This window comes from Paenibacillus barengoltzii G22, assembly GCF_000403375.2.
GTDB classification, from domain to species: Bacteria; Bacillota; Bacilli; order Paenibacillales; family Paenibacillaceae; genus Fontibacillus; species Fontibacillus barengoltzii.
In genome coordinates this window covers 81,965-197,307 of record NZ_KE159653.1, presented here as the reverse complement: position 1 = coordinate 197,307, position 115,343 = coordinate 81,965, and the positions used below count along the sequence as shown (strand labels likewise).

107 protein-coding genes and 1 riboswitch (2 of these 108 running past the window's edge) are annotated in these 115,343 nt (G+C 51.8%); of the genes, 87 read left to right on the top strand and 20 right to left on the bottom strand.

Annotation, left to right across the window (positions count from 1 at the left end):
* The 3 genes from C812_RS09225 to dut all read left to right on the top strand — a co-directional run.
* Window positions 1-40, top strand: partial view of a polysaccharide deacetylase family protein gene (locus C812_RS09225; protein WP_016312397.1) — the 3' portion only. Its footprint begins 995 nt before the window's first position; only the last 40 of its 1,035 coding nucleotides appear in the window; its start codon lies beyond the left edge, outside the window; its stop codon occupies window positions 38-40.
* 91 nt (window positions 41-131) lie between these two features.
* A complete protein-coding gene (locus tag C812_RS09220; protein ID WP_016312396.1) occupies window positions 132-1,385 on the top strand; it encodes a M16 family metallopeptidase in 1,254 nt (417 codons plus the stop codon).
* Entirely contained in the window at window positions 1,375-1,824 is a 450-nt protein-coding gene (dut, locus tag C812_RS09215; protein ID WP_009223060.1) for a dUTP diphosphatase, read from the top strand. Before C812_RS09220 ends, dut begins: the two co-directional genes overlap by 11 nt.
* A gap of 480 nt (window positions 1,825-2,304) precedes the next feature.
* Here dut and C812_RS22535 read toward each other — a convergent pair whose 3' ends face one another.
* Window positions 2,305-2,532 (bottom strand): hypothetical protein, encoded by a 228-nt coding sequence (locus tag C812_RS22535; RefSeq protein WP_167669308.1) that lies wholly within the window; start codon window positions 2,530-2,532, stop codon window positions 2,305-2,307.
* A 434-nt stretch (window positions 2,533-2,966) separates the two neighbouring features.
* Between C812_RS22535 and dpsA the strand changes: the two genes are divergently transcribed.
* From dpsA to pduL, 28 genes are all read left to right on the top strand, one after another.
* Window positions 2,967-3,866, top strand: coding sequence for a dipicolinate synthase subunit DpsA (gene dpsA, locus C812_RS09205; RefSeq protein WP_016312394.1), 900 nt, complete (start codon window positions 2,967-2,969; stop codon window positions 3,864-3,866).
* On the top strand, window positions 3,863-4,456 hold the full coding sequence (locus tag C812_RS09200; RefSeq protein WP_016312393.1) for a dipicolinate synthase subunit B: 594 nt from the start codon (window positions 3,863-3,865) through the stop codon (window positions 4,454-4,456). Before dpsA ends, C812_RS09200 begins: the two co-directional genes overlap by 4 nt.
* Before the next feature lie 256 nt (window positions 4,457-4,712).
* Window positions 4,713-5,933 carry an aspartate kinase gene (gene dapG / locus C812_RS09195; protein ID WP_016312392.1) on the top strand — a complete coding sequence of 407 codons (1,221 nt, stop codon included), beginning with the start codon at window positions 4,713-4,715 and terminating at the stop codon, window positions 5,931-5,933.
* A gap of 93 nt (window positions 5,934-6,026) precedes the next feature.
* Window positions 6,027-6,893, top strand: coding sequence for a 4-hydroxy-tetrahydrodipicolinate synthase (gene dapA, locus C812_RS09190; RefSeq protein WP_016312391.1), 867 nt, complete (start codon window positions 6,027-6,029; stop codon window positions 6,891-6,893).
* A gap of 460 nt (window positions 6,894-7,353) precedes the next feature.
* The gene (locus C812_RS09185) at window positions 7,354-9,033 is read left to right on the top strand and encodes a ribonuclease J (RefSeq protein WP_009223067.1); all 1,680 of its coding nucleotides are present in this window, start codon (window positions 7,354-7,356) and stop codon (window positions 9,031-9,033) included.
* A gap of 222 nt (window positions 9,034-9,255) precedes the next feature.
* Complete coding sequence (locus tag C812_RS09180; protein ID WP_016312390.1) at window positions 9,256-10,017, top strand: ClpP family protease; 762 nt, start codon at window positions 9,256-9,258, stop codon at window positions 10,015-10,017.
* Complete coding sequence (locus tag C812_RS09175; RefSeq protein WP_016312389.1) at window positions 10,014-10,238, top strand: YlzJ-like family protein; 225 nt, start codon at window positions 10,014-10,016, stop codon at window positions 10,236-10,238. Before C812_RS09180 ends, C812_RS09175 begins: the two co-directional genes overlap by 4 nt.
* An 81-nt stretch (window positions 10,239-10,319) precedes the next feature.
* The gene (locus C812_RS09170) at window positions 10,320-13,001 is read left to right on the top strand and encodes an FtsK/SpoIIIE family DNA translocase (protein WP_016312388.1); all 2,682 of its coding nucleotides are present in this window, start codon (window positions 10,320-10,322) and stop codon (window positions 12,999-13,001) included.
* A gap of 145 nt (window positions 13,002-13,146) precedes the next feature.
* Window positions 13,147-13,983 (top strand): spore cortex-lytic enzyme, encoded by an 837-nt coding sequence (sleB, locus tag C812_RS09165; RefSeq protein ID WP_016312387.1) that lies wholly within the window; start codon window positions 13,147-13,149, stop codon window positions 13,981-13,983.
* Window positions 13,984-14,083: 100 nt separating this feature from the next.
* Complete coding sequence (yfmF, locus tag C812_RS09160; RefSeq protein WP_016312386.1) at window positions 14,084-15,364, top strand: EF-P 5-aminopentanol modification-associated protein YfmF; 1,281 nt, start codon at window positions 14,084-14,086, stop codon at window positions 15,362-15,364.
* 4 nt (window positions 15,365-15,368) lie between these two features.
* Window positions 15,369-16,649 carry an EF-P 5-aminopentanol modification-associated protein YfmH gene (gene yfmH, locus C812_RS09155; RefSeq protein ID WP_016312385.1) on the top strand — a complete coding sequence of 427 codons (1,281 nt, stop codon included), beginning with the start codon at window positions 15,369-15,371 and terminating at the stop codon, window positions 16,647-16,649.
* On the top strand, window positions 16,650-17,417 hold the full coding sequence (gene ymfI / locus C812_RS09150; RefSeq protein WP_036624996.1) for an elongation factor P 5-aminopentanone reductase: 768 nt from the start codon (window positions 16,650-16,652) through the stop codon (window positions 17,415-17,417).
* Between the two features lie 119 nt (window positions 17,418-17,536).
* Window positions 17,537-17,791: a DUF3243 domain-containing protein gene (locus C812_RS09145; RefSeq protein WP_016312383.1), complete on the top strand. Its 255-nt coding sequence runs from the start codon at window positions 17,537-17,539 to the stop codon at window positions 17,789-17,791.
* 214 nt (window positions 17,792-18,005) lie between these two features.
* Window positions 18,006-18,773: a DUF3388 domain-containing protein gene (locus C812_RS09140; RefSeq protein ID WP_016312382.1), complete on the top strand. Its 768-nt coding sequence runs from the start codon at window positions 18,006-18,008 to the stop codon at window positions 18,771-18,773.
* A gap of 43 nt (window positions 18,774-18,816) precedes the next feature.
* A complete protein-coding gene (locus C812_RS09135; RefSeq protein WP_036624993.1) occupies window positions 18,817-19,845 on the top strand; it encodes a helix-turn-helix domain-containing protein in 1,029 nt (342 codons plus the stop codon).
* A 191-nt stretch (window positions 19,846-20,036) separates the two neighbouring features.
* A complete protein-coding gene (locus tag C812_RS09130) occupies window positions 20,037-20,528 on the top strand; it encodes a YajQ family cyclic di-GMP-binding protein (protein WP_009223078.1) in 492 nt (163 codons plus the stop codon).
* 151 nt (window positions 20,529-20,679) lie between these two features.
* On the top strand, window positions 20,680-22,008 hold the full coding sequence (gene rimO, locus C812_RS09125; protein WP_016312380.1) for a 30S ribosomal protein S12 methylthiotransferase RimO: 1,329 nt from the start codon (window positions 20,680-20,682) through the stop codon (window positions 22,006-22,008).
* Entirely contained in the window at window positions 22,005-22,592 is a 588-nt protein-coding gene (pgsA, locus tag C812_RS09120) for a CDP-diacylglycerol--glycerol-3-phosphate 3-phosphatidyltransferase (protein WP_016312379.1), read from the top strand. Before rimO ends, pgsA begins: the two co-directional genes overlap by 4 nt.
* Window positions 22,593-22,638: 46 nt before the next feature.
* Window positions 22,639-23,892 (top strand): competence/damage-inducible protein A, encoded by a 1,254-nt coding sequence (locus C812_RS09115; protein WP_016312378.1) that lies wholly within the window; start codon window positions 22,639-22,641, stop codon window positions 23,890-23,892.
* A gap of 974 nt (window positions 23,893-24,866) precedes the next feature.
* Complete coding sequence (recA, locus tag C812_RS09110; protein ID WP_016312377.1) at window positions 24,867-25,928, top strand: recombinase RecA; 1,062 nt, start codon at window positions 24,867-24,869, stop codon at window positions 25,926-25,928.
* A 117-nt stretch (window positions 25,929-26,045) separates the two neighbouring features.
* Window positions 26,046-26,906 (top strand): regulatory protein RecX, encoded by an 861-nt coding sequence (locus tag C812_RS09105; RefSeq protein ID WP_016312376.1) that lies wholly within the window; start codon window positions 26,046-26,048, stop codon window positions 26,904-26,906.
* Window positions 26,907-27,225: 319 nt separating this feature from the next.
* Window positions 27,226-28,767, top strand: a complete 1,542-nt coding sequence (gene rny / locus C812_RS09100; protein ID WP_009223084.1) for a ribonuclease Y — start codon at window positions 27,226-27,228, stop codon at window positions 28,765-28,767.
* A gap of 104 nt (window positions 28,768-28,871) precedes the next feature.
* Window positions 28,872-29,666: a TIGR00282 family metallophosphoesterase gene (locus C812_RS09095; protein ID WP_028539122.1), complete on the top strand. Its 795-nt coding sequence runs from the start codon at window positions 28,872-28,874 to the stop codon at window positions 29,664-29,666.
* 135 nt (window positions 29,667-29,801) lie between these two features.
* Window positions 29,802-30,062 (top strand): stage V sporulation protein S, encoded by a 261-nt coding sequence (locus C812_RS09090; protein WP_006286829.1) that lies wholly within the window; start codon window positions 29,802-29,804, stop codon window positions 30,060-30,062.
* Window positions 30,063-30,151: 89 nt separating this feature from the next.
* Window positions 30,152-31,105, top strand: a complete 954-nt coding sequence (locus C812_RS09085) for a dipeptidase (protein ID WP_016312374.1) — start codon at window positions 30,152-30,154, stop codon at window positions 31,103-31,105.
* Between the two features lie 228 nt (window positions 31,106-31,333).
* A complete protein-coding gene (locus C812_RS09080) occupies window positions 31,334-33,109 on the top strand; it encodes a 2-oxoacid:acceptor oxidoreductase subunit alpha (RefSeq protein ID WP_036624990.1) in 1,776 nt (591 codons plus the stop codon).
* A complete protein-coding gene (locus C812_RS09075) occupies window positions 33,096-33,962 on the top strand; it encodes a 2-oxoacid:ferredoxin oxidoreductase subunit beta (protein WP_016312372.1) in 867 nt (288 codons plus the stop codon). The genes C812_RS09080 and C812_RS09075 overlap by 14 nt, the downstream gene beginning before the upstream one ends.
* 120 nt (window positions 33,963-34,082) lie before the next feature.
* Window positions 34,083-34,655, top strand: coding sequence for a phosphate propanoyltransferase (gene pduL, locus C812_RS09070; RefSeq protein WP_016312371.1), 573 nt, complete (start codon window positions 34,083-34,085; stop codon window positions 34,653-34,655).
* Window positions 34,656-34,733: 78 nt separating this feature from the next.
* On the opposite strand, the gene spoVAD is transcribed toward pduL, so the two are convergent.
* Genes spoVAD through C812_RS09055 form a run of 3 tightly spaced genes read right to left on the bottom strand, consistent with a single transcriptional unit; the run spans window position 34,734 to window position 37,101 of the window.
* Complete coding sequence (spoVAD, locus tag C812_RS09065; RefSeq protein ID WP_016312370.1) at window positions 34,734-35,738, bottom strand: stage V sporulation protein AD; 1,005 nt, start codon at window positions 35,736-35,738, stop codon at window positions 34,734-34,736.
* A gap of 1 nt (window position 35,739) precedes the next feature.
* On the bottom strand, window positions 35,740-36,228 hold the full coding sequence (spoVAC, locus tag C812_RS09060; protein WP_016312369.1) for a stage V sporulation protein AC: 489 nt from the start codon (window positions 36,226-36,228) through the stop codon (window positions 35,740-35,742).
* 12 nt (window positions 36,229-36,240) lie between these two features.
* Window positions 36,241-37,101, bottom strand: coding sequence for a DUF421 domain-containing protein (locus C812_RS09055; RefSeq protein ID WP_016312368.1), 861 nt, complete (start codon window positions 37,099-37,101; stop codon window positions 36,241-36,243).
* Window positions 37,102-37,273: 172 nt separating this feature from the next.
* On the opposite strand from C812_RS09055, the gene C812_RS09050 reads away from it, so the two are divergent.
* From C812_RS09050 to C812_RS09020, 7 genes are all read left to right on the top strand, one after another.
* Window positions 37,274-37,480, top strand: coding sequence for a DUF1657 domain-containing protein (locus tag C812_RS09050; RefSeq protein ID WP_036625249.1), 207 nt, complete (start codon window positions 37,274-37,276; stop codon window positions 37,478-37,480).
* Window positions 37,481-37,658: 178 nt separating this feature from the next.
* Window positions 37,659-39,209 carry a tRNA (N6-isopentenyl adenosine(37)-C2)-methylthiotransferase MiaB gene (miaB, locus tag C812_RS09045; protein ID WP_016312366.1) on the top strand — a complete coding sequence of 517 codons (1,551 nt, stop codon included), beginning with the start codon at window positions 37,659-37,661 and terminating at the stop codon, window positions 39,207-39,209.
* Window positions 39,210-39,229: 20 nt separating this feature from the next.
* Window positions 39,230-39,682 (top strand): YlbF/YmcA family competence regulator, encoded by a 453-nt coding sequence (locus C812_RS09040; protein WP_016312365.1) that lies wholly within the window; start codon window positions 39,230-39,232, stop codon window positions 39,680-39,682.
* A 120-nt stretch (window positions 39,683-39,802) separates the two neighbouring features.
* Complete coding sequence (locus C812_RS09035) at window positions 39,803-40,198, top strand: PaaI family thioesterase (protein WP_016312364.1); 396 nt, start codon at window positions 39,803-39,805, stop codon at window positions 40,196-40,198.
* An 89-nt stretch (window positions 40,199-40,287) separates the two neighbouring features.
* Window positions 40,288-41,064 carry an NUDIX domain-containing protein gene (locus tag C812_RS09030; protein WP_009223097.1) on the top strand — a complete coding sequence of 259 codons (777 nt, stop codon included), beginning with the start codon at window positions 40,288-40,290 and terminating at the stop codon, window positions 41,062-41,064.
* Window positions 41,065-41,126: 62 nt separating this feature from the next.
* A complete protein-coding gene (locus C812_RS09025) occupies window positions 41,127-41,675 on the top strand; it encodes a cysteine hydrolase family protein (RefSeq protein WP_016312363.1) in 549 nt (182 codons plus the stop codon).
* A 7-nt stretch (window positions 41,676-41,682) separates the two neighbouring features.
* Window positions 41,683-43,137, top strand: a complete 1,455-nt coding sequence (locus C812_RS09020) for a nicotinate phosphoribosyltransferase (RefSeq protein WP_016312362.1) — start codon at window positions 41,683-41,685, stop codon at window positions 43,135-43,137.
* 140 nt (window positions 43,138-43,277) lie between these two features.
* Here the strand turns inward: C812_RS09020 and C812_RS09015 are convergent, their stop codons facing one another.
* Window positions 43,278-43,883 (bottom strand): TetR/AcrR family transcriptional regulator, encoded by a 606-nt coding sequence (locus C812_RS09015; RefSeq protein ID WP_016312361.1) that lies wholly within the window; start codon window positions 43,881-43,883, stop codon window positions 43,278-43,280.
* A 228-nt stretch (window positions 43,884-44,111) separates the two neighbouring features.
* Between C812_RS09015 and C812_RS09010 the strand changes: the two genes are divergently transcribed.
* Window positions 44,112-45,611, top strand: a complete 1,500-nt coding sequence (locus tag C812_RS09010) for an MDR family MFS transporter (RefSeq protein WP_016312360.1) — start codon at window positions 44,112-44,114, stop codon at window positions 45,609-45,611.
* 72 nt (window positions 45,612-45,683) lie between these two features.
* Here C812_RS09010 and C812_RS09005 read toward each other — a convergent pair whose 3' ends face one another.
* On the bottom strand, window positions 45,684-46,586 hold the full coding sequence (locus C812_RS09005; RefSeq protein WP_016312359.1) for an SDR family oxidoreductase: 903 nt from the start codon (window positions 46,584-46,586) through the stop codon (window positions 45,684-45,686).
* Window positions 46,587-46,807: 221 nt separating this feature from the next.
* Here C812_RS09005 and C812_RS09000 point away from each other — a divergent pair, with 221 nt between their 5' ends.
* From C812_RS09000 to C812_RS08985, 4 genes are all read left to right on the top strand, one after another.
* Window positions 46,808-47,815, top strand: coding sequence for a 2-oxoacid:acceptor oxidoreductase family protein (locus C812_RS09000; RefSeq protein ID WP_036625248.1), 1,008 nt, complete (start codon window positions 46,808-46,810; stop codon window positions 47,813-47,815).
* 26 nt (window positions 47,816-47,841) lie between these two features.
* On the top strand, window positions 47,842-50,148 hold the full coding sequence (locus C812_RS08995; protein WP_016312357.1) for a thiamine pyrophosphate-dependent enzyme: 2,307 nt from the start codon (window positions 47,842-47,844) through the stop codon (window positions 50,146-50,148).
* Window positions 50,149-50,265: 117 nt separating this feature from the next.
* A complete protein-coding gene (locus C812_RS08990; protein WP_016312356.1) occupies window positions 50,266-51,264 on the top strand; it encodes an acrylyl-CoA reductase family protein in 999 nt (332 codons plus the stop codon).
* Window positions 51,265-51,356: 92 nt separating this feature from the next.
* The gene (locus tag C812_RS08985; protein ID WP_016312355.1) at window positions 51,357-51,896 is read left to right on the top strand and encodes a hypothetical protein; all 540 of its coding nucleotides are present in this window, start codon (window positions 51,357-51,359) and stop codon (window positions 51,894-51,896) included.
* Between the two features lie 77 nt (window positions 51,897-51,973).
* On the opposite strand, the gene C812_RS08980 is transcribed toward C812_RS08985, so the two are convergent.
* Window positions 51,974-52,486, bottom strand: coding sequence for a MogA/MoaB family molybdenum cofactor biosynthesis protein (locus tag C812_RS08980; RefSeq protein ID WP_016312354.1), 513 nt, complete (start codon window positions 52,484-52,486; stop codon window positions 51,974-51,976).
* Window positions 52,487-52,676: 190 nt separating this feature from the next.
* Between C812_RS08980 and C812_RS08975 the strand changes: the two genes are divergently transcribed.
* The 4 genes from C812_RS08975 to C812_RS08960 all read left to right on the top strand — a co-directional run bounded on the left by C812_RS08975 (window position 52,677) and on the right by C812_RS08960 (window position 57,159).
* A complete protein-coding gene (locus C812_RS08975; RefSeq protein ID WP_016312353.1) occupies window positions 52,677-53,720 on the top strand; it encodes a CobW family GTP-binding protein in 1,044 nt (347 codons plus the stop codon).
* A 135-nt stretch (window positions 53,721-53,855) separates the two neighbouring features.
* A complete protein-coding gene (locus tag C812_RS08970) occupies window positions 53,856-55,769 on the top strand; it encodes an OPT family oligopeptide transporter (protein WP_016312352.1) in 1,914 nt (637 codons plus the stop codon).
* Window positions 55,770-55,777: 8 nt separating this feature from the next.
* Window positions 55,778-56,164, top strand: a complete 387-nt coding sequence (locus C812_RS08965; RefSeq protein WP_244268298.1) for a PqqD family protein — start codon at window positions 55,778-55,780, stop codon at window positions 56,162-56,164.
* 89 nt (window positions 56,165-56,253) lie between these two features.
* Window positions 56,254-57,159, top strand: a complete 906-nt coding sequence (locus C812_RS08960; protein WP_016312350.1) for an S-layer homology domain-containing protein — start codon at window positions 56,254-56,256, stop codon at window positions 57,157-57,159.
* Between the two features lie 50 nt (window positions 57,160-57,209).
* Here the strand turns inward: C812_RS08960 and C812_RS08955 are convergent, their stop codons facing one another.
* Window positions 57,210-59,282, bottom strand: coding sequence for an ABC transporter ATP-binding protein (locus C812_RS08955; RefSeq protein ID WP_016312349.1), 2,073 nt, complete (start codon window positions 59,280-59,282; stop codon window positions 57,210-57,212).
* A gap of 4 nt (window positions 59,283-59,286) precedes the next feature.
* The gene (locus tag C812_RS08950; protein WP_016312348.1) at window positions 59,287-61,044 is read right to left on the bottom strand and encodes an ABC transporter ATP-binding protein; all 1,758 of its coding nucleotides are present in this window, start codon (window positions 61,042-61,044) and stop codon (window positions 59,287-59,289) included.
* A 577-nt stretch (window positions 61,045-61,621) separates the two neighbouring features.
* On the opposite strand from C812_RS08950, the gene C812_RS08945 reads away from it, so the two are divergent.
* Complete coding sequence (locus C812_RS08945; RefSeq protein ID WP_016312347.1) at window positions 61,622-61,921, top strand: HesB/YadR/YfhF family protein; 300 nt, start codon at window positions 61,622-61,624, stop codon at window positions 61,919-61,921.
* A gap of 93 nt (window positions 61,922-62,014) precedes the next feature.
* On the opposite strand, the gene C812_RS08940 is transcribed toward C812_RS08945, so the two are convergent.
* Window positions 62,015-62,518: a hypothetical protein gene (locus C812_RS08940; RefSeq protein ID WP_016312346.1), complete on the bottom strand. Its 504-nt coding sequence runs from the start codon at window positions 62,516-62,518 to the stop codon at window positions 62,015-62,017.
* A gap of 148 nt (window positions 62,519-62,666) precedes the next feature.
* Between C812_RS08940 and C812_RS08935 the strand changes: the two genes are divergently transcribed.
* Entirely contained in the window at window positions 62,667-63,629 is a 963-nt protein-coding gene (locus C812_RS08935; RefSeq protein WP_016312345.1) for a phosphotransferase family protein, read from the top strand.
* A 27-nt stretch (window positions 63,630-63,656) separates the two neighbouring features.
* On the top strand, window positions 63,657-65,429 hold the full coding sequence (locus C812_RS08930; protein ID WP_016312344.1) for an ABC transporter ATP-binding protein: 1,773 nt from the start codon (window positions 63,657-63,659) through the stop codon (window positions 65,427-65,429).
* A gap of 575 nt (window positions 65,430-66,004) precedes the next feature.
* Here C812_RS08930 and C812_RS08925 read toward each other — a convergent pair.
* Window positions 66,005-66,457 carry a DUF441 domain-containing protein gene (locus tag C812_RS08925; RefSeq protein WP_016312343.1) on the bottom strand — a complete coding sequence of 151 codons (453 nt, stop codon included), beginning with the start codon at window positions 66,455-66,457 and terminating at the stop codon, window positions 66,005-66,007.
* Window positions 66,458-66,488: 31 nt separating this feature from the next.
* The gene (locus C812_RS08920) at window positions 66,489-67,481 is read right to left on the bottom strand and encodes a YpdA family putative bacillithiol disulfide reductase (RefSeq protein ID WP_016312342.1); all 993 of its coding nucleotides are present in this window, start codon (window positions 67,479-67,481) and stop codon (window positions 66,489-66,491) included.
* A gap of 218 nt (window positions 67,482-67,699) precedes the next feature.
* Here C812_RS08920 and C812_RS08915 point away from each other — a divergent pair, with 218 nt between their 5' ends.
* The 3 genes from C812_RS08915 to rsgA all read left to right on the top strand — a co-directional run bounded on the left by C812_RS08915 (window position 67,700) and on the right by rsgA (window position 70,507).
* Window positions 67,700-68,167, top strand: a complete 468-nt coding sequence (locus C812_RS08915) for a DUF3939 domain-containing protein (protein ID WP_016312341.1) — start codon at window positions 67,700-67,702, stop codon at window positions 68,165-68,167.
* A gap of 99 nt (window positions 68,168-68,266) precedes the next feature.
* Complete coding sequence (locus C812_RS08910) at window positions 68,267-68,977, top strand: HAD family hydrolase (protein ID WP_016312340.1); 711 nt, start codon at window positions 68,267-68,269, stop codon at window positions 68,975-68,977.
* A 435-nt stretch (window positions 68,978-69,412) separates the two neighbouring features.
* The gene (gene rsgA / locus C812_RS08905) at window positions 69,413-70,507 is read left to right on the top strand and encodes a ribosome small subunit-dependent GTPase A (RefSeq protein WP_016312339.1); all 1,095 of its coding nucleotides are present in this window, start codon (window positions 69,413-69,415) and stop codon (window positions 70,505-70,507) included.
* An 85-nt stretch (window positions 70,508-70,592) separates the two neighbouring features.
* Here rsgA and C812_RS08900 read toward each other — a convergent pair whose 3' ends face one another.
* A complete protein-coding gene (locus C812_RS08900; protein WP_016312338.1) occupies window positions 70,593-71,375 on the bottom strand; it encodes an alpha/beta hydrolase in 783 nt (260 codons plus the stop codon).
* A gap of 240 nt (window positions 71,376-71,615) precedes the next feature.
* On the opposite strand from C812_RS08900, the gene C812_RS08895 reads away from it, so the two are divergent.
* The gene (locus tag C812_RS08895; protein WP_016312337.1) at window positions 71,616-72,836 is read left to right on the top strand and encodes an MFS transporter; all 1,221 of its coding nucleotides are present in this window, start codon (window positions 71,616-71,618) and stop codon (window positions 72,834-72,836) included.
* A 105-nt stretch (window positions 72,837-72,941) separates the two neighbouring features.
* On the opposite strand, the gene C812_RS08890 is transcribed toward C812_RS08895, so the two are convergent.
* Window positions 72,942-73,181 carry a hypothetical protein gene (locus C812_RS08890; RefSeq protein ID WP_016312336.1) on the bottom strand — a complete coding sequence of 80 codons (240 nt, stop codon included), beginning with the start codon at window positions 73,179-73,181 and terminating at the stop codon, window positions 72,942-72,944.
* A gap of 323 nt (window positions 73,182-73,504) precedes the next feature.
* On the opposite strand from C812_RS08890, the gene C812_RS08885 reads away from it, so the two are divergent.
* From C812_RS08885 to C812_RS08875, 3 genes are all read left to right on the top strand, one after another.
* A complete protein-coding gene (locus C812_RS08885; protein ID WP_016312335.1) occupies window positions 73,505-74,320 on the top strand; it encodes a hypothetical protein in 816 nt (271 codons plus the stop codon).
* Between the two features lie 141 nt (window positions 74,321-74,461).
* Window positions 74,462-75,271, top strand: a complete 810-nt coding sequence (locus tag C812_RS08880) for an SDR family oxidoreductase (protein ID WP_016312334.1) — start codon at window positions 74,462-74,464, stop codon at window positions 75,269-75,271.
* A 146-nt stretch (window positions 75,272-75,417) separates the two neighbouring features.
* On the top strand, window positions 75,418-75,789 hold the full coding sequence (locus C812_RS08875; protein WP_036624985.1) for a DnaJ family domain-containing protein: 372 nt from the start codon (window positions 75,418-75,420) through the stop codon (window positions 75,787-75,789).
* A 91-nt stretch (window positions 75,790-75,880) separates the two neighbouring features.
* Here the strand turns inward: C812_RS08875 and gluQRS are convergent, their stop codons facing one another.
* A complete protein-coding gene (gene gluQRS / locus C812_RS08870; protein WP_016312332.1) occupies window positions 75,881-76,855 on the bottom strand; it encodes a tRNA glutamyl-Q(34) synthetase GluQRS in 975 nt (324 codons plus the stop codon).
* A gap of 35 nt (window positions 76,856-76,890) precedes the next feature.
* Window positions 76,891-78,249 (bottom strand): hemolysin family protein, encoded by a 1,359-nt coding sequence (locus tag C812_RS08865; protein WP_016312331.1) that lies wholly within the window; start codon window positions 78,247-78,249, stop codon window positions 76,891-76,893.
* Between the two features lie 79 nt (window positions 78,250-78,328).
* On the opposite strand from C812_RS08865, the gene hrpB reads away from it, so the two are divergent.
* From hrpB to C812_RS08830, 7 genes are all read left to right on the top strand, one after another.
* Window positions 78,329-81,064 (top strand): ATP-dependent helicase HrpB, encoded by a 2,736-nt coding sequence (gene hrpB, locus C812_RS08860; protein WP_016312330.1) that lies wholly within the window; start codon window positions 78,329-78,331, stop codon window positions 81,062-81,064.
* 629 nt (window positions 81,065-81,693) lie between these two features.
* Complete coding sequence (locus C812_RS08855) at window positions 81,694-83,784, top strand: glycosyl hydrolase family 18 protein (RefSeq protein WP_016312329.1); 2,091 nt, start codon at window positions 81,694-81,696, stop codon at window positions 83,782-83,784.
* 288 nt (window positions 83,785-84,072) lie between these two features.
* Entirely contained in the window at window positions 84,073-84,570 is a 498-nt protein-coding gene (locus tag C812_RS08850) for a PTS sugar transporter subunit IIA (protein WP_016312328.1), read from the top strand.
* A gap of 32 nt (window positions 84,571-84,602) precedes the next feature.
* Entirely contained in the window at window positions 84,603-86,069 is a 1,467-nt protein-coding gene (nagE, locus tag C812_RS08845) for an N-acetylglucosamine-specific PTS transporter subunit IIBC (protein ID WP_016312327.1), read from the top strand.
* A 166-nt stretch (window positions 86,070-86,235) separates the two neighbouring features.
* Window positions 86,236-87,099, top strand: coding sequence for a sensor histidine kinase (locus C812_RS08840; RefSeq protein WP_016312326.1), 864 nt, complete (start codon window positions 86,236-86,238; stop codon window positions 87,097-87,099).
* Entirely contained in the window at window positions 87,071-87,718 is a 648-nt protein-coding gene (locus tag C812_RS08835; protein ID WP_016312325.1) for a response regulator, read from the top strand. The genes C812_RS08840 and C812_RS08835 overlap by 29 nt, the downstream gene beginning before the upstream one ends.
* Before the next feature lie 109 nt (window positions 87,719-87,827).
* Complete coding sequence (locus C812_RS08830; protein WP_016312324.1) at window positions 87,828-88,214, top strand: cupredoxin domain-containing protein; 387 nt, start codon at window positions 87,828-87,830, stop codon at window positions 88,212-88,214.
* 55 nt (window positions 88,215-88,269) lie between these two features.
* Here C812_RS08830 and C812_RS08825 read toward each other — a convergent pair whose 3' ends face one another.
* Genes C812_RS08825 through C812_RS08810 form a run of 4 tightly spaced genes read right to left on the bottom strand, consistent with a single transcriptional unit; the run spans window position 88,270 to window position 91,447 of the window.
* A complete protein-coding gene (locus C812_RS08825; protein WP_016312323.1) occupies window positions 88,270-88,569 on the bottom strand; it encodes a metal-sulfur cluster assembly factor in 300 nt (99 codons plus the stop codon).
* 26 nt (window positions 88,570-88,595) lie between these two features.
* The gene (locus C812_RS08820) at window positions 88,596-89,837 is read right to left on the bottom strand and encodes a heme-copper oxidase family protein (protein ID WP_016312322.1); all 1,242 of its coding nucleotides are present in this window, start codon (window positions 89,835-89,837) and stop codon (window positions 88,596-88,598) included.
* A 13-nt stretch (window positions 89,838-89,850) separates the two neighbouring features.
* A complete protein-coding gene (locus tag C812_RS08815) occupies window positions 89,851-90,405 on the bottom strand; it encodes a DUF2249 domain-containing protein (RefSeq protein ID WP_016312321.1) in 555 nt (184 codons plus the stop codon).
* A gap of 43 nt (window positions 90,406-90,448) precedes the next feature.
* Window positions 90,449-91,447 (bottom strand): multicopper oxidase domain-containing protein, encoded by a 999-nt coding sequence (locus tag C812_RS08810; protein WP_016312320.1) that lies wholly within the window; start codon window positions 91,445-91,447, stop codon window positions 90,449-90,451.
* A 220-nt stretch (window positions 91,448-91,667) separates the two neighbouring features.
* A riboswitch (cobalamin riboswitch) is annotated at window positions 91,668-91,864 on the top strand.
* A 145-nt stretch (window positions 91,865-92,009) separates the two neighbouring features.
* Between C812_RS08810 and metE the strand changes: the two genes are divergently transcribed.
* The 23 genes from metE to C812_RS08695 all read left to right on the top strand — a co-directional run.
* Window positions 92,010-94,328, top strand: a complete 2,319-nt coding sequence (metE, locus tag C812_RS08805; RefSeq protein ID WP_016312319.1) for a 5-methyltetrahydropteroyltriglutamate--homocysteine S-methyltransferase — start codon at window positions 92,010-92,012, stop codon at window positions 94,326-94,328.
* 128 nt (window positions 94,329-94,456) lie between these two features.
* Window positions 94,457-95,083 (top strand): FMN-dependent NADH-azoreductase, encoded by a 627-nt coding sequence (locus C812_RS08800; protein WP_016312318.1) that lies wholly within the window; start codon window positions 94,457-94,459, stop codon window positions 95,081-95,083.
* 205 nt (window positions 95,084-95,288) lie between these two features.
* Window positions 95,289-96,005 carry a hypothetical protein gene (locus C812_RS08795; RefSeq protein ID WP_139817557.1) on the top strand — a complete coding sequence of 239 codons (717 nt, stop codon included), beginning with the start codon at window positions 95,289-95,291 and terminating at the stop codon, window positions 96,003-96,005.
* Window positions 96,006-96,020: 15 nt separating this feature from the next.
* The gene (locus C812_RS08790; RefSeq protein ID WP_016312316.1) at window positions 96,021-96,728 is read left to right on the top strand and encodes an AAA family ATPase; all 708 of its coding nucleotides are present in this window, start codon (window positions 96,021-96,023) and stop codon (window positions 96,726-96,728) included.
* A gap of 140 nt (window positions 96,729-96,868) precedes the next feature.
* Window positions 96,869-97,582 (top strand): MgtC/SapB family protein, encoded by a 714-nt coding sequence (locus C812_RS08785; RefSeq protein WP_016312315.1) that lies wholly within the window; start codon window positions 96,869-96,871, stop codon window positions 97,580-97,582.
* Between the two features lie 114 nt (window positions 97,583-97,696).
* Window positions 97,697-99,520 carry an ABC transporter ATP-binding protein gene (locus tag C812_RS08780; protein WP_016312314.1) on the top strand — a complete coding sequence of 608 codons (1,824 nt, stop codon included), beginning with the start codon at window positions 97,697-97,699 and terminating at the stop codon, window positions 99,518-99,520.
* Window position 99,521: 1 nt separating this feature from the next.
* Window positions 99,522-100,202, top strand: coding sequence for a response regulator transcription factor (locus C812_RS08775; protein ID WP_016312313.1), 681 nt, complete (start codon window positions 99,522-99,524; stop codon window positions 100,200-100,202).
* On the top strand, window positions 100,199-101,263 hold the full coding sequence (locus tag C812_RS08770) for a sensor histidine kinase (protein WP_016312312.1): 1,065 nt from the start codon (window positions 100,199-100,201) through the stop codon (window positions 101,261-101,263). The genes C812_RS08775 and C812_RS08770 overlap by 4 nt, the downstream gene beginning before the upstream one ends.
* A gap of 105 nt (window positions 101,264-101,368) precedes the next feature.
* Window positions 101,369-102,073 (top strand): response regulator transcription factor, encoded by a 705-nt coding sequence (locus tag C812_RS08765; protein ID WP_016312311.1) that lies wholly within the window; start codon window positions 101,369-101,371, stop codon window positions 102,071-102,073.
* Entirely contained in the window at window positions 102,063-103,154 is a 1,092-nt protein-coding gene (locus tag C812_RS08760) for a sensor histidine kinase (RefSeq protein WP_016312310.1), read from the top strand. The genes C812_RS08765 and C812_RS08760 overlap by 11 nt, the downstream gene beginning before the upstream one ends.
* Window positions 103,155-103,348: 194 nt before the next feature.
* The gene (locus C812_RS08755) at window positions 103,349-103,840 is read left to right on the top strand and encodes a sigma-70 family RNA polymerase sigma factor (protein ID WP_016312309.1); all 492 of its coding nucleotides are present in this window, start codon (window positions 103,349-103,351) and stop codon (window positions 103,838-103,840) included.
* 170 nt (window positions 103,841-104,010) lie between these two features.
* Window positions 104,011-104,856, top strand: a complete 846-nt coding sequence (locus C812_RS08750) for an aldo/keto reductase (protein WP_157274722.1) — start codon at window positions 104,011-104,013, stop codon at window positions 104,854-104,856.
* A gap of 37 nt (window positions 104,857-104,893) precedes the next feature.
* Window positions 104,894-106,141 carry an MFS transporter gene (locus C812_RS08745; RefSeq protein ID WP_406878805.1) on the top strand — a complete coding sequence of 416 codons (1,248 nt, stop codon included), beginning with the start codon at window positions 104,894-104,896 and terminating at the stop codon, window positions 106,139-106,141.
* The gene (locus tag C812_RS08740) at window positions 106,141-106,743 is read left to right on the top strand and encodes a nucleotidyltransferase family protein (RefSeq protein WP_016312306.1); all 603 of its coding nucleotides are present in this window, start codon (window positions 106,141-106,143) and stop codon (window positions 106,741-106,743) included. Before C812_RS08745 ends, C812_RS08740 begins: the two co-directional genes overlap by 1 nt.
* A 299-nt stretch (window positions 106,744-107,042) precedes the next feature.
* Window positions 107,043-107,441: a hypothetical protein gene (locus C812_RS08735; RefSeq protein WP_016312305.1), complete on the top strand. Its 399-nt coding sequence runs from the start codon at window positions 107,043-107,045 to the stop codon at window positions 107,439-107,441.
* A gap of 41 nt (window positions 107,442-107,482) precedes the next feature.
* Window positions 107,483-108,373, top strand: a complete 891-nt coding sequence (locus tag C812_RS08730; protein ID WP_016312304.1) for an NAD-dependent epimerase/dehydratase family protein — start codon at window positions 107,483-107,485, stop codon at window positions 108,371-108,373.
* Between the two features lie 9 nt (window positions 108,374-108,382).
* A complete protein-coding gene (locus C812_RS08725) occupies window positions 108,383-109,132 on the top strand; it encodes an SDR family NAD(P)-dependent oxidoreductase (protein ID WP_016312303.1) in 750 nt (249 codons plus the stop codon).
* Window positions 109,133-109,266: 134 nt separating this feature from the next.
* Window positions 109,267-110,532, top strand: coding sequence for an MFS transporter (locus C812_RS08720; protein WP_016312302.1), 1,266 nt, complete (start codon window positions 109,267-109,269; stop codon window positions 110,530-110,532).
* A gap of 36 nt (window positions 110,533-110,568) precedes the next feature.
* Window positions 110,569-111,597, top strand: a complete 1,029-nt coding sequence (locus tag C812_RS08715) for a TIR domain-containing protein (RefSeq protein WP_016312301.1) — start codon at window positions 110,569-110,571, stop codon at window positions 111,595-111,597.
* A complete protein-coding gene (locus C812_RS08710) occupies window positions 111,594-111,824 on the top strand; it encodes a hypothetical protein (RefSeq protein ID WP_016312300.1) in 231 nt (76 codons plus the stop codon). The genes C812_RS08715 and C812_RS08710 overlap by 4 nt, the downstream gene beginning before the upstream one ends.
* 153 nt (window positions 111,825-111,977) lie before the next feature.
* The gene (locus C812_RS08705; RefSeq protein WP_016312299.1) at window positions 111,978-112,910 is read left to right on the top strand and encodes a Gfo/Idh/MocA family protein; all 933 of its coding nucleotides are present in this window, start codon (window positions 111,978-111,980) and stop codon (window positions 112,908-112,910) included.
* Between the two features lie 115 nt (window positions 112,911-113,025).
* Window positions 113,026-113,931 (top strand): hypothetical protein, encoded by a 906-nt coding sequence (locus C812_RS08700; RefSeq protein WP_244268297.1) that lies wholly within the window; start codon window positions 113,026-113,028, stop codon window positions 113,929-113,931.
* 103 nt (window positions 113,932-114,034) lie between these two features.
* Window positions 114,035-115,343, top strand: the 5' portion of a protein-coding gene (locus C812_RS08695; protein ID WP_016312297.1) for a glycoside hydrolase family 13 protein. Its footprint extends 389 nt past the window's final position; the window shows 1,309 of its 1,698 coding nt (coding positions 1-1,309); it begins with the start codon at window positions 114,035-114,037; its stop codon lies off the right edge, out of view.

Genomic DNA, 115,343 nt, shown 5'->3' with positions numbered 1-115,343 from the left:
AACGCTGTCGCCGGACCGAGTGGAAGTTCCTGTGCCGTAGAGTTGAGCTTTCCGCCTTTTTTTGGTAGGATAGGGATGCATTTATTAACGACGCTAACCAACGCATCGCATAACATTTAGGAGGGCCTTTCGTGAAGAAAACGCAATTGAAAAACGGCCTTCGGGTAGTCATGGAGAAGATCCCAACGTGCCGTTCGGTCTCGTTCGGGATTTGGGTCAAAACTGGCTCCCGCAATGAACGCCCTGAGCGGGGCGGAATTTCGCATTTTATCGAACACATGCTGTTTAAAGGGACGGAACGCTACAGCGCCAAGGACATCGCAGAACAGTTTGATGCGATTGGCGGCAACGTTAACGCGTTTACGTCCAAGGAATATACCTGTTATTACGCGAAAGTGCTGGATGAGCATTTACCGATTGCGGTTGACGTGTTGTCCGACATGTTTTTCCGTTCTTTGTTCGATGCGGAGGAGCTGCGGAAAGAGAAAAACGTCATCGTCGAGGAAATCTCCATGTACGAAGATACGCCGGATGATATGGTCCACGATCTTGTAACGCAGGCAGCCTACGGGGACCATCCGCTGGCTCTTCCGATCCTAGGGACGGAGGAGAAGCTGCGCGCTATGGAATCTGAGCACCTGCGAGAATACATGCGTGAGCACTATACGATCGAGAATACGGTCATTAGCGTGGCAGGGAATATCGATGAACAGGTGATTGACCTGCTGGAGCAATATTTCGGTGATTTTTCGAATCGGGGAAGCTCCAGTCCATTGGCTGCGCCTGAGTTTTTGGGCGGATTGAAGTTCCACCGCAAGAAGACCGAGCAGAACCATATTTGCTTGTCATTCCCCGGATTGCCGATCGGGGATGAGAAGCAGTATGCGATGGTGCTGCTGAACAATGCGCTTGGCGGCGGCATGAGCTCGCGACTCTTTCAGGAAATCCGTGAGAAACGCGGGTTAGCCTACTCGGTTTACTCGTATCACAGCTCGCACGCTGACAGCGGACTGTTTACGGTGTACGCGGGAACCGCGCCGCGTCAAACGAAGGAAGTGCTGGATTTGACCAAGGAGATCCTGCACGATGTGTCGGTGAACGGGATTACTCCAAACGAGCTAAGCAAGGGGAAGGAACAGCTGAAGGGCAGCTTGATTTTGAGTTTGGAAAGCACCGGAAGCCGCATGAACCGACTTGGCAAAAATGAGCTGATGATCGGCAAACATTATTCTTTAGATGAGATGATCGCCCGTATCGAGGCGGTGACGATGGACGATGTCAATCAGGTATTAAAGGGCATGTTTAGTCATCCATTCTCGCTCGCCATGGTGGGATCGTCTGATCGCGTGATATCGGGAGTTAGGAGAGATGAGCTTGTCGTTTGAAGTGCAAATTAATCGTTTGGCAGGAAATGAAGATATTGAGCTGCCGCGTAAAATGTCGGAGCTGGCTTCCGGCTTTGACCTCTACGCCGCCGTTACAGAGGAGCTGACGCTCCAGCCGGGGCAACGCGCCCTCGTACCGACCGGGATCGCTATCGCGATGCCCGGCGGCTTAGAGGCGCAAATTCGCCCGCGCAGCGGGCTGGCGTTGAAGCACGGGATTACGTGCCTGAATACGCCAGGCACCATCGACGCGGATTACCGCGGCGAAATCAAGGTGCTGCTGATCAATCTCGGACAGGAACCGTTTGTGATCCGGCGGAATGAACGGATTGCGCAGATGGTATTCCAGATTGTTCCCGAGGTGAACCTGGTGCAGGTAGACAAGCTGTCGGAGACGGTTCGCGGCGCCGGCGGGTTTGGGCATACGGGCACGAAGTAAGACGCTAGGCGCGTTCAACCAGAACGGCTTAAAGATAAGGGTAATAAGGTTCCTATTATCGGTTAGGAGAAGGTTTTGGCCGGAAATAGTGGACTTTATTACCCTTTTTTCTTTCTTCACGTTCGAAAGTGGCTCATATGTCGGGTTCAACTTTAAAATAAGGTCTAATATGTCCTCTATACTTGGACGCGTCCATACACCATACTGGACGGCTTTTTTGTTAATTGCTTGAATTCGCTGCGGCAACGATTTCTTTCAACTTTTCCAACTGGGCATCTCTCCCTGGACAATGTATTGACGTGTTGCAGGAACATAAATATCCGGTTCTAAGGTCGTATGGTAGGTCAATGGTTGATCCGGACGAGACAACGCAGAAACTCTTTAATAACCACCGAGTTTCCCCTGTATTGTTTCGTAAGTCTACACTTACGTGCTGAATCTTCTTCTCCTGTACTTCCTCAAAGAAATTATGCAGTGTACTTAAAGAAAATAAGCTGCGTCCAACTTACAAGTATTCATCCGAAATAGCCCCAAGGATAATGTCTCATCGATCTCATAGCTAACGGGACGATCTCCAGTAGGAAATGGCGTCCACAAGTCAAGGATTTGACCGTTATCAAACGATAAATTGAAATCGATGTGTTGCTGCTCCCGTTCCACTTTGACATGAACCGTACTGTCGTGAATCACCCGGAGATGCTCCAGCAAGAGTGGATGGGTCCAGCAAGGGAATACTCATCATTTTTAACCAATGTTCATTTTCAGTTGGTAATACAATCCGCTTTCATCTCATCTGGGGTTAAGAGACTACTCCCTGCAGGATTCGATTCATTCATTTGTTGGATCGGTGTGGTTGAGGGTTCAGCCTCAGACGTTTGCCGTTTCGATGTGGATGCAGCTATAGATCCTGCAACAAGCAAGATCAACAGAATAACCAAAAAAATCGCATCAATCCCAGATCGAGTTCAATAGACTCTACCGCCTGTAATAATATGGGATACATCCTACAAAATTGCTGGAAAGGCTTGCTATGACGATATTCACATCGTCAGCTTCGCAACGCATTCTAGACTTTCACCACTTCGTAGGCCGCGGCATAGGATGGTCTATACTGTGTTGCTTGGAAGGAGTGCCGTCTAAGAATGCTGACCGGAATCACAATTGTATTCCTCGGTGGGGATGCCCGGCAGGTGGAGGTCATCAACAAATGTGTCGAGCTGGATGCTACAGTACGGGTTGTTGGATTCGACCGATGGGAAACACCCCTTAAAGGAGTCTCGCAGGAGACGTTAAGCCCCGGCTTGCTGGCCGGCGCGGACGTAATTATCCTTCCGGTAATCGGTTGCGATGATCACGGTGTCGTCCCGGCGCCGTTCTCTGCAGAACAACTGGTCATTAAACGGGAATGGTTTGCCTCCGTCCGAACAAGCACGCTGGTCTATACCGGTATTGCCAAGAGCTTCCTAAAGCAAATGGGCGAGGAGCACGGCTTCCGGATCATCGAGGTGCTCGAACGTGATGACGTCGCCATTTATAACTCGATTCCAACGGCGGAAGGCGCAGTAATGATGGCGATTCAGAACACGGACATCACGATTCACGGTTCGAACTGTATCGTACTTGGGATCGGGAGGACAGGGTTTACGCTGGCAAGAACGCTGCAAGGTTTGGGAGCGAATGTGAGGGTAGGGGTACGTCGTGAAGCTGATGTGGCCAGGGCGGTGCAAATGGGCTGGAAGCCTTTTGTGACAAGGGATTTGGCCGCCAACGTAGGGGATGTTGACTTGATTTTTAACACAATTCCGACTATGATAGTCACAGCGCAAATCATCTCGAAACTGCCCCGTACGGCGGTGATTATCGACCTGGCTTCGGCGCCTGGTGGAACGGATTTCCGTTTCGCCGAGAAGCGCGGAGTGAAGGCGATTTTAGCCCCTGGCCTCCCCGGAATCGTCGCTCCCAAATCGGCTGGAATTATTATGGCGAACACGATTTGTCAGTCGATTATGGATGAGTATCAATCACGGGGGGATGAACAGTGAATTGGCAGGGTAAAACGGTAGGTTACGCCATTACGGGCTCGCATTGTACGTTTGCTGAAGTAATGCCACAGATCCAACGATTTATTGACGGAGGGGCGAAGGTTGTGCCGATCATATCCCAGTCGGTACTGACGACCGACACCCGTTTCGGTAAATCGGAGGATTGGCGCAAACAGTTGAAAGATATTACCGGGAATGATATTATTTCTTCAATTGTCGAAGCCGAACCGCTGGGTCCAAGCAAGCTGCTGGACGTGTTGGTTATCGCTCCTTGCACGGGAACGACGACGAGCAAACTGGCGAATGCGATAACGGATAGTCCCGTATTGATGGCCGCAAAAGCCCAGCTGAGAAACGGGCGACCGCTTGTCATTGCGGTGTCGACGAATGACGGTTTAGGTTTTAATTTGGCAAATATCGCAAAATTAATTGTGGCCAAGAACGTATATTTCGTACCGTTTGGTCAAGACAATCCGATCGGCAAACCGAATTCGCTCGTAGCCAATATGGAACTGATTCCTGAAACATGTTATGCCGCGCTTGAAGGCAAACAGCTGCAACCGTTAATTATCGAACGTTTTCATGGATAACGTTGCGCAGCCGGCATACCATGTATGAAGCACTGTTCGGGTTGTTTCACGCCGTGATCTTTACAGGACGGACTCAATATAGGTGGGAAGTATCGGAACAAATTGCTCAAAGGCGCAGCATGGAATGCCGTATACCATCGCGGAGATCATTGCGGCGAAGGGGTATGTTTTCGAAGCTCTGGGTTCGTTAATCTTGCTATTACTAACGGAATGAAGTCATCGCTTTACTCCGCACTTATTAACTGGAGGAATATCCATGCGCATTTTGGTGCAAAAATTCGGTGGCACGTCTCTTTCGACGAAAGAAGCGAGAGAACATGTCATCTCACACGTACGCCGGGAACTGGATAACGGTTTCCGGCTCGTCGTGGTGGTTTCGGCTATGGGCCGAAAAGGGGATCCTTACGCGACGGACACCTTGCTTGATTTGGTGTCTGAAGGGGATTGCTATTTACCCCCTCGCGAACAAGATTTACTGATGGCTTGCGGCGAAATTATTTCTGCAGCCAAGCTGTGCAGCTTGCTAGCTGAGCAGCACATCTCTTCGGTCGTCTTGACTGGAGCTCAAGCTGGATTCCGAACGGACAGCCAGTTTGGCAATGCGAGAATTCTGGATATCGTTCCGACACGGGTACTGGAAGAACTGCAGCAGAAGGATGTCGTGATTGTGACAGGGTTTCAAGGTCAAAATCAAGACGGCGACTTCACAACGCTGGGGCGCGGAGGCAGCGATACGTCGGCTACGGCGTTAGGGGCTGCATTACACGCCGAAATGGTTGATATTTATACCGATGTGAACGGGATCTTAACTGCGGATCCCCGGATTGTCGAGGATGCGAAGCCGCTGGAATACGTCAGCTACGCAGAAATCTGCAACATGGCGCATCAAGGGGCTAAAGTTATTCATCCCCGCGCTGTAGAAATTGCGATGCAAGCAGGAATTCCGGTACGGGTTCGCTCGACTTTTTCGCAAGGGGAAGGAACATTGGTTGCTAACCCCGAAGGTTTTAAGGACGTACAACTGGGGATTGTGGATCGTTACGTGACTGGGATTGCCTATGTGGCGAACGTGACGCAAATCCGGGTGGAATCCGTTGGCAACGGCCCACATCATCTACAGCTGCAAGTTTTTAAATCCATGGCAGAGAACGACATTAGTGTTGATTTTATTAATGTGACCCCAACCGGTGTCGTTTATACGGTCTTTGATAAAGATTCGGCGAAGGCAGAAGCGGTGTTGAGATCGCTGGACCTTTCACCGCAAATATGCACGGGATGCGCCAAGGTGTCCGTCATCGGCGGCGGTATTAACGGCGTTCCTGGAATTATGGCCAAGATCGTTGAGGCTCTGACCGAGCAGGGTATTCAGATTCTGCAATCGGCTGATTCGAATACTACGATTTGGGTTTTGGTGCGGAAGGACGATATGGTGCAGGCGCTGCGGGCGTTGCATGCGAAGTTCGAACTGGGCCGCTAACCAGGCAAGTGAATTCATCGCTTAAGGAAATCGAAGGCATACTGAGAAGACGGCAATAAATAAGCGAAGCGGGAGACGGGAGGAGGATATGGCGTGATTGATTTCGGAAGAATGATTACAGCCATGGTAACGCCTTTTAATGATCAAGGAAAAATCGACTGGGACCAAACCGCAAGCCTGATCGACTATTTGGTGGAGGAGCAGCAATCTGACAGTTTGGTCGTAAGCGGAACGACGGGGGAGTCCCCTACACTAACGGATGAAGAAAAGCTTGAGCTGTTTGCCTTCGCGGTGAAACATGCAGCCGGACGCTGCAAAATTATTGCTGGCACAGGAAGCAATGATACTGCTCATTCCGTTCATTTGACGCGTGAAGCTGAAAAATGCGGAGTAGACGGAATTTTGCTGGTCGCTCCGTATTATAATAAGCCGAATCAGGAAGGCCTTTTCCGCCATTTCGAAGCGATTGCGGCTGTAACCAGCCTGCCGGTTATCGTGTACAACGTGCCTAGCCGTACAGTTGTCAGCTTGAGCGTGGAAACGACGCTGCGGCTGGCGCAAATCCCAAATATCGTGGGGACCAAGGAATGCGCGCCTCTGGATCAGGTTGCTATGATCGTTGCCCAGGCGCCGGAGCATTTTAAGGTTTATTCGGGTGATGATGCCTCGGCACTTCCGGCGATGGCGGTCGGAGCTTACGGTGTCATTAGCGTGGCCAGCCATGTCGCAGGCCGCTCCATCAAAGAAATGGTTGCACAATTCTTTAATGGGAACGTAGAGCGGGCAAGCCAGTTGCATCGCGAGCTTCTGCCGTTATTTAAGGTGTTGTTTGAATGCCCGAATCCAGTAGCCGTGAAGTATGCATTAAATGAAACCGGCCATCCAGTAGGAACGGTTCGTTTGCCGCTGGTGCCGCCAAGTGAACAAGAAGCGCAGCGGATTCGCAGCTTCCTCAAATAGCTGCTGTCTATCTTTGAATAACCAGATATGTGCTGTATTCCCAGAAACCGATGTCTGATTTGCAGGCATCGGTTTTTTTGTCGTGGCACAAGGTAAGGTTAGACGTAGGGAAAAGCGCTGACTTGTTTTTTGCCAATTTAATCATGTATAATGAGTTCAAGTGACTGGGTGCGGTGAATTATGAATTAAATGGCTTGTTTAAGAAGTTGGCTTCTGCCAGTGTAAGCGAGTACGGAGAACGTTTTACCAGACCGCTTGGTATGGATGAAGCTGTGGATTTTACCAGAACTTGATTGAACAACCATTTGATATGACTTTGAGAAACGGCGAGTTCGTCTTGATCAAGGCGATTGTTTATTCCTGCAATTTACAGGCTTTGGAATTTAGATGTAGCGGTTGGAGCTATTTCCATAGGAATTTTCGATACGACGTCCATAATAATTAGGAGGGTTAGATTCACTTGTCTAAAAAAATAAATAATGAGAAATTGACGATTTTCGCATTGGGCGGCGTCGCAGAGATTGGGAAGAACATGTATGTCGTTCAATATGCCAATGACATTGTTGTCATCGACTCCGGACTTAAGTTTCCGGAAGAGGACATGCTCGGCATCGACATCGTCATTCCCGATATCACTTACTTGACGGAGAACCGCGATAAAGTAAGAGGCATCGTGCTGACGCACGGCCATGAGGACCATATCGGCGGTTTGCCTTACGTGCTGAAGAACTTAAACGTTCCAGTCTACGGGACGAAATTAACTTTAGGTTTGGTTGAGAACAAGCTGAAGGAAGCGGGACTGCTCGGCGAAACGAAACGCGTATTGATCAATGCCGATTCCGTGATTGAGCTTGGAACAACAATGAAAGCTTCATTCTTCCGGACGAATCATAGTATTCCGGATTCGGTGGGTGTATGCATCGAAACTCCGGAAGGGAATGTTGTTCATACCGGTGACTTCAAATTTGATCATACCCCAGTCAATGATCAATATGCGGATTTGCACCGAATGGGCGAAATCGGGAAGAATGGCGTGCTAGCGCTGTTATCCGACAGTACTAATGCGGAGAGACCGGGCTTTACGCCATCGGAGAAGAATGTTGGCATCGTACTTAGCGATATTTTCCATAAAGCGAAGCAACGCGTAGTTGTGGCAACCTTCGCTTCCAATGTTCATCGGATTCAGCAAGTCATCGATGCGGCACACGCAACGAACCGGAAGCTGACCATCATTGGCCGCAGTATGGTGAACGTGGTGACAATCGCGGAAGAGTTAGGGTATCTGAACGTACCGGACGGAATCATCATTGAGCCGGAAGAAGTTAACAAGATGGCTGCAGATCGCGTTGTCATTTTGTGCACTGGCAGCCAAGGTGAACCGATGTCCGCCTTGACGCGGATGGCTCGCTCGACGCATCGCAAGGTTGATATTCTTCCAGGCGACACGGTTATCATCGCGGCAACACCGGTACCGGGTAATGAGAAGTACGTAGGCCGGACGATTGATGAATTGTTCCGTCTCGGAGCAGAAGTCATTTACAGCGGATCGAATTCCGGTGTTCACGTTTCGGGTCACGGCAGCCAGGAAGAGCTGAAGCTCATGCTGAACCTGATGCGGCCGAAATATTTTATTCCGATCCACGGGGAATATCGTATGCTGCGGAAGCATGCTTTGCTTGGGGAGTCGGTTGGTATTGATCCGGACAATATCTTCCTGATTGATATCGGGGATACGATTGAGATTCAGAACGGTGTAGCTCGCAAAGCTGGGAAAGTACCTGCTGGTAATGTGCTCATCGACGGTCTTGGCGTAGGCGATGTCGGTAATATCGTATTGCGCGACCGCAAACTGTTATCCCAAGACGGGATCCTGGTTGTGGTTGTCACGCTGAGCAAGCAAGACGGAACAATTGTATCCGGACCGGATATTATCTCGCGCGGCTTCGTTTATGTACGTGAATCGGAAGGCTTGCTGGAAGAAGCGAACCGTATTGTCTCCAGTACACTGGAGAAGCTGATGAGCGAGAACGTAAACGAATGGGCTTCGTTGAAAACCAACGTGAAGGATGCCCTTGGCCGATTCTTGTATGAGCAAACGCGCCGCAGACCGATGATCTTGCCGATCATCATGGAAGTATAATGATGAATTAACTAACTTAAGCACACAGTCGCCCCTTTCCTGCCGGTTATTATGGACGGTTTCCGCAGGAAAGGGGCTTTTTGTCGTTTTCATGCGATATGGCGTGAGGTTCCTGATTTGAGGTCTCTCTTGCATAGATTGAAGAAGGTTGTCGGCATACTAAGGGCTGCATAGAGCAACGAGACTTCGTCGGATTGCCGACACCGAAAGGAAGGCTTAATCATGAATAAGGACTTAAGCAAATCAAGCGTTCGCAGTGAATCTGAACTTCCGCCAACGACCGAACCGGAGAAAAAAGAAGCCACAGTTCCAGAAATGATTCAGCAGCTCGGGCAAACGGCGGTGCCTACTCCCGGTGAATCGAATGTGTATTGCTTAACGATCATTGGTCAGATCGAAGGGCATTTAGTGCTTCCGCCGCAAAACAAGACAACGAAATATGAACACGTTATTCCTCAATTAGTGGCAGCGGAACAGAATCCGCGGATTGAAGGACTGTTAATTATATTAAATACCGTAGGCGGCGATGTGGAGGCGGGGCTTGCCATTGCAGAGATGATATCTTCCCTGTCCAAGCCTACCGTCACGGTTGTTATCGGCGGCGGACATAGCATCGGTGTTCCGATTGCTGTGGCCTCCGATTATTCCTTGATCGCAGAAAGCGCCACGATGACCATCCATCCGATTCGCATGACCGGGCTCGTGATCGGAGTTCCTCAGACTTTTGAGTATATTGAGAAGATGCAAGAAAGGGTCGTGCGTTTTGTAACAACCCATTCGAAGATATCCGAGGAGAAGTTCAAGGAGCTGATGTTTAAGACGGGGGAATTAAACCGGGATATCGGTACAGCAGTTGGCGGCAGCGATGCAGTGAAGTATGGGCTAATTGATGCCATCGGCGGGATTGGGGATGGATTAGCGAAGCTGAATTCGATGATTGAATCGAAGCGACAAGCGAAGCAAGCAGGAGGGATAACCCAATGACGCATTATACGATCTTGCCGGAGGAGGCTTATTGGGAGAATGCCGAAAACCAGGCGGCGTACGGTGAAATCGAACTGAACGGAGTGCTGATGCAGGTGCGGATGGAGGAAGGCAATCGGGCGACCATCGTACGGCTGCTGCGCTGCCGACTGGAGGATTATTTGAACCCCGATCTGGCGCCCGGGCGGCAAATTACATTTTACCCCACGTTATTAAAGTGAGAATCTATGCCGGCTACGGCATCTTTTCTAGGCCCCCCTCGGTGAATATGGTATAATATTCATCTAGGGGGTGTTTTCGTTTTGCCACGGAAACGGAAGAAGAGGAAAGCTGCGATCGGCAGCATACTGAAATACGAAATATACGGAATCATCCTAATCACTTTATCGATTATCGCCTTGAGCGGGGAGGCTGCCGTAGGAAGGACGCTATCGAAAATGGCTGCGTTGATCCTCGGCAAATTTTATTTTGTGATCCCCTTAATTGGCATTTACATAGGCCTAGCTGTCATGATCAACCGGAAATGGCCAAATCGCTGGAACGCCCGCCGCAGCGGTGTGCTGTTGGCAGTGTTAGCACTGACGCTGATGAGCACCATCTCGGCTATGCAGCATAAGCTGGCGCCAGCCGTGCCTTTATCTACAGGTAATGTGCTGGGCCAGATTCACCGCGATCTGCAAGCAGCGTTGTTCCAGCCTGCGGTGAGCGATGCCGGCATCAGCCTGCTGGGCCTGGATATTAGCGGCGGCTATGTCGGTGCACTTGAATTTGCTTTGCTTTATTCTCTGTTTGGCATGGCCGGTGCGAAGCTGATTATGATCGTGCTGTTGGCGATTAGCTTCATGCTGGTGACCGGATTATCGTATGTGGATTTATTCCGAATGCTGAATTCCCGATTGGCCGTGCTGGCCGAAAACTTCGGAAAAAAAATGCGCATGCTGCGTCCGATCCCCGTGCGGAACAAAGCTAAACGAGCGGTGAAGAAGGCAGAGCCTGTGGTTACCACTTATGATGATCCGGAGGATGAAGAATCTCCTCTCGATGAAGAAGCAGTGCCTGCCGCAAGCAGTAAGAAGCCGGTATTTTTCCAGCTGCTGAACTTCAAGGGAAGATCGGATGAACCAGTGGAGGCAGCGCCCATCAAAGATGAGGAGCCTGCGGTTGCGGAGTCTGCAGAGCAATCGGTGGATGCAGGAATCAACTGGAATGAGGTCAACTACATCGGCAGGGATGAGGACGAGTCTAGGAAGTCAGACGGATTCGCTGGCAGTGACACAGGGCCGATTATCCGTGATTTCTTCGACCACATTCAGCAGGAAAGCTTCCATCAAGATGAGGCACCCGATGAGGACGAACCTGGGCTGCATAGCTCTCTCTCTCCTAGCGTCCCATTCGAGGAAACAGCACAGGATGCACTTGATCCAGTAGGCGGGGATATCTCCGGGGATAATGATGAATCCGGGCTTGGGAATCCTGCAGCCGAAATGCTTGAGGGGGCTGATGAGGCTGAGGGCGACGGACAAGCTGCGGCACCGCCGCCTGCGCCTAAGCCCGCTCCGAAGCCGTACAAGCTGCCTTCGTTCCGGCTTCTGTCGAAACCGGCTGGGGCAGGGAAGTCCGGTGATCAAGCGGATTATATGCAAACTGCGCGGAAGCTGGAAGCTACGCTCGAAAGCTTTGGCGTACGGGCTCGGGTGTTGGAGGTCGTACGCGGACCTGCGGTAACCCGTTACGAAATTCAGCCGGATATCGGCGTGAAGGTCAGCCGAATTGTTAACTTGACAGACGATATCGCTTTGGCTCTTGCAGCGAAGGATATCCGGATGGAAGCACCGATTCCAGGGAAATCTGCGATTGGCATCGAGGTGCCGAACAACGAGGTCTCGCTGGTGACGATGCGCGAGGTGATGGAGACGCCAACGTTTATGGAGGCGGAGTCTAAGCTAAGCATAGCGTTTGGGCGAGATATTTCCGGTCAAACAATCGTGGGCAATCTGGCGAAGATGCCTCACTTGCTGGTGGCCGGGGCTACCGGCTCCGGGAAGTCGGTGTGCATTAACGGCATTATCACCAGCATTCTGTTCAAAGCGAAGCCGGATGAAGTGAAATTTATGATGGTCGATCCGAAAATGGTCGAACTTAATGTGTATAACGGTATTCCGCATCTGCTCACTCCGGTTGTGACCGATCCGCGGCGCGCTTCACTAGCGCTGAAGAAGATCGTGGTGGAGATGGAGAAACGATATGAGTTATTCTCCAAATCGGGAGCGCGGAATATTGAAGGCTACAACCAAATGATGGCGGACCAACCTGAGGCGGTGTTGCCGTATATCGTGGTGATTGTCGACGAGTTAGCGGACCTCATGATGGTTGCAGCCAGCGATGTCGAGGATGCCATCGCTCGTTTGGCGCAGATGGCCCGGGCGGCGGGGATCCATCTGATCATCGCGACGCAGCGGCCTTCGGTAGACGTCATCACCGGCGTAATCAAAGCCAACATCCCGTCACGGATCGCGTTTGGCGTATCGTCTCAGGTCGATTCCCGAACGATTCTGGATATGGCTGGTGCCGAGAAGCTTCTAGGCCGCGGGGACATGCTCTATATGCCGATGGGCGCGTCTAAGCCGATCCGGGTGCAGGGGGCGTTTATGAGCGACCAGGAGGTCGAGGCGATTGTAAACTATGTGCGGGGGCAAGGCCAAGCCGAATACGACGAAAGCCTGGTACCTGAAGTGGATGAAGAAGTACAGGAGACCGAAGAAGTACAGGATGAGCTCTTTGATCAAGCCGTCCAAATCGTACTGGAAGCCAAGCAAGCCTCTGTTTCCTTGCTGCAACGACGGATGCGGGTTGGGTATACTCGTGCTGCGCGTCTGATCGACTCCATGGAGGCGCGAGGAATTGTTGGGCCATATGAAGGCAGCAAACCGCGGGAAGTGTTAATGTCCATCGATCAATATAAAATGGGAAGGATCTCTTCTTGATTCTGTAGAATCGAAGGGGGCCTTCCCTTTTCTTTAATTCGTCTAGCTTGAACCTTATGGGTGCATAGGAAGGGACAACGGTTGTCATACTAAAGTTACCCATCCTTGTAGAACAACTTCTAAGAAGAGAGGTAGAGCTAAACGTATGAAGAAAGCAAAGATCTGGTTTGCCTCCGGTTTAGTGCTGCTCTTGTTCGGAATCGGATACGGGGCCGACGTGCTCCGGCATACGCTTACCGAGGGCAAAGTCAATACTTATAAAGCGCAGCCCGCGTTCAGTGAACAGGTTATCGATTATGGAGCTTTCGGGAAGGACGTGTATGAGCTGCAAGGACGGCTCGCTTATCTCGGTTTTTATCATGGGAAGCTGGACAGTTATTTTGGACCAAAAACCCTCGAGGCGCTTAAATGGTTTCAGTCGGAATTTGGCATGAAGGTTGACGGACTCGCAGGTCCCAAAACGAAACTGAAGCTGTACAATGCCACAAAAAACTGGAAGCCAGGCATGGAGTACGCGAATACCGGCGGAAGCAACAAGTCCCAAGACGGTGCGGCCAATAAGTCCAGTGGCGGCGGCAGCGTCAAAGCGGAATCCGAAGATCTATCCGCCTCTAACACTATGGGGCTGTCGGAGAACGATTTAAAAATTATGGCGAATGCGGTATACGGAGAGGCACGGGGGGAACCTTTCGAAGGGCAGGTTGCCGTAGCTGCGGTTATTTTGAACCGGGTGAAGTCGCCGAGCTTCCCTAACACCGTATCCGGCGTGATATTTCAGCCAGGCGCATTTACAGCCGTTGCCGACGGTCAAATCTGGCTGGAGCCAAACGAACAGGCACGTAAAGCTGTGCAGCAAGCGCTAAACGGCTGGGATCCAACCGGCGGTTGCTTGTATTACTTTAACCCAAAAACGGCGACATCGAAATGGATCTGGTCGCGTCCGCAGGTGAAGACGATCGGAGAGCATATTTTCTGCATGTAAATAGCTAAGTTTCGAAGGAGCAGCCGCTTGTCGTCAGGTTGCTTCTTTCCTTTGAATTGGTATAGAATGGAACTGACTTTCTTGTAAAGGAGTTTTGGCTTTGAACAAAACGCGATTTGAGCGCGGCACCGTAGGCCATATTCGTCTGCATGTCCTGCCGACCAACCGATTCAAAACTTTTGCCATTTCTCTATATGCGGGACTGCCGTTGCAAGAGCAAACGGTTACCGCAACGGCCCTTACTCCGTTCGTACTGCGCCGGGGTACGGAATCATATCCGGAAACGACGCAGTTCCGCGAGCAGCTGGAGCATATGTACGGAGCGGGCTTCGGCTTTGATGTATATAAACGCGGCAATTACCAAATGGTCCAGTTCCGTATGGACACGATTAATGATTCTTTTGTCAAAAGCAACGATTCCCTCTTGGGACAAAGCTTTGCTTTTCTAGGGGAAGTCGTAACCAAGCCGGCGAAGGAGAACGGGGTGTTCCGCACCGCCTATGTGAACTCCGAACGGGAGTCCGTTCGTAAGAAGCTGGAAGGGATCATTAACGATAAAATTCGCTATGCGGCTGAACGCTGTACAGAAGAGATGTTTAAGGACGATCCGTACCGCCTCCATCCGTTGGGTGAACGGAGCGAACTGGACGACATTACGCCCGAATCCTTATACGCCTCCTACCAAAGCTGGCTGCAGCAAGCGCACCTGGATTTGTATGTGGTGGGCGACACGACGCTGGCCGAGGTGGAGGAGCTGGTTGCCAAGCATTTTAGCTTGAATCGTTCAACCACTCCAGCGTATAAGCCGGAGCAGGTGGATCTTCGAGGGAAGGAAGTTCAGACCGTAAAAGAAGTGCTCGACGTCAATCAGGGCAAATTGAATTTAGGTCTTCGTACACCGATCACTTATGGAGACGATCGCTATGCTTCCTTGCTGCTTTATAATGGCATTTTGGGCAGCTATCCACACTCTAAGCTGTTCCTCAATGTACGGGAGAAAGAAAGCTTGGCATACTATGCCGCCTCTCGATACGATGGGCATAAAGGCATCGTCAGCATTCAATCCGGCATTGAAATTGCCAATTATGAGAAAGCCCTTCGCATTATCGAAGCGCAGCTGGACAGCATGCGTGCTGGAGAAATCAGCGAGCTGGAGATGAGTCAGACGAAGGCGATGATCCGCAACAGCTTGCTCGAGATGCAGGATTCCGCTTTTGATATGATCGCCTATGACTTCAACCGCGTTCTGTCCGGTAAAGACCGGTCGGCGGAGGAACTGCTTCAACAAGTTGAGCAGGTTCAGCCTAAAGATGTTGTAGCGGCCGCGGAAACCGTCCAGCTTGATACGATATACTTTTTGACAGGCCAGAAGGAGGGGTAGGCGGATGGAAACGATACGTTATGACGCTTTGCAGGAAACGCTGTATCGCGAAACGATGGACAACGGTTTGCAGGTGTATGTACTCCCAAAACCGGGCTTCCAGAAAACGTACGCCACGTTCGCGACCAAATACGGCTCAATCGATAACCATTTCCGGGTAGAAGGGCAAGACGACATTTCGGTTCCAGATGGTATTGCCCATTTTCTGGAGCATAAAATGTTTGAGGAGCCTGAAGGTGATATTTTTGCCACCTTTGCTTCCCAAGGCGCTTCCGCGAATGCGTTTACCAGCTTCGACCAGACGGTCTACCTGTTCTCGGCAACGGAGAAGATTGCGGCCAATCTGGAGACGCTGATTAATTTCGTACAGCATCCTTACTTTACCGACCAGAACGTCGAGAAGGAAAAAGGCATTATCGGCCAAGAGATCGGCATGTATCGGGATAACCCGGATTGGCGGGTCTATTTTGGCCTGATCGAAGCGATGTATAAGGTGCATCCGGTTCACATCGACATCGCCGGCACCGTAGAATCGATTGGCACCATTACCAAGGAAACGTTGTATACGTGCTACAATGCGTTTTACCATCCGAGCAACATGCTGTTGTTCGTCGTTGGCGGGGTAGATCCGGAGGAAGTGTTCAAGCTGGTCCGGGATAATCAAGCGAAGAAGGAATACAAACCGCAAGGATCCATCGAGCGGTTGTTTGATCCGGAGCCGCGTGAGGTGTCGGAGAAACGGCGGGAATCCCGCCTGCCGGTGTCGCAGCCAAAATGCTTATTCGGCTTTAAAGAGACGCGCCTCGGCTTTGCCGGCGAGGAATTGCTGCGCCGCGATCTGGCTACGAAGCTGGCACTGGATCTGCTGTTTGGGGCCAGCACGAAGCTGTACCAAAAGCTGTATGATCTCGACCTGATCTCTGACAGCTTTGGCCATGAATACAACAGCAACCCGAATTACGCGTTTTCGGCGATCGGCGGGGATACGAAGGATCCAGACCGGATGCTGGCTGTAATTAAGGAGGAAACTGAGGCGGTGCTCGCTTCCGGATTCCGTCAGGAAGATTTTGAACGGGCGCGCAAGAAGAAGATCGGCGGATACTTGCGCATGTTGAACTCGCCGGAGAACATCGCTCACGAATTCACCCGTTACAAATTCCGCGGCGGCGATCTGTTTACGGTCCTTCCGATTTATGAATCGCTGACCTTGGAAGAGATTAACGCGCGGCTGCGCGAGCATATCGATTGGGAGCAGCTTGCCGTCTCGATTGTGGTGAGCCCGTAAATGCAGACCAATCATGGGATAGGAAAAAATATCGCGGACATGACCGTCCTCATCACTGGAGCAAGCCGGGGGATCGGCGCCGAGGTGGCGCTGCGGTTCGCTTCGGTGGGCATGAACGTGGTCATTCATTATATGAAATCTCACGAAGCGGCCAATGAGGTCGCCCGCAAATGCTTGGAGCTCGGAGCCAAGGCGTACACGGTCGCGGCAGACCTGCGCAGCAAGGAGCAGATCCTGCGGATGAAGGAACGGCTCGACAATTACGGGTTGTATCCCGACATATTGGTCAACAACGCGGGCATCTCGCATTATGCACTCTTGTCCGATGTGACCGAAGACGAATGGGACGACATTATGAACGTCAATTTGAAAAGTGTGTTTCTCTGCAGCCAGCTGTTTATGCCGCATATGATCAGCCAACGCTTCGGGCGTATTATCAACGTTTCTTCCGTTTGGGGAATCACGGGCGGCTCTTGTGAGGTTGCCTATTCGGCAGCCAAAGGCGGAGTTAATGCATTTACCAAAGCGCTGGCCAAGGAACTGGCCCCCTCCGGTGTTACGGTGAATGCCGTCGCTCCAGGAGCGGTGAAGACCGAGATGATGGAGCGGTTTGATGCGGAGGAGTTGCGGCAGTTGGAGGAGGATATTCCTATAGGACGGCTGGGTTCACCGCAGGAGATCTCCTCATTAGTTTATTTTTTGGCGCTGCCGGAATCCGGTTATATCACCGGGCAAATCATCAGCCCCAACGGCGGCTGGATTACCTGAGTCCGATGTTTTCACAGGTTTTGGATTAAGTGTTGGAGCTCGGCGCGCGCATAAATTCCCCGGGATTTTCGCATATTACGACTGTTGATTTTAAATCGCCAAGCGAAGGAGGATTTATCATGTCAACAGTACTCAAAAATTTTGATACATGGAAGAAATTCCTGGGTGATCGCGTCAAGCATGCGGAAAATGCCGGCTTCAGCGAAGAGGAAATCACCAACCTCGCATACGAAATCGGCGGTTTTCTGGACGACAAAGTGGATCCGCAAAACGAATCCAACCGCGCGCTCAAAGAAATTTGGGATGTGGGTACGGAAGAAGAGCGGAAGACCATCGCTCGTCTGATGGTGAAGTTGGCCAAGAAAAACGCATAGTTCGATCTTTGGAAAAGCTCCCGCTTCGGGAGCTTTTCCCCCATTTTCTCCGCCCGCTTGCCTTTCAATTTTATTTTATATATCATAAAACACATATGAACATCTGTTATCAGGAATGGGAAGATTTGTTCTTTATAAATTGTTTTCTGCGAATTAGCAGGAATTAAGACCTATTTTGTCGAAAGAGCAAGAGGATATGGAGAAGGTGTCTGGGATGGATGAGAAGCAATGGTACTTAGAATACAAAATACATAAAAATCGCCCAGGACTTTTGGGGGATATCGCCTCCATGTTAGGGATGTTGGAGATCAACATCTTAACGATTAACGGCGTGGAAGGCAAGACGCGCGGGCTGCTGCTCGAGACCAATGATGACGGAAAAATCGAACAAGTCAGTCAGTTATTGAACAAGGTGGACAGTATTACGGTCACCGCTTTGCGGAATCCGCGTCTAGTCGATTTGCTCGCCGTCCGTCATGGACGCTATATCGATCGGGATTCCGATGATCGCAAGACGTTCCGATTTACGCGGGATGAGCTGGGGATCTTGGTTGATTTTCTAGGCGAAATCATGAAACGGGATGGCCATCAGGTGATCGGACTACGAGGGATGCCTCGTGTGGGGAAGACGGAATCGATTATCGCCGGAAGCGTCTGCGCGATGAAACGATGGACGTTTGTATCTTCAACGCTCTTGCGGCAAACGGTACGCAGCCAATTGTCAGAGAATGAAATGGACCCTAGGAATGTATTTATTATTGACGGTATCATAAGTACTCTTCGTTCCAATGAAAAGCATCATCAGCTCTTGCAAGAGTTGATGTCCATGCCTTCCACGAAAGTTATCGAACACCCGGATGTGTTTGTGAAAGAGTCTGAATATAGTTATGACAATTTTGACATAATTATTGAATTGCGTAACAATCCTGATGAGCAAATCGTTTACGATACGTTCACGACAATTTATACGGACGATCTCTAAACGATGAGCCGCATAAAGCAATCATAAGCAGGAGGTGATGGTCGTGTCGGATTTGGGCCAGCAGTTAAGAGAAGCCCGCCTTGCCAGAGGTTTGTCGCTGGATGACGTACAGGAAATGACGAAGATTCGCAAACGATATTTGGAAGCCATCGAAATGGGGGATTATAAGGTTCTGCCTGGTAGCTTCTATGTTCGGGCTTTTATTAAAACGTATGCGGAGACCGTCGGCTTGGACGCGGACGAACTGCTTGCCGAACATCGGCAAAACGTGCCTTCTACAGCTCCGGAACCTACGATGGAACCGGTGATTCAAAAGCGCCGCAGCCGGCAGCACAACGAGCGCAACTCGAAATGGCTGTCCACGACGCTGATGTGGTCGTTTACTGTGCTGATTTTGATTGTTATCTATCTGTATTTCACAGTATGGGGAAACAATAACGATCAAGCGGATAACAATAAGGAGCCGGATCCTACGCCGGTCACTCAGGGGACCAACCAAAATGGCAACAAAACCGGTAATACAGCCAGTGGCGATGCCGTAGGCGGGAACAATGGCGCCCAGAATGGGACAAACAATGGTGCGGAATCGGGATCAAATCAGGGTACCGATACGAATACCGGGAATGCGGGGAACACGGGAGACGAATCCCCGACGAATGATACCGATAATCAGGCGGTGACGATCGTACCGGACGGAACGGAAGGTAGCACTACGAAGTTCAAGATTCAAAACCCTGGGACGGGGCCTGTGCAAGTCGTGATTACAGCTAGAGGAAAAAGTTGGGTTGAAGTACGCAAAGGCAACTCTAAGGGTGAGAAGTTGTTTTATGACAACACCAAAGAAGGCGACGTATTAACCTATGATATCGGACCGGAAGGGTTATTCGTCAAATCGGGTAATTCCTCTCAAACCGTGATCACGGTCGCCGGACAAACAATTGAGGATGGAAAGACGACGTCCAAGTTCCTATTGAACCTTGATGACGGAACAGGCGGCGGTACCACAGGAGATACCGGAACGGAAGACGCCGGTATGGGTGGAGACAATTCAACCACAGAAGGCAACGAATAAGCGAGGCCGGCCACAAGCTGATCGCTTATTCGCTTAATCAAAAGCGCGGTAAGGACCATCAGGTCAAGCAGCGCTTTTTTGGCTTTATTCGGCAGTATGGTGTTGGCGGCGACGAATGGCTCGACTTTGCGATTTTTTTTACATATAATTTAATTATGTAAAGATTGGAAACCGAGAAAGGAATGTGACTTATGGCATCGGAAAATTCTTTCGACATCGTTTCAAAAATGGACATGCAGGAATTGACCAACGCAATCGATCAAACGGAACGGGAAATTGCAAACCGCTTCGATTTCAAAGGTAGCAAGAGCGAGCTGAAGCTGGAGAAAGACGAACTGGTTATCGTTTCTGACGATGAATACAAGCTGGGAGCGGTCATCGACATTCTGCAATCGAAAATGATTAAGCGCGGGTTGCCGATCAAGAACTTGGATTACGGCAAAGTGGAACCGGCTTCCATGGGCACCGTGCGTCAGCGGATTAAATTGAAGCAAGGGATCGACCAGGAAAATGCCAAGAAAATTAATGTGTTGATTCGCGATTCCAAGTTGAAGGTCAAAAGCCAAATTCAAGGCGATCAAATTCGCGTAACAGGCAAGAGCCGTGACGATTTACAAGAGATTATTCAGATGCTGCGTAAAGCCGATTTGTCGGTGGATTTGCAGTTCACCAATTTTAAATAGTGCACAAGGGTCTCCTGCAGGGAATAACTAGCTGCGGCAGGCCCTTTTCATATTTTTGACAGCATTGGTCCCGGAATATTATACTTGTAGAGGTTGTTTAATCCTTAAGTTTGACGGGAATTTTGGCTTTCAACGATGGGGGAAATGGTTCATGACAGAAAAGGTAAAAATCGTGACATTGGGCTGTGAGAAAAATTTGGTGGACTCGGAAATCATGTCGGGTCTAATTGAGCAGCGCGGCTATTCCTTGGTGGATAATCGCGAGGATGCAACCGTCATTATCGTCAACACCTGCGGATTTATCGATGCGGCGAAGGAAGAATCGGTAAATACGATTCTTGAGCTGGCCGATTTGAAGGAAAGCGGAAGATTGAAAGCACTGATCGTTTCCGGGTGTTTGACGCAGCGATATAAGCAGGCTTTAATGGAGGAAATGCCGGAGATCGACGGTATTGTGGGGACGGGAGATTTTCACCAAATCAATCGGATCGTTGACGAAGCGCTGAAAGGCAAGAAGCCGGCGCTGGTCGGCAACCCTGTCTTTAATTATGAACAAGCGTTGCCGCGCAAGCTGTCTACAGCCCGCTACACGACCTACGTGAAGATCGCTGAGGGCTGCGATAACAACTGTACGTTCTGCAGCATTCCGATCATGCGCGGGAAGTTCCGCAGCCGTTCCATGGAATCGATTTTGGAGGAAGTCCGCAGCATGGCGGCCCAGGGCGTTAAGGAAATCAGCCTGATTGCGCAGGATTCTACCAATTACGGTACCGACTTGTATGGCGAGTTTAAGTTGGCAGAGCTGATGGATCGCGTCACTCAGGTGGAAGGCGTGGAGTGGGTGCGGTTGCATTATGCTTATCCCGGCTTCTTTACGGACGAGCTGATTGAGATGATGGCGACCAATCCGAAAATCTGCAAATACGTGGATATGCCGCTACAACACAGCGAAGACTCCATCTTGAAACGGATGCGTCGGCCTGGCCGGAATCGCGACATCCGCGAGCTGGTTGCAAAGATTCGTGCGCGGATACCGAACGTTTCTTTACGTACGTCTTTGATCGTTGGGTTTCCAGGGGAAACGGATGAAGATTTTGAGCGGTTATGTGAGTTTGTGCGCGAGATCAAGTTCGACCGCCTTGGTGTATTTACCTATTCCAAGGAAGAGGATACGCCGGCATCACGTTTGCCGGATCAAGTGGATGAAGAGGTCAAAGAATGGCGGGCGAATACGCTGATGGAGATTCAGCGGGAGGTTGCAAACGCCAACAGCAGTAAGTACATCGGTCAGGTTCTGGACGTGCTGATCGAACGTTATGACGGGCGTAGCGACGTTTACGTCGGCCGCTCGCAATATGACGCTCCGGAAATCGATGGCGAAGTTTACGTCACGAATTGCCCGGTCGGGCTAGGAGAACTGACCAAAGTGCGAATTACGCATGCTTTTGATTATGATTTGTCCGGGGAGGCTGTCCTGTGAATTTGCCCAACCGTATCACATTAGCTCGTATTTTCATGATTCCGGTGATGCTGGTCTTCTTGCTGTTGGATGCCGGATGGCTCGCCTATGAGCTGACGCTTGGCGAGTACTCGTTGCCGGTAAACCAACTGATAGCGGCAGTGCTGTTTATTATCGCTGCCAGCACGGACGGAATTGATGGTTACATCGCTCGTAAATATAATCTGGTCACCAATTTAGGTAAACTGCTTGATCCGCTTGCAGATAAGCTGCTGGTTGGAACGGTGCTGATTGGTCTTGTAGCCTTGGGCAAATGCGATGCCTGGATTGCAGTTATCATTATCGCCCGTGAGTTTGCGGTGACCGGCTTGCGCGAAGTTGCGCTTCTGGAAGGCTCCGTCATTGCGGCCAGCAAATGGGGCAAGGCGAAGACCATCACGCAGATCATCGCGATTTCGGCGTTGCTGCTGAACAATTTTCCGTTTGAATGGTTGTCGATCCCGTTTGATGATATCGCGATTTGGCTGGCGGCAATCATCACGTTGTATTCAGGGATTGATTATTTCGTGAAGAATAAGAGCGCGCTTTCTTTTTCCAAAGTATAAATGGATTCTGGGAGTTAGGGCAGAACACTGAAGGAGGCATGCGAAAATGAAAGCGGAAATTATTGCGGTAGGGACGGAGCTGCTGCTTGGTCAAATCGTCAATACAAATGCACAGTACTTGTCTCAGGAGTTAGCGGCGCTTGGGCTCGATGTTTATTTCCAAACGGTGGTTGGCGATAATATGAATCGGCTGGCCGAGGCGGTAAGGACGGCATCGGGGCGAGCGGATGTGCTGATCCTAACCGGCGGGCTGGGTCCAACCCAGGACGATCTTACGAAGGAGGCGCTGGCTGAGGTACTCGGTCGGACGCCATACATTGACCCGGAAGCGATGGCGAATATCGAGCGATTCTTTCAAGACCGCGGTGTCCCGATGACGGAGAACAATCGCCGTCAGGCGCTCGCCATTGAAGGGGGCACGCCGCTTCCGAATGAAACTGGTCTGGCGGTGGGCAATGCGATTGCGTTGAACGGCAAGTTCTATATCGTATTGCCTGGTCCGCCAAAGGAAATGAAGCCGATGTTCGAGCATCAGGCGAAGCCTTGGATTTTGAAGCATGTGCTGACCAGCGAGATGCCGATTTTTTCTCGGATGTTGAAGTTTGCCGGGATTGGCGAGTCTGCGTTGGAAACCAAACTGCTTGACCTGATCGAGGCGCAAAGTGATCCTACGGTGGCGCCCTATGCGAAGGAAGGCGAAGTTACGATTCGCATCTCCACCAAAGCGGCAAACGAGCAGGAAGCGGCGGTGAAGCTGGATGCGATGGAGCGTGAGATTGCCTCGCGGCTGCCGGAGCATTTGTATGCGAACGTGGATGAGCCTATCGAGAAGACGATCCTCGATTTAATGGCTTCGCGCGGTCTTACGTTGAGCGCAGCCGAAAGCTGCACCGGCGGGCTGCTCATGGAGATGTTCACCGCCTTGCCCGGCAGTTCAGCCGTGTTTACGGGCGGAATCGTCTGCTACTCCAATGCGATGAAGGAGAAGCTGCTCAACGTGCCGCATGACCTGCTGGAAGGTGAAAGTGCGCCAGGCGCAGTCAGCGCGGAAACGGCCAAGGTCCTGGCGGAGCAGGTGCGCCTGACTGTAGGCACTGACATTGGGCTTGCGATCACCGGCGTGGCAGGGCCTGCTCATTCTGAGCGCAAGCCTGTGGGGCTCGTGTATGTTGCGATTGCGCGGGAGGGTGCGGATACAGCCGTCTTCGAACTGAACCTCAAGGGCAACCGTGAGATCATTCGACTGCGCGCTGTGAAGTCGCTGTTCTACCAATTGTGGCGGGTCTTGCAGGGAAGGTAAGGTGGGCTTTTCACTGGTACAGCAGTTTAGTGTATAGTGGCTTGCTTTTACGCATGATCCCGATCAATCAGGGGGAAGGGCAGGAGTGCTTTGCAATACGAGCGGGCTCAATGTTCAAATGTTCGTTGCTTAGCAACTCTTGTGTTTTGGAAGAATATGACATATAATCAAGATACGGAAGAACCGTAGCAAACGGATTGAGTTGTGCTGCGGTTCTTTTTTTTGTTGGGAGAGTAACGTTGGGAGGGGGCGTTGGAAATAGGGGAGGATGAACGGGTTGAGTTGATTGTCGCTTTGCTAGTTTAGTTATGGTGCGTCGGATTGGTGGGAACAGGGAATCTATTCGAAAAATCATATATAATTGTGCTTCATGAGGCCAAATCTACGTGATCTGTATGAAAAATCGATTATAATCCAATACGATGGAGTTGAAATGAGCAAATATAGATGAAAAATCGAGCATAATACGCGATTTCAGCCGATTTCAATGAAATTATATATGAAATTTCATACATATTGAGATGGCCGCACCAAATATTACAATACAAATCAACTCAATATGTACTGTGTCACCACACCACCGTGAGCACAAATCCATAGTTACCCGCAGCAAGCAAGTAGTGCAAGCTAACCGTACTCAAGGTCATATGATAAATCACCGCACAATAGAGCATAGAGCACGTCTAAAGATTACCTCAGTTACACCGTAATTGTCTGTCCAGTTTACGGATTTCTACGTATTGGACCCTATTCATGCCTTCCATTACGACAAATGAGGGACAGGGAGCGGAGGGATCTTCAGTTTGGGAGGTGGAGAAATTTTGCGAATGTATGTTCGAAAAAACGCTTGGCAAACATTCCAAAACAAGGTACAATGATATACGAAAGCAGTTACGACAGAGCCGAAGTATACTGAATTCAGTAACTTTAAGAAGTAATTAATGATTTATATAACATTTAAGGATGTGAGCTGATTGTCAGATCGTAAAGCAGCGCTGGAGATGGCGCTTCGCCAAATAGAAAAGCAATTCGGTAAAGGTTCGATTATGAAGCTTGGAGAATCGACGCACATGCAAGTCGAGATCGTTCCAAGCGGATCGATTGCTCTGGATATTGCCCTTGGTACAGGTGGACTTCCACGCGGACGGATTATTGAAGTATACGGGCCGGAGTCTTCCGGTAAAACGACGGTAGCGCTGCACGCGATCGCTGAAGTTCAGAAGATCGGTGGACAAGCTGCCTTCATCGACGCCGAGCATGCGCTGGATCCTTCCTATGCCAGCAAGCTGGGTGTCAACATTGATGAACTCCTGCTGTCCCAGCCGGATACAGGGGAACAAGCCTTGGAGATCGCTGAAGCGCTTGTGCGAAGCGGTGCAGTGGACATTATCGTTATCGACTCCGTTGCGGCATTGGTGCCTAAAGCGGAAATCGAAGGCGAAATGGGGGACTCGCACGTTGGCTTGCAAGCTCGCCTGATGTCTCAAGCGCTGCGGAAGCTGTCGGGGGCCATCAGCAAGTCGAAGACGATTGCGATCTTCATCAACCAGCTGCGTGAGAAAGTTGGCGTCATGTTCGGGAACCCGGAGACAACGCCAGGGGGGCGTGCGCTGAAATTCTATTCAACGATTCGTTTGGATGTACGCCGCGTTGAGACGATCAAGATGGGTAACGATATGGTCGGTAACCGGACACGGATTAAGGTTGTAAAGAACAAGGTTGCGCCTCCTTTTAAACAGGCTGAAATCGACATTATGTACGGAGAAGGTATTTCTAAGGAAGGCAGCATTCTCGATATCGGAACGGAACTGGATATCGTGGATAAGAGCGGTGCTTGGTATTCGTATGCCGGCGAACGTCTAGGACAAGGCCGTGAGAACGCGAAGCAATTCTTGAAGGAGCATCCGGAGATTGCGAATGCAATTGAGCAGAAGATCCGCGAATCCAGCAATCTGACAACGTCAGTAGCTCCGGCTTCCGCCAGCGATCTGGAAGCGGAGTTTGCGGAAGAGCAAGCGTTGTTTGCAGAAGAATAAGCTTGTTAAGCTGTAACATCAAGCGCTCTGATCGCGGCAATATGCCGGGTCAGGGCGCTTTTGCAGTAGTTAAGGAAGTTAAAGATTCGCCTAAGGTGCAGACAGGAGGGACAGGATGTGAGTACATGGGGACAATCGCGCAGGAAAGTTGCGGGGAGAAGAGATGGAGTTAACTCTGGTGAACGAAGAGAGGACGAAATCGTAGACATCTCCGATGAGGCGTTCTGGGAACCGCGACCGAGGGATATCGGCTGGGATTCAAAACGAGAGAAGACAGAAGAGGAAGTTCCGGCCGGATTGGATGCTTTCCCCGAGGACACCGAGCTGGAGATTACGTCCGTATTGATGCTGAAGCGGCCGAAGCATCGTTATCGGATCTCTTTTGGGGCATATGCGCTGGAAGTTCACGAGGATGTGATGATTAAATACCGCATGATCAAAGGGGCGGTATTTACAAAAGAAGAACTGGAGGAAATCGTAGCAGCCGACGAGCGCCAACAGGGGTATGCCGATGCGTTGAAATATTTAAGCTTAAAGCCGCGAACCACCTATGAAATTGCACAACGTCTAGGCGAGAAAGGCTGGGGCGAAGAGACGATTCAAGATGTGCTTACCCGATTGCAATCAGAAGGTTATGTTAATGACGCTGCATACGCACAGGAATGGGCTTCTCAGCGCGTGAAATTGCGCGGGAAGGGGAAACTGTGGGTCAAGCATGAATTGCGCCAGAAGGGGATTTCCAAGGCGTATATCGAGGAGGCGCTTGGTGAGGTCAGCGAAGAGGACGAGTTTGAGAGTGCCTTGCAGCTGGGCATGAAGAAGTGGCGTTCAACCACAGGGGAATTGCTTGACCGAAAACGTAAAACCGGGGCGTTCCTGCAGCGCCGCGGATATAGCGGAAGCGTCGTATCCCGGGTTATGCGGGAACTTGGCAACCGCGAAGAAATGCATGGAATGGATGAATGGGACGAAGAATAACAGGGCGAGGTAACTCCTGTCATTTGCTTGACAATATCTTTTCACAAATAATAAAATGAATTTGAGTCCATACCTTGAGGGCCCCTTTTTTCCTTCCAAAATTATGGGTCTGAAGGTATAGGATTTATGTTCTCCAATCAGGCAAAGTGCGTCCGCTAGGCTACTGCGGAGGAGTCATGCTTTTGCAGCATGAAGTGCTGAGCTGAAAGGGCAAGTCATGAATTCTTTGTATGGAATGATGAACCTAAGAAACGAAAAGTAACTACAACTGCAAACATCCCAAGGAATGCCTTGGAGGAAACAACGGGGAGGTGAACAGATGCACCCAGTAATCTGGATCGTTCTCGTTGCAGCCGCTTTATTCTTTGGGTTCGTGATCGGGTATTTTATTCGCAAGTCTCTTGCCGAAGCTAAAATTTCCAGTGCAGAGCACGCGGCCAGCCAAATCCTAGAGAATGCTAGGAAGGACGCGGAAGCACTGAAAAAGGAAACGGTTCTGGAAGCCAAAGACGAAGTCCACAAGCTCAGAGCCGAAGCTGATAAAGACATTCGTGAACGTCGGAATGAAATACAACGACAAGAAAGACGATTGTTGCAAAAAGAAGAGTCGCTGGATAAAAAATTAGAATCGCTTGAACGTAAAGAAGAGCAAGTGGTCAGCAAAGAGAAACGGATCGAAGAAACCCAGCAACAAATCGACTTGATTTATAAGAGTCAGGTTCAGGAACTCGAACGGATTTCCAACCTTACCATGGAAGATGCCCGTACGATCATTTTGAACAACGTAGAGCAGGAAGTTCGCCATGAAACGGCGCAGATGATTAAAGATATTGAACAGCAAGCGAAGGAAGAAGCGGATAAGAGATCCCGCGAGATCATTACGCTGGCCATTCAACGCTGCGCAGCTGATCATGTGGCGGAAACAACCGTTTCCGTCGTAACCCTGCCAAACGAAGAAATGAAAGGACGGATTATCGGTCGGGAAGGCCGGAATATTCGTGCTCTCGAAACATTGACCGGGATCGATCTCATTATCGACGATACGCCGGAAGCGGTGATTCTGTCGGGCTTTGACCCGATTCGCCGTGAAATTGCTCGGACCGCCTTGGAGAAATTGGTGGCGGACGGACGGATTCATCCGGCTCGGATCGAAGAGATGGTCGAGAAATCTCGGAGAGAAGTGGACGAACGGATTCGCGAATATGGCGAGCAGGCTACGTTCGAGGTGGGCGTACATGCTTTGCACCCGGATTTGATCAAGATCTTGGGACGTCTTAAGTTCCGGACAAGCTACGGCCAAAACGTCCTGAAACACTCGATGGAAGTCGCTTATCTGGCCGGATTAATGGCTGGAGAGCTGGGCGAAGACATCACTCTTGCCAAACGGGCAGGCTTGCTGCACGATATCGGCAAAGCGCTTGATCATGAAGTGGAAGGATCTCATGTCGAAATCGGCGTGGAGTTGGCTAAGAAGTACAAAGAACATCCGGTGGTTATCAACAGCATTGCCTCTCACCACGGCGATTGCGAAGCCACCTCAGTCATTGCCATGTTGGTTGGCGCAGCCGATGCTTTGTCGGCAGCAAGACCGGGAGCGCGTCGGGAAACGCTCGAAACCTACATTCGTCGGTTGGAGAAGCTTGAGGAAATTTCCGAATCGTTTGAAGGCGTCGAGAAATCGTTTGCCATTCAGGCGGGCCGCGAGGTTCGCGTAATGGTGCAGCCGGATAAGATTGACGACGCGGAAGCATTCCGCTTGGCGCGTGACATTACGAAGACGATTGAAAATGAACTGGATTATCCAGGTCATATCAAAGTAACCGTCATCCGCGAAACGCGGGCGGTTGAATACGCCAAGTAAAGGTTATGCTGAAAAGTGGCCCCTCGGGGGGCCGCTTTTTCATTGCTTGGATATGCCTTGAGCTCACATGCTGCAAGGGGTAGTAGTCAGAGGAGGGAACCAGCATTAAAGTTCTGTTTATCGGAGATATCGTCGGAAATACGGGGCGCAAAGCGCTGAAGGCCACGCTGCCTCATTTAAAATCGAAATATAACCCGCATATCATCATTGCGAACGGCGAAAACGCTGCGGCAGGCCGGGGCATTAACGCCAACATCGCCAAAGAGTTTTTCGATCAAGGCATTCACGGCTTAACGATGGGGAACCACACGTGGGACAATAAAGAAATCTTCGACTTCATCGATCAAGAGCCGCGAATGGTCCGGCCGGCTAACTACCCGCCGGGTACGCCCGGATTAGGGTACACTGTGATTAAGGCAAATGGGAAAGAGCTGGCCGTTGTCAATTTGATGGGCCGCACTTTTTTGCCGCCGCTTGATGACCCGTTCCGGGTTGCGGATGAAATCATCGGTCAACTATCCAAGAAGCACAAGTGTATTCTGGTCGACTTCCATGCCGAGGCCACTTCGGAAAAAATCGCCATGGGTTGGTATCTTGACGGTCGCGCTTCGATCGTTGTGGGGACGCACACTCATGTGCAAAGTAATGACGACACGATCCTGCCGCAAGGGACGGCTTACTTGACCGATGCCGGTATGGTTGGCTCACGTGAAGGCATCCTGGGCATGGAACGGACGGCCGTGCTGCGCAAGTTCACCACACAGCTTCCGGTTCGGTTCCAAGTCTGCGAAGGGAAATGGCATTTCCACGCGGTCATTGTCGATATAGATGAATCTACGGGCAAAGCCCAGAAGATTCAAAAAATTCGTTTGCTGGAAGACGAATGGATTATGGACTAGTTCATCGCCAAGAAGTCCGATAAATCAAGGCCTCTCGAAACTTTCTCCTCGGGGAAAAAGAAGGAATATCCCAGATTCTCACGAATATCTTCTAAGTAGTGGAATCCAACGAATATTCCCAGGGAGGTACTAACCATGGAAGTATTAAAGGTTTCAGCAAAATCCAACCCCAACTCCGTTGCCGGTGCGTTGGCTGGCGTCCTAAGAGAACGTGGCGCTGCTGAACTTCAGGCCATTGGGGCGGGTGCTCTTAACCAAGCCATCAAAGCCGTTGCGATCGCCCGGGGATTCGTCGCGCCAAGCGGTGTGGACTTGATTTGCATTCCTGCTTTTACCGACATCGTCATCGATGGTGAGGATCGGACCGCGATTAAACTGATCGTAGAACCGAGATAAGTTTTGGATAGAATGATGCCTGTTTACGTTTCGTAGACAGGCTTTTTTGTTTGTTTTGAGCTAAAATGTTCGTAACGAGGAGGATTATTATGAACCTGCCCATTATCGATTTTCATTGTGATGCTTTGAGTAAATTGCAGTTAGACCCGAAGCTGGATTTTGCCCATGACCGCCGGTTGGACGTCAATCTTCGCCGATTGGAGGAAGGCGGAGTGAAGCTGCAGACGTTCGCCATATTTCTGTCCAGTGAGTTAGGGCCAGCGAAAATGGAACATATTCTTGAACAGATCGATTTGTTTCGTGAACGGGTTCTCCCGCTGGGTGTGCTCCCTGTACAAACTGCTGAAGACTTGAATACCCTGGAGCAAGGAGGGGGAATTGGTGGGCTATTGTCGCTGGAAGGAGCGGACGGGCTTGAGGGAAACCTGCAATATGTCCGTGTATGTTATGAGAAGGGTGTGCGGTTACTCGGGTTGACATGGAACTATGCCAACTGGGCTGCGGACGGGGTGATGGAGCCGAGAAACGGCGGGTTTACTCCGGCTGGGTTGGAGCTGGTGAAGTTGTGCCATGAACTCGGCATCATTTTGGATGTCTCGCATTTGTCGGTCAAAGGATTTTGGGAGCTTCAAGAGCTGGCGGAGGCCGCGGGCAAGCCGTTTATCGCTTCCCATTCCAACGCCTATCAGATTTGCCCCCATCCACGAAACCTCCGTGACGACCAGATCCAGGCGATTATTAAGCTCGGCGGGCGAATTGGAGTGACCTTTGTGCCTTGGTTCGTCAAAGAGGGGAAACATGCAACCACCAAAGATTTGCTGCCGCATATCGAACGGATCTGTTCATTGGGCGGAGCGAAGCACCTGATGTTCGGATCCGACTTTGACGGGATCGACACCCATTTGACCGATTTCCGGCATACGGGTCAGTACGCAAATTGGCAGGAGACTTTGCTGAAATATTACCCGGAAGAGCTTGTCCGCGGATGGTTGTACGACAATGCAGCCGCATTCCTGCGCGCTTGGTTGCCTTTCCACAAGTAAGCGCTTTAATTCATCCAATTGTGAGAACGAATTGATCGAAAACTACTATATGAAAAAAGGCTAGAAAACGCTTGCTTTTTGCCAAGTGTAGACATAAAATTGACATGACTCTGAAACAGAATGTTCACAAACAATTGGCCGGAATGTGACCTCTTGCACGTTAACATTCTACACTTTTATTATTATCTCTATTTTTCCATTGCGATACGATTAAAGGGGTGGGCGATCTTGATTAGTCAATTGTCTTGGAAGATCGGTGGACAGCAGGGAGAGGGCGTTGAAAGTACAGACCGGATTTTTTCGACGGCTTTGAACCGGCTGGGATATTATTTGTACGGGTATCGGCATTTCTCCTCCCGTATCAAAGGCGGTCATACGAATAACAAAATCCGGATCAGTACCAAGCCAATTCGTGCGATTTCCGACGACTTGGACATTTTAGTCGCTTTTGACCAAGAAAGTATCGATTTGAATGCACATGAATTGCGCAGCGGCGGGGTTATTGTAGCGGACGCTAAGTTTAACCCGACCGTACCGGAGGGCGTGGATGCCCGTTTGTTCCCGGTGCCGATTACGAGCATTGCCGAGGAGCTTGGAACTTCGCTGATGAAGAACATGGTTGCTTCCGGTGCCTCATGGGCGCTGCTCGGTCTTCCGCTTGAAGTCTTTAACAAAGCGGTGGAAGAGGAGTTCGGCCGCAAAGGACCTGCGATTGTTGAGAAAAATATCGAAGCAGTGAAACGGGGCGCGGATTTCGTGCTTGAGCTTGCCGGAGGACCTCTGGAAGAGTTCAAACTCGAGCCGGCGGATGGCAAGCAGAAGCTGTTTATGATCGGTAACGAAGCGATTGGCCTGGGGGCTGTTGCGGCAGGTTGCCGGATCATGAGTGCTTACCCGATTACCCCTGCTTCTGAAATTATGGAATATTTAATCAAAAAATTGCCGAAATTTGGCGGTACAGTGATTCAGACCGAAGATGAGATTGCAGCGATTACGATGGCGATTGGTTCGAGTTATGCAGGCGTTCGTACGATGACTGCATCGGCGGGACCTGGCTTGTCCCTCATGATGGAAGCGATCGGACTGGCTGGCATGACCGAAACGCCAGTCGTAATCATTGATACACAACGCGGCGGTCCAAGTACAGGCTTGCCGACGAAGCAGGAGCAAAGTGATATCAACGCGCTCATCTACGGTACGCATGGGGAAATTCCGAAGATCGTGATTGCGCCTAGTTCGATTGAAGAGTGCTTCTACGATACGGTAGAGGCGTTCAACCTGGCTGACAAATATCAGGTGCCTGTTATCGTGGCGACGGACCTGCAATTATCCCTCGGGAAGCAGTCCTGCGAAATGCTCGATTTCAACAAAGTTATGATCGATCGCGGTTACCTGGTGAAGGATATTCCAGATCGTGAAGATTCAAGCATGTTCAACCGCTACGCCTTTACGGAAAACGGGATCTCCCCGCGGGTGCTGCCAGGTGAGAAGAACGGCATTCACCATGTGACTGGGGTGGAACACGACGAATCCGGTCGTCCGTCGGAAAGTCCGGTGAACCGGAAGAAAATGATGGATAAGCGGTTGCGGAAGCTGGCCAATCTGGAGGTCACGAATCCGATTCACCTTCAAGCCCCGCATGCTGAACCAGATCTGCTGATCATCGGCATGGGCTCTACGGGTGGCACGATTGATCAAGCTCGCATCCGTCTGTCGGAGGACGGCTTGAAGACGAACCACATGACGGTGCGCTTGCTGCATCCGTTCCCAACGGAGCAAGTGTTGCCGCAAATCGAGAAGGCGAAGAAAGTCGTTGTTCTGGAGAATAACGCAACGGGCCAATTGGCTAACCTGATTAAACAAAACGTAGGTCACCACGACAAAATCGTGAATGTCCTGAAATATAACGGCAATCCGTTCCTTCCTTCGGAAGTCTACGAAGAGTGCAAGAGGGCAGCCGGGAAGAAAGCGCAGGAGGAGTTGGTGAAAAATGGCAACGTTTAAAGATTTCCGTAACAACGTTAAACCTAACTGGTGTCCGGGATGCGGCGATTTCTCCATTCAAGCCGCAATCCAACGCGCTGCAGCGAATGTAGGGCTTGAACCTGAGCAACTCGCTGTGATTTCCGGGATTGGTTGCTCCGGTCGGATCTCCGGATATATCAACGCTTACGGATTGCACGGGATTCACGGCCGTGCGCTGCCAATCGCTCAAGGCGTGAAGCTGGCTAACCGCGACTTGACCGTCATCGCTTCCGGCGGCGACGGCGACGGCTTTGCAATCGGGATGGGACACACGGTACATGCCATTCGCCGGAACATCAACATCACCTACATTGTCATGGACAACCAAATCTACGGGTTGACCAAAGGGCAAACGTCCCCGCGCAGCGGTGAAGGCTTTAAGACGAAGAGTACGCCGGAAGGCTCGGTAGAATCAACTTTGTCGCCGCTTGAAATCGCTCTGGCGTCAGGTGCCACTTTCGTAGCGCAATCGTTCTCCAGTGATTTGAAGCAGCTGACTTCCTTGATCGAGCAAGGCATCCAGCACGAAGGCTTCTCCTTGATCAACGTATTCAGTCCATGCGTTACCTTTAACAAGGTAAATACGTACGACTGGTTCAAAGAGAACATCATCAATCTTGAGACCGTTCCGGATTATGATCCAAGTAACCGGGCGATGGCCATGGCGAAGTTGATGGAGACGAACGGCATGATCACTGGATTGATCTATCAGAACAAAGAGAAGAGATGCTACGAAGATCTGGTTCACGGCTTTAAGAAAGAGCCGCTGGTTCATCAATCGCTGGCACTTTCTGAAAGCGAGTTTGACAATCTTGTAGCAGAATTCAAATAATCAGGTGAAAGGTGTCCATTTCTGGTGGACACCTTTTTCTTTTTTTCTCCATTAGGTGTATAATGAGTAGCGATGTGAATCGTCATCGATATAGAGAATATACGAGGAGTGTTTGTAGACATGAGCAAAACTGTACCTGTCGGCGTATCCGCGCGTCATATCCATTTGACGCAGGAGCACATTGAAATTTTGTTTGGACAAGGCTATCAACTGACGGAATTCAAACCGCTGTCCCAACCGGGACAATTTGCTGCGAATGAACAAGTGGCAGTCATCGGACCAAAAGGACAGTTCGATAAAGTTCGTATTTTGGGTCCAGCCCGTCCGGCATCCCAGCTTGAAATTTCCCGTACAGATTCTTTTGCATTGGGGGTTAAAGCTCCGGTGCGCGAATCGGGTAACATTGAAGGTACGCCTGGCATCAAGGTGAAAGGTCCTGCCGGGGAAATCGACTTGGAGCAAGGCGTCATCGTCGCTGCGCGCCACATTCATTTCCATACTTCCGATGCAGAGAAATGGGGCATCAAAGACAAGCAGCTGCTGAAAGTTCGCTTGAGCGGAGAACGCGGTTTGGTGCTGGAGAACGTCATTGCACGCGTATCTGATAACTTTGCCCTCGATATGCATATCGATACGGACGAAGCGAACGCTGCTGGTGCGAAGACAGGCGACACGGCAGAGATCATCGACTAATTGGTGACAGTTGAAAAAAATAAAGGGCTTGCCCAACGGCTGTGAATGCCGGGCGAGCCCTTTTTGGTATATTCAGCTTTAAGCTTCGATGGATACCGCGTGGGCGATGCAGGGGATGCTCTCGCCTTGCTGGTAGGAGAGCGGAGAGAGCAACGCCCCGGTGGCCACGACGAGGATTCGTTTTAATTCCCCGCGTTTCATCCGGTTCAGCAGATGGCCGTAAGTGACGACAGCGGAGCAGGCGCAGCCGCTGGCGCCGGCTTGGACCTGTTGGTTCTCGTAGTCGTAAATCATCATCCCGCAATCCATATAGGTCGTCTGCTTGATGGGGAAGTTGTGCCGGACGAACAGATCGTTCGCGATGGCATAGCCGACTTTGGACAAGTCCCCAGTGACGATCAGGTCATAGTAAGATGGCTCGATCTCCAGGTCCCGGAAGTGAGCCTGGATCGTATCGACAGCAGCCGGTGCCATTGCAGCGCCCATATTAAATGGGTCGGTGATGCCCATGTCGATGACTTTGCCCATCGTAGCTGACGTTACCGAAGGCCCCTCTCCTTCAGGGGATAAAACGACGGAGCCCGAGCCAGTGACCGTGAACTGCGCGGTGGGCGGCTTCTGCGACCCGTATTCGGTCGGGTAGCGGAATTGCTTCTCCACACTGGCGTTATGACTGCACGTTCCAGCTACGGCATATTTCGCGCCTCCGGAATTGACGACATAGGCGGCCATCGCCAGCGTCTGCATCGAGGTTGAGCAAGCGCCAAACATGCCGATATACGGAATGCTTAACGTCCGTGCGGCGAAGCTGTTGCTGATGATCTGATTCATCAGATCGCCGCCGAAGTAGAATTGAATCTGTTCCTTCGTTAACCCGGCATGCCTGATCGCTAACTGCGCTGATTCTTCGAGCAGTGTCTTTTCGGCTTTCTCCCAGCTGTCTTGACCGATATAGAGGTCGGCATGGATCACATCAAAATCTTCAGCGAGCGGCCCTTGGCCTTCAAATGGCCCCACCACAGTAGCGCTGCTAATGATCTTAGGTTTATTTTCAAATACCCAGCTTTGATGGCCTTTCAGCATTTCAGTGCCCACCTCCGGCATACCCTGGGATAAACACCGCGTAAATCAAGCCGATGATAAAAGCAGCCACCGTACCAAACACGATGACGGAACCGGCTAATTGAAACATGCCTGCAGCTACGCCCAGCACCAGACCTTCCGGGCGATGCTCAATCGCCGTCGATGCCATCGAGTTGGCAAAGCCCGTGACAGGAACAGCGGTACCTGCTCCGGCCCACTGAGCGATTTTATCATAGACACCAAAGCTCGTGAGCAGCACGGACAAGATGACAAGAATAGCGACGGTCGGGTTAGCGGCTTCTCTTTCGCCCATATGGGCAAAATGGATAAAGGCCTGTCGGATACATTCTCCAATCAGGCATATCAATCCGCCGACCAAAAAGGCTCTCAGACAATTGACAGCTACCGGGCGCTTTGGCTCATGGGCATGTGCCAGCCGTTGATACTGTTGCTGTGTAGGAGTCAATTGCTTATTTTTTTTCTTGGCCATGCTCCCATCCTCCTATTGGATTAATAACGGTTTGACTTGATCGATAACCTTCTGCAGCTTCATCGAACAATCGCTATACAGCTTCTTAGCTTCTTCCTCGTCCGTCGAGAGCGCGAACATCTCGAGATCGGCTTCGCACTTTTTCAACTGCGCCAGCAGGACGGGTTTGACTTGAGGCTGCGGGACGGTAATCTGGTCGTCGTACAAATCGACGTATAGCTGACCGTAGGCATCAACCTGCCCTAAATTGACGTTATCCAGTGAAACGCCCAGCTTCTCCAGTTCGGTGTTTAACCACTTTCGGTTGAGTCCCAGTGTAGCGAGTGGTTCGTCCATAAGTTTTCCGTCGATAATGACGGTTTGCGGTTCAGGCTGGGGAGCCACTTTGATCCCTAAATGAGCCGGAGTAATCGGTTGATACTCGCTCTTCAGCATCGCGTTAATTTGACCATCGGGCTCCATGACCGCAAACTCGACTTCGGCTGCTTTGAAGATGCTCTTCTTCCGCAGCTGTTCCATGAGTTCCTCGTTGGTCAGTCTTTCCTTCTTCAGATTCTCTTCTAGAATCTTGCCATCCTTAATCAACACTGTACTGCTGCTGTCGATCAGATCCCGGGCTTTCTTGCTTTTGAGCTGGATAAACTCAATGCCTAGAGAAACGAGAAACCAGACGGTAACAGCAATGATGCCGAGATACCAGTCCGTGTTCACATCGAGGGAGATATAAGCGGTAATGCTCCCAATCGTAATCCCGGTGATGTATTCGAAGAAGGAAAGCTGTGAAATTTGTCTCTTTCCGAGTAGCCGGGTGAGCACAAATAAGATAACGACAGCCACCAACGTTCGGACGATAACTTCCAACCACAATGGCATGAGGAATACTCCTTTCGTAGACAATCCAAGGCGAGATACCCCAATTATGCGCGGGGATACGTAAATTTACTAAGACAATATGTGGAAGCATGGATGGGCGTATGAATCCGTTTTAAGCAGGTGAAATTATGCATTGTTCAATAGCAACAACGAAAAGAAAGGTGGTGAGTTTGTGACAGTAGCCTCTCAAGTTAAAACAACCTTAGCTTCATTAAAAAGCGCGCAAGCGAGCTTGGAACAATTTGCGTTAAGCACGCAAAACCAACAAGCAAAGGATCTATTTACGCAATGCGCGCAACAAACGCAGCAAATCGTAACGCAAGTAGAAAGCCGTGTATCGCAGCTGGAAAGCGAAGAACCTCAATACAAGGGATTCTAACTGTGATTATCCGTCAAGGCCCGTTCATTCGAACGGGTCTATTTGCGTTGTTATGGATACGGTGTTTATCTGGATATCGAAGCCTGGTCATGTTATAATTTAGTGTAATGCATTTTTAAGAATGATAACGATGCCCATAAGGAACGAAGATAGATCAGGTAAAGGAGTGAACGGGCACATGGCTAAGGAAACGAAAGATTACGCCAAATACTTTGACTTCTCGGACGCCCGGGTCATTTCGGAGGATGAACGAGGGAAGAAGATCCGAATCCGTGGCCGGGATATTCAAATTTTGTCTGAGCCGAACCAACGCAAAGAGAAACAACGCGGGAAAGAAGACGTCAAGGTGCTGTACGAGAATGCCGTTCCGGAAGATCTGAAGGGAATTGGCGTTGGCAAGCATTATATCGTCTATACGTTTGGCTGCCAGATGAACGAGCATGACACCGAAACCATCAAAGGTCTGCTGGAGCAGATGGGCTACCGTGCGACCGAGGATCGTAAAGTGGCAGACATTATTTTGCTGAACACCTGTGCAATTCGGGAGAACGCAGAGGACAAGGTGTTTGGTGAATTGGGTCACCTGAAGACTCTTAAGACAGAGAAGCCGGATTTGCTGCTGGGCGTTTGCGGTTGTATGTCGCAAGAGGAAGGTGTTGTGAAGCGCATCCTGCAGAAGCACAGTTTTGTGGATATGATCTTCGGGACACACAACATTCACCGTTTGCCATACCTCATTCAAGAAGCGCTGTTCAGCAAAGAGATGGTCGTTGAGGTTTGGTCCAAGGAAGGCGACATTATCGAGAACCTGCCGAAGAAGCGCGAAGGTATGCGGGCATGGGTGAACATCATGTACGGATGCGACAAGTTCTGTACGTATTGCATCGTACCGTTTACGCGAGGCAAGGAACGCAGCCGCCGTCCAGAGGACGTCATTGCCGAAGTACGTGAGCTGGCGCGTCAAGGCTATAAAGAGATCACGCTGCTGGGCCAAAACGTCAATGCCTACGGCAAGGATTTTACCGACATCAACTATACGTTCGCGAATCTAATGGACGATATCCGTCAAATCGATATTCCGCGCGTTCGGTTTACGACCTCGCATCCACGCGATTTTGACGATGCGCTGATCGATGTTCTGGCCAAAGGCGGAAACTTGGTGGAGCACATTCATCTGCCGGTTCAATCGGGCAGCAGCGCAGTGTTGAAGAAGATGAGCCGCAAGTATACGCGCGAGCATTACCTTGAATTGGTGCGCAAAATCAAGGCGAAAATCCCAAACGTTGTCCTCACCACGGACATTATCGTTGGATTCCCGGGTGAAACTGAGGAACAGTTTGAGGAAACTTTATCCCTCGTGCGCGAGGTGGGGTACGATTCGGCGTATACCTTTATCTACTCGCCGCGGGAAGGTACGCCGGCTGCCGTGATGGAAGATACTGTCCCGATGGAAGTGAAGAAAGCGCGGCTTATGAAGTTAAACGATACCCTCAACGAATTTAGCCGCAACAGTAACGAAGCGCTGCGTGGACAGATCGTTGAAGTGCTGGTCGAAGGCGAAAGTAAGAACAACGCCCATATGTTATCTGGACGTACACGCACCAACAAGCTTGTCCATTTTGAGGGCAGTACGGAATTGATCGGAACGTTTGTCCAGGTGGAGATTACCGATCCGATGACTTGGTACATCAAAGGTAAGCTCGTAGAGCAAACCGCCAAATTGGCGTAATGCAGGGGAGGTTATTGACAATGGAACAGCACAAAGATCATACCGATTGCGGAATTCCGAAGTACGATTCGCGGGACTTGGTCATCCGCGAGGACATTATGAAGAAGGCGAAAGAACTGGCTGAACTGATCGGGACCAGTGAAGAGGTTCAACAGTTTCAGAAGGCCGAGAAGCTGATCCAGAAGCATGAACGTGTACAGACTCTGATCAGTGCCATTAAGAAGAAACAGAAGGAAATCGTCGCATTTGAAACGTTCCAGAATCAGGCTATGGTGCAGAAGATCGAACGTGAAATTGAGGAGCTGCAGGATGAACTCGACCAGATTCCGCTTGTGACGGAGTTCCAGCAGAGCCAAAGCGATATCAATTATCTGCTCCAGCTCGTCGTTTCCGTCATCCGCGATACGGTAGCCAGCAAAGTGAACGTCGAGTCGGGCAGTGAGCCGGCTGTTTCATCCGGATACGGAGAGTAAGCGAGGCAGTTGTGCGGAGGCAACCCCTCCGCTTTTTTTCATCTTGTCTATTATGAGTGAAGCAACGTTTCAAAGGAATATTATAATATAAAGAGAAGCAAGGATAGGGGGGACACCGAGATGGATGAATGGAGCGAAGAAGTACAGCGGCGGGATGAGCAATCGTTCTGGGGGTTACTCGGATTGCGTCTGATTTCTGCCGACAAATCCCTGGTGAAGCTGGGGCTTACAGCGGGGGCATCCCATCTCAATTCCATGGGCATCGTCCATGGGGGCGTGCTGTCGTCCATGATGGATCAAGCGATGGGCACGTTGGTAGCAACGATTAAAGGGAAGCTTGGAGTCACAACTCATTTGAATGTTAATTTTCTAAGCCCTATGCGTACAGGGGAGCTGGTGGTGTTGGCGATGCCAATCCATGAGACCCATCGGACGCTAACGCTCCGCTCTGAGGTTCGTAACGAAGAAGGTACCCTCGGATGTATATCGACGGCAACGTTCCGCTTGCCGAAGTGAGCAGAGGGCCGTCTTCCAGTTTAGATCGCTTGAATTCGTAAGTGCCGGACATCCAACGGCCGGCGTTATCCTAGACGATGTGGTGATACATGATGAACGAAGAACAAAAGCAGGTAGTTAATGAGGTTAAAAAATATCGCACGCCGGACGGAATCCCGGCCGACATCGTCATGTTTACGTTGACGAGGCAGGAACGAAAAGCATCGACCAAATCGCTGCCGCGCTTCGATCTGAAGGTCATGCTGATCCGTCGGCGGAGCTGGCCGTTCGCCGGAGCCTGGGCGTTGCCGGGCGGTTTCTCGCAGGAAGATGAATCGCTGTATGAAACCGCGCGCCGTGAACTGAAGGAAGAAACCGGCGTCGACGGCTCGCATCTTGAATATTTGGGCGTGTACAGCAAGCCGGGGCGGGACCCGCGCGGCTGGATTATCTCCCATGCCTTTTTTGCATTAGTCGAGGAATGGGTGCTGGAGAAACGGCAATCAGCAGATGATGCCCAAGAGGTTGGCCTGTTTACCGTTCGAGAGGCGTTAGAGGATCTGCAGCTGGCTTTCGACCACCGTGAGATTTTGCAAGACGCTTATAAACGGATTCAGCAGCAGATGCTGCATACGACGATTGCGAAGCAATTTTTGCCGCCGCATTTCACTCTCGGCGAATTGTATCAGGTGATTCAAACGGTCGTTCCAGACTTTGAAGAGCTGAATTTTATCCGCAAAATTACATCGACGCGCAGTCGTCAGGGGATACTGGAAGAAGTGCGTGACGAGAATGGCAAGCCGATGTTGTCTAACCAATATTCGCAACGGCCGGCTCAATTGTACCGGTTTACTGGTTACACCCCGCGGCTTTCGATTTACACTTAAGATATTTTACATAATGAAATATTAGTTGCGGCAAATGGAATGTGTGAAGGGAGAGTGAAATCATGAAAGCTCTGATCGTCATCGATTATACGAAGGATTTCGTGGACGGTAACCTTCCGGTGGGCCAGCCGGCCATCGATATTGAACCGGCGATTTGCCGGATAACGGAATCCTTTGTGAAGCAAGGGGATTTTGTCGTGATGGCCGTAGATCTGCACGAGCGGGAAGACCACCTGCATCCGGAAACGAAGCTGTTTCCTCCCCACAATCTGAGGGATACGGAAGGCCGTGCGTTGTACGGGCGGTTGTCTGAGGTGTATGCGAAGAACCAGGACCGCATCTATTGGATGGATAAGACGAGATACAGCGCGTTTTGTGGAACGGACCTGGAGCTGAAGCTCCGGGAACGCGGTATTACGGAGGTGCATCTGATCGGCGTGTGCACGGATATTTGCGTGCTGCATACGGCGGTGGATGCTTATAACAAGGGATTTGCAATTACAGTATACGAAGATGCGGTAGCCAGCTTTAACCCGGAGGGACATACCTGGGCGCTGGGGCATTTCCGCACCAGTTTAGGAGCAAACGTAACGAACAGCCAGAGAGGATGAACAGGCGATGCCAACCACGGGTTTAGCACTGCATACCGATAAATATCAGATCAACATGATCTATGCGCATTGGATGAACGGAACGCATTTGCGGAGGACCGTATTTGAGGCCTACTTCCGCAAGCTGCCGTTTGGCAACGGGTATGCGGTGTTTGCAGGCTTGGAGCGGATCGTGGACTATATCCGGCAGCTGCGGTTTACGGAAGAGGATTTAGCGTATTTGGACAAACAAGAAGAGAACTATAAGCCGGAATTTCTGGAATTGCTGCGTAACTTTGAATTTAAAGGCACGCTGCTGTCGATGGCCGAAGGGGCGCTTTGCTTCCCGAACGAGCCGTTGATCCGCGTTGAAGGCACAATTATGGAAACACAGCTGATTGAGACGGCGTTGCTAAACTTTATGAATTTCCAGACCTTGATCGCCACCAAAGCTTCACGGGTGAAACGGGTCGCCGAGAACGACGTGCTGCTGGAGTTTGGCACCCGCCGGGCACAAGAAGCAGATGCGGCCATCTGGGGGGCTCGGGCTGCTTATTTGGCCGGGTTTGATGGGACGTCCAACTTGCTCGCTGGTGAGATCTTTGGCATTCCGACCCGAGGAACGCATGCCCACTCGTGGGTGCAAATCTTCGACTCGGAGCAGGAAGCGTTTGAGTTGTATGCCAAAGCGCTGCCGGATCAGGTTTCCCTGCTGGTCGATACGTATGATACGCTCAAAAGCGGCGTTCCGCATGCGATCCGCACCGGCAAAATGCTGGAAGCCGCAGGCAAGCGGCTGGCGAGCATCCGCTTGGACAGCGGCGATTTAGCTTATCTGTCGATTCAAGCCCGCAAAATGCTGGACGACGCTGGCTTACCTTATGTCAAAATCGTCGCGTCAAACGACTTGGACGAGAATACGATTTTTAACCTGAAGGCACAAGGTGCGAAGATCGATATTTGGGGCGTAGGGACTCAGTTGATTACAGCAGCGGACCAACCGGCTCTCGGAGGCGTCTACAAGCTGGTTGAACGGGAGAAGGACGGTCAAATGGTGCCCACGATCAAGATCTCCGGTAATCCGGAAAAAGTCACAACCCCCGGCAAAAAAGACGTATTGCGCATTGTCAGCAAAGACAGCGGCAAAGCGATTGCCGATTACATCTGTTTTCCGCATGAACAGCAAGCGCGGATGGGCGGCAAACTCCGATTGTTTGATCCGGTACATCCTTATATCAAAAAGTCAGTCAAAAACTATGAAGCGGTGTCCATGCTGCAGCCGATCTTTGTGGATGGTCAGCTCGTGTACAAGCTGCCAACGCTGGATGAAATTCGTGAGTACCACCGCGAGCAGTTAAATTTATTCTGGCCAGAATATCTCCGCAAGCTGAACCCGGAAATTTACCGCATCAGCTTAAGCCAGGAAGCCTGGGAGTTAAAGCAAAAGATGATCGAAGAATATATGGGGCAGCATGAGGATTAACTTCTTCTAACCCCCTTAAGACAGAAAGATCGCTTCTCGCCAATCGGCGGCGAAGCGGTCTTTATTTGCGTGGGAAATTATTTCTCGGGAAAGCGCAAAAAGCGCTATAAATCGGCGGATAGAAGGCTGATTTCGACAAGTTAACGACACGACTCATATTTCGCGAAGTAGTGATCAAACAAAATATCGATTTGCCGCTCAACGATTTCTTTGCCCGGACGGTTCTCCAGTTGCTTAATCTGCCTTGCCAAGACGAGCGGGAAGAGGACGGCTGCATTGATTTGCATCATCATAATAAAAAGAATATCCGGATTGGTCTCGCCGGTAATCTCCTCCAGCACGCCAGTAATCTTGCTGAATCCGGTCGTTTTCATAAAACCGGTGAAGTCTTGCCGGGATTCAAAAGTAATTCGTCCTTTGCCTAAGACTTCATGCAACAAACCGGGGTATTGCAGTACTGAATCCACGTATTGGAGAAGAAATGCCTTTAATCGATCTTTAGGGGGTAGCGAAGTATCGTCCAAGACGGAGAAATTCTCCTGAAACGTTGTCAGCAGCAGTTTCAGCGCTTCGTTAATCAAGTTGTCCTTCGAGCCAAAGTAGTAATTCACTAGAGCTAAATTGACATTGGCCGCAGCCGTGATCTTGCGCAAGGTGACTTGATCGGCCCCTTCTGTTTTAATGAGGTCCAACGTCGCCTGAAGAATATTCTGTTTGGTTGTCAGCCCCTCGGCACAATTGCTCATGATTTCGCTCCTTTATGCCATCCAATCTACTGCCCGTATAGAAACTACCATAATACGCGCTTACTCCAAGTGTCAAGAATAAGACATCAGGGCGAAGGAAGTGAGAACCAGATCTTACAGAAGCCACCGAAGACAAATGCCTTGACAAAACTGCGGGTTCCGTTTAAATTTGTGTTAAACATTGTTTAAAACGGTGTTTAAAATATAGAAAGAAAGCTGAGTGAGAGGATGCCGAATCATACTGTGGAGAGTTCGATCGATAACAAAGAATTTTCCATCCGTTCGATCATCGCACCGTTGATGGCTGTCATCGTTGGGATGATTATGGTTATTTTGGACAGCACGGTGGTGAATGTAGCCGTTCCTAAGCTGGTCGACTTCTTCGCAACCGATTTAAAGACGGTTCAATGGACGATCACAGGGTATACCCTTGCTTTATCTGCCGTCATTCCGTTAGCCGGATGGATGACCGATAAATTTGGGGAGAAACGTATTTTCTTAATGACGATCGCATTGTTTACGATAGGGTCGGTGTTATGTGCCGTAGCGCAAACGCCGGAGCAGTTGATCGTTTATCGCATCATTCAAGGTCTCGGCGGCGGGATGGTTTCGCCGATCGGGTTTGCAATGGTGTTTAAGCTGGCACCGCCTGAGAAACGAGGGGCTGTCATGGGGGCGCTGGGTGTACCGATGCTGATGGCGCCAGCCCTCGGTCCGGTGTTGTCCGGTTGGCTGGTGGAGAACGTCAGCTGGCATTGGATTTTTCTGATCAATCTGCCGATCGGAATTGTCGCATTTCTGATTGGTCTGCGTTTCTTGCCGAAATCCAGTCGGCGGGAGGCACCGCAGTTGGATAAACTGGGGATGATCTTGGCTCCCATCGCCTTTGCGATGTTGACCTATGGTGTGAGTGAAGGGGGAACCAGCTGGACCTCGGCGTCGACGATTACAGGTCTTAGCGTAGGGGGACTTGCCTTACTACTGTACATCATTGTCGAGATCAGACATCAACAGCCGCTGCTTGAATTGCGGGTGTTCCGTTCATCTCATTTTACCCGAGGGATCATCTTGGTGTGGATTGCCCAAGCAGCGTTGTTCGGTTCGATGATTCTGACTCCGTTATACCTGCAACAAGTTAGAGGCTACAACGCATTGGAAACCGGGATTTATCTGCTGCCGCAAGCGCTGATGTCAGCATTCTTCATGCCGATTAGTGGTCGCTTGTTTGACCGGGTTGGTGCGCGGCCGCTTGCCTTCATCGGCCTTGGCATCGTATCGACGGCCTTGTTCCTGTTATCGCGGATTACTGCGGAAACGCCGCTGGCGATGGTGCTGGTGCCGCTTGGCTTGCTTGGCGGCGGGATGGGCCTGACGATGATGCCGCTGAACACGCATATTCTAAACTCTGCGCCACGCCACTTGGTGGCTCGGGTGACCCCGCTCATGACGGCGGCCCAGCAAGTCATCGTCTCCTTCGCGGTAGCCGGCTTAACGGGTTATCTCACTTCACAAATCAGCAGTCACATGAAGGAGGCAGCACAGGGCGGAAATCCGCTGGAGGCAGCCGCGTCTGGTTTTGGAGACACCTACTTCTTAGCATCGTGCATTGCCGCGGTTGGTTTCCTATTGACCTTATTCTTATCTAAGCCGAAGAAGCAGGCCGAAGCGGGCAAGGACTCAGCAAGTGAAGGGACTCAGCCGGATCCTAGCCTATTGACTGGTCATTAACATCGTGAAGTAACATGTGAAAAGCACTCTTTCCTTCTGGAAAGGGTGCTTTTTGTCGTTTCCCCAAAAGGGTTAACTCGTAATCATTGCACCGCCATTGACATGGATCGTTTGCCCGGTCACAAAGCTGGAATCGTCAGAAGCCAGGAATACGTAGACCGGTGCCAATTCAAATGGCTGCCCCGCTCGCTTCATCGGCGTTTCCAGGCCAAACGTGGACACGTATTCCGCAGAATAGCTGGAAGGGATCAGTGGAGTCCAAATCGGTCCCGGTGCCACCGCATTGACACGGATACCTCGATGGACGAGGGACAATGCCAAGGACCGGGTAAAGGAAACGACAGCGCCTTTGGTTGAGGAATAATCAATCAGCAGCGGAGCACCGGCATAAGCGGTGATCGAGGCGGTGCTGATAATCGCGCTGCCGGGTCGCAAATAGGGAAGCGCAGCTTTGGTCAGGTAGAAATGAGGGAAGATGTTGGTGGCAAAGGTTTGGTACAGCTGTTCGGTCGAAATCGCCTCGATACCTTGCTGCTGAGGAAATTGAACAGCTTGGTTGATCACCAGGATATCGATCTTCCCAAAATGATGCAGAGTATGATGAATCACCGCATGGCAGAAAGCTTCTTGGCGCAAGTCGCCGGGAATGAGCAAGCATCGCCGGCCCAGCTCCTCAACACGCCGTTTCGTTGCTTGGGCATCCTCGTGTTCATCCAGATAAACGATGGCTAAATCTGCGCCTTCCTTGGCAAAAGCAATCGCAGTCGCTCTCCCGATCCCACTGTCGCCGCCAGTTAGGATCGCGACCTTGTTCTTTAATTTGCCGCTGCCGACATAAGCGGGATTTTCGGAGATCGGGGGTGGAACCATCAGCGTTTCTAGGCCAGGTTGTCTTGGTTGATGTTGCGGCGGGAAGGTCATCGGTTGTTCTTGGCAAACCGTTTTCGAGCTGTAGTAAGGGTACGTAGGTATCATGCTTTTGGGGTTCCTCCTGAAAAACGTTTTACCGCTATCCTATTCATTTCTGTGCGGGGTGGTGTATTCGCCTAGACAAGAATGTCTATATGACATTTGTTACATAAGTCACATCGCATCTATGATAAATTTTAAAATTAAGAAAGATATCTTTTGATGTGATGTTTAGCACTTATTTACGTCGTGAAGAGCTCGCATTTGCGAAGAAGGGAGACAAGCGCGTGGTACAATTACCGAAATTAAACGAGCTGGGATTTTTTGAAATCCGACTGGAATCCATTGGTGGGCTGGGTGCGAACTTGGCAGGGAAAATGCTGGCCGAAGCCGGGGTTGAAGGAGCCGGACTAAATGGGGTCAGCTTTTCTTCTTATGGCTCGGAGAAAAAAGGGTCCCCGGTTAAGGCGCATATCCGCTTCTGCGATCTGAATACACCGATTCGCGATACATCGCCTGTGGAACGCCCGCATATTGTAGGAATCTTTCATGAGGCACTGGCCAAAACGGTGAACGTGATCAGCGGCATTTATGAGGACAGCACCGTATTGGTGAATTCGCGCAAAACTCCGCAGGAGCTAAAGGAGAAAATGAAGCTGATCGGCGGCACGATCGCAGTGATCGATGCGACGGGTATTGCGCTTGAAGAGAAGAACCGGGTGAACATGGCGATGCTGGGTGCCTTATTCCGGTTATGCCCATTCCTCGATCCCGAAACGATGAAAGACGTGATCCGCAAGTCGTTGGAGAAGAAATATCCACAAACCGTAGCCCCCGCGATTGCGACGTTTGAGCGGGGATTTCAAGAAGTTGTCTTTGAGACGTTTGCTTTGCCGGAAGGGGTAAGCATGCCGGCCTTCGTTCGTGCGGATACGCCAGTACTTGGTTATGAGACTCAACCGATCGGCGGGCTAATTATCAATCCGGGCAACAGTATCCTGAAGGATCTTAGCATTTCCCGATCCGGGATGATGCCGCATTTTAAAGAGGAGTCTTGTATTCACTGCGCCCAATGCGATAACGTCTGCCCGGATAACTGCTTCGTCTGGGAGGAACGCCCCGATAAGAAGGGCCGACCGCAAATGTTCTTAAAGGGCATCGACTATCAATATTGCAAAGGATGCTTGAAATGTATTCACGCTTGTCCGACGGACGCCTTGTCCGGGGAGCGTGAGGAAGAAGGATATGCGGAAGCGCATCGCGTACCGCATCTGTTTGATTTGGCGATACGCTAATACGCAGGAAAGGTGGTATGTTCATCATGGCGATCGATTTGGAGAAAGAACGCCGCTCCGGTACGGTTGAGCAGCGCGTGGTATATGAGTCAGGAAATGAAATGGCAGCTTATGCAGCCAGCCAGATCAATTATCATATTATGGGGTACTTTCCGATTTCCCCTTCTACCGAGGTAGCACAATTCCTTGATTTAATGAAAGCAAACGGCCAGCATGATATTAAGCTGATTCCATCGGACGGCGAACATAGCTCGGCTGGTATTTGTTACGGTGCTTCAACAGCCGGCGGCCGGGTTTTTAACGCGACCAGTGCTCAAGGATTCCTGTACATGCTGGAGCAATTGCCGGTACAATCCGGCACACGCTTTCCTATGGTTATGAACTTGGTTTGCCGCTCCATCTCCGGACCGCTCGATATTCACGGCGATCATTCGGACCTTTATTTTGCACTGAACATTGGCTGGCCGATTCTAATGTGCCGTGATCCGCAAGCCGTATACGATATGAACCTCATCGCGATCAAGCTGGCCGAGGATCCAGAAGTAAGACTGCCGGTCCTGGTTGCGTCCGACGGATACTTCACGTCCCACCAGAAACGGCGCGTGCATACCTTCGCGAACCGGGAAGATGTATTGAAATTCGTTGGGGAACGGCCGCCGGGGGACTTCCCGCATACGCTGGATCGCAACAACCCGATTACCGTCGGGCCGTATATGAACGAGCCGGATTACATCAATAACTGCTATCAGCAGTCTGTAGCGATGTACAATGCGGAACGCGTCTTTGAACGGATTGCCGGCGAATATGCCGAACTGACCGGACGCGAATATAAAATGCTGGATCTGTACCGGATGGAAGATGCCGAAGTCGCGGTGTTCCTCATGAACTCGGCATCTGAAATTATTAAGGACGTTGTAGACGATTTACGCCGTCAAGGTATCAAAGCCGGCTCGATCGCACCAAACATGATTCGGCCTTTCCCTTCAAAGCAAATTGCCGAAGCACTGAAGAACGTGAAAGCCATCACAGTAGGCGACCGCGGGGATTCCTACGGCGCTTATGGCGGCAATATGGTGAATGAGATTAAGGCGGCGTTGTTCACGCATGGCAATCATACAACAAAGGTCATCAGCCGGATATACGGGCTGGGTGGCAAAGAGTTTTATGCCGAGGACGGCCACCACTTCTTCCAATTGGCGATTGAAGCGGCGAAGACGGGCCAGGTCGAAGTTCCATTTGATTACTATGGACATACCCCGGGGGATCCGGAGAAAGCGCCTAAGCGGGTGCTGAATCCGCTGAAGTTTGAGGACTTGAAGACCGGCCTGATTACGGTCACGAAGAATGAAGAAACCGGCAAGCTGGGCGTGCGTATTCCGCCGCTTCGCGCATTAACGAAGAAGCCTAAGCGGATTGCACCGGGGCATGGGGCCTGCCCAGGCTGCGGAATTTTCTCCGGTCTAGAGCTGTTCTTTAAAGGGATTGAAGGCGATATTGTGGCTCTGTTCCACACCGGCTGCGCGATGGTCGTCACGACCGGATATCCGTATTCATCCCATAAAGCGACGTACATCCATAACCTGTTCCAGAACGGTGCCGCTACGTTGTCCGGTGTCGTTGAAATGTTCTGGGAAAGAAAACGCCGCGGCGAACTCGACGAGCTTGGCCTGAAGGACGATTTTACGTTCGTGATGGTTACCGGCGACGGGGGCATGGACATCGGCATGGGGCCAGCAATCGGTGCAGCCCTGCGCGGTCATAAAATGATCATCATCGAGTATGATAACGAAGGATACATGAATACGGGAGCACAACTGTCGTATTCGACCCCGTTGGGTCATCGGACCTCTACGTCGAACATCGGCAAAGTGCAGCAGGGCAAAACGTTCCAGCACAAAGACACACCGCAAATCATGGCGGCCACCAACATTCCTTACGTGTTTACCGGCAGTGAGGCTTACCCGCAGGATTTGGTGAAGAAAGCAGCCAAAGCTCAATGGTACGCCCAACATGAAGGACTTGTTTATGGTAAAATATTAACAGCTTGCCCGCTCAACTGGATTTCGCCGGACGATCAGGGCACCAACATCATCGATGCTGCCGTCAACTCCTGCTTCTTCCCGCTGTACGAGGTAGAGCATGGTCAAACGACAATTACGTATAATCCGGAGGAGAAGGGCAAACGTATTCCGCTGGCGGATTGGCTGAAGACGATGGGCAAGACTCGCCACTTGACGAAGCCAGAGAACGCCGAGGCTTTGGCGGAATTCGAACAAGAAGTAGAACGGCGTTGGAAAATCCTTCTGGCTAAACACGAACACCCGTATCTCTAAAAACAGGCTGGAAGTGAGACGAACAAGATTGGAAGGGAAGCGGCCAAGCGCCGCTTTCTTTTGTTACACAGAGCATTCATCCTAAGCACATAAGTCAAATGGAAGGAGAGTGAGGGGATGATTTCATCCTTTCGAGCATTTCGTGTACACCAGGACGAGTCCGGGTTTCGGTCAGGGGTTGAACAGCTTGACCTCTCGGCGCTTCCTGACGCTGATGTTACTGTCAAGGTTCATTATTCCAGCGTTAACTATAAAGACGGATTGGCAAGTATCCCCGAAGGGAAAATCGTTAAAACCTATCCCTTTATCCCCGGCATTGATCTGGCCGGGGAGGTAACGGCCTCCCGCGATGCACGGTGGAAGCCCGGGGACCGGGTGCTGTGCACCGGTTACGGGCTGGGTGTAACGCACGCGGGAGGATTCGCCGAAGTCGCCCGTGTGCCGGGCGACTGGCTGGTGCCGCTGCCGGAGGGCCTTTCGTTCCGCGACGCGATGGCGATCGGAACGGCAGGGTTTACGGCAGCATTGTCTGTCCGGCGCCTGCTTGACAATGGGCTGGCGACCGGACAAGGGCCGGTGCTCGTCCTCGGAGCCACCGGCGGCGTGGGCAGCATGGCCGTGGCGATCTTCAGCCGGCTCGGTTTCACCGTCACCGCGGTCACTGGGAAGCCGCAGGCGCGGGAGAAGCTGGCAGCCTTTGGCGCCGCAGAGGTCCTCTCCCGAGAGGAGGCGGCTTCGGACGCCAAAGGTGCGCTTGGCAAAGAGCGTTGGGCGGCCATCGTTGACCCGGTGGGAGGAGCGATGACGGCCGACCTGCTGAAGTCGGTACGCTATGGCGGCTCGATTGCCTTATCGGGATTAACCGGCGGCAGCGGGATCGAAACGAACGTGTACCCCTTTATTTTACGCGGGGTGAATTTGCTGGGGATCGATTCTGTATTTTGTCCGGCACCGTTGCGGCATGAGCTGTGGCAGCTTCTGGCCGGACCGTGGAAGCCGGAGTCGGTGCTGGCTGGTGGCATCACCGAATATCCGCTGGAGAAGCTGCCGGAGGCGCTTCGTACCGTACTGGCCGGGGAAGCCATCGGGCGCCAAGTCATCTCCTGCATCAACTGAAACGGAATCCATGGTATAAATTGGGGAATCTTGAGACAACCTAACACCATCGGCCGAAGCTGGCTTAGCTTAGGATAAAGGATGGGATACCAATGAGATGGTGGAAGGTTGGATTGGGAATCGCCTTGGCGCTCTCTTTAACCGTAGGATGCGGGAATGTGCAACGGGTAGCCAAGGAAGAGATGAACAAATATAGCATGCAAAGCTATCGGCAAGGGAACGAACGCCAATTAACGACCGGAAAGACGCTGAACACAGCACTGCTGCAAGCATTGAAAGCGGAATGTGCGAAGCGTGGGATCAAACTGACCCATGAAACCTATGCCGAAGGGCTGGACGGGAATTTTAGCTACAGTTATTTTATTAACGGGGATGCGCGGCATTTTATAATCGTACACGTATTTCCGAGCGAACAGGATCGGATTCGCGAAATTTCCGAAATTTATGGAACTGGTGATGGCAAGAAGGCAGTCTCCGCCCAGTCGGTCTCCAGCCAGGCTGCGGTCATCTCGGTGAAGGACAATGCTGCCTTGGTTTACTCGTCCAGCGCGCAGAAGGATAGTCCATACCGAGAAGAGATTCAGACGATATTTGATAAATTGCTGGCGCAAATGAATAATCGATCGAAGTAATGACAAAGCATGAGCTCATACAAAAACCAACCGCTTCCCTTCGTTTTAGGGATGGAGAGCGGTTGGTTTTTTGCGTTTTATTTCTTATAAATTTCACGCATGACGTGACGCAGCTCGGGAAGGATAATCCGTTCCATCGCCAGCTTCACCGCGCCCTGGGAACCGGGCATGGAGAAGACCGCCGTATTGCCGATCGTTCCGGCGATTGCACGGCTGAGGATGGCGGCCGAACCGATATCTTCCGTAAAGCTGAGGTAACGGAAAATTTCCCCAAACCCGGGCATCTCTTTGTTGAGAAGGCTGCGCACCGCCTCAAACGTCGTATCCCGCGGCGCGATGCCGGTGCCGCCACTCAGCAGAACCGCTTCGATCGCAGGGTCGGAAGCGGCTTCCCGCAGCAACTGGCGGATACCGTCATATTCGTCCTTCACGATCACATAGCGGGCTATATGATACCCGTTCTGCCGAAGCAGATCTTGGATCAACCGGCCGCTGGTATCGGTTTCTTCCGTCCGTGTATCAGAGACGGTAATGACGAAACAAGATACTTCATCCGGCGCTTCCATCCGGTGTTCATCAACGGATCTCATCGTGTTCGCTTCTTCCTTTCTTTGGAGGTTAATTCCATTGTATCATGTTTGACGAGCTAGGAGCGTGAGCTTGTACCGGAGTGGAGCTTCAGGCAGGGAAAGGAAATGGAGTTGCATGTGCGGGGCGGTTGGTGTACACTCGCATTCGAATGAATTTATCCTTATATCCCGATGGCAGGAGGTTGTTAAGGTGGGAAACAGCGTGACCCCCGTTTACATATTGTCCGGATTTTTAGGAAGCGGCAAAACGACGCTGCTCCAGCGGCTGATCAGTTATTGGCAGGAGCAGGGGCTTCGTCCGGCCGTGATCATGAACGAAATCGGAGACGTGAATCTCGATGGATTGCTGGTTTCCAACGAAGTGCCGATGGCAGAGATGCTGGGCGGCTGTATTTGCTGCACGATTCGCGGTGACTTAAGCGTACAGATGGCGGAATTGATCGAAGGGGAGAAGCCGGATCTGATCGTGATCGAGGCGACGGGCGCAGGCAATCCGATGGAAATCTTTGATGCCGTGACGGAAGTGTCGCTCTATCTCAAACTGGACATCAAGCCGATGGTGACGGTGGTGGATGCAGCCCATCTGGCTGAGCTGTACGCATCCCAGCAGGGGAAAACCTACCGGCTGATGGTGGAGCAAATCCGCTGCGGGTCCGTATTAATCCTGAATAAAATCGACTTGCTGGAGCCGAATCGCCAGCAGGAAATGACCGCGTTTCTTCGCCGCATGAATCCTTACGCTCAGATCATCCCAGCGGTGAAATGTGATGTGGAGGTGTCGTCATTATGGGCACACTCCCAAACTCATGACCCTACTCATGATGATGAGGGTCACATCCACGATCATCACCCTCATCATCACGAGGGGGATGATCATCACCATGATCATCAAGAAGCGCATCATCACGATCACAATCATGATCATGCCCATCCTCACGCATCGCATGAGCACGTGACCGTCTATACGCACTATTTTGACGGACCCGTGGACAGTGAGGATTTTGAGCGTTTTATTGCTGAGCTGCCTCGGGAAGTGTATCGCGGCAAAGGGGTTCTGCGATTTACCGATACCGCCAGCCGCTTCCTGTTCCAATATGCGTACCGGGAAGCGGATTACCTGAAAATTACGCCGCAAGGGGATGTCCCTGACGTGGCCGTGTTTATCGGAGAGCACTTCGACAAGCAGGAGCTGGCGCAGCGATTGCGCGCTCTGGAGCACAACGCATCGGAATGAAATAACAAACGTTAGTTCAGGCAAATGAAGAGAACCGCGAGTCTATCGCGGTTTTCTTCTTTTATAGTGTCGATTAAAATAATTCTCCCCTGGGCAATCTAAAACTGCTTTTTTCTTGAAGAGGGAGAGATTCACATGAATGGAAAATCAAAAAACGCGGCGAAGTTCATCCCTTATGTATCAGCGAAGCGCTCCTTACCGGAGCTGACGGCGGTTGCTGTCGTGTTGGGGATTGTTTTGGCCGTCGTGTTTGCCGCGGCGAATGCCTATCTTGGGCTGAAAATCGGTCTGACCGTCAGCGCTTCGATACCAGCGGCGGTGATTTCCTTAGCGGTGCTCAGAGGGCTGTTCCGACGTAAATCGATCCTGGAAAACAACGTCGTGCAGACGATGACAACCGCCGGTGAGGCAGTAGCGGCGGGGGCCATCTTCACCCTCCCGGCGTTGTATATGTGGGAATTGAATCCCAGCCAGCAAATGATCAGCTTTGTTGTGTTGATCGGCGGGTTTCTAGGCGTAGCCATGATGGTTCCGTTAAGACGGCTGTTGATTGTCAATGAGCATGAAACGCTGCCTTATCCGGAAGGGACGGCCTGTGCCGAGGTGCTGGTCTCCGGAGAGACCGGCGGCCGCAGCGCCCGCATGGTTTCACTAGGCTTTGGCGTTGGAGGCCTGGTAAAAGCGTTAGGTGACGGCTTCATGTTATTTAAGACGGAGATCGAAACCACGATCTTTCGTTTTCGAAACGCCGTCATTGGGATGGATACGTATCCCGCGCTGCTGGGTGTTGGCTATATTATTGGCCCGCGGATTGCAGGCCAAATGCTGGCCGGCGGGATATTGGCCTGGCTGGTGCTGATCCCGATGATTGGATTCTTTGGCGCTGGCTCGGCGGCAGCGGTTGCGCCTTCACTGACCCCCATCGCCGAACTTGATGCCTGGGGGATCTGGGGCGATTACATTCGCTATATCGGCGCAGGGGCGGTTGCCGCCGGCGGCTTGATTACGCTCGTCAAAACGCTTCCGATGCTGATTGGCTCCTTGCGTTCCACGCTGAACGGTCTGATGCAGCGCTCCGCATCCAACGAGAAGACGACGATCGACCGCACCAACCGGGACATCCCCGGCGGCTGGGTGTTTGCGATGATCGCCGTGTTGATTGTATTGCTGGCGTTTGATCCGATTACGAACGTTGGCATCCTTGGCGCGATTGCCATCGCTTTGTTTGGATTCCTGTTCGTCACCGTTGCTTCGCGGATCGTCGGGCTGGTAGGCAGCTCCTCCTCACCGGTGTCGGGGATGACGATTGCGACGCTGCTGATCGTCACTTTCCTCTACAAGCTCACCGGGTTATCCGGGATGACCGGGATGGTCACGTCGCTTACCGTCGGTGCCATCGTCTGCGTCGCTCTGGCCGTAGCCGGCGATATATCGCAGGATCTCAAGACCGGATATCTGGTGGGCGGAACGCCTTGGAAGCAACAGGTGGCGATGATGATCGGGGTGCTGGTGTCGGGGCTGGTGATAGGATTTATTTTAAACGTCCTGAATTCGACGTACGGCCTTGGCTCAGAGCAACTCTCCGCGCCAAAATCGGTGTTGATGCGACTGATTGTAGAAGGCATTATGTCGGAGGACCTGCCTTGGGACTTGATCTTTATCGGGGCGGCCTCCGCGGTCGTGTTTGAATTTTTAGGCTTAAACTCGCTCACGGTGGCTGTCGGCATTTATTTGCCGGTGCATATCAGTACGCCGATTATGGTGGGTGGTATCGTGCGATGGCTTGTTGAATTCTTCTCTCGCAAGAACGAATCGCTACTGAAAAACCGTGTGGAAACCGGAACCTTGCTGGCTTCGGGTCTGATCGCAGGAGAATCGCTGATTGGCGTCGTCATTGCGATCTTGATCTGGTCAGGCATTTCAATTCCATCCAACGTTGCGATAACCAACAATGTGCTGCCGCTCTTGATCTTCCTAATTGTGACGTTCCTGCTCGGTTTCATCTCCTTGCGCAGTAAGGACGGCATCACCGAAGCGAAGAGGGGGTAATGCTAGCAATGAGAAAAAATCAACGCCCGACGAAAGCGCCAGAACTAAACCTGTTGGAGATGATACCTTGCTTGCTGCCGCATCTGAAGGTGGCGATAGGTAAGGATGGTCGAGCCGAACTGTTATTGCCGCGTCGCAGTTGGCTGGAGCGACAATCGATTCGTTTTCTGAAACAACCGCCGGTCATTCATGTGCACCTTGACGAACTCGGGAGCGAGGTCATCACCCGCTGCGACGGTACGCATACGGTAGATGAGATCGCTGAAGTGATCAAGTTGAGATTTGGGGAAGCCGCAGAACCGCTCCTTCCGAGGCTCAGCAAGTTTATTGAGATCTTGGAAGCAAACGGCTGGCTTCGCTGGGCGGACGAACGGCAGAAGGTGCGGCCTGGGTAAGCGTGAGCCTATTGTTAGTCTTAAAAAGGGGGAAGAAGTGCAACCTTTCTGGTGGACAGGCCGTCTAGGAGGGCAGAGGTGATAAAGACATGAAGAAAGCAAATCTAAAATCGAAAAATTACCGCAAAATGAAACTGGCTGCCAGCCTGATGATGACCAGTTCGCTGCTCCTGGCTTCCTCCGTGTCCGCCTTCAGCGATGTGCAAGGACAGGACGCGAAGCTGACGGAAGAGCTGCAACAGAAAGGGATCATTCAAGGGATCACGAAAGACCATTTCGTTCCGCTCGGCAAGCTGACCGGTGCGCAAGGTATTCATATGATTGTAAAGGCACTGGAACTCAAGCCGAAAGCTGAAGGCGCACTGCCACCTTCGGGTCATACCGAATGGTACGCAGACTCGCTGCGGATTGCAGAGGATAACGGCATCAAGTTGCCGAAGGATTTTGCGCCAAATAGCCAGCTGAGCCGAGAAGCCTTCGCAGATCTACTGATGCAAGCCATTAATGTTACGGGAAATTACCCGACCATTAAAATGTTTATTGAGGTCGCCGATGCCGACCAAATGAATCCGGATTATGCGAACAGCATTCAGACCTTGTTACTGATGAAGATCGCAAGTCTGGACGAGCAAAGGAAGTTTCACCCAAAACAAGCGATTACACGGATTGAAGCAGCACGGCTCGTTCACAATGCTGCGGAATTCGTAGGCAAACATAAGGAAGCGGAGCAAAACGTGCAGGATCAGGTGAGCTTTGAAGTCGAGAAAGTGAATGACCAAATCAATAAGGTCGTCTTGACCCGGGCCCAACAACCGAATCCGGGTTATGGCATTCGCGTTTCGAAAGTTGAGTTCTCCGGGAAAACCGCTACGGTTTACTATGAGCTGCAATCCCCTGAACCGGATATGAATTATATTCAAGTCATTACCGATACGAAAGCAGAGACGTTCGTATCCAGCGAGTACCAGGTAGAAATTAAGCGTTTGTCCGAATAACGACAAAAAACAACAACCGTTCCTACATTTTAGGAACGGTTGTTTTGTGTTTAACTCGGATTTGCTACCGGAGAGACGGCAGGACCGGCACCGAGGGCGGCCGGTGCTTCGACAGCTCCCGATTGCAGCCGGTACATCTGATAGTACCGTCCGCCGAGGGCCAGCAGCTCTTCGTGCGTGCCGCGCTCGACGATTTCACCACGGTGCAATACGAGGATCTGATCGGCACTGCGGATCGTTGACAAACGGTGGGCGATGATGAACGTCGTCCGGCCTCGTTTTAGTACCTCCAGCGCGGATTGAATCAACGCTTCGGTTTCCGTATCAATGTTGGCCGTCGCCTCATCGAGAATGAGGATTGCCGGGTCAAAGGCCAATGCCCGTGCGAAGGAGATCAGCTGACGTTCGCCGGCGGACAGCGTGCTGCCTTTTTCCACGACCGGTTCGTCCAGACCCTTCGGCAAGTGAGCCAAGATCCGGTCCGCGCCAACGTCGATTAGCGCTTTCTCCGCCTTCTCGCGAGAGATGCGTTCGTCACCTAATGTGACGTTCGACAGGATCGTCCCGGTGAACAGGTATGGATCCTGGAGAACAATCCCCATATGCTGGCGAATCCATTGCTTCGGCAGCTCCGTGACGGGTGTGCCGTCGATGGTGATCGTGCCTTTCTGCGGATCGTAGAACCGGAAGAGCAGGTTGATGATCGAGCTTTTACCGGAGCCGGTATGTCCGACCAAAGCAACCGTCTGGCCTTGCTTCGCCTCAAAGGAAATATTTTTCAACACATAGTCTTTCTTGTAAGCGAATGAGACGTCTTTGAACTCAACATTGCCTTTGTAGCGCGGCATCGAACCGTCTATGACGGGCTCACCCGGTTCGTCCATCAGCGCGAACACCCGGCCGGCGGAAACCATTGAGGAATCCAGCGCGGCCAGCTGGTTCACCATCCCGGTGATCGGTTGGAACAATCGTCCAAGCACGTCAACGAAGGCATACAGTACGCCAAGCGATATGACGCTGGATCCGCCAAGCTGCGCTGCACCGAAATACCAGAGTACGGTCGCAAATGCTACGTTCCGCAGGACATTCACCAAGTTATGCGAAGTGAAGGCATTTAAGTTTAGCATCTTGTTCTGGTGCTTCATGTAATCACTGTTTAGGTTCTCGAACTCTTCCCTCGTTTGCTCTTCACGGCGGAAGATTCGGATGATCGACATCCCCTGAATCGATTCATTGATGATGGCGTTAATTTCACTCAACCGCGAGCGGATAATCGTGTTATATTTCGTCGCGAATTTACGGTAGAAAACGATCCACAGATAAATGATCGGAACGACGAATAAGCAGATGAGTCCCAATCTCACGTCCAGAATAAACAAGGCGACGTACACGCCCAGCATGTTAATCACACCGGAGAAGAAGTTGGCCAGCACGGCGATAAACAATTCCTTCACCGCCTCCGTGTCGTTGGTGACGCGGGAGACCACTTTCCCGGCAGGCAGATTATCGAAAAAATGCACCGGCAGCCGCTGAATATGGGCGTAGACGTCCATGCGCAGCTTGCGGATGACTTGGTTGGCTGAGGATTGCAGCCAGTAGGTTTTACCAAATTCCATCACAATGGCAACAGCTAGGAATACGAAATACCAGACGATCAGCGACAGAATGCCAGGAACCTCCGGCTTGTAAAAAGCAAACAGACCAGACGCGCTAAGTTGTTGCGCTGGATATTGCGTGCTTGCGCCGTCCTTCCGGGTGAGGGTCAGGACGCCGTCTTTAAAGCTGCGGTCGCCGGAGACGTCTGGGATGGCCGCTTCCACGAAGACGAAGCTTTTACCAACCTGCAATACGCGGACCTCGTTACCTTTGGCTTCACCTTCGGCAAAGCGGTCGCCGCGCTTAAAGTTGCGGCCATCGTACGTGGCGGTATATTTGTCTTTGACCGTCGTTTCGTAAAACGGCTGCTCGATTGCCAGCATATGATCGTCGATCATCGTACGGGCGATAAATGGGCCGGCCAGTTCGGCCGCGACCCCAATCGCCAGCATGACGAGCGCGAGGATAAATGTTTTTTTCGCCGTTAAGGCGTATTTGAAAAGTGCTTTTCCCGTATGGGTGTGCATCGCTTTAAGACACCTCCCCGTCAGTCAGGTTCGATTCGACCTGTTGACGTTCGTATTGTTCACGGTACCAGCCGCCTAACTGCAGCAGCATATCATGGGTACCTTCTTCGATAATTTTGCCTTTCTCCAGCACGACGATCCAATCTGCGTGTTCGATGGCGGACAGGCGGTGCGTGGAGATCAGCGTCGTTTTGCCGGCGCGCTTGCTGCGGATGTTCTCGATGATCCGCGCCTCGGTCCGGGCATCCACCGCGGAGAGGGCATCGTCGAGAATCAACAGCTCCGGATCGGCGATAAACGCCCGCGCCAGGGAGACCCGCTGCTTCTGGCCGCCGGAGAGGGCGACGCCTTTCTCGCCGACCAGTGTATCCAGCCCGTCAGAGAGGGTCCCGAGATCTTGGTCGAAGGCTGCGGTGCGGATCGCCTCCATAATTTTCTCGTCGGACGCACCGGGGTAGCCGAACTGGATATTTTGCCGTACCGTCTTGGAGAATAGGATTTGCTCTTGCGGCACATAACCGATCCAGCTGTGCAGGCGTTTCAAGGCGATTTGCTGAATCGGCACGCCGGAGATGGTCAGCTCGCCGCTGCCCACCGGATATTCATGCAGCAATTGCTTGAGCAGGGTGGACTTCCCGCTGCCGGTCCGGCCGACGATGCCCAGCGTCTCACCGCGCTTAATCGTTAAGTTGATATGCTCGAGATTATTGATCGTTGACGTCGGATAACGGAAGGTCACATCTTTGAACTCGATCGTTTCCGGTCTTTCCACCGGAACCGGGTTCGGAACGTCCTCGACGTCCGGCTTTACGTTTAACGTTTCGTTAACGCGGTCCAGCGAAGCGCCGCCACGCTGCATGATGTTAATCAGTTCGCCGATTGCAAACATCGGCCAAATCATCATGCCGAGGTACATATTAAAGGTTACGAGATCGCCCAGCGTCAGTTCATTTTGAAAGACAAGATAAATGCCGTACGTGAGCCCGATGGCATAGCTGAGTCCAACACATAAGCGGATCGTAGGTTCGAAATAAGCGTCAACTTTAGCTACTGCCAAGTTTTTCTTATACACGTCATCCGTGATCTCTGCGAAACGCTTCTCATCATTACGCTCCTGGACATAGGCGCGAATAACCCGGATCCCGGCGACAGACTCCAATACCTGGTCGTTCATGTCCCCGAAGGCATCCTGAGCCAAGGTATATCGCTCATGGATGATTTTCCCGTAAATTTTCATCGCCAGGGCGATAAAAGGGAGGGGGATGATTGCCGCTAACGTCAGCTTCCAACTGATCAGCGTGCTCATGGCCAGGAAGATGACCGTGAGGTATGCCGTCGAGTCGGTCAGCGTCAGCATCCCGAAACCGGCGGTGGTGGCCACCGACCGCAAATCGTTGGTCGCCCGGGCCATCAGGTCGCCGGTGCGGCTCCGCTCGAAGAACGGCGGCGTCATCCGCAGCAAATGGCTCATAAACCGAGTGCGAAGCAGCCGCTCGACCAGGTTCGAGCCCCCGAACAGGGAATGCATCCATATGTACGTAATGAGATAAATGAAGATCAGTACGCCGATAATGAGTAAAATATATTGTGTTAATGATGCCCAAGTGACCGTGCCGGCCACGATTTCATCGATGGCGCTGCCAAGCAGCCGCGGCGGGGCAAGTTCCACGATGCCCACAAAGATGAGCAGGAACAAGCCGATGATGTACCGCCTTTTTTCCCGTTTGAAAAACCAACCCAAATTTTTTAAAACCGAAAACATAGTGGGGTTTCCTCCTTTGAATTCCCGATTGCCATACCTGCGGGACAACCTCTACAAGTGTCCGAAACCTGCCAAAAACCGCAAAAAGGCATATCGTCCGAAAACGATATGCCTTAAAACCATAACATATGTCGCGTCCGTTACTTATGATAAGCAACCTCAGCGTGTATGATATCACGTTTACCCTAATAACCAGAAATGAAGCCAAAGGGGCGGTTATCGCATGAGATGAACCAATCCTGCAGGGGTTGCTCCGGTATTTAGTTGTGTACTGTGATGCGCAGAAAGATACATAGACACTAGATTCACTTTAAACACCGTGCTTCACCCTTTCTTGAATGGTAATTAATTGAATGCGATCTCGTATGTTCCCGATTTTAGCATCGCACAAAAGAAGATGTCAAACATTAATTTTCTCAGTAACTATGCAAAACTTCGGAACTTCGTCGAACAAAGGTTTGGCTTTTGGCTCGGTATCGACTACAATAAAAGGGAAGACGGTATGAAATTATTTATACCGTTGTAGTTTCACTTGAAGCACCAAGAAGGTTGGATAGATAGAGGAGGAGAAACGATCATGATTCATGTGAGCAACGAAGCTGTAGCATGGTTTAAGCAGGAACTGGGACTACAGGAAGGTCAGGCAATCCGCTTCTTTGCACGCTATAGTGCGGGAGGCAAGCTGCATCCGGGCTTCTCGCTAGGAATCGACGTGGATCAACCTGTATCCCCGGGGATCAAAGCCGAAGTCGAGGGGATAACGTTCTACATGGAAGAGCAGGATATGTGGTATCTCGATGGGTATCATCTCAACGTGACCTATGATCAGCAGTTGGGTGACATCGAATATGAATATGAGGTTGCGGCATCGAATTAATCCATGGCAATAAGCGCAAGAACCAAAAGGCCCGTTCATCGACGGGCCTTTTCCTTTGAAGTTTCAGACGGACGGGAGAGGACCCGTCAATCGTCAAATAATGCTGTCTTCCATCGCAAATTCAAAATCGCCGATATCATATACTTGTACTGGCACCTCGGCTTCAATAATCCGCCGGATTAACTCCAGCTGATCGGTCAGGACCGGCACGTTCTCCCGATGGGCGGTCAGTACGATTTCCGTTTCGATCGGATCAAGGAACTCTCCGTATTGTTCGTTGTCCACCGCGTTCACCACGGTCCAGGTGACATGATCACCGAATAAGATCGAAGGACTCTTAGCCCAAGGAATCGTGAGTGCCCGCTCCAGCTTCTTGCGATTCAGCGGTTCTTCAAGGTAGGCGATCAATTCGCTGATTTTCTGCTTCACGTGCATATCATCGACGGGGTCGTTCATCAGCGGCTCGGGACTATTTTGAAATTCATAAAGCTCCATGACGGTGTTGTAAGGTACAATATATTCCACAGGCGCACTCGGCACCAGCAATTCACCATATATCGCCACCATCACGGCTTCGATCACAAATCGGCGTGACATGGTCATCCTCCTAAAACGGCCTGTAACTCATTGCTGCCTTAATTAACTTACGACAACTCAATTTATTAAGGAGTATACCATAACCAGTTGATAAATTCAGCTTTGCCGCGCGAAAATCGGCTTTTATACGGGAAGGAGGAAATAGCGAATGACATCTAACATAGAGCGAGAAGCTCTTGGGCTATCCCCGCAAACGCAGCGTTGGATCGAGGAACAGACGGGGCAAGGCGCCAAAGTGATCTCGGCGGTGTCTTTGGAGGGCGGCACTTCATCGGTGGTTTATGGGGTGAAAATAACCCAAGGAGATACCTGCCACGAAGTCGTGCTTAGACAATTTACCAATCGGGAGTGGCTGCGGGAAGAGCCGGAGCTCGCGTTGCACGAGACAGCGGCGTTGCAGACGGCTAGTGCAGCGGGTCTACCGTCGCCGCAAGCGCTTGCCTGTGATCCTGACGGCAGCGCTTGCGGCGTGCCGTCTGTGCTGATGTCTTATCTGACCGGTCAAGTGGTGCTGAACCCGGCAGATCGATTGGATTGGCTGGACGGGCTCGCCCGGATGTTAGCGGAGATCCACGCGGTGGAAGCTTCGCCAATCCGGTGGAACTATTTTACCTATAATGAGGTATCCCGATTGACGGTGCCCCAGTGGTCCCGTGTTCCTGAAGCATGGCGGAAAATGATTAACCGCGTGCAAGGACCTGTGCCAACGTACATGTCGCAATTCATTCATCGCGATTATCACCCGGCTAACGTATTGTGGCGAGAGGGTCAGGTCAGCGGTGTCGTCGATTGGGTGAACGCGTGCATGGGGCCGGCCGGGATTGATACAGGCCACTGTCGGTTGAATCTCGTACAGATGTATGGGGTGGAGGCGGCGGATACTTTTTTGGATCACTATCTTGCTTATGCCCGGCGGGTGAGGTGCGACGTAAACGATCCCTATTGGGATATGCTATCCCTGATCGAAGTGCTGCCAGGTCCGCCCGAAGTGTATCAAGGGTGGCCGGATTTGGGACTGAACGGGTTAACGCCGGAGCTTCTCGCCCGCCGGTTGGATGAATATGCGGAGCGACTGGTTCGGAAGCTGGATACTTACGCCGCCGAACGCTAAGAAATCAACAGAGGATGTGCTAACAAATTGAAACATTGGAAAGCCTATTTGACGTTCGTTAGGCCTTATACGAAATGGATTCTACTTACCTTGTTTATAGGGATGTTGAAGTTTGGCATCCCATCCTTGCTGCCGCTGGTGCAGAAATACGTCGTGGACGATATTTTACTGAACGGAGCAATGGCGCTGGAGCAGAAGGTGTCGCAGCTGATGATCGTACTGGGGGCTACGCTGTTCCTATTTGTGATCGTGCGCGGTCCGGTGGAATATGCACGGCAGTATTTTGCTCAGCTGATCACGGCTCGGATCTTGTTTGATCTGCGCAACAAGCTGTACGCCCATTTGCAGCGGTTGTCTCTGCGATACTACCAAAATACGAAGGTGGGGGAAATTATCTCCCGCTTCATCAACGATGCTGAGCAGACCAAGAACATCGTCGAAGTCGGCATGATGAACGTGTGGCTGGACATGTTTACGCTGGTGTTCGTGCTGGGATTTATGTTCTATTTGAACCCGTGGCTGACGCTGGTGGCCATTGCGATCTTCCCGTTGTACGCGATCGCGGTGAAAGTGCTGTACAAGCGTTTGAAAAAGCTGACCAAAGACCGTTCGGCGGCGCTCGCTGGGATCCAGGCATATTTACATGAGCGGATTCAGGGCATCTCCGTCATCCGCAGCTTTGCCTTGGAACGTCATGATCGGAAGCGGTTTGAAGGGACGAACGGTCGGTTTCTGCAAAAAGCGTTAGCCCACAGCCGCTGGAACGCTTGGACGTTCGCCGTGATCAATACGCTGACCGATATCGCGCCGCTGCTGGTGATTGGGTACGGCGGGTATCAGGTGATTCACGGCGATTTGACGCTGGGGACGTTTGTCGCCTTTTTTGGTTATCTCGATCGGCTATATGCACCGTTAAGGAGGTTAATTAACTCCTCAACCACATTAACACAAGCTTCGGCTTCGTGGGAGCGGGTGCTTGAGCTGATGGAGGAGCCCTACGATATGACCGACGCGCCGGATGCGAAGGTTCTACCGCAGGGCAGCTATGGCGTGATGTTCCGGGATGTGTGGTTCAAGTATCGGGAAGACGGCGAATGGGTGCTCAAAAACATCTCGCTCGAAGTCAATCCCGGCCAAACCGTTGCCTTCGTTGGTATGAGCGGGGGCGGGAAATCGTCGCTGGTTGGGTTGATCCCGCGGTTCTATGACGTGCAGCGGGGGACGCTGACGGTGGGCGGCCGGGACGTCCGCGAGTGGACGATGGAAAGCTTGCGCAGCCGGATCGGCATGGTGCTGCAGGACAATTTCCTGTTTAGCGGCAGCGTGCGCGATAACATTTTGTTCGGCCGGCCGGACGCCACCGAGGACGAGGTGATCGAGGCAGCCCGCGCGGCGAACGCGCATGATTTCATCATGCAGCTGCCGCAGGGCTACGACACCGAGGTCGGGGAGCGCGGCGTCAAGCTGTCCGGCGGGCAGAAGCAGCGGATCGCCATCGCCCGCGTCTTCTTGAAGGACCCGCCAATCCTCGTGCTCGATGAGGCGACGTCCGCGCTCGACCTGGAGTCGGAGCACCTGATCCAGCAGTCGCTGCAGCAGCTCTCGCGCGCCCGCACGACGCTGATCGTGGCGCACCGACTGTCGACGATCACCCACGCCGATCAGATCTTCGTGCTGAAGAACGGCGAAATCGTCGAGCGCGGCACCCACGACGAGCTGATGGCGATCCCGGATGGCGTGTACGCACAGCTGTACAACATCCAGCACCTTAGCCCGGCGGAGAGTGTGGAGCTGGGGTGAGCGGTTGGGTTGCCCACTCTCCGGATAAGGCCATAAAAGGGCGCTATTACGCGCCTTTCTGGCCAGGTCAGGTGAAATAAGGGAAAAAAGTTCCGCTAATGCACGTGGTGATCAGCCGGAAGGCCGGTTTCTGCGGTAACGGCCGGGGAATAAAGACACATTTTACCGCAATTTACTCGGATATCGTTCGAACGGGTGAAATAAAGGAAAAAAGTTCCGCTATGGGCCGACCGAGTATGTTTGAAAGTAGATTGGTAAGCCGTACATTCGCTGTTTGACCCTGTAACGGAACTAAAAGACCTTATTTGCGTCCGAAGAGGTTCATTCCCACTCTAACGGAACGTACGGACGTTATTCGCAGCAAAGTGCCCCCAATAATCCTCAACATGCACTAATAACGTCTGCTGGTTCCGTTAGGCTGGGAAATCGCCGGGAAATAGCGGAATAAGGTCATCTGGTTCCGTTAGAGTGCCGACTCGCCAATAACAAGGCTCACCCGCGCCAGCAAAACATACAAAAAGGCTGAACTCTAAACCTAGCGTTTAGAATTCAGCCTTTTTAACTGCACCCCCGCCTCACAGCTTCCCAATCACCAACGACAAAATGCCGGCGGCGATCAGCGGGCCGACCGGGACGCCGCGGAAGAAGGCGACGCCCAGCACGGTGCCAATCAACAGGCCGGCAACGACTGTTGGTTGATTGCCCATTAAGGTCGCGCCGCGGCCGCCGAGCCAGGCGACCAGCATGCCGACGCCGATGGCGAGCAGGGACTTCCAGTGGAAGAAGGAGGCCCATAGCGTCTGGATGGAGATTTTGCCGCTGGCGACCGGGGTCATCACGCCGATGGTGAGGATGATGATTCCGAGCGTCAGGCCGTATTTCTCCAGCCAGGGGAAGGTTGTGTGCAAATGCAGCACGCGAAGCAGCAGCAATACAATCATTGCTACGGTAATCGGCATGTTGCTGCTGAAAATGCCCAATGCGGCTAGTAACAACAGCAGAAGGGCCGTTACATCAATTTGTTGCATGATCCACCTCCTGCGGTGAATACCAATTATTTTATACGTTGCTTGAGGTTCTCGCCCCTATGATATGCTCAGCGATCAGCTTCCCGTGACCGCGACCGGTTTCGATAAACACCTCGTTGGCGTTACGTCCGGAAGCGATAACTCCCGCAACGTAAAGGCCGGGCACGTTCGTTTCCATCGTCTCCGGATTGAACACCGGCTTCTCCATATCACCGGCCATTTCAACTCCGGCGGAGAACAATAGCTTACGATCAGGCCGGAACCCGGTTAACGCCAAGACAAAATCATTAGCCAATTCCGACGTAGTCCCGTCAGGTCCTTCGATAATTACGCGGTCAGGCAGGATTTCGATCACCCGGGATTTCAGGCGCAAAGCAACCTTGCCTTTGTTGACGGCACTCTCGAACAGCGGCCGTACCCAAGGCTTGATGTTTCCGGACAAGTCCTCCCCGCGATACACGACAGTAACCTCAGCGTTCACGCGTACCAGCTCCAGCGCAGCATCTACTGCGGAGTTGCTGCCGCCGATGATCGTTACTTTCGTACCGGTGTACGGATGCGCCTCTTGGAAGTAATGCGTCACCTTGTCGGTATTTTCTCCTGGAATTCCTAAAATATTGGGGTGATCGAAATAACCTGTCGAGATAATGACATAACGGGCTTGGTATTCCGCCTTCTCACCGCCGCGTTTCTCTGAACGAACCACAAACGAGCCGTCCGGCTGACGCACCACTTCGGTGGCTTCTTCATAAGCGAACACCGGCACATTATAATGATCACTAACCTTGCGGTAATAGGCCAGCGCCTCATGGCGGTAAGGTTTATCGTTCGCCGAAGCAAACGGTACATCTCCGATTTCCAGCAGTTCAGCGGTGCTGAAAAACTGCATATACGTAGGATAAGAATAGATGGAATGGACAAGACAATGTTTCTCTAGAACAAGCACCTGCAGTCCGCGACGCTGGCATTCGATGGCTGCCGATAGACCGCAAGGCCCTGCTCCGATGATAATCACATCCAGCATGGGAACCTCCTCATAGACATTCACTTCAAACGAATTTTTCAAAACACTTCCATCCTACCGCAAATGACGCAGAATTGCCAACCATCCGCTGCAGGTTGTGGGAAGGATGTGGCAATCCTATGAAATCTTTGGCGGACGGGGTTCAATGCAGGAGAATTGGAGTACACTAATAGTGTAAGCGGTTACCTTGGTGATTGAAGTTGAAGGAGGTGCCGAACATGCTGTCCTGGTTTAAAAAACGCAAGCCCAAACAAGTCACAATTCCTACGGCGATCAAGGTTACGTTAGATGAAGTTCGACGCGCCGTGCTGCGTTATGAAGCCGACATGCCGGAAGGAATCAACCGGTTGTCGCTGCTGCTGCCAGACGGAAGTCTGGATATGAAACGCCTGTCACGATATTTAGGCGGTGTGACGGATCAACGGTTTTACTTGTCGAGAGAAACCTATGAGATATTTCCGGAAGAAGAGCGTGACATTCCTTATTATCTAGATATGGTGCAGGCTGCAGTAGATCATTATGTGGAGGAACGAGGCAAGCTGCCGGTGCTGGAGGACTCTCGCCAGTTGGAGGTCGATTATCGTCTGCTGGTACGAGAGCATTATTTGAAGGAGATGCCGCCGTTCCCACTGTACGTAACAGATCAGGAGATGTTGTTGACCCATCGCCCCAAACAAGTGATCTAAACCTGAAAAAGCGCATTTCTGGTGAGCCGGAAGTGCGCTATTTATTTGACAGATGTTTTACAATAGAGAGAGACATATGGGGGAAAGTGGGGAACAAGGTTGCAGCTAAAAGCCATACTGTTTGACCTGGATAATACGTTAATGGATCGAGATCACATGTTCCGCAGCTTCGCCGCTCAATTAACGCAGGAGTGCCTGGTACCAATGGAAGAGACGCAGCGGGAAGCGTTGATCGCGGAGATGATTGAACGGGATAACGATGGATATCGGCCGAAGGAAGGCTTTTTTCAGGAATTGTTGGATTGGTTGCCTTGGCGTCATAAGACGAGCTTGGAGGAACTGAAAGCCTACTACAACCAACATTATATGACCTATGCAAAAGCGATGGATTATGCGGAAGAGACCCTGCGGTACTGCCGTAACCAGAAGCTCCGGTTAGGGATTATCACGAACGGACATAGCAAGCGGCAACACGAAAAAATCGATTTGATCCATCTGCGTCCGTACTTTGATGCGATCATCGTATCCGGGGACGTGGACATCCAGAAGCCTGATCCTCGGATCTATCAGTTGGCATTGGATCGGCTTGGGGTACAAGCGGAGGAGACTGTGATCGTTGGCGATCATCCCCGCAACGATATTTGGGGAGCGGCGCAGGCCGGGATTCGCGGCATTTGGCTGAAGCGCAAGCATGAATGGGACGAGTCGCTGGAAGGGGGGACCCCATGGCGGACGGTTCAGGAGCTGGATGAAGTCCCGGCGTTATTGGAACCATATACCCAGGAGTTATGCGGGACAAAAATGGATTGACAAAGCTTGCCAAGATCCCGTATGATGAGTACAAATTAGGATGAAGGAGGCTGTTATTTATGGTGAATGTACTTGTGACTCGTGTAAATACGGTCTCCTTAGCGGACAAATAAAGCGCTGCGTGTAACTTCCAATCGATGATCAATATCGATGGATTAAGAAGCAGGTAGCGCGAGGCCGCGGGACCGTTCGAACGTCCCGCGGCTTTTTTGCGTCCGCCGACTCCCCGATAGGGGCGGCGGGAAGATGGGGCACAGGCATGGAACTGCTGGACAGCGTCTCCTCAGAAGAGACGCTGGGTAGTTGTTGCTTCATGCCGAGGTGCCCAGGCTGAAGACGCGGGAGGTGAGGATCCCGCGTCTTTTTTTTGCGGCTAAGGAGACGGGGCAGTGTCGGAACTCAGATGAACTATTTTATCGACTTGGAGGAATTGGATTGAATTTAAATGAACTTGGATGGAACCCGGAGCGGGAGGACGCTTTACACGAGATGGGGTTAGAGCTGGTCTCACCGGGGCGGATCATCGCGGACCATGGCCACAAATATCGCGTGGCAACGGAGCGGGGTGAAGGTTGGGCAGAAATGAGCGGTCGCCTTCAATTTGCATTAGGCGAACGGAGCGAGTTTCCGGCGGTTGGAGACTGGGTTGCCGTGCGCTTCCTTTGTGATAGCGGCGGAGATGCCGTGATCCATGGTGTGCTTCCGCGCACCAGCCGCATCTCGCGACGTGCCGCCGGGTCGGTGCCGACGGAACAAGTCGTTGCAGCCAATGTCGACCTGCTATTTCTGGTGGCTGCGCTGAACCTGGATTATAATTTGCGCCGGCTGGAGCGGTATGTGATTATGGCTTGGAATAGCGGCGCTACACCAGTCATTGTGCTGAGTAAAGCTGATTTATGCGACGATCCGGAGCGTTATGTGGCCGAAGCGGAATCGATAGCGCCAGGGGTGCCCGTGATTGCGGTCAGTGCCTTGGAGGATCTGGGACGGGAGCAAGTGGATGATTTGCTGAAGCCGGGAGTGACGGTGGCTCTTACCGGATCATCGGGCGCGGGGAAGTCGACGATCTTGAACTGGATGGCAGGGAAAGACGTTCAGAAAACTCAGGCGATCCGGGAAGATGACAGCCGGGGAAGGCATACCACAACGCATCGTGAGCTGTTTGTGCTGCCGCAAGGTGCTGTGATGATCGATACGCCGGGGATGCGTGAGCTGCAGCTATGGGACGATGATGGCGGATGGTCTGAGGCGTTTGGAGAGATTGAGGAACTGGTGAAGCAATGCCGTTTCAGCGATTGCCAGCACAAACGCGAGGCGGGCTGCGCGGTCAGGGAAGCATTGCAAAACGGTCAACTGGAGCGCAAACGGTTCGAGAATTATCTGAAAACGCAGCGGGAGCTGAAGTTTCAGGCAGCCAAGGAGCAAACCCGCCAGCGCTCTGTACGCGCCGCATCGTCAGGGAAATCGAGCCGTCGGGAGCCGCGCGGCAAAGGCGAGCAACGGCGGCGCTTCGTGAACGAATGGGAGTAATGGAGCGCGACTCCTATCCGAAGGGCTGACAAAAACCTAGCCGGCTGAGAGGCTTACACCCAGCCGGTTAGGTTTACTTGTTCGCTTAAGCTTTGTTAGATTGAAGCGGCAGCCATTTCAACACGTCCTGAATCTTCGCATCCCAATAGCCCCACTCGTGGGAACCGGGTCCTTCCTCATAGGTGAGAGGCAGACCGGCGCGGGTGCAAGCATCGCGGAACGTTTGGTTATCCTCGTACAGGAAATCTTCCGTGCCGCAGCATTGGTACAGCTGAGGAACCGGCTTTCCTTCCTGCATGGCCTTGGCGAGCGGGTCCAGCAGTGCCAGCAGATCGTTGTCCGTGCCCTTAGGCCCGGATTCGCCGAAGATTCGCTGGAACAGGGGGAGATCATGGCGGCGATTTGCGATATCCAGCGCCCCTGACAGGCTGGCGGCATAAGAGAACATCTCCGGCTTGCGCAATGCCAGCTTAAAGGCGCCGTAACCACCCATCGACAACCCGGCAACGAAGGTGTCCTCGCGTCGTTCGGACAACGGGAAGAACGACCGGCAGAGGCGGGGAAGCTCCTCGCTGACGAACGTCCAATAGTTGTTGCCGTACGCCATATCCGTATAGAAGCTCAAATCCACCTGAGGCATTACAACGGCCAGCCCCATCCCCGAAACATAACGTTCAATCGAGGTGCGGCGCAGCCAGATTGTGTCATCGTCCGACATGCCGTGCAGCAGGTAGAGAGTCGGATAAGGCCCGGCGATCGCCGGCGCGGACATCCCGATTTGCGATTGTGCAGGTTCCGGCAGGATGACCGTCATGGAGGTGCTTAGTCCTAATACTTCAGAGAAAAAACGACATTGAAAGAGTGCCATAAATGCTCCAGCTCCTTTGGATTCATGTTCATGCCATCTCGGTATCACAACCTGGTAAGCGCTTACCGAATGGGACACAGATGATTACAATAAGCTCATCCACCTTCCATTATATCTCGAACCTCTTGCTCTCGAAAATCTAAACTTCGAAATCTTTCGAACAGTTGGCAACAAATTGTGCTAGAATAAAAAAACGGGTTAGTTCCAGGGTTGGGAATAACAACGCTGGGGGTGGATGAAGTGGATTTCCCCTGGAAAAGAAATCTGTACGTGCTGTGGCTTGGCGTATTTTTTTGCAGCACCGCGTACTCCATGGTCATTCCATTCATGTCTCTGTTTATTGCTCATGATCTTGGAGTAACAACGCATCTCACTCTCTGGTCGGGGATTGCATTTGGGGTGACGTTTTTGGCCGGCGCGTTGATCTCTCCCTATTGGGGCTCGTTATCGGATAAGTACGGCCGGAAGCCGATGCTGCTGCGATCCGGCTTTGCGCTGAGTGCGGTGTATGTTCTTTACTTCTTTGTTCGAGATCCTTATCAGTTGATCGCTGTCCGCATCTTGTCCGGGCTCTTGGCCGGATATGTGCCTTCTGCGATTGCACTGGTTGCAACCAATACGCCGGAGAAGCATGTTGGCTATTCGCTGGGAGTGATGTCGACAGCCGGAGCAGCCGGAGGGATTATCGGACCTCTGGTGGGCGGTTCCCTCAGCAAATTCATCGGTTATCGAGAGGCGTTTCTGGCGTCAGGTGCCGTTGTATTGGTGTCAGCTCTGATCGCCTTGATCTTCGTAAAGGAACAGAACTTCGACCGCAACCGGGAGCGTTCGCATGTGCTGGATGATCTCAAGGAGGCGACGGCTAACCGTCCGCTGATGGGCAAGCTGCTTGTCGTGCTGATCGTCACCTCTTCCGTGATGGTGCTTGAGCCGTTGCTTTCGCTGTATGTGTTGGATTTAGGCGCCTCGGCTTCCGATGCTTCACTCAGTTCGGGCATTATTTTTTCGGCGGTAGGTATTTCTACAATTATCGCTGCACCATTCTGGGGCAAAGTTGGCCAGCGAATCGGTTACCACAACACGTTAATGATCGGATTGATCGGCGGCGGGGTCGGCAACATCTTGCAGCATTTCTTTCATTCGTTGGTGGGGTTCGGAATTCTGCGCTTCGTGTACGGTTTGTTCTTCGCTGCCGTGTTCCCGGCATTAAACGCGTTGATCGTACAGTCGACCAAACCGGATTTCCGCGGCCGCGCTTTCAGCTTGAATCAATCCGCGGCTCAGCTTGGCAATATGTTCGGACCAATTGCCGGCGGGGCGTTAGGGTCCTGGATCTCCATTCCGGTGGTGTTTGTCCTGAACGGGGCCATCTTAGCCGTAACGGCCATGACGCTTCGATTCAAGTCCCTCTTTGGAAACCGCCGCTTGACCGAAAGCGAAGGTACCAAGATGCGAGGGTAGTCGGAACGAAACAGAACATAAGAAGAAAAGAAAGGCTCCGTACCATCAGCAAGCTGCTGAGGTACGGAGCCTTTCTTCAACGATACGGTCGCAACGAGAACTAGATTAATAGAGTGAGAGCGCAAGCGAATCATATTCGCTCTTGCTGTGGAGAATCGCTTCAGAGCCTTCGATTTCAATGCTGATTAAGGAGTTCAAGCACTTCTTCAAAGCTTGCTTGCCATTATAGTATTTGTATTCGAGCGCGCTTGTCAGCAGCTTCAAAGTACGCTGTACAGGTTGCTTGCTATCGACATTGAAATAAACAGGAACCAGATTATTTTGGAAGTTGATCAGGATTTTCATTAGAATCACCTCTATGCAGTGGTTTCATATTAAACATTGTAGATCGAAAAACTTAAGAAAAGCTTAAAAAATGATGATATTTCGATTAATGTTTAATGACAGCGAACGAAACAGGACGGAAGTCTCGGTTTGGCACGCTTACATCAGTATTACGGATAGGCAGATCAAAAAGTTTCATGCTCTATGAAAAATTGTGCTTCACCTCCTATTTTTATGGGTACATTGTAATAGATTGGTAAAAAATTCCGAGCACAGGCAATTTGAATAGTGGTATGATTACTGCATCGGAAGCGAGGCCCAATCTGTAGGAGGTGGAAGAATTGATGACAGATTCCTCCCGCAAGGAAAATGTGGTGCTTCAAGCGAAAGAATGGCTAAATTTGATAGAGCGGTTAGGAATTCAAACGTGGCAGGATCCAGAGCATCCCTTTCACGTTTTTTTGCAGGAGATGCTAGATTCTGACGCTGAAGGCACGCGTGAGACGCTAAACAGCAAGGATGAGGTGTTGGGTACCCAAGGAGCTCGGATCAGCTTGCCGCAGCACGTCTTAGACGACCTGACCGCCGCATCTGCGGCCGTCAAGGCTTGCCGGCTATCCTATACTTGCGGAAAGCAAACCTTTGAGGAATATCTGCATATCACCGGCAACCAGATTATCCGATTCAGACGGCTGCCTGGGAAATTCAACCGCTTATACGTAGAACGAATCATCGAAGGGAAACAACTTAGCGTTTTGTTAGCCGGTCGGATGAAGTGGAACTCGCGTACACCGGGGGAGCTTCCCGCCTTAATGATGTCCAGAAAACAATTTGACGCAGCGCTATGTCAAGCCCGGGAGCTGGATCTGAACCGCTTGGCCACCCTCCTGGCACACATGACGAATGATGAAGAAGGCAGTATCGCCTTAGCCAAATGTATGAAATCTCCACTCGCGCAAGGGGATATTCGGTTCTATGCGAATTGCGGCGGACGCTGGGAGATTCAGCAAATGCAGTTTATGAACAATACGCAGTTCAATTGGTTGATCCGATGCAGCGCAAAGGACGAAGAGGATTGGATGATCGCGACGCCTACACCCCGCCAGCAATTTCAGAAGATCTTGCTGAAGTGGTTTCGTAAGCCGCATAACGCGGAGTGAGGGAGATGAGGGAACCCAAGTTTTTTCATGGTCCAAACCAGCCATCCTTGACTAAAAAACACTCCGAAATGGGCAATCTGGATAGTGGCAGGTAATCAGTTTCGCTGAATGAACCCATTTCATCTTCAGGAGTGTGAAGCCATGACAAGCAATCAGACGACGAACCGCGAACGGTTCCAGGGTAAAACAGCGATTATCACCGGAGCCGGTTCCGGGATCGGCAAGGCGGCTGCAGTGAAGCTGGCCAGCGAAGGGGCGAAGGTCGCGCTGTTCGATCTGTTGGATGAACGCACGGAGCAGACGGCGCGAGAAATCAATGCGATGCGTGAGGGAGCAGCCCGTGCGTTTGATGTCGACGTGGCGGACCCGGCGCGGGTCGAACAGGCGGTGCGCGAAGCTGCTGAGCATTTTGGCGGCATCGACATCGTCTTCGCGAATGCCGGCATCAACGGCAAACTGGCGCCCGTCGAGGATCTGAGCTTTGAGGATTGGGAGAAGACGCTGAACATCAATTTGACGGGCACGTTCCTGACCGTGAAATATACCGTTCCTTACCTAAAACAACGGGGCGGCGGCAGTATTATCATTACCAGTTCCATTAACGGCAATGATAAATTCTCCGGCTTCGGGATGTCGGCTTATAGTACGACGAAAGCGGGACAAGTAGCTTTTGCGAAAATGCTGGCCTTGGAGCTGGCCCAATTCAAAATTCGCGTAAATGCGATCAGCCCCGGCGCCATCGCTACCAACATCGATGCTTCAACCGAGAAGACCAAGGAGCTGCAGGAGATCGTTATTCCGGTTAAATATCCAAAGGGCTCACAGCCCTTGGCAGACGGCCCGGGCCAACCGGAGAATGTGGCGGATCTCGTTGCCTTTTTGGCTTCGGACGAGTCCATCCATATTACCGGAGCCCGAATTGTAATCGATGGGGCGGAGTCGCTGCTATAATGTTTCACCTAGAGTGAAACGATCCAATGAGATGAACGCTTTCGCAATCGCGGAGGCGTTTTTTTTTGAAGATATCAGATTGGCATCTGTAAATGAATCCCGATGAAGCTGTGGTATGATACTGGAAGGATAAAGCTTAAGGAGAGATGGAGATGCTGTCCTGGTTAGCGGAACAGAAGATTGCAGAAGCGATGGCCCGCGGGGAGTTTGATCATTTGCCTGGGAAAGGTAAGCCGCTGAAGGTGGAGGACTTATCCGGGGTTCCCGAGGATTTGCGAATGGCCTATAAGCTGATGAAAAATGCGGGGTATGTTCCCGAAGAAGTTCAACTGCAGCAGGAGATGGTTCGACTGGCCGACTTGCTTGCCGCCTGCCAGGACGGGCCGGAGAAGCAGGCTTTGAAGAAGCGGCTGACGGAGCAGCAGCTGCGGCTTAATCTACTCATGAGTGAGCGCGGTTTATCAGCGAATCCGGCGTTCCGGCAGTATGAAGAAGCCATCCGCCGGAAGCTGGAATAGGAAGCTGGAGTCTGCTGAACACTAGAATACCAGTGTGAGGGAAGCTGAGAAGGGTGACAGAGCAGAGGGCTCGCACCAGTTAGGGCGTAAGCTAGGCAGTAGCTGTGTCACTCATCAGCTTCTGTATCATGGCTTCACTTAACACAAACGGCTCCCGTGAGATCCGGTCCATTCGGAAGCTGGGAATCAACTCGTTGGCCTTTACAGCTTCCGGGCGCTCGATTAAGCCGCTGATGTAGGCAAGCCAGCCGATGACCGTCTCCGGCTTCGTACCGGCGGCGCGCAGTGCTGGTAGCCCCAAGTCGCCATGGCGTTTGGCCAACCGCCGTCCGTCCTCGCCAAGGATAAGCGGGGCGTGAGCGAACTTCGGCGGCGTCAAATCTAACGCAGTATAGAGATGGAGCTGGCGGGGCGTGGAGTCGAGCAAGTCGTCACCGCGCAGCACATCGGTGATCCCCATCAGGGCATCATCTACAGTTACCGCCAGTTGATAAGAATACATATGATCGGCCCGACGCACGACAAAATCCCCGCCGCTGCCCGGAGGGAAGACCTGCGGCCCGGCGATCCCGTCGACGAAGCGAATTTCCTCCGGACCAATTGCAAATCGGAGTGACGGATCTTTGTGCTGCGCTCGGCGTTGCTGCTCCTCCGGGCTTAAGGCGCGGCAAGTGCCGGGATAGGGGGCTCCTTCTGAGGACAAGCCGTGCGGTGCCCCAGCCACCGCAAGCAGCTCCGCCCGGCTGCAGAAGCAAGGGTATAGCCGGCCAGCGGCGTCCAGCTTGGCCAGCGCCTCCTCATAAAGCTCGGTCCGTTCGCTTTGCAGGTAAGGACCGGACGCCTCCGAGGCGCCCGGTCCTTCATCCCAGTCTAACCCCAACCAGCGAAGATCGGCGAGAATCCGTTCCGTGATCGCCGGCTTGGAGCGTTGGGTGTCGATATCTTCAATGCGCAGCACGAAGGTTCCTCCCGCTGCGCGCATTTGCAACCAGGAGAGCAGTGCGATTTTCGCGTTACCCAGGTGCATGTCGCCGGATGGCGTAGGTGCAAATCGTCCGCGTTTCATGATGCTTCACTTCCTCGATTGTTCACTTTTACGTATTATAAGCCTGCTTCGGGCTCTCGAGCGTTCCGGGCTTCGTCACCGCCCTCTGATGTATAAGCACTGTCCATATGAGGCGTGTCCAGCCTTTGGATTTCGATTTTCCGGATCCGGCTGTCTTCGCGCTCGAGGACCGTAAATTGCAAGTCTCCATAGACCAACTGGGTTCCTTCTTCGATGTCCAGGTTATGCCCATAGATCCAACCGCCGATCGTATCCGCCTCGTCTTCCTCCAAATCGGCGTCCAGCAACTCGTTAATCAGCGATACGGAAACTTTGCCGTCAACAATGAGGTGATTCGCCGCGACCTCGGTAATTTCCTGCTCTTCCTCCGCATCGAATTCATCGCGGATGTCGCCGACGATTTCTTCCAGAATGTCCTCGATGGTCACCATCCCGCTTGTACCGCCGTATTCGTCAATCAGCACGGCCATATGCGAACGTTCCTTCTGCATCTTGGTCAGCAGGGCCGGAAGGGGGATATTTTCCGAGACGGTCATCACAGGACGCACGAGGGAAACCAAAGGGACATCGGCCTGATCCTCGGGAGCCAGGAACAACGCTTTTGTATTTATCACCCCGATAATATTATCTTTATTTCCACGAATGACAGGAAATCGGGTGTATTGCTCCTGTCGAATCATTCTCAGGTTCTCCTCGCGGGATTTAGCTGCATCCAAGCAGACCATATCGGTTCTCGGAACCATGATATCTTTGGCGAGCAGATCATCAAAGGCGAAAATTCGGTTCATGAAGCGGTACTCGCTCTTGTTAATCCGGCCGCTGGCCAGGCTTTCGCTCAGCAACATCCGAAGCTCCTCCTCGCTGTGCGCGTCGTCCCAGTCCGCCGCAGGTTTCAGGCCAAGCCATGCTACGATGCGGCCGGAGGAACGGTTGAGCAGCCAGAGGAACGGGGATAGCAGGGTGCTCAATACCAAGAGCGGCCGGGCAAATGCCAGGATGATGGCTTCGCCCCGTTGGGCTGCCAGCACCTGCGGAACTAATCCGCCAAGCACAACATGCAGGTAGGTAATCGACACGAACGCGATAAGAAAAGAGAAAAAGGTTTCTACGGACTCCGATAAGGGCAGCCGAACAAAGATCGGCGCAAGCAGGCTGCGAACAATTGGCTGGCCCAGCCATCCCAGAGTCAGGGAGTTCACCATAATGGCCAGTTGGCAGGCTGACAACGCCTGATCGATCCGTTGCGACAGGGCGCGAAGTGCGGACGCTCCACGTCGGCCTTCCCGCGCCCAAGCTTCGATGGTCCGCGGGTGTAACGCACGCAGTGATGCTTCAATGATGACAAACAATGCGGTAAGTACGATCAGCAGTAAAAGGACGAGCAGCTTTAGCAATCGTTTTTCCTCCGATCCCTTCGTTTCTTAGCACCGTATGGTAAAATGTTCTCATAGTGTAACCCGTAAGGAGAGAATCATGACAAAGCTTCCTTTGCCTATTGATGAAGTCATCCCTGAGCTGCAACAAGCGCTTGACCAAGCGGGAACTGCCGTGCTGCTGGCGGAGCCCGGGGCAGGCAAAACGACGCGTGTTCCGCTGTCGCTCCTAAGCGAACCTTGGCTTGGGGGACAGCGGATTTTGCTGCTGGAGCCGCGGCGTTTGGCAGCACGGGCTGCGGCTGTCTATATGGCGTCCCAGCTTGGTGAAGCGGTGGGCGAGACGGTGGGCTACCGTATGCGGGGTGACAGCCGAGTGTCGGCGAACACGCGGATCACGGTCGTCACCGAAGGGATTTTGACGCGAATGCTGCAGCAGGACCCGGCCTTAATCGGGACAGGCCTGGTCATTTTCGACGAATTTCATGAGCGCAGTCTGCATGCTGATCTGGGTCTCGCTCTGGCTTGGCAAAGCCGCCAGCTGCTTCGTGACGACCTGCGGCTGCTTGTGATGTCGGCGACATTGGACGCTCGGCCGATCGCCGAGATGCTGGATGGTGCGCCAGTAGTGCAAAGCCGGGGACGCATGTTCCCGGTGGAGACGGTATATGCGCCGGGAGCTGCAAACGAGCCGCTGGAACGGAAGGTGCACCGGGCGGTTCGCCGGGCCCTTGCCGAGCATGACGGCAGCGTGCTCGTGTTCCTGCCGGGCGCACGGGAAATCCGGCGCACCGAGTCGTTGCTGGCCGCGGATGGGCTGCCGACGGGCGTGATTTTGGCGCCGCTGTACGGGGCGATGCCGCAAGCGGAGCAGCGGCGGGCGATTGAGCCTGCGCCAGCAGGGCAGCGCAAGGTCGTGCTGGCGACGTCGATCGCCGAGTCCAGCCTGACCGTGGATGGCGTGACGGTCGTGATCGACAGCGGCCTCCGCCGCACGTCGTTATTCTCGCCGCGCACCGGCATGAGCCGGCTGGTGACGGTGCGGGCGGCCCGCGACTCCGCCGATCAGCGGCGAGGCCGCGCCGGGCGGACAGCGCCCGGCGTGTGCTACCGCCTCTGGAGCGAGGCGGAGGACCGCCTGCTCCCTGCGCGGACGGCGCCGGAGATGCTTGAGGCGGACCTCGCGCCGCTCGCCCTGGAGCTGGCGGCGTGGGGCGCCGCCGCGCCGGACGAGCTGGCGTGGATCGACGCGCCGCCGCCGGCGCCGTACGCGCAGGCCGTCCAGCTGCTGCGCCAGCTGGACGCCTTGGATGCGGCCGGGCGTATCACCGCCCACGGCCGCCGCATGGCCGCGCTCGGGCTGCACCCGCGCCTCGCGCACATGCTCCTGCGGGCGCGCGAGCTGGGGCTCCGCGCGCCGGCATGCGCGTTGGCCGCGCTGCTCGAAGAGCGCGACCTGCTGCGCGGGCCAGCCGGACGCGACGCGGATTTGCGCGGCCGGCTGGCGCTGGTGATGGCCGCGTCCGGAGGCGCGGCCGGGGCCCCGGGCCCCCGGGGCAGGGGCGGCGGCCAGTTTGCCGCCGCAGTGCAGGAGCCCGGGCTGGGCGGGCTGCGGCGCATCGCTGCGCTCGCCCGCCAGTGGGAGCAGCGGCTCGCGGAGCAGGAGCCGCTGGCTGAGGCGTCGCCGCTCGGCGCGCCTGAGGCGCCCGCCGAGCTTGGCGGATGGGTCGTCGCGGATGCCGAAGACGACCCTGATTTCGAGCCGCCGGACAGCGAGGCCGCGTCCGGCGCTGAGCCCACAGCTCCCGCACCAGCCGGATCTGACCTGACTTCGCAAGCTCCATCTGCGTCCGTTCCTACGGATCTGGATCGCTGTTGCGGATTGCTTGTCTCCTTCGCATATCCGGATCGGATCGCGTTCCGCCGCCCCGATGGACGGTATGTGATGCGTAACGGGCGGGGGGCGCAGCTGCTCCACAAGGATTCCTTAGGTCAATCTGCGTTCTTGGCGATTGCCGAGGTTGACGACGAGGGGACCGAAGGGCGGATTTTGCTGGCAGCCCCGTTGGAGGAAGAGGACGTGTACCGCCATCATGCGGAGGGAATTACCGAGGAGAGGCGGGCGGAATGGGATGATGCATCGGGAACAGTGCGGGCGAGAATCCGCCGGACCTTTGGCGCAATCGTGCTGCGGGAGCAGCCGGATCCGTCGCCAAGCGCGGAGCAGATTGTGCAAGCATTGCTTGAGGCCGTTGCCACCAAAGGCGTTGGCATCTTGCCGTGGACGGAGAAGACGAGGAAGCTGCAAGAGAGGCTGATGTTTTTGCACCGCCTCAATCCGGACTGGCCGGATGTGTCCGATGATACGCTGGCCGCAACCGCGGAGGAATGGCTCGCGCCGTATTTATCCGGCGTTCGTAAGCGGTCGGATTTGCAGGCACTGTCTCTATACAATATCCTGGAGAGCCTGCTGACTTGGCCGCAACAACAGGAGTTAAATGCCGAAGCGCCAACACACCTGCTTGTCCCCAGCGGCTCCAAAATCCAAATCCACTACGACGGCCCTCAAGCCCCTTATGCGGCGGTACGCTTGCAGGAAGTGTTTGGCATGATGGAGACGCCGCGGATCGGGTTTGGACGGGTTCCCATTACGCTGCATTTGTTGTCACCGGCCAGCCGTCCCGTTCAGGTTACCTCAGACCTGCGTAGCTTTTGGGAACATACCTATTTTGAGGTCAAGAAGGACTTAAAGGGACGTTACCCGAAGCATTATTGGCCGGACGATCCGCTTCAAGCCACCGCAACCCGAAAAGTGCGACCGGATGGACAGCGTTAACATGAGTTTGGCGTGCCATCACTGACTTGAACCGGGATTGAACACGAAATATCGAATAGATTCAGCGGATAAGGGGCCATTTTGGCCTAATCTAAATGAAATTTCATATAAATTTGGGCTGATGGGAGCTTATTGCCACATTTTTATTTGAAAAATCATATAGATTTCCTGATTTCAACACTTTGTCACGAAATATGGATGAAAAATCGATTATATCGACCAAACCAGCGCCATATCCCATTTTTCAGACGCGGTGATCTTCTGAGATCGCCGCGTTTTTTGCATTTTTTAGCCGATTAATCGATTAAATAATAGAAAATTATCCTTTAATACCCATTTCTATTATGATTTAATAGATTTGTAGGCGCTACTTAGAGATCCTCTAGGCGCCGGGATTGGCTTTAAGCGCTTACAAGAAGTGAAATGAGATCAGTTATTTGTGGAGGTGATTGGCTGCGGCGGACAGAGGATAAGCGAGGAGCCTGTCGGATAGTTCCAAAGGGAAAGGAGAATGGTTGACGAACGCGAAAGACTCGTGACGTTGGCCCATTTCATGGATCACACAGCCAGAGTTCTTACTGCTAGCTTTATTCCAATTCAATTTCGATTGAAAGAGAGGGATTTAAGTGATGCATTCGAAGAGAACCCATAGCTTCACCAAGAAGTGGAAGCTGTTTACTCTGACCTGTCTGGCTTTATCTCTGCTGCTGCCTGGCGGCCTGCTCCAACCGAAAGCCGCTGAGGCTGCCGATCCTTACAAAATCGTTGCCTACTATCCATCTTGGGGAGCTTATGACCGCAATTTTAATGTCTATGATATCGACGCCTCCAAGATCACCCATATCAACTATGCTTTTGCCGATATCGCCTGGGACGGCCGTCACGGCAATCCGGACCCAGCCGGTCCGAACCCTGTAACCTGGCCGACGCAGGACGAGAAGGGCCAAACCATTAACGTGCCTAACGGCACAATCGTCTTGGGAGACCCTTGGATCGATACCGGCAAGTTATTTCCCGGCGACACCTGGGATCAACCGTATGCAGGCAATATTCATCAGCTCAATAAACTCAAACAGGCGAATCCGCACCTGAAGACGATCATTTCGGTAGGCGGGTGGACCTGGTCCAACCGCTTCAGCGATGTGGCTGCCAGCCAAGTTACACGCGAGACATTTGCTAACTCCGCTGTCGACTTCCTGCGGAAGTTTAACTTTGACGGCATTGATTTGGACTGGGAATACCCGGTTGCCGGCGGATTGCCGGGGAACAGCTATCGTCCCGAGGATAAGCAGAATTATACGAAGCTGCTTCAAGAGATCCGGAATAAGCTGGATTCCGCCGGTGCGGTTGATGGCAAAAGATATTTGCTGACGATCGCTTCAGGGGCTTCGCCTTCCTTCGTCAGCAATACCGAGCTTGGCAATATCGCCTCCATTGTCGATTGGATTAATATTATGACCTATGATTTTAACGGCGGGTGGCAGCAAATTACGGCCCATAATGCGCCGCTGTATTATGATCCGGCTGCTGGCAACGCTGGCGTACCCAGCGCCTCTGTCTTTAATGCCGACGCCGCAGTGCAAGGCCATTTGAACGCCGGAGTACCCGCCAATAAATTGGTGCTTGGCATTCCGTTCTACGGCCGCGGTTGGGATGGTGTAAACAACGCTGGCAACGGTCAATACCAAAGCGCCAGCGGAGGGTCTTCGGTAGGAACGTGGGAGGCCGGTTCCTTTGATTACTATGACCTGGAAGCAAATTATATCAATAAGAACGGGTATACCCGCTACTGGAACGATACAGCCAAGGTGCCGTATCTGTACAATCCTTCGGTCCGGCGGTTTATCTCGTATGACGATCCGCAATCCATCGGCTTCAAAACCGATTATATCAAGAGCCGCGGTCTTGCCGGGGCCATGTTCTGGGAGCTGAGCGGTGACCGCAACACAACGCTGCTCACCAAGCTGAGAAACGATCTGGGCGGAAGCATAACGCCGCCGGGAGATACGGTAGCTCCGTCTACGCCAACCGGTGTAACGGTCACCTCTAAAACGGCAAACTCCGTCACGTTAACTTGGCAGCCTTCTACCGATAACGTTGGCGTTGTGGGGTACAACGTCTTCCGGAACGGAATGCAAGCGGCCAGCGTAACGGGAACGACGGCGACGATCAGCGATCTTGCCCCTGATACGACGTATACATTTACCGTGGTTGCAAGGGATGCTGCAGGTAATGTCTCACCAGCCAGCGCTCCGGTTACGGTTACGACCGAGCCTGGAACCAACCCGGGCGACACGACCGCTCCAACCGCACCGGGCAACGTGATGGTGACGGCCAAAACCTCAACCAGCGTCAGCCTGAGCTGGAGCGCGTCGACCGATAACGTAGGCGTGACCGGTTATGAGGTATATAACGGCAGTCAGCTTGCTGCGACGGTAACGGGAACAACGGCGACGATCAGCGGCCTAGCGCCATCGACTTCCTATACGTTTACCGTGAAGGCCAAAGACGCCGCCGGCAATCTGTCACCTTCGAGCAACGCGGTGACGGTAACTACGGATTCGGAAGGGACAGGGCCGGCAGTTTGGGCACCTTATACGTCTTATACCGTAAATCAGCTTGTAACGTATAACGGTGTGACCTATAAAGTACTTCAAGCCCATACGTCACTGCCGGGCTGGGAACCGGATAAGGTGCCCGCATTATTTCAGGCGCTATAAGATTAAAATTTAAAATAACTAACATCTTGTGTACGCTTTCATTTTTCTATTGACGCTGGTGAGAGCTTGAATTATTATAGTCACATAACCGATTGACAATTTAATGACTTTTGGCGTGTTACCATTGATTTAGAATGGGCATGAGCCAGGGAAAGCAGACCTAGATTAACCATAGGCTTCTTTTCTTGGCTCTTTTTTTTCGCCTATATCTCCCAATATCCGGGAATAGGCATATTGATTTCTTAAAGATGCCAGAATATAGGTAATTAGAAATAGGAGGAGAGCCATATGTTTTCAAAATGGAGAAAGAAAAATACGGAGAGTAAAGTACTGGAGATCCTTTCACCGCTAACCGGGGAGGCTGTACCGTTAGCTCAAGTTCCAGATGAAGCGTTCGCCGGGGGCCATATGGGTCCAGGGATCGCCGTTGAACCGAGCGAAGGACGTCTGGTTGCACCGTTTGACGGTAAAGTCGTTCATGTGATCAAAAGTAATCATGCCGTGATGATGGAGCATTCGTCGGGATTGCAGTTTCTGTTCCACCTTGGAATCAATACCGTGTCGCTCAAAGGCGAGGGCTTTACCGCCCATGTCTCCGTGGGGGACAAAGTTAAAGCAGGTCAGCTGCTTATCGAATTCGATATTGCAGCCATTCGCGAAGCGGGTTATCCGGTGATTTCGCCAATTATAGTAACAAACGCCGGAGAAGTGACAAGCAGCGTTGAACCTATCACCGGTCCTGTGACGGCAGGCAGCAGCGTCATTTTGAAGGCGGTTTTACAATAAAATACAAGAAGTAAAGAAAGGATGGTTAATGCATGCTAGCTTTTCTCCAGAAAATCGGTAAGTCATTGATGCTACCGGTTGCAACACTGCCTGCAGCGGCAATTCTGCTCAGGTTCGGCAGCATCGACTACATCAAGGATTTTCACCTGGGGGATGGTGTTGGGGGATTTCTCAACACGTATATCGCACCGTTCTTGGCAGCAGGCGGGGGAACGATCTTTGACAATCTTCCGCTGATCTTTGCTGTTGGCGTTGCGATTGGTTTGGCCGGAGATGCGGTAGCTGCTTTATCCGCCGTTATCGGTCATTTGATTTTGCTGAACGTGCTTAGTCGAGTACCCGGCATTTTCCCAGAACTCATGCAATCCGCCGATACCAAACTCGATATGGGTGTACTAGGTGGTATTATCGTAGGTTGTATCTCAGCCTATTTGTACAAACGGTACCATAATATCAAGCTGCCAGATTGGTTAGGTTTCTTTGGCGGCAAACGATTTGTTCCAATGGTCACTGCCGTAACGATGGTTATTGTAGGTTTGATTTTCGGTTTGATTTGGGGACCGGTCCAAGCAGCTTTGGATGTTTTTGGCGATTGGGTAACCAGTCTGGGCGGCATTGGTTCGGCTATTCATATCATTGCGAACCGGTTGTTGATTCCGTTTGGTCTGCACCATATCATCAACTCAATTGTATGGTTCCAAATCGGGGACTTTACGAATGCAGCAGGGGACGTCATTCATGGCGATTTGCACCGTTTCTTCGCTGGAGACAAGACAGCAGGTATGTTTATGACCGGCTTCTTCCCGATCATGATGTTTGGTCTTCCGGCCGCAGCTTTTGCGATTATTCATACGGCTAAACCGGAAAGACGCAAAATGGTAAGCTCCATCTTCTTAGGAGCGGCATTGGCATCGTTCTTGACGGGGATTACAGAACCGTTGGAATTTGCCTTCATGTTTGTCGCTCCGGTGCTCTATGGGGTTCACGCAGTGCTGTCGGGGATTGCAGCTTATGTCACTTACGCGTTGGGTATGAAGCTTGGTTTCGGCTTCTCCGCGGGTTTCATAGACTACGCAATTAACTATCAAATCTCGACCAAGCCGTTGCTGCTCATCCCAGTAGGTCTGGTTACGGCGGTTGTATACTATATCATCTTCCGCTTCTTGATTGTCAAGTTGAATTTGAAAACACCAGGTCGTGAAGACGCTGAGGATATCGCTGAATCGGTAGAGGAAGAGACTTCCGGAACAGGGAAGGGAGCTACCGACAACCGTTCAGCCAAAATTCTGGCGAACATCGGCGGACCGGAAAATATTGAGTCCGTGGATGCGTGCATTACCCGCCTTCGCCTCGTAGTCAAGGACGATAAGCAAGTTAACGATGCCGCATTGAAGCAATTGGGTGCATCGGGCGTCATGAGACTCGGCAAAGGCGCTGTCCAAGTCGTGTTCGGACCGCAATCCGAAGCGATCAAGGATGACATCAAAAAAATGCTGTAAGGTAACGCACGTACTACAAAGCAGGGCGGAATGGCAGTTCCGCCTTGCTTTTTTATTTTACGGCTTTATCACACGAAAGGATTCAATTTTTTTGTCTAACGCTTGCCAGCCTGATCTCGGGTTAGGTAAAGTTAAGTCGAACGAAAACGACTTAAGGAGTTAGACGATGTCCTATAAATTTACGAAATGGTTGATCTTGATCATTCCAACGTTGGTGGTCGGGGTCTGGGAGGTGGTACGCCACCAATTTCTCATGCCCTTTGTGTCGATGGAGCTTGGGAATGTGCTGACACCGATTATTTTGTTTGCGGTGAGTATTACCTTGCAATATCGCTGGTTCGCAAACCTAGAACGCATGCAGGAAGAATTACAGCGGGAGCGGGCGCTGAAGGCCCGATTGGAGCAGCGGGAGCAGCTGGCTCGCGAGCTGCACGACGGAATCGCGCAATCTCTGTTCCTGCTCTCCGTCAAGGTGGACCGGGCCGAACGGCAACAACAGGCGGCAGGCAGTTCGTATGATTGGAACGGGCTGCGCAAATCAATTCATGAAGTGAACCGGTATGTACGAGAGGCGATTTCCGACCTGCGGATTCCTCCGGGCGCTCGGGAAGGTGAAGGGGATGAAGCCTCCATGTCGGCGATCGTGCGTCGAATTGCGGTGGAACAGCAACTCACGTTGCATTTGGACTGGCAATTGGAGGAAGCGGGTTGGCCGGCGAAGGCGAAGATGGTGCTGGTATCCTGCCTGCGGGAAGCGGTCATTAACGCAGCCAAGCATGCGGGCGTACAAGCCATCGAGATCTCGGCATCTGGAGATGCGCACAGTTTCACCGTCACGATTACAGATCGCGGACGCGGCTTCACGGAAGAGGCTGCAGTCAAACCAGGCCGCTACGGCCTGCAGATTATGCGGGAGCGGACGAACGAGATGGGCTGGGAACTGACAGTTGCGTCCCGGTCGGGAGAAACGATGATTCAAATTCGGGGAGGAGATGGTACAGATGAAGGTTCGCGTGTTGGTCGTGGATGATCATCCGCATGCGCGGGAAGCGATCGGGGAGATATTGGCCGAGGATGATTCATTTGAAATCGTGGCTTACGCGGAAAATGGCGACGAAGCCATCGCCCAGACGGAGCGGTGGATGCCGGATTTGATCTTGATGGATATTCGCATGCCGGGCAAGGATGGCTTGGAAACCACCCGCGAGATCAAGCTGCGCTACCCTTATGTGAAGATCGTCCTCATTACGGTATCGGATGATGCTGCTCATCTGTTTGAAGCGCTGAAGCAAGGCGCCCAGGGGTACCTGCTCAAAAATCTGGAGCCCGGAACCTGGTTGGAATATTTAAGGGCCATCGCCAGCGATGAAGCGCCATTATCCAGTGAGTTGGCATTGCGGATTTTGCAGGAGTTTCCGGTGAACAAACGATCAAACAGCGAGCAACCTCCGTTAACCGCCCGCGAACGGGAGATCCTCGGCTGGGTTGCGCAGGGTATGACCAATCGGGAGATTGCCGGGGTACTGCATATTTCCGACCAGACGGTCAAAAACCATCTCAAAAACATCTTGCAAAAGCTGCATTTGGAAAATCGGGTACAACTCACGCGTTATGCGCTGGAGCAAGGGTGGATTGACTCGCGGGGCTGATTTCAACTGCATCAGGGACAAAGCTTGAAGTTGTGATGGAAATCACAAGGCATGAATCCTTCCCGTTCTAAACTGATAATAGCTCTTAGTTCAAGAGGGGGAAAGGCTGATGAACCAACGTTTGGGTGCTGTTGCCCGGTTGATTGCGGCCGGGATGCTATTGCTAACGGGATGTGCTGACGCCCCAGGGCGCTATATCAGCGGTTCTGAACCGGCAGCGGAAACGGCAGGACCGGTGAAGTCGTTTACTGTTTATGCCAGTTCTTCAGGATATGACTTGACAGAAATTAAGGTCAAAAAGGGCGATACGGTGCAAATTACGCTCGAAAATACCCAAGGGATGCATTCGCTGAAAATCAAGGGATACAACAAAGAAGTTCGCGGCGGCAAAACGATTACGTTTACGGCTGACCAAGCCGGAACCTTTGAGTACTCCTGCAACATCTCCTGTGGGAAGAACCATAAGCAAATGAAAGGCGTCCTGATCGTAAAATAACAAGCTGACGGCTCATCCCCATAGATGAAGCCGTCAGCTTGTTTTGATAATTACCTCAAAAATACCCTAACTGTTCCTTGGCTGTCTCCGACATATGCTCCGGCGACCAGCGCGGCTCCCAGACGATGTCGATGACGGGGTTTTGGATGCCAAGTTGATCATGAAGTACCCATCGAACACCGCCCACGATGGTATCATGCATCGGACAGCCAGGTGTTGTTAAGGTCATTTGAATGTAAACTTGATCCTCTTCTTCCCGAATATCGTATACCAGCCCAAGATCCACGATATTTACCCCAAGCTCGGGATCATAAACCTCACGCAGGCATTCACGGATTTGTTCAATTTTATTCATGGCGACTCCCTCCATTTGTATTGTCATTAATGTGCAAACACCATCGCGATTATAGCGATGTAAGCCACCGAAACGATAGATAATACGGCGCCTCCAACGGCAATCCCGATCGAGGAGCCGGTCACGATGCCAATAAGGACGGTCAAATTCGCGCAAAGAATCAAGGTCAACCCAAGATTCACTTTCCGTTCGTCCAACAGGTCGGCCAGCACCGGCGTTCCCGGGCGTCCGGCTTGTTTGCCGTATTTGTAGGTCCACCATAGGAAAGGTATAATTTTGGACACGTAGCCAAGCACCGTAAACGAGACCCAGCAGCTTAAGTAAACAAAGCCAGCGGTAAGAACGGTTTGGGTTTCCAGCAGTTGCCCCGGTGACAGCAGCGACCGTACCGCAAACATGACCGCAAAGGCGGCAAAGATTTGGCTCCCGGTCATTGTCCACTCAATGCCTGCCCCCGGGCTGCGCTTATGCCGTTTATTACGGATTTGCAGCAGATGAACGTTATAACAAAGGACGGCAACGACGATCAGGAGCAGTGCGGCGATTTTGAAGCCTGTCGGTAAACCAAACAGAAAGGAAGCCGCGCCCAGCAGAACTCCTGCGTTCCATACGCCCCAAACGACGTATTCCAGACGAGTTGGATAGTCATGGGACAAGTAAAACATCGGCAGCAGCTTATAACTGAACCCGGTGATCAACAGTCCAAACCAGCCTAATGTTCCTAGCCAAATATGCGTGCCAAATAGGTTTTCGTGCAAATCGTTGTATAGACCGGTCGCAAAATTGATCCCCATCGCCATCCCGGATAACCCCGTGAGCAGTAGGTAAAATATCGCGCAGGCGGTGCTTATGGTGATTGCGTTCCACGTTCTGGCCCGCAGCAACGTAGCGGTCAGGTTCCAGACGAACAAGACAACTCCTGAGAATGCAATTGTCGCAAAGCCGCCAATCCAATACGTATCGCCTTGAATGAAACCAAACAGCAGCCCAAACAGCCCAATGGTAAACAGCGCAAAATGCACATACCCGAGACGTTCACTGTAAATTTTCGACTGCAAAATAACGTTGATCAGCTGGTAGACGGCACCCATTGCCAGCATGGTTGCCCAGCCCAGTACAAACAGGTGGACTTGGAACCAGCCAGCCGGGCCGCGGATATCATCGCCGATCCAGCCCGTGAGCGACATCAGGGAGGTGGCGTGAAACAGGACGAATCCGAAGATTCCGGTGACGATAAAGAGAAAAGGCAGGCGGGACATGGCTGGCATCAGGTTCACCTCCTTAAGGTTTGCGGATTTGGACTTTGGCGGTTCCATCCGGTTGTTCTTCCACTGTATAGGTGCAGCCCAAGCTGTTTAACTCTTCGATTAGAAATACGGGTACTCGGTCGTTGTGAATATGCACCTCATCCCCTGACTTACAGCGATCCAGTGCCGCCAGCGTCCGGACCATCGGTTGCGGTGGTTCCAGACCGCGGTTGTCCAGCGTGATGATGTTGGGACTGGCGGTATTTTCGCTGGAAACCGCCGTTGATATCGGAGCAGCATCTGCTGCTACTTCAATCGATTCGTTTTCTTCTTCGAGCCATGCTTTGTTTTTCTTATGAACAAATGTGCTGACCCAATGCTCTTTGTCCTGCATCACGGATTTGCCCACGAGCCCTTTCATTTTCAACAGCTTGAGCAGAGGAGTCGGTTTGAACGGAGCGTGCAGCACGAAGAGATCATCTTTCTCTAGCTTCTTAACGGTGTCCATGATGAGCTGGAACGGCTCCAGCTTGTTGCGTAGTTGCTCTCGGACGTCGAGCTCTATGATTTTGGCATCTTGTCGATTCATCCAACGTCACCTCGTTTATGAATTTACATGAATAGGGTAGTCCTTAATGGCTCATCACCGGTGCTCCATGATCCGTTCCGTCCTGGGTTACGCGCAAGATCGCCGTAGCGCCGAGGTTGGCGTCCCTCAGTTGATGGGTAAGGATTGGATAATCCCCTTCCTCTGTAACGATAAATTCAACGACTGCGCCGCCGCCGGCTGGAAGCAATACGGTCTGCATTCCATACAGCTGGTTGTTTGGATTCCCGTCCAGATAAACGCGATCAAAGGTCGTCCCGACCACATGGAACGAAGAAACGTGATTTGGCCCTGCATTGATGACGTACAAGCGGACCTGGTCGCCAACTTTGGCGAGGAATGGATGGTCTTTTAACGTAAAGTCATCGCCATTGAATACCACAACCTCCGGATCGCCTTGTTGAAACGCATCCAGATCATTGGCCGCATACCATTCACTTTGGACAATCGTATATTCTCGATCGATTTCCGAGTCCGTTGGGTAACCGTCTGTCGGTTCGACGATGATCATCCCGTACATCCCATTAGCCACATGCAGCAGCACCGGACTAACTCCGCAATGATACATGAACACGCCTGGCGTGGTGGCGGGATAAGTAAACGTGCCGTGCTCGCTAGGCATCACGTCAATGAACTTCTTGCTTGGAGCGGCATGGACCGCATGGAAATCCATAGAGTGCGGCATGTCGGGATCTAAGTTTTTTAAGGTAAACTCCAGCTGATCGCCTTGCTTTACCCGCAACACCGGACCAGGGGCGGTTCCGTTAAACGTCCAAGCCGGATAAGTGACACCTTCGGAGATCTCGATATCCGCCTGCTGCGCAGTCATTTCAATGCGGACGGTATGGCCTTCCCGCCTAATGCTCGGCTCCACGGGCGGTGGATGGAGATGCGGCTCTTCCGCTTGCAGGGGAGGGGCACTGACCTGAGGGGGCTCCGACGGGAACGCAAACCATGCTGCGGCAATCATGATCAGACAGCATAAGCTAATCAACAGAAGCTTTGGGATGTTCCGCGATTTCATCGGTCATTCCTCTTTCTATCTATAATGGTGAAGGAAATGGCTCCTTGATGTACTTTCATCGTACGACGGGTCTAGAGGGTGGATTGTGATATGTATCACATGAATGTTGTCGAAAATGTTGTCGTTTGTGCTCCATTCCTGCTAAACAAATAAGTAAATTCCGATCTGTTTGGTATTGTATTCACAAGACAGATGAAGTAAGATGTAAGGTATATTCCAACCGAATATAGCGGAAATAGGTGTTTCGGCCGAGCATGGCTGAAGCTTAAAAGGGAAGTCCGGTGCAATGCCGGCGCGGTCCCGCCACTGTAACGGAGGAGTCGGATGTATGAGATGCCACTGGTGACCTATCACTGGGAAGGCTGCATCCGGCGAAGATCCCGAAGCCAGGAGACCTGCCTATTTCGACAGCACTGCAGTACCTACGGGAGATAGGGAGGTGTTAAAGTTGCAAGCCATCGAACAACGGATCGAAGGTCCTCTTTAGCCATGCTATCGAGGACCTTTTTTGTGTTTTTTACGGACTTAGTATGATTGATCAAACCAATGGGAGGAAATGAACATGGGGAACTTTTTGAGTGGTAATCTGGGGTATCCCAGAATCGGTGGACAACGGGATTGGAAGAAGCAAATCGAGGCATATTGGTCAGGGAAAATCACAGAGCCGGAGCTTCATGCTCGATTAAAAGAGATTCGCTTGAACAACCTGCGTGTGCAGCGGGATCGGGGGCTTGATATCATACCGGTTGGTGATTTTACGTATTATGATCACGTTCTGGATACGGCGACGATGTTTGGGCTTGTACCGGAGCGCTTCGCTTGGAACGGGGAACAAATCTCGCTTGATCTGTATTACGCGATCGCAAGAGGCAATGACGAAGCAACCGCCAGCGAGATGACCAAATGGTTTAATACGAACTACCATTATATCGTACCTGAGCTGGGGAACCGTGATCCCAAGTTGACTGTCAATCGGCCGCTGCAAGCCTATCTGGAGGCGAAACAGGAGCTCGGGATCAACGGAAGGCCTGTTCTGCTCGGACTGTTTACGTTGCTGAAGTTATCCAAAGGGGAAACCGCGGGGGAGGCTGAAACTTGGACCCAAAAGCTGCTGCCTCTGTACGTACAGGTGTTGCGCGAACTGGAGGCAGCGGGTGCAGATTGGGTGCAAATCGATGAACCGGCTGTTGTTGTCTCTTTAAGTGAGGAGGACGTACTACAGCTTCGCTTGATCTACAAGACGATTACGCAGGAGGTTCCGGGATTGCGACTGATGCTCCAAACCTATTTTGATGCGGTCGAACGGTATGATGAACTGATTGAACTGCCGGTGCACGGTTTGGGATTGGATTTCGTTCATGGCCGGGAAGGTAACCTCGAATCACTCCGGCGTTCCGGCTTCCCTGCTGACAAGACGCTAGGTGCGGGACTGATTGACGGGCGGAATATTTGGCGTACGGATTTAGATGAGGCACTAAACCTGCTGAAGGTGATTTCGCTTCAGGCCGGAGCGTCGGAGGTCATCGTGCAGCCTTCTTGCAGCTTGCTACATGTCCCGGTATCTGTAACAAGGGAGGAGCGGCTGCATCCGGTATTGCACGATGCGCTGGCCTTTGCCGAGCAGAAGCTGGAGGAGTTGGTGAGCTTATGCAAGGCGGCCCACGGAGAAGGAGCGGAGCCGGTGCAGTTCACCGAGAATCGACGGGCTTTGGCTGCGCTTGCTGCAGATCCAGCCCGCAACCTTCCATTCGTACGGGAAGAAGCAGCGCAGGCCGCAGCTGCTCCGGCTGAGCGCGCCAGCGATTTCGCCGAACGGCGGCGGAAGCAGCAGGCGAAGTGGCAGCTGCCGTTCCTGCCGACTACAACGATTGGCAGTTTCCCGCAAACCGCCGAGGTGCGGGCTGCAAGGCAGAAGTGGCGTAAAGGTGAGTGGAGCGCGGAGAAGTACGAAGCGTTCATCCAAGCGGAGATCCGCAGATGGGTGGAGTTTCAAGAGGAGATCGGGCTCGACGTATTGGTGCACGGTGAGTTTGAGCGGACCGATATGGTGGAGTTTTTTGGCGAGAAGCTCCCAGGATTTGCGTTTACGCAAGGAGGCTGGGTCCAGTCCTATGGAACGCGCTGCGTGAAGCCTCCGATCATTTATGGAGACGTCGAATTTGCTGGGCCAATGACCGTGAAGGAAACGGCCTACGCCCAAAGCCTGACGAACAAACCGGTGAAAGGCATGTTAACAGGTCCGATCACGATCTTGAACTGGTCCTTTGTTCGCAGTGACCTGTCCCGGGAGCAGGTGGCTTATCAAATTGCATTGGCCTTGCGAAAGGAAGTCGAAGTGTTGGAGGAAGCGGGAATTGAAATGATCCAGGTGGACGAGCCTGCGCTGCGCGAAGGACTGCCGCTGAAGCAGAAGGACTGGTCGAACTATTTGAACTGGGCAGTGAAGGCGTTCCGGATGACGACTTCATCGGTACGGGATACGACGCAAATTCATACGCATATGTGCTACTGCGAATTTGACGATATCTTGGAAGAGATCCGTGCGCTGGATGCGGATGTTATCTCGATCGAAACTTCACGGAGCCACGGCGAGCTGATCCACAGTTTTGAGAAGCATACGTATCCACTTGGAATCGGGTTAGGGGTTTACGACATTCACAGTCCGCGCGTCCCGTCCGCGGAGGAGATGATACGATTGATCGAGCGAGCGATTCAAGTGTTAGATCCGGAATTGTTCTGGGTCAACCCTGATTGCGGTTTGAAAACGAGGGGACAACAGGAGACAGTCGCAGCTTTGAAACAAATGACGGCGGCAGCAGAGCAGGTTCGCAGCAAATTTAGAAGAGGAATACAGGCGGAAACGGAAGTGGATAAAGTTTGAATTTTTTGAATCTGTAATTGACAAAGTGGTAGTTAGTGATTATTATAACTATTGTTAAACTAGTTGCAAGATAATATATAGTAACTAAGGAAAATAAAGTAGAAAAGAAGAGTCGGAGGGAAACACAAATGTCTCAAGTTTTATTTGTTAAGGCTAATAATCGCCCAGCAGAGCAATCTGCTACCGTAAAGTTGTACGAAAGCTTCTTGCAAACGTACAAAGAAACTCATCCTCATGATGAAATCATCGAATTGAACCTGTTTGAGTTGGACCTGCCTTACTATGATTTGGATATGCTGAACGGGCTGTTCAAAGTCAATAACGGGATTCCAACAACGCCAGAAGAGCAAAAAGCTGCTGACTTGGCTAACGGCTATTTGGAGCAATTTCTGAATGCGGATAAGGTCGTATTTGCATTCCCGCTATGGAACTTCACGATTCCAGCACAGCTGTTGACGTACCTGTTCTACTTGAACCAAGCGGGTAAAACGTTCAAGTACACCGAACAAGGTCCGGTGGGCTTGGTTGGCGATAAGAAAGTAGCGTTGCTGCAAGCGCGTGGCGGTGTTTATTCCGAAGGTCCTGCGACTGCGCTGGAAATGTCCCTGAACTATGTGAAGAACACCCTGGCCTTCTGGGGCATTAACGATCCGGAAGTCGTTGTGGTTGAAGGACACAACCAATTCCAAGACCGCGCCGAAGAAATCATTCATGATGGCGTAAAACGCGCTGCCGAACTGGCTGCTAAATTCTAATTGAACTGATTCATTAATTCAGAAGCCTGAGCCGTTTCATGATGGTTCAGGCTTTTTTCTTCTTGACCAATGAAGCAGGGAATAAATAAAATGAGAATAATTGAAATTCTAACAATATTAGAAAAATATCCCTATAGTCACTGATCAAGGAGTTATAATAATGAGAATCGTGTACGAGTATGTTCGGTTGTTTGCGATCATGACGATGAACCACAAAATCGGTTTCCTATGGTATCTGGTGTTTCCGCTCTTTCTCTTTTTTGTATATCATGCACCATGGCTAATGCAGCAACCGGAAGAAGACACTTTTATTCATCAGTCTAGCTTGTTTATCTCCTATATCACTTTAGTGATGTCTGTAGAAGTGACTACAAGTCTAATTTCGTTACGAGAAACGGGCTTTTTAAAAATGTTTAAATTCGTTTCTGGCAGCAAAAATGGCGTAATACTAGGCAAATTGATCAGCCAGCTTGTGTTCCTCATCCTCATGATTCTGTTGTTCACCGCAATTACAGGGACTTTATATTTGAACAGTTATGCGCATTTTCTCCCCTTTGTAATGACCGCTTTAACGTCCAGCCTGATTGGCGGGCTTGCGGTTTCCCTGTTTGTTCTGAACATTCTATTCTTGCCTGTCCGACAGGAAGCATTAATGACCCTTCTCAATATCTCGGTGCTGGTGATGTTTTTGATATCGGCCAACTCAGATTCCTTGCCGTTTCCGCTTGGGCATGTGATGGCTTTCATTAACCCGCTGGAGTACGTTCGGAATTTGACTTTCGTCTTTGCAGAGTGGTTTACAGGCCAACCGATCAGCCACTTGTCTTCCGTTTATCTATTTCTTATCACAGGCCTTTACATGGGGTTGGGAACGACAGGCTTCAAATGGATTAAAATTGTATCCCCCACTTACCGCACTTGAACGAAGGAGGAACCGATGATCACCATTCGTCATTTAAGCTATACCTATAAGAAGTCCGATCGTAAGGTCTTAAACGATTTGTGTGCAGACTTTGAAGCGGGGAAGATTCAGGTCTTGATTGGAAAAAATGGTTCAGGAAAAACAACTCTTTTTGACTTAATCGCCGGCGTAATCCAACGCCCGAAAGAAATTGTCGGCGTTCCTCATGATACGGAGATCCTATATAAATTGCAAGGCTTGTTATTTCCCAATGTGTTGAAGGGGAAGGATTTATTTCGTTTCTATCTTCACACAGATCATTCAAATAAGATCAAAGTAACTAACACCCCCTATACGGATTCGTGGATGAACCCATCGGAAATGGAATTTATGGAGAGAGCCTGGAACACTCCGTTTGGACAATTATCCGTTGGAGAAAGAAGATTTTTGAGTATCTTGGCGGCCACACTGATGAAGAGGAAGTTATACATCTTTGATGAACCTACGTCCGGTGTTGATCCTGAAGCCAGAATCCGAATTTTGCGAAGAATTGAACTTCTGGCTCAAGCCGGTCGGATCGTTCTGTTATCCAGCCATACCCTGCATGATTTTCAGAAAGTGGATTGTAAAATTCATCTCCTGAACCAAGGAAGGTTCACATTTGAAGGTACCTATGATCAGTTTGTGAAATCTTATTCTGATGCGAATCCCGACGATATTTTTGCTGAACGTTTAACACAGTAAGCCCAAGAAACTCCTGCTGGCTAGGTAGCGTGTCCAGTCGCATGGGTTTCTTTTTCATATTTTGGGAGGGGGATGTTCGATTTGCACCAAAGTGCCGAATACAATTATACTCACCTTATATACTTGGAGGAGTTGCGATCATGATGAACGAAATGGAAATCGTTGTAAAACTGTGTCTCGCGCTATTGTTCGGGCTATTTATCGGGATCGATCGGCAATTAAAGCAGAAACCGCTGGGCATCAAGACAAGTATGGTCATTTGTATTGCCAGCTGCTTGGTTACGATTGTGTCGATCGAGGCGTTTGCTAAATTCGCTGGACCAGATCATCCGAACATGGATCCGATGCGGCTGGCAGCGCAAATCGTCAGTGGGATCGGTTTCCTGGGGGCAGGGGCGATCCTTCGCCGAAGCAATGAGGGAATCTCCGGCCTGACCTCTGCGGCGATGATTTGGGCGGCGTCCGGGATTGGGATCGCGATCGGAACTGGCTTTTACCTGGCGGCTGCATTAACGGTGGTTCTGCTGATCATCTCCGTAAATGTCGTACCTTATATCATTAAATGGATTGGACCCTATAAGCTGAATCAACGTGACGTCTCCATCAAAATCGTCATGGAGGATCACGGCAACGTCACCGAACTGATTCGGATCATTGAATGCAGCGGGGATCTGGAACAAACATCGAAGATGAACAAGCACCGGATTCGGCGGCTGAAGATCAAAGACCTGGAGGAGGGCCGCCAGCGCGTCGATATGGTGATTACCGCATCCGAGAAGGAGTATACGACGGAGCTGTACCATTTTCTCCGGAAGATTAACCATGTCATCAGTGTGGAAGTAGAAAATCTCTAGTTTCTACATTAACATTGTTTAACTTCAGTTTAAATTCGATATGTAGTCTTTTTCCTAGAGCCGGTATGTCCGGCTCGTCTTGTTTCAGATAGAGAGGGAAGGGAAGAGAACCACATGCCAAGGAATAACCCTAACTTAAAAAATATAGATGATCAAGTGAGCCAAAGCGGAGGAAGTTCAAAGGCGTTTTTTCGCCTGCTGCGAGAAACGAAACCGCCGCTGCCGCTCTTTGTTGTCGCGATCGTCCTCAGCCTGCTGTCAACGTTGGTCAGCCTCGTCATTCCGATGTTCACGAAAAATCTCGTTGACGGTTTTTCTCTGTCTTCCATCAGCGGTTCGCAGATCTTGTGGATCGGTGCTGCATTTATCGGGATGTCCGTCGCTTCCGGCGTATCGATCTTCCTGCTGAATTATACTGGTCAGCGCATGGTTGCCAGCCTTCGGGATCGATTGTGGAAGAAGATGCTCCGCTTGCCGGTATCCTACTTCGACAATACTCGAACCGGGGAGTCGGTCAGTCGAATGACGAATGACACCGGAATTCTCAAAACGTTGATCTCCGAACAAGTCTCTGGCTTTATCAGCGGGATTATCTCGATACTAGGTGCGGTAGCCGTCCTGTTTTATTTGAACTGGAAAATGACCCTGGTCATGTTCGCGGTGATCCCTCTCGCCGCACTGATCCTTGTGCCGCTGGGCCGGACGATGTATAAAATCTCACTGGCTATGCAGGACGAGACCGCCTCGTTTACAGCGGCCTTAAGCCAGGTGTTGTCCGAAATCCGCCTGGTCAAAGCATCGAATGCGGAGCGGCAGGAATACGAAAGCGGCAACCAAGCGATCGGCAGACTGCTCTCCTTCGGTGTACGGGAGGGTAAAGTCATGGCATGGATTAGCCCCTTTATGGCCTTTGTGATGATGATGCTGCTTGTCGTGGTGATTGGCTACGGCGGGATGCAGGTAGCGAACGGCGGGCTGTCCGCCGGAGAATTGGTGGCGTTTATTTTGTACCTCGTTCAGATTGTCATGCCGATGACGCAGTTGACGACGTTTTTCACCCAACTTCAGAAAGCGAAAGGGGCAACCGAGCGGATTCTTCAAACGCTGGATGCCGAGGAAGAGCCTTTTGACCAAGGACAGGAGATTACCAAGGCGGATCAGCCGTTAATCGTGGACGGAGTTACATTCGCGTACAATCCGGAAGAGCCGGTACTGCAGGACGTTTCGTTTACGATGGAACCGGGAACCGTAACCGCAGTTGTAGGCCCCAGCGGCGGCGGCAAAACGACGTTGTTTGCCTTGTTGGAGCGGTTTTATACACCGCAGCAGGGCAGCATCCGCTTGGGGGACGCCCCCATCGATTCATTCTCGCTGCGCTCCTGGCGCGGAATGATTGGCTACGTCTCACAAGAAAGTCCGATCATCGCCGGAACAATCCGTGAGAATCTGTGCTACGGCATCGAGCACGAAGTCAGCGAAGCGGAGCTGAAGCGGGCGGCGGAGATGGCGTATGCGGATGGCTTTATCGCCGAACTGCCAAACGGGTTCGATACCGATGTCGGCGAACGCGGGGTTAAGCTGTCCGGCGGACAGCGACAGCGGCTCGCCATTGCGCGTGCATTACTGCGTGATCCGAGCATCCTCATGCTGGACGAAGCTACCTCGAGCCTGGACAGCCGCTCGGAAATTGTAGTTCAGAAGGCACTGAATAACCTGATGAAGGGTCGGACAACGATTGTCATTGCCCATCGGCTCTCGACCGTCATTGGGGCAGATCAGTTGATTTTTATTGAAAAAGGGAAGGTTACGGGCCGAGGCACACATGAGCAGCTCTTGCGCCAGCACGCCATGTATCGCGAGTTCGCCTCGCAGCAGCTGCAAATCGCCGCAAGCCAAGAAGAGTCGGAACCGATTGATAACGAGGAGGAAGAGATGTAACATGGCTAAAATTCTCGTTGTGGACGACGATCAACATATCCGTGAGCTGGTACGCCTGTTCCTGGAGGAAGCGGGTATCGATCAGGTGTTGGAAGCTGAAAATGGCCGGGAGGCTCTGGAACTGGTGGAATCAGAAAAGGTCGACATGGTGATCCTCGACATCATGATGCCGGAGATGGACGGCTGGGATCTTTGCCGTGAGCTGCGCCGATACTATGAGATGCCGCTGCTCATGTTAACGGCGAAGGGGGAGACCCGTCAGGTGGTCAAGGGCTTTGAACTGGGCACGGACGATTACCTCGTCAAACCGTTTGAACCCGCCGAGCTCGTTGCCCGGGTGAAGGCGCTGCTCAAGCGGTATCAGGTGTCGATTTCGCAGATCGTGACCATCGGTACGCTGCGAATGAATCGCAAAACCTTTGAAGTTGAAAATGGCGATTCCAGCCTGACGCTGCCGCTGAAGGAATTCGAACTGCTGTTCAAGCTGGGCAGTTATGCAGGGCGTACCCTCACCCGGGAGCAGTTGATTGAGGACATTTGGGGATACGATTTTGAAGGGAATGAACGCACGCTGGATGTGCATATTAATCGATTGCGCGAACGGTTTCCCGAAGAAACGTTTGGATTTAAAATTCGTACGATCCGTGGTCTCGGTTACCGTTTGGAGGTGGGGGAACGTTGACCTTCTGGAAGAGAGCCGGAGAGATCCTGCTCCGAATCGGCCAGTTTCTGATTATCCTCGCATGTTTCGGAATCACTTGGTCTTTGGCGCGCTGGGGAACTGCAGCGATTTACCGAAGATGGGAGCCTCCTTTTTCGGCTTATGTTATCGATCTGCTTAATGTCATTTTCGGTGTCATCTTATTGTTATTGATCATGCTTCTGATATCCGCGATGTTCCGGCCTCGTCAACTGAGAAGCCTGAACCGCGTGATCGATGCGATTCGCCGGATCTCCCAAGGGGATTTCTCGGTTCGGATCGATGGATTTGAACGGATGAGGGAGTTTGAAACGATCGTGAACAGCTTTAATGAGATGGCACGGGCTTTGGGACAGATGGAAACGATGCGGCAGGACTTCATCTCCAACGTATCCCACGAAATCCAATCCCCGTTAACCTCAATCCGCGGCTTCGCCCGAGCTTTACGCAGACCGGACTTATCGCCAGAGAAACGGAACCATTACCTGGAGATTATCGAATCGGAAAGCCGCCGTTTGTCGCAGATGAGCGATAATTTACTGAAGCTCTCCGCATTGGAAACAGACCGTACCTCGCTGCAGACGAACCGGTTTCGGCTGGACCGCCAGCTGCAAAATGTGGTATTAGCCTGTGAGCCTCAGTGGCTAGCCAAAAACATTCAAATCCAGATGGAGGTTACCGAGCTGGAGATTGAGGGCGTCGAGGATTTGCTCAGCCAGGTCTGGATGAATCTGCTTCATAACAGTATCAAATTTACGCCGGAAGGCGGGGAAATACAAGTATCGCTTACGTCAGAAGAGGAGCGGGCTGTGGTTACGGTGGCGGATAACGGGATTGGCATGACCGAGGAGGATTTGGTTCATATTTTTGAACGTTTCTATAAAGCAGACAAAGCTCGTACACGCAAAGATGGGGGCAGCGGGCTCGGATTGTCGATCGTTAAAAAAATCGTGGACATTCATCATGGGGAGATTACGGTCACTTCTGAGCTCGGTAAAGGCTCTAGATTTCATGTGTTCATCCCTTTCAATTGGAAACAATAATGGTTGGAAATTGTAACCTTTTATTTGGATTTGGAGGCAAGAGACATGATATGATGGTATTGTGTGCTCTTGTCTAACCAGCTCAAATAAAGGATGATTGGATGAATGAGTAAACGTATTTTGATAGTTGATGATGACGAAAAAATCGCAAAACTAATCGAAATCTATCTTATAAATGAAGGTTATCATGTACTGAAGGCGGAAGACGGCTTACAGGCGCTGGAGATCACCGACCAAGAGGAAGTGGACTTGGTGATCCTTGACGTAATGCTCCCTGGGCTTGACGGTATCTCCGTCTGTATGAGGATTCGTGAATCCAAGACCACGCCGATCCTTATGTTAAGCGCCAAGGACGGTGATATGGACAAGATAACCGGGCTGATGACCGGAGCGGACGATTATATGGTGAAGCCATTTAATCCGCTGGAGTTGGTCGCCCGGGTCAAATCGTTGCTTCGTCGATCCTCCTATACTGTACAGCCGCCAAACTCAACACAGCCATCGCAGGATCATATTATCAAGATCGCTTCACTGGCGATCGATAAAGAAACGCACACGGCGACCGTAGATGGCAACCCGCTGAAGCTGACCCCAATCGAATTTGGCATTCTGCATCTGTTGGCGAGCCATCCCGGACGGGTATTTGGTTCTGAGGAAATCTTCGAGTTGATTTGGAAGGATAAATATTTGGACAGCAGCAATTCGGTTACCGTGCATATCAGCCGCCTCCGGGATAAGCTGGAGAAGGAAATGGATGGAGAGAAGCTGATTCGTACCGTCTGGGGGGTTGGCTACAAACTTGAAAGCTAGCCTGCGTTTTGTTGCTTGGTTGTTCTGGACCGTCGTCACTTCACTAATTGCGCTGTTTTTGCTTATTTTGCTGGCGCGGTTATTTTTTATCAGCTTCCCTAGTATGACGGTGTACAATGTGGTGCTGTGGATTAACCGAAATATCGGTTTCCCGGAAGCGTACTATTTGACCGGCGTACCGATTCTAATGCTGTTTTCGCTGTATTTTTACCGCCGCAGCCTTCGCCGTCAAGAGAAGCGCTACTTGGAGCAGCTCATCGAAGAGGTCCATAAAATTGAAGCCGGCTCCATACGGAAAATCCCCGTACAGAACGTTGGGCAGCTCGGGCAGCTTGCGACCGATATCAACCGGATGATCGACCGGCTGGTCACCTCCATCGAGGACGAACGGCGGGCGGAGCAGACGAAAAATGAGCTGATCACCAACGTATCCCATGATTTACGCACCCCGCTTACCTCGATTATCGGTTATTTGGGACTCATTGAAGAGGACCGTTACCGCGATGAGGTGGAGCTGCGTTATTATGTCAACATGGCCTTCGAGGAGTCACTTCGGCTAAAGCAGCTGCTACAGGACTTGTTCGAATACACGCGTATGCAAAATAAGGAGATGAAGCTGGAATTCAGGCGGATTAATCTCGCGGAGATGCTTCACCAAATGGCAGCGCATTTCGGCTGGCAGCTGCAGGAGAATGGCATGGAATGCCGGCTGTATCTGCACGGACCGCTGTACGTTCAGGCCGATGGGGACAAGCTTCGCAGGGTCTACGAGAACCTGATGACCAATGCGATCCGGTATGGTCACGACGGGAAGTATTTGGATATTCGCGGCTGGCAGGAAGGCGAAGAAATCGTCACCGAAGTTGTCAATTACGGTGATCCGATTCCGACTGTGGACTTGCCGCATCTATTTGATCGGTTTTACCGTGTGGAGAAGTCACGCGCTTCCCAGACAGGGGGCTCCGGCATCGGCCTCGCGATCGCCAAGCATATTGTCGATTTACACCATGGCTCTATCTCGGCGGACAGCAACGAGTATCGTACCGCGTTTACGGTACGGTTGCGCCGGGATGACGCCTGAAATATCAACTAGAATTCGCAGGATGACGCCAGATGGCGTCTTTTTGTTTAAGGAAAACGCAGTAAATTCTTAAGGAAAACTTAACAATTTCTTAGTCGGGACGCAAACTCTATTCGGCATAATGGACCAAGTAAGGCGGAGATATAAAGACAGCCTTGTTTTTTTGAAAGCCGGGAGAAAGTGAGGAATCAATCATGAAGACTCGTTCTATGGATTTGCTTTACCGCGAATATAAAAATGACGTTTTTCGATATTTGTATAGCATGTGCCACAACTCGCATATCGCCGAGGATTTGATGCAAGAGACGTTTTGCCGGGCGCTGATGCACCTGCACGAAGCAGAGGGGAAGAGAGCCAAGGCCTGGCTGCTTCGCGTCGCCCATAACGCTTATATCGACTTGCTGCGGAAGGAAAGCCGGTCGTCCTCGTACGAAAATGAATTTTTTCACCGGTATCCGAGCGACGATACTCCGGAGAAATCCGTGCTTGGCGAAGAGAGCCGCCGGGAACTCTACGCACAGCTGGCTTTTCTGCAGCCGAACCAACAACATGCGGTGCTGCTGTATGACGTACAGGGCTTCTCTTATCAGGAGTCGGCGGATTTGATGGGCATCTCGTTATCCCATTTCAAAATCGTATTGTACCGCGCCAGACAAAAGCTGCGTCGATCCAGAGAAACTGCCTGATCTTATACTTAACCTTCTTAAATACTTAACGATGGGAATACGATTTTCCTACCTCTGAGACTGCCTTTGGGCGGTCTTTTTGGTTTGTTCTCTGTTCATTTCGGTTGACTTGATGTAGGATATTACCAGAAATCGCCTGAACTTAAAGGAGGACGAAACCCATGTCGAAGTTGCCAAATCATCTGCAAGACTACGTGATATTAAACAATGGAGTTCAAATGCCTTGGCTGGGACTTGGCGTCTTTAAGGCCAAGGAAGGCGAGGAAGTCGTGCAAGCTGTGAAGGCGGCAATCCGCGCGGGCTACCGCAGTATTGATACCGCTTCCGCTTACCGCAATGAGGAAGGCGTGTGTCAAGGTGTCCGGGAGGCGCTGCAAGAGAACGGCCTTCAAAGGGAAGATGTATTTATAACGTCCAAGGTGTGGAACTCGGATCAAGGGTTTGAGACGACACTGAAGTCGTTTGACGACAGCCTGAAGCGATTAGGGCTCGACTATTTGGACTTATTTCTCGTGCATTGGCCCGTGAAGGGGAAGTACAAGGAGACGTACCGAGCGCTTGAAAAAGTGTATGCCGAAGGTAAGGTACGCGCGATCGGCGTGAGTAATTTTCAAATCCACCATTTGGAGGATTTGTTGTCCGACGCCAAGGTTGTGCCGGCCGTCAACCAAGTGGAGTTTCATCCTTATTTGACTCAGAAAGAATTGCTTCGCTATTGCACGGAGAAAGGCATTCAGCTGGAAGCCTGGTCGCCGCTGGGCCAAGGTCATTTGCTGGAGCATGAGCTGCTGAAAGGCATTGCCAGCAAATATGGCAAAACGGTGGCACAGGTTATTTTGCGTTGGGATGTACAACTGGGCGTCGTCACCATTCCGAAATCGATCCGGGAAGCTCGGATTATAGAGAATGCGGATATCTTTGATTTCGAATTAAGTGCCGAGGAGATGCAGGCGATCGATGGATTAAACCGCAACCAACGGTTCGGATCAGATCCAGATAAAAACATACCCAAATAAATGAATCAACCATTCTATACCGAAAAAATGTGAGGTCATGATGAACCAGTCAACCGCCGTGAAGTCGGCGAATCCTGTACTTACAGTCTATCCGATTCTTTTTGCGATCAGCACGGTGCATTTATTAAACGATACGATGCAATCCGCGATTCCGGCCTTATTCCCGGTGCTGCGCGAATCCCTCTTGTTATCCTATGGCCAAATCGGCTGGATTTCGTTCGCCATGAACATGACAGCCTCCTTGTTCCAGCCCTTGGTTGGTTTGTACTCTGATGTTCGGCCCCGGCCTTATATTCTACCGCTTGGAGTTTGCTTCACGCTGGCGGGCATCGTTATGCTGGCCTTTGCTCCCAGTTATCCTTTGATTCTGCTGGCAGTTACCTCTATTGGGCTGGGGTCGTCGGTGTTCCATCCGGAGTCGTCGCGTGTAGCTTATTTAGCGGCGGGTCCAAGACGCGGCCTAGCGCAGTCGATCTTTCAAGTCGGCGGGAACATCGGGGCGTCGTTAGGTCCGATCATGTCAGCTTTGATCTTTATCCCGTTAGGTCAGACCAGCGTAGCTTGGTTTGCTTTGGCAGCGGTTGCGGCGATCGTCATCCAGTTTTTCGTAGCAAAATGGTACAGCGGCCAGGATTTGAAACCACGTAAGCTGCGTGCAGCGGGTTCGAAAGCCGCAGGTGGAGCAGCTCGAACGAAGAGCCGGCTCAGCCGGGGCAAAATCATGCTGGCTATTACCGTGCTTGTGCTGCTGTTGTTCTCCAAAAACGTATATTCGATCAGTATCTCGACGTTTTATTCATTTTTCCTTATGGACCACTACGGCGTTGCGAAAGATACGGCTCAATGGTATATTTTTGCCTTTTTGGCGGCTTCGGCGGTGGGCACGTTTTTTGGCGGGCCGATCGCGGACCGCTATGGGCGGCGCAATATCATATGGGTATCTATCCTCGGGACGGCGCCGTTTTCGCTGTTGTTGCCTTATGCCAACCTGTTCTGGTCAGGCGTACTCGTTGTCATTGCCGGCCTGATCATGTCCTCGGCGTTTTCGATCATCGTCGTGTATGCGCAGGAGCTATTGCCGGGAAAGGTCGGGCTGATCTCGGGCTTGTTCTTTGGCTTGTCCTTTGGGCTTGGCGGCTTAGGGTCTGCCGTGTTGGGGAACTTTGCCGATCAGGCGGGCATTTTGTTCATTATGCAGGTCTGCTCTTTGCTGCCGTTGATCGGTCTGCTCACCGTCCTGCTGCCCAAGGATGAAGCATTAAAACAGCAGGAGGCAGGGAGCTGATGATATCAACGATCACTGGTGCTGCCGATTTGATTGAGGCGATTCGCCGGCAGCCGGACATGATGACGGATCTGCAGCTTGTTGCTGAGCTGAAGTTGCCTCAGGGCTGCATCGCCGCCGGATATATTCGCAACTTTGTCTGGGACGTGCTGCATGGCTATGCTGAACGGACGCCGCTGCACGATGTGGATGTGCTGTATTATGATCCATCGTGTCTAGATGAGGAGGCGGAGAAAGCCAATGATGCAAAACTGCGCGAACGAAATCCTCGGTTGAATTGGTCGGTGAAAAATCAGGCGCGCATGCATTTGCGCAACGGTACTCCGCCTTACCGTTCGGTTGAGGATGCTATGCGGTATTGGCCGGAAACGGCAACGGCGGTGGCCGCACGCTTGAACGCAGCGGGGGAGGTCGAGCTGATCGCGCCCTTCGGGCTGGACGATCTCCTGTCGCTTCGGGTTCGGCAAGGGCCGTATTTTCACGATCATCACGTGTTCCAGAAGCGGGTCCACGACAAAGAATGGCTCAGACGCTGGCCGCTGCTAAAGCTGGTTGAGGAGGGAGCTGCGGATTCCTCATTGAACGAGGGGGGCCTCACCTAGACCTAACGGATAACGGACTCAGATGACGTTATTTTGAGTCCAAACGCTTTAAATCGATCATTCACGGACCCCAGAGGCCTTATTTCCCGGAAATTGCTCCTTTCAAGGCAAACTGGGGGTGAATAAGGTCATTGAAGTCCGTTAAATTTTTATCAAGCACAAAATCAATGAAATAAGGGCTCTGTGGTCCGTTAGAACTTCATCCAATCCCTCCCGCCAACAAAACCTGCTTCTCCCTGCATTTTCATGATAAAATTTGGTTATTGGCTTTTTGATCCATCCATAGGGAGAGTAGATACATGAAGAGCTCAAAAGGGTATTTTTATTATTTCATCTGGATGCTTGGAGCCCTGGTATTGATGTATTATGGACATCAGTTTACTGACATGATGAATCATAAGACACAAACGCTGGGTAAAATCGATTACGGCTTAATTGGCAAAATTGCCTATGGCTTAGCATTTGGATTGTATTTAAGCTTTCTGAACGGCTTTCCAAATCGGCGGAAGTTCCATCGCCCGTTGTTTGCTTTCGTTTTTGTGCCCAGCTTCCTGTTGCTGATCTATCCAATCATCACGATGTATGTGAAACAGATCTATATCGTGGGTTATTTTGAGATCGTGCGAGATCCGCAATTGTTTTTCTTTGGGATGCTGACCGCTTTATCTTTAATCAAAAGCACGTTTACAACGCGTTAATCCCGTGAAAGGGAATTAGCCGGTGATCGGAGGAAGAAGAAATGGCAAAGATTCTAGTACTCGGCGGTTCTCGTTATTTTGGCAAAAGACTGGTTAATCTGCTGGCAAGTTCGGGGAAGCATGAGGTTACGGTTGCGACCCGAGGCCAAACGGAGGCCCAGTTTGATGCGCCGGTCACGCAGCTGCGGCTGGACCGTACAGATGAGAAATCGTTGCAAGAGGCGGCTGCGGCGGGACCTTGGGATCTGGTGTACGATAACATCTGTTATTCTCCAAACGAAGCGCTTGCTGCGGTGCGGGCATTCAAGGGGCGCGTCGGGAAGTATGTCTTGACCTCCACTTTATCGGTCTATAAGCTCGGCAAATCGCCTTTGGCCGAAGAAGACTTCGATCCTTATCATTATGAGCTGAAGCTTGGGGATAAGCAGGCGTTTGATTATGGGGAAGGGAAACGACTGGCTGAAGCGGCTTTTTTCCAACAGGCAGGTTTCCCGGTGAGCGCCCTGCGGATTCCGATCGTATTAGGGCCGGATGACTATACGCGTCGGTTGCATTTTCATGTCGAGCATGTCCAGCTGGGGCAGCCGATCGGGATTACCAACCCGGACGCGTCGATCTCCTTTATCACTTCAGCGGAAACGGCGAAGTTCTTGGACTGGCTGGGGGAAAACGAACTGACCGGTCCGATTAACGCTTGTTCTGATGGCGAAATTACCATTGGCGAAATTATCCGCTTAATTGAATCGATCACCGGCAAAACAGCGTTGATCGAACGTGAAACGACTCAGGAGCATCAATCACCGTTTGGCATCCCAAGCTCATGGGTAATGGACAATACCAAAGCACGTGAAGCAGGATATCAGTTTGAAGCGCTGGGCGATTGGCTGCCGGGATTAATCCGTCACATTGTGGAGAGCGGACAGAAGGAGTGAGGTTTGGGGATGTCTTTTGCAAACAAGACCGTCATTGTCACGGGAGCAGGGCAGGGCATTGGCCGCGGTGTGGCTGAAGCTTATGTTCGGGAAGGTGCGTCTGTCGTATTGGCGGAGTTCAATGAAGAAACCGGCAGAGCAACAGCGGAGGCAATCCGCAAGAACGGGGGCCAGGCCATATTCGTGCCGTGCGATGTTCGCCAGGAGGCAGACATTGTTCGTTTAATGGAGACAGCTGAGCGTGAACTGGGGCGGATCGATATTTTGATTAACAATGCGGGAGTATCGCGATTTAAATCCACCTATGAGCTCACGGTAGAGGAATGGGACGATGTGCTGAACACCAATGTGCGAAGTACGTTTATAGCCTCCCGTGAGATGGCCAAACGTGTGAAGGGGAGCGGCCGGGGTGGAGCCATCGTGAACATCTCCTCTACACGTTCGCTCATGTCTGAGCCCGGTTCGGAGGCGTACGCCGCTTCCAAGGGAGCCATCGTATCGCTTACGCATGCGCTGGCTGTATCGCTTGGCCCGGACGGCATCCGCGTGAATTGCATCAGTCCGGGGTGGATTGAAACCGGCGATTACAATGCTTTGCGCGAGATCGATCACAAGCAGCATCCGGCAGGACGCGTTGGAACTCCGGAGGATATCGCCCGGGCCTGCCTGTACTTGACTCACCCGGACAATACATTTGTGACCGGCGCACATCTGGTAGTTGACGGCGGGATGACGCGGAAGATGATTTACGAGCCTTAAGGCGAGCAAATCAACACGATAGTTATAGGGAGATTAAGCATGGGACCGATTTGATCCTTCACTCTTGAACCTAACCTTTTTTTGACCCCGGAGTATCCGGGTTATTTGGTTTGGAACAAAGGAGTGATACGGGGATGAAACGGTCCTTTTTTTGGTTATGGAGTTCGCAAACCTTGTCTAACATGGCGGACGTCCTGTATATTGTCGCTTTTATTACGCTGCTCCTGGATCAGACCGGATCCATCATCTTTGCGACGTTGGTTCCTTTGATTCGGGTGAGTTCCCAGTTAATCAGCAGCTTGCTGGCTCCCTTGGTGATCGCCAGATTTCGACTGACCCCAATATTATCGATTTCGCAAGGCGGTCAGTTTCTGTTATTTTCGTTGCTTGCGTTATATGTCTCCCCATGGATTGGTGGAACTGCCCCGGGCATTCTGTATGGAGTGATCTTAGTGATTTCCTTCCTCGACGGTTGGACGACACCTGCAAGGAATGCCCTGATTCCCAGGCTGGTTCGGGACGATACGTTGCTGAAAGCGAACAGTATGATCGCGGTGACGGATCAAGTCATCCAGTTTGCAGGATGGGCGCTCAGCGGTGTAGTTGTGGCGAAATTTGGTTCGTTTCCGGTGCTTGCTGCGGTTGCTGGAGCTTACGGAATCGCTATGTTGGCTACGACCCGAATCGTAGATCCGATCGGAGGGCAACTTCGAAATACAACATCTATGGCAGCAAATGGAGATAGGGGATCCAGACGGGCCATCTCTCATTGGGAAACGTTAAAAGAGGGGTGGATCACCCTATGGCGATTGCCAAGATTGCGTGCACTAACCTGGATGGAGATGATGGAACTGTTAGGCGGTTCGATATGGTCGGGGGCTTTTTTGCTTGTATTTGTGCGCGATATTTTACACCGGGATGAATCATGGTGGGGGTATATCAACGCCGGTTATTTTGCCGGGGCTGTATTAGGCGGACTGTGGATTGTAGCTCTGGTAAACAAGTTGGAGAATCGGTTGTACCCAGCACTGCTGATCGGTATGCTCGGATATGCCGTTTTGACCTTTGCCTTTGCGTTAAACACTTCCGCTGTTTTGACGCTGGGCATAGTGCTGTTGACCGGTCCGTTTTCCGAACTAGTCGGAGTTGCCCGCCAAACGTTTACGCAACGCAGCGCCGGTCCGGATCAGTTGCCCAAAGTGCTATCAGCTCAATCCGCGTTGCAGAATTTCCTGTTTGGAATATCTCTGCTGCTCATGAGCTTCATCGCGGAGGGGTTCGGAATTATCTACGTTTACTTGCTGGCAGGAGGGTGGAGCGTACTTTCAGTCTTCATCGGAGTACGATATCGTCAAGTATTCCATCCACCTGCACAGAACGAATCGGGATGGTATAATTAGGAAAAGATGATTCGTTTTTCAAGGAGCTGTGGAGTTGTGGATGTGACCAAGCCGAACGTCTTTATTGGATCTTCAAGGGAAGCGATCGGGATCGCGAGCGGGATCCAGGCCCAGATCAACCGATATGCCCAGGTAACTCCATGGTATGCCGGCGCGTTCGAAGGCAATGACTACACGATGGAATCACTGGAGAAGCAACTCGGCAAGAACGACTTTGGGGTGTTCATATTTGCACCGGATGATGTCGCTTTCTATCGGGGGAAGTTTGTTTTGATCACCCGGGACAATACCCTTTTTGAAATGGGATTGTTTTGGGGGAGATTGGGACGAAGGCGGGTGTTTGCCATCATCCCGCAGGAGATCAGAGAGAGCGGCGATCTCATTCCAGGGGAGGAAATTTCAGAATATCATCTCTTATCTGATCTTCAAGGCTTAACGTTGCTAAGATATGAGGTGCGAACGGATGGGAATGACGAGGCGGCTGTCGCCGTCGCCTGCCGCTCGCTTATCAAAGCAATTCAAGAAGAAGGATGTTACCAAGACCCGCGCGATGAACTTGCAAGAATGGAAATGGAGCTGGAGCGTAAACGCCGGATCCTGCATCTCTTTTGGACTTATAACAAAAATATAACCGTACCCGATGATCAGGAACGTTACAACGCTTTGAGCGAAGCCATTCGGACGTCGATTCTTCCTCCTCCGGGGTATCTGGTAACCGGTGCTGCGCTATGGAAGGCACAGGGAGATGAGGGGATGGGGCAAGTAGGAGGCAACGTAGGGAAAGGCAGATTTTTTACCTTTCATGAGAACAAAGTGCGGGTGGAATCCGGACAACAGCCGATCTACGTGTTAGATGCATATTTAACCTCAAAATGGGCTTTCTTTAGACGTCTTGAAGTTGAACAGGTATACATCCTATGCTATCCTTTAGGTAGAGAACATGTGCTTTCGGTTCATTTTTCCGGAAGGCATCACTTGACCGAAGAGCAGTTAGGCCTCATCGTATCTGATAACAATGAACTGCTGCGGACCATTCATTATATCCTTGGAGGGGATTCGGTATGAAGCGAGGTAACTTGAAACTGAAGCAAGGCACTGCCCCGGTTTCCAAGGCTTCCAAGCATTTGTCCCCATCGATGATGATGGATGCCAAGCGTACAAAGGGACGTAAGCTTCAATCCAGCCGACCTAAAGGTATTCTCTATATTGGTCCTTCCGTCGAAGGCGGAGATAAGGAATATGTGAAGGTTCTCACGGGTGATGTAGACCGTACGAAACCTTCCTTCGTTTAATCGATCAGTCGAACAGACCCCCATGATCAACATGGGGGTTTCTTTTTTTGCTGCGGTAAATTTACATCTTCCTTCTCCTATGCCAAAATGAAAGGAAACGTTGACCCATATACTCCAACGAAATTATGAAGCTATGCTCAGGAGGCCCAAAAGATGCGTATTGGAATCATCGGACTCGGCGATATTGCGCAAAAAGCGTATTTGCCTGTGATTACGGCGAGGGAGGACGTCGAACTCGTCTTGAGTACACGAAATCAGGAGACACTTACCAAGCTGGCGGCTAAATACCGCATCCCAGAGACGGCTGGAAGCGTGGACGAGCTTGTGAAGTCCGGCGTGGATGCTGCGTTCGTCCATTCGGCAACGGAGTCCCATCCGGCGGTGGTGGAGCAACTGATTGAGAACGGAATCCACGTCTACGTGGATAAGCCAATCGCTTATCATTACGAGGAATCCAAACGGCTCAGCGAACGAGCGGAGCAAAAAGGCGTGCTGCTTATGACGGGCTTCAACCGACGGTTTGCTCCGATGAACGCAGCCCTCAAGGATCAGCCGGATCGTCGGCTAGTGCTGCTGCAGAAAAACCGGACGCCTTCGCCCGATTATGCTCGCCGCTTCGTGTTCGACGATTATATCCATGTGGTGGATACGCTGCGGTTTCTGGCACCGGGTGACGTCCAAAGCTTTCATATCTCGACCCGAGTACAGGAGGGCAAGCTGTACCATGTCACACTTCAGTTGGAGGGTGACGGCTTTACCTGCATCGGTATCATGAACCGTGACTCAGGGGCTAACGATGAAATCCTGGAAGTGATGAGCCCCGGTCAAATATGGCGGGTAGACGGGTTGAACACAACGGAACATTATGTTGGCGGTGAGGCGAAACGGTTGACTTTTAAGGACTGGGATCCGGTGTTGTATCGGCGGGGATTCGTACAGATTATCGACCATTTTATCCGCTGTGTTCGCGAAGGAATGAAACCGGCTATCTCACTGCAAGATTCGTTGGAAACCCATCGGCTGTGTGAGGAGATCGTGAAGAGTGCTGAGGCGAATGGCGCTGCAGCTTGGGAACGACCGCTTTGAAACTTTCGCTCTTGACCAACGTAGAACAGGATATCGAAACTACGCAGGCCGGACAGGACAACCGTTCCGGCGGGAAAGGGAGGAGCTTAGGTTGTTCGAGGATCTTAACGCTCGCATGGCAGAACTGAAAGAGAAGGGCCGGAATCAGGAGAAGTGGCAGCAACGCCTTAAAAACCTGAAGCAAGAGTTAACTGGTCTGCAAGAAGAACGGAACCGGTGGCAGAAGAAGCTGGCTGCAGAGGAAGAAGATGTTCGCAAGCTGTCGTCAATGTCAGTTTCCAACTTATTGGCTACCTTACTTGGCAACAAAGCCGAGAAGCTGGATCGGGAGCAGCAGGAAGTGCTGGAAGCCAAGATGAGATATGATGCCGCAGAAGCTGCGGTGCGCGATATGGAGCGGCAAATTGTGGAGATTGAGCGCAAACTGCTCGAGCTGGGTTCATGGAAGAACGAGTATGAACGTGTATTTCAAGCCAAAGAGCGGAAGATTCTGGAGGAGGATGGAGAGCTGCGGGAGCTGGCTGAACGCGAAGCGGTCCTCACCGTCCAGTTGAAAGAGGTGGACGAAGCGCTGCAAGCTGGACAATCCGCCCTGCACGATCTAAATGCAGCGGAGGAAGATCTGCGTTCTGCGAAAAATTGGGGGACGTACGACATGCTGGGCGGCGGGATGTTGTCGACGCATATTAAGCACTCGCGGATTGATGAGGCAATGGACCATGTGACAGCTGCACGGCAAAGTCTGCGAGTGTATCAGCGGGAGCTGAGCGACGTTGGAGCGAGCATTGCGATGGATTTGGAGATCGGCGGGTTGCTGAAATTTGCCGACTATTTCTTTGACGATATTTTCTCGGATTGGATGGTCCAGGGGCGAATCAACAACGGCTTAAATCAAGTCCGGAAACAGATCTCAGCGGTGAGCGATGTGCAACGCCAGCTGGAAACCGCGAAGCGCAAGCTGGAAACGGAACGGGCGGAAGTGCATCGCAAATACGTCCAAGTGGTGGAACATTACGCTTAGTAACTGCTTAAGCTCGGGAACTTTTGGGTTCCTGGGCTTTTTTTGTAATACAAAACGGGTTCGATGCAAATAGCTAAAGGAAAAACGAGAAAGGGAGTCGGACATGAAGCGGACTTGGTGGAAAGAAAGCGTCGTGTACCAAATCTATCCGATCAGCTTCAAGGATTCGAATGGGGACGGAGTGGGTGACCTGCGCGGGATCCTGTCCAAGCTGGATTATTTGCAGGATCTTGGAGTCGACGTCGTTTGGATCTGTCCGATCTATCAATCGCCGGGGCATGATAACGGCTATGATATTAGCGATTATTATAAGATCGATCCCGCTTTTGGCACGATGGAGGACTTTGATGAGCTGCTGGAAGGGCTGCACGCGCGGGGAATGAAGTTGATGATGGACCTGGTGCTGAACCACACCTCGGACGAGCATCCCTGGTTCCTGGAATCCCGGAAGTCCAAGGACAATCCGAAGCGGGATTACTACATTTGGCGGAAGGGCAAAAACGGAGGCCCGCCAAACAACTGGGAGTCGTATTTCAGCGGCTCGGTCTGGGAGTATGATGAACGCACCGACGAATATTACTTACATTTGTATTCCAAACATCAGCCCGACTTGAACTGGGAAAATCCGGCCGTCATCCGTGAGCTTCATGATATGGTGAAGTGGTGGCTTCAAAAAGGTGTGGACGGCTTCCGCTTTGATGCCATCGCGCATATCGCCAAGGCAAAAGGACTGCCGGATGCGGACAATCCACAGCAGACACCGACGGTTCGGGCGTACGAGTTGTTTTCAAACCTGGATGATGTACATACCCTTCTGCAAGATCTGTATGATAACGTGTTGTATTACTATGACATTATGACCGTAGGCGAAACGTCAGGGATAGGCCCCGAGGAGGCGCTGAGTTACGTTGGCGATGACCGGCGGGAATTGAATATGACGTTTCAGTTTGAGCATATGTTTCTGGATGCAGCCTCTGCGGGCAGCGGCAAATGGGACGTTGTACCGTGGAAGCTGACGGACTTAAAGGAAGTCATCTCCCGCTGGCAGACCGTGCTGCATGGCAGAGGGTGGAACGCCAATTATTTGTGCAATCATGACCAGCCGCGCGCAGTTTCCCGTTTCGGGAACGATCAGGAACCATACCGTATTCCGTCCGCGAAAATGCTGGCGACCTTCCTCCATATGCTGGAGGGGACGCCGTACATTTATCAGGGCGAAGAAATCGGCATGACGAACGTGGTCTTTGCTTCGATTGACGATTATCGTGATGTGGAGACGCTCAACTACTACGAGGAACAACGGAGGAACGGTGTTCCGGAGGCGGACATAATGAGAGCGATTCATCTCAAGAGTCGGGATAACGCCCGCACCCCCATGCAATGGGATGCCGGACCACAGGCCGGGTTTACTA

Excerpts from the sequence above, each read along its gene's own strand:
- C812_RS09055 (WP_016312368.1), bottom strand. The coding sequence starts at position 37,101 with ATGCCATTGTGGTTGGAAGTTATCGTCCGAACGTTGGTGGCTGTCGTT.
- C812_RS08965 (WP_244268298.1), top strand. The coding sequence starts at position 55,778 with ATGAGAAAAAATCAACGCCCGACGAAAGCGCCAGAACTAAACCTGTTG.
- ymfI (WP_036624996.1), top strand. The coding sequence starts at position 16,650 with ATGCAGACCAATCATGGGATAGGAAAAAATATCGCGGACATGACCGTC.
- dpsA (WP_016312394.1), top strand. The coding sequence starts at position 2,967 with ATGCTGACCGGAATCACAATTGTATTCCTCGGTGGGGATGCCCGGCAG.
- C812_RS08945 (WP_016312347.1), top strand. The coding sequence starts at position 61,622 with ATGATTCATGTGAGCAACGAAGCTGTAGCATGGTTTAAGCAGGAACTG.
- gluQRS (WP_016312332.1), bottom strand. The coding sequence starts at position 76,855 with ATGAAACGCGGACGATTTGCACCTACGCCATCCGGCGACATGCACCTG.
- C812_RS09130 (WP_009223078.1), top strand. The coding sequence starts at position 20,037 with ATGGCATCGGAAAATTCTTTCGACATCGTTTCAAAAATGGACATGCAG.
- C812_RS08855 (WP_016312329.1), top strand. The coding sequence starts at position 81,694 with ATGCATTCGAAGAGAACCCATAGCTTCACCAAGAAGTGGAAGCTGTTT.
- C812_RS09040 (WP_016312365.1), top strand. The coding sequence starts at position 39,230 with ATGGAACAGCACAAAGATCATACCGATTGCGGAATTCCGAAGTACGAT.
- C812_RS09140 (WP_016312382.1), top strand. The coding sequence starts at position 18,006 with ATGGATGAGAAGCAATGGTACTTAGAATACAAAATACATAAAAATCGC.
- C812_RS08765 (WP_016312311.1), top strand. The coding sequence starts at position 101,369 with ATGAGTAAACGTATTTTGATAGTTGATGATGACGAAAAAATCGCAAAA.
- C812_RS09145 (WP_016312383.1), top strand. The coding sequence starts at position 17,537 with ATGTCAACAGTACTCAAAAATTTTGATACATGGAAGAAATTCCTGGGT.
- C812_RS08880 (WP_016312334.1), top strand. The coding sequence starts at position 74,462 with ATGACAAGCAATCAGACGACGAACCGCGAACGGTTCCAGGGTAAAACA.
- dapG (WP_016312392.1), top strand. The coding sequence starts at position 4,713 with ATGCGCATTTTGGTGCAAAAATTCGGTGGCACGTCTCTTTCGACGAAA.
- miaB (WP_016312366.1), top strand. The coding sequence starts at position 37,659 with ATGGCTAAGGAAACGAAAGATTACGCCAAATACTTTGACTTCTCGGAC.
- metE (WP_016312319.1), top strand. The coding sequence starts at position 92,010 with ATGGGGAACTTTTTGAGTGGTAATCTGGGGTATCCCAGAATCGGTGGA.
- C812_RS08780 (WP_016312314.1), top strand. The coding sequence starts at position 97,697 with ATGCCAAGGAATAACCCTAACTTAAAAAATATAGATGATCAAGTGAGC.
- rny (WP_009223084.1), top strand. The coding sequence starts at position 27,226 with ATGCACCCAGTAATCTGGATCGTTCTCGTTGCAGCCGCTTTATTCTTT.
- C812_RS08800 (WP_016312318.1), top strand. The coding sequence starts at position 94,457 with ATGTCTCAAGTTTTATTTGTTAAGGCTAATAATCGCCCAGCAGAGCAA.
- C812_RS08705 (WP_016312299.1), top strand. The coding sequence starts at position 111,978 with ATGCGTATTGGAATCATCGGACTCGGCGATATTGCGCAAAAAGCGTAT.
- C812_RS09180 (WP_016312390.1), top strand. The coding sequence starts at position 9,256 with ATGAATAAGGACTTAAGCAAATCAAGCGTTCGCAGTGAATCTGAACTT.
- rimO (WP_016312380.1), top strand. The coding sequence starts at position 20,680 with ATGACAGAAAAGGTAAAAATCGTGACATTGGGCTGTGAGAAAAATTTG.
- C812_RS08720 (WP_016312302.1), top strand. The coding sequence starts at position 109,267 with ATGAAACGGTCCTTTTTTTGGTTATGGAGTTCGCAAACCTTGTCTAAC.
- C812_RS08980 (WP_016312354.1), bottom strand. The coding sequence starts at position 52,486 with ATGAGATCCGTTGATGAACACCGGATGGAAGCGCCGGATGAAGTATCT.
- C812_RS09075 (WP_016312372.1), top strand. The coding sequence starts at position 33,096 with ATGGCAACGTTTAAAGATTTCCGTAACAACGTTAAACCTAACTGGTGT.
- C812_RS08825 (WP_016312323.1), bottom strand. The coding sequence starts at position 88,569 with ATGAATAAAATTGAACAAATCCGTGAATGCCTGCGTGAGGTTTATGAT.
- hrpB (WP_016312330.1), top strand. The coding sequence starts at position 78,329 with ATGACAAAGCTTCCTTTGCCTATTGATGAAGTCATCCCTGAGCTGCAA.
- C812_RS08970 (WP_016312352.1), top strand. The coding sequence starts at position 53,856 with ATGAATGGAAAATCAAAAAACGCGGCGAAGTTCATCCCTTATGTATCA.
- sleB (WP_016312387.1), top strand. The coding sequence starts at position 13,147 with ATGAAGAAAGCAAAGATCTGGTTTGCCTCCGGTTTAGTGCTGCTCTTG.
- C812_RS08790 (WP_016312316.1), top strand. The coding sequence starts at position 96,021 with ATGATCACCATTCGTCATTTAAGCTATACCTATAAGAAGTCCGATCGT.
- C812_RS08915 (WP_016312341.1), top strand. The coding sequence starts at position 67,700 with ATGCTGTCCTGGTTTAAAAAACGCAAGCCCAAACAAGTCACAATTCCT.
- C812_RS09035 (WP_016312364.1), top strand. The coding sequence starts at position 39,803 with ATGGATGAATGGAGCGAAGAAGTACAGCGGCGGGATGAGCAATCGTTC.
- C812_RS08775 (WP_016312313.1), top strand. The coding sequence starts at position 99,522 with ATGGCTAAAATTCTCGTTGTGGACGACGATCAACATATCCGTGAGCTG.
- C812_RS08820 (WP_016312322.1), bottom strand. The coding sequence starts at position 89,837 with ATGCCAGCCATGTCCCGCCTGCCTTTTCTCTTTATCGTCACCGGAATC.
- C812_RS09115 (WP_016312378.1), top strand. The coding sequence starts at position 22,639 with ATGAAAGCGGAAATTATTGCGGTAGGGACGGAGCTGCTGCTTGGTCAA.
- C812_RS08935 (WP_016312345.1), top strand. The coding sequence starts at position 62,667 with ATGACATCTAACATAGAGCGAGAAGCTCTTGGGCTATCCCCGCAAACG.
- C812_RS08960 (WP_016312350.1), top strand. The coding sequence starts at position 56,254 with ATGAAGAAAGCAAATCTAAAATCGAAAAATTACCGCAAAATGAAACTG.
- spoVAD (WP_016312370.1), bottom strand. The coding sequence starts at position 35,738 with ATGCTGAAAGGCCATCAAAGCTGGGTATTTGAAAATAAACCTAAGATC.
- C812_RS09175 (WP_016312389.1), top strand. The coding sequence starts at position 10,014 with ATGACGCATTATACGATCTTGCCGGAGGAGGCTTATTGGGAGAATGCC.
- C812_RS09025 (WP_016312363.1), top strand. The coding sequence starts at position 41,127 with ATGAAAGCTCTGATCGTCATCGATTATACGAAGGATTTCGTGGACGGT.
- C812_RS08785 (WP_016312315.1), top strand. The coding sequence starts at position 96,869 with ATGATGAACGAAATGGAAATCGTTGTAAAACTGTGTCTCGCGCTATTG.
- C812_RS08795 (WP_139817557.1), top strand. The coding sequence starts at position 95,289 with ATGAACCACAAAATCGGTTTCCTATGGTATCTGGTGTTTCCGCTCTTT.
- C812_RS08740 (WP_016312306.1), top strand. The coding sequence starts at position 106,141 with ATGATATCAACGATCACTGGTGCTGCCGATTTGATTGAGGCGATTCGC.
- C812_RS08730 (WP_016312304.1), top strand. The coding sequence starts at position 107,483 with ATGGCAAAGATTCTAGTACTCGGCGGTTCTCGTTATTTTGGCAAAAGA.
- C812_RS08875 (WP_036624985.1), top strand. The coding sequence starts at position 75,418 with ATGGAGATGCTGTCCTGGTTAGCGGAACAGAAGATTGCAGAAGCGATG.
- C812_RS08725 (WP_016312303.1), top strand. The coding sequence starts at position 108,383 with ATGTCTTTTGCAAACAAGACCGTCATTGTCACGGGAGCAGGGCAGGGC.
- spoVAC (WP_016312369.1), bottom strand. The coding sequence starts at position 36,228 with ATGGCCAAGAAAAAAAATAAGCAATTGACTCCTACACAGCAACAGTAT.
- C812_RS08950 (WP_016312348.1), bottom strand. The coding sequence starts at position 61,044 with ATGTTTTCGGTTTTAAAAAATTTGGGTTGGTTTTTCAAACGGGAAAAA.
- C812_RS08840 (WP_016312326.1), top strand. The coding sequence starts at position 86,236 with ATGTCCTATAAATTTACGAAATGGTTGATCTTGATCATTCCAACGTTG.
- C812_RS09015 (WP_016312361.1), bottom strand. The coding sequence starts at position 43,883 with ATGAGCAATTGTGCCGAGGGGCTGACAACCAAACAGAATATTCTTCAG.
- C812_RS08735 (WP_016312305.1), top strand. The coding sequence starts at position 107,043 with ATGAAGAGCTCAAAAGGGTATTTTTATTATTTCATCTGGATGCTTGGA.
- C812_RS09005 (WP_016312359.1), bottom strand. The coding sequence starts at position 46,586 with ATGATACCTACGTACCCTTACTACAGCTCGAAAACGGTTTGCCAAGAA.
- pduL (WP_016312371.1), top strand. The coding sequence starts at position 34,083 with ATGAGCAAAACTGTACCTGTCGGCGTATCCGCGCGTCATATCCATTTG.
- nagE (WP_016312327.1), top strand. The coding sequence starts at position 84,603 with ATGCTAGCTTTTCTCCAGAAAATCGGTAAGTCATTGATGCTACCGGTT.
- C812_RS08710 (WP_016312300.1), top strand. The coding sequence starts at position 111,594 with ATGAAGCGAGGTAACTTGAAACTGAAGCAAGGCACTGCCCCGGTTTCC.
- C812_RS08900 (WP_016312338.1), bottom strand. The coding sequence starts at position 71,375 with ATGGCACTCTTTCAATGTCGTTTTTTCTCTGAAGTATTAGGACTAAGC.
- C812_RS08890 (WP_016312336.1), bottom strand. The coding sequence starts at position 73,181 with ATGAAAATCCTGATCAACTTCCAAAATAATCTGGTTCCTGTTTATTTC.
- C812_RS08835 (WP_016312325.1), top strand. The coding sequence starts at position 87,071 with ATGAAGGTTCGCGTGTTGGTCGTGGATGATCATCCGCATGCGCGGGAA.
- C812_RS08990 (WP_016312356.1), top strand. The coding sequence starts at position 50,266 with ATGATTTCATCCTTTCGAGCATTTCGTGTACACCAGGACGAGTCCGGG.
- C812_RS08830 (WP_016312324.1), top strand. The coding sequence starts at position 87,828 with ATGAACCAACGTTTGGGTGCTGTTGCCCGGTTGATTGCGGCCGGGATG.
- C812_RS08755 (WP_016312309.1), top strand. The coding sequence starts at position 103,349 with ATGAAGACTCGTTCTATGGATTTGCTTTACCGCGAATATAAAAATGAC.
- C812_RS09030 (WP_009223097.1), top strand. The coding sequence starts at position 40,288 with ATGATGAACGAAGAACAAAAGCAGGTAGTTAATGAGGTTAAAAAATAT.
- C812_RS09085 (WP_016312374.1), top strand. The coding sequence starts at position 30,152 with ATGAACCTGCCCATTATCGATTTTCATTGTGATGCTTTGAGTAAATTG.
- C812_RS08955 (WP_016312349.1), bottom strand. The coding sequence starts at position 59,282 with ATGCACACCCATACGGGAAAAGCACTTTTCAAATACGCCTTAACGGCG.
- C812_RS08925 (WP_016312343.1), bottom strand. The coding sequence starts at position 66,457 with ATGCAACAAATTGATGTAACGGCCCTTCTGCTGTTGTTACTAGCCGCA.
- C812_RS08815 (WP_016312321.1), bottom strand. The coding sequence starts at position 90,405 with ATGAATCGACAAGATGCCAAAATCATAGAGCTCGACGTCCGAGAGCAA.
- C812_RS09020 (WP_016312362.1), top strand. The coding sequence starts at position 41,683 with ATGCCAACCACGGGTTTAGCACTGCATACCGATAAATATCAGATCAAC.
- C812_RS08810 (WP_016312320.1), bottom strand. The coding sequence starts at position 91,447 with ATGAAATCGCGGAACATCCCAAAGCTTCTGTTGATTAGCTTATGCTGT.
- C812_RS08850 (WP_016312328.1), top strand. The coding sequence starts at position 84,073 with ATGTTTTCAAAATGGAGAAAGAAAAATACGGAGAGTAAAGTACTGGAG.
- yfmH (WP_016312385.1), top strand. The coding sequence starts at position 15,369 with ATGGAAACGATACGTTATGACGCTTTGCAGGAAACGCTGTATCGCGAA.
- C812_RS08940 (WP_016312346.1), bottom strand. The coding sequence starts at position 62,518 with ATGTCACGCCGATTTGTGATCGAAGCCGTGATGGTGGCGATATATGGT.
- C812_RS08745 (WP_406878805.1), top strand. The coding sequence starts at position 104,894 with ATGATGAACCAGTCAACCGCCGTGAAGTCGGCGAATCCTGTACTTACA.
- C812_RS08985 (WP_016312355.1), top strand. The coding sequence starts at position 51,357 with ATGAGATGGTGGAAGGTTGGATTGGGAATCGCCTTGGCGCTCTCTTTA.
- C812_RS09010 (WP_016312360.1), top strand. The coding sequence starts at position 44,112 with ATGCCGAATCATACTGTGGAGAGTTCGATCGATAACAAAGAATTTTCC.
- C812_RS08995 (WP_016312357.1), top strand. The coding sequence starts at position 47,842 with ATGGCGATCGATTTGGAGAAAGAACGCCGCTCCGGTACGGTTGAGCAG.
- C812_RS08920 (WP_016312342.1), bottom strand. The coding sequence starts at position 67,481 with ATGCTGGATGTGATTATCATCGGAGCAGGGCCTTGCGGTCTATCGGCA.
- C812_RS08885 (WP_016312335.1), top strand. The coding sequence starts at position 73,505 with ATGACAGATTCCTCCCGCAAGGAAAATGTGGTGCTTCAAGCGAAAGAA.
- C812_RS08700 (WP_244268297.1), top strand. The coding sequence starts at position 113,026 with ATGGCAGAACTGAAAGAGAAGGGCCGGAATCAGGAGAAGTGGCAGCAA.
- C812_RS09090 (WP_006286829.1), top strand. The coding sequence starts at position 29,802 with ATGGAAGTATTAAAGGTTTCAGCAAAATCCAACCCCAACTCCGTTGCC.